Source organism: Flavobacterium sp. Root901, from assembly GCF_001429765.1.
Lineage (GTDB): Bacteria > Bacteroidota > Bacteroidia > Flavobacteriales > Flavobacteriaceae > Flavobacterium.
This window is the reverse complement of sequence record NZ_LMJB01000006.1, coordinates 692,056-807,398: the sequence shown is the minus strand read 5'-3', so window position 1 is coordinate 807,398 and position 115,343 is coordinate 692,056. Positions and strand designations below refer to the sequence as shown.

The 115,343-nt window shown below is 33.0% G+C and carries 114 protein-coding genes and 1 tRNA gene (2 of these 115 only partly in view); 30 read left to right on the top strand and 85 right to left on the bottom strand.

Annotated features, from left to right (window positions below; genetic code table 11):
- The 3 genes from ASE21_RS13005 to ASE21_RS12995 form a co-directional block, all read right to left on the bottom strand.
- Window positions 1-1,234 carry the 5' portion of an arginine decarboxylase gene (locus tag ASE21_RS13005; protein WP_057123081.1) on the bottom strand. It extends 170 nt beyond the left edge of the window, so 1,234 of the gene's 1,404 nt are visible here — the first part of the coding sequence; the start codon lies at window positions 1,232-1,234; the stop codon falls past the left edge of the window.
- Between the two features lie 296 nt (window positions 1,235-1,530).
- Window positions 1,531-2,598, bottom strand: coding sequence for a 3-dehydroquinate synthase (aroB, locus tag ASE21_RS13000; protein WP_057123204.1), 1,068 nt, complete (start codon window positions 2,596-2,598; stop codon window positions 1,531-1,533).
- A gap of 147 nt (window positions 2,599-2,745) precedes the next feature.
- Entirely contained in the window at window positions 2,746-5,037 is a 2,292-nt protein-coding gene (locus ASE21_RS12995) for an O-antigen ligase family protein (protein ID WP_057123080.1), read from the bottom strand.
- Between the two features lie 170 nt (window positions 5,038-5,207).
- Between ASE21_RS12995 and ASE21_RS12990 the strand changes: the two genes are divergently transcribed.
- Complete coding sequence (locus ASE21_RS12990) at window positions 5,208-6,377, top strand: proline dehydrogenase family protein (protein ID WP_057123079.1); 1,170 nt, start codon at window positions 5,208-5,210, stop codon at window positions 6,375-6,377.
- A 125-nt stretch (window positions 6,378-6,502) separates the two neighbouring features.
- Here the strand turns inward: ASE21_RS12990 and ASE21_RS12985 are convergent, their stop codons facing one another.
- Window positions 6,503-8,287, bottom strand: a complete 1,785-nt coding sequence (locus ASE21_RS12985; protein WP_057123078.1) for an ABC transporter ATP-binding protein — start codon at window positions 8,285-8,287, stop codon at window positions 6,503-6,505.
- Window positions 8,288-8,554: 267 nt separating this feature from the next.
- On the opposite strand from ASE21_RS12985, the gene ASE21_RS12980 reads away from it, so the two are divergent.
- From ASE21_RS12980 to ASE21_RS12960, 5 genes are all read left to right on the top strand, one after another.
- Window positions 8,555-8,629: transfer RNA gene (locus ASE21_RS12980), tRNA-Val, on the top strand.
- Window positions 8,630-8,819: 190 nt separating this feature from the next.
- Window positions 8,820-9,332, top strand: a complete 513-nt coding sequence (locus ASE21_RS12975; RefSeq protein WP_057123077.1) for a hypothetical protein — start codon at window positions 8,820-8,822, stop codon at window positions 9,330-9,332.
- A gap of 32 nt (window positions 9,333-9,364) precedes the next feature.
- Window positions 9,365-10,027: a hypothetical protein gene (locus ASE21_RS12970; RefSeq protein ID WP_128414698.1), complete on the top strand. Its 663-nt coding sequence runs from the start codon at window positions 9,365-9,367 to the stop codon at window positions 10,025-10,027.
- 441 nt (window positions 10,028-10,468) lie between these two features.
- The gene (locus ASE21_RS12965) at window positions 10,469-11,677 is read left to right on the top strand and encodes a PQQ-binding-like beta-propeller repeat protein (RefSeq protein WP_057123075.1); all 1,209 of its coding nucleotides are present in this window, start codon (window positions 10,469-10,471) and stop codon (window positions 11,675-11,677) included.
- Window positions 11,678-11,880: 203 nt separating this feature from the next.
- A complete protein-coding gene (locus ASE21_RS12960; RefSeq protein WP_057123203.1) occupies window positions 11,881-12,276 on the top strand; it encodes a VOC family protein in 396 nt (131 codons plus the stop codon).
- Window positions 12,277-12,288: 12 nt separating this feature from the next.
- On the opposite strand, the gene ASE21_RS12955 is transcribed toward ASE21_RS12960, so the two are convergent.
- The 5 genes from ASE21_RS12955 to ASE21_RS12935 all read right to left on the bottom strand — a co-directional run bounded on the left by ASE21_RS12955 (window position 12,289) and on the right by ASE21_RS12935 (window position 16,094).
- Entirely contained in the window at window positions 12,289-12,648 is a 360-nt protein-coding gene (locus ASE21_RS12955; RefSeq protein WP_057123074.1) for a nuclear transport factor 2 family protein, read from the bottom strand.
- Between the two features lie 24 nt (window positions 12,649-12,672).
- The gene (locus tag ASE21_RS12950) at window positions 12,673-13,086 is read right to left on the bottom strand and encodes a VOC family protein (protein ID WP_057123073.1); all 414 of its coding nucleotides are present in this window, start codon (window positions 13,084-13,086) and stop codon (window positions 12,673-12,675) included.
- 69 nt (window positions 13,087-13,155) lie between these two features.
- Window positions 13,156-14,274 carry an FAD-dependent oxidoreductase gene (locus tag ASE21_RS12945; RefSeq protein ID WP_128414697.1) on the bottom strand — a complete coding sequence of 373 codons (1,119 nt, stop codon included), beginning with the start codon at window positions 14,272-14,274 and terminating at the stop codon, window positions 13,156-13,158.
- 61 nt (window positions 14,275-14,335) lie between these two features.
- A complete protein-coding gene (locus tag ASE21_RS12940) occupies window positions 14,336-15,100 on the bottom strand; it encodes a helix-turn-helix domain-containing protein (RefSeq protein ID WP_057123071.1) in 765 nt (254 codons plus the stop codon).
- A gap of 31 nt (window positions 15,101-15,131) precedes the next feature.
- Window positions 15,132-16,094: an AraC family transcriptional regulator gene (locus tag ASE21_RS12935; RefSeq protein WP_057123070.1), complete on the bottom strand. Its 963-nt coding sequence runs from the start codon at window positions 16,092-16,094 to the stop codon at window positions 15,132-15,134.
- A 94-nt stretch (window positions 16,095-16,188) separates the two neighbouring features.
- On the opposite strand from ASE21_RS12935, the gene ASE21_RS12930 reads away from it, so the two are divergent.
- Entirely contained in the window at window positions 16,189-17,352 is a 1,164-nt protein-coding gene (locus tag ASE21_RS12930; protein ID WP_057123069.1) for an FAD-dependent oxidoreductase, read from the top strand.
- 62 nt (window positions 17,353-17,414) lie between these two features.
- Here ASE21_RS12930 and ASE21_RS12925 read toward each other — a convergent pair whose 3' ends face one another.
- Genes ASE21_RS12925 through ASE21_RS12915 form a run of 3 tightly spaced genes read right to left on the bottom strand, consistent with a single transcriptional unit; the run spans window position 17,415 to window position 18,590 of the window.
- Window positions 17,415-17,786, bottom strand: a complete 372-nt coding sequence (locus ASE21_RS12925; protein WP_057123068.1) for a DoxX family protein — start codon at window positions 17,784-17,786, stop codon at window positions 17,415-17,417.
- A gap of 6 nt (window positions 17,787-17,792) precedes the next feature.
- On the bottom strand, window positions 17,793-18,260 hold the full coding sequence (locus tag ASE21_RS12920) for an SRPBCC domain-containing protein (protein ID WP_057123067.1): 468 nt from the start codon (window positions 18,258-18,260) through the stop codon (window positions 17,793-17,795).
- A gap of 3 nt (window positions 18,261-18,263) precedes the next feature.
- On the bottom strand, window positions 18,264-18,590 hold the full coding sequence (locus tag ASE21_RS12915; protein WP_053473207.1) for an ArsR/SmtB family transcription factor: 327 nt from the start codon (window positions 18,588-18,590) through the stop codon (window positions 18,264-18,266).
- 151 nt (window positions 18,591-18,741) lie between these two features.
- Between ASE21_RS12915 and ASE21_RS12910 the strand changes: the two genes are divergently transcribed.
- Window positions 18,742-19,092, top strand: coding sequence for a DUF2200 domain-containing protein (locus ASE21_RS12910; protein WP_057123066.1), 351 nt, complete (start codon window positions 18,742-18,744; stop codon window positions 19,090-19,092).
- 39 nt (window positions 19,093-19,131) lie between these two features.
- On the opposite strand, the gene ASE21_RS12905 is transcribed toward ASE21_RS12910, so the two are convergent.
- The 9 genes from ASE21_RS12905 to ASE21_RS12865 all read right to left on the bottom strand — a co-directional run bounded on the left by ASE21_RS12905 (window position 19,132) and on the right by ASE21_RS12865 (window position 25,944).
- Complete coding sequence (locus ASE21_RS12905; protein ID WP_057123065.1) at window positions 19,132-20,187, bottom strand: linear amide C-N hydrolase; 1,056 nt, start codon at window positions 20,185-20,187, stop codon at window positions 19,132-19,134.
- 105 nt (window positions 20,188-20,292) lie between these two features.
- Window positions 20,293-20,580: a hypothetical protein gene (locus tag ASE21_RS12900; protein ID WP_242410271.1), complete on the bottom strand. Its 288-nt coding sequence runs from the start codon at window positions 20,578-20,580 to the stop codon at window positions 20,293-20,295.
- A gap of 222 nt (window positions 20,581-20,802) precedes the next feature.
- The gene (locus ASE21_RS12895; protein WP_057123063.1) at window positions 20,803-21,735 is read right to left on the bottom strand and encodes a transglutaminase-like domain-containing protein; all 933 of its coding nucleotides are present in this window, start codon (window positions 21,733-21,735) and stop codon (window positions 20,803-20,805) included.
- Window positions 21,736-21,753: 18 nt separating this feature from the next.
- Window positions 21,754-22,605, bottom strand: a complete 852-nt coding sequence (locus ASE21_RS12890; protein WP_057123062.1) for a substrate-binding domain-containing protein — start codon at window positions 22,603-22,605, stop codon at window positions 21,754-21,756.
- Window positions 22,606-22,656: 51 nt separating this feature from the next.
- Window positions 22,657-23,130, bottom strand: coding sequence for a DUF4265 domain-containing protein (locus tag ASE21_RS12885; RefSeq protein ID WP_057123061.1), 474 nt, complete (start codon window positions 23,128-23,130; stop codon window positions 22,657-22,659).
- Complete coding sequence (locus tag ASE21_RS12880) at window positions 23,130-23,525, bottom strand: VOC family protein (RefSeq protein WP_242410270.1); 396 nt, start codon at window positions 23,523-23,525, stop codon at window positions 23,130-23,132. The genes ASE21_RS12885 and ASE21_RS12880 overlap by 1 nt, the downstream gene beginning before the upstream one ends.
- A 58-nt stretch (window positions 23,526-23,583) precedes the next feature.
- The gene (locus ASE21_RS12875) at window positions 23,584-24,453 is read right to left on the bottom strand and encodes a nucleoside phosphorylase (protein ID WP_057123059.1); all 870 of its coding nucleotides are present in this window, start codon (window positions 24,451-24,453) and stop codon (window positions 23,584-23,586) included.
- 101 nt (window positions 24,454-24,554) lie between these two features.
- Window positions 24,555-24,887 carry a translation initiation factor gene (locus tag ASE21_RS12870; RefSeq protein ID WP_057123058.1) on the bottom strand — a complete coding sequence of 111 codons (333 nt, stop codon included), beginning with the start codon at window positions 24,885-24,887 and terminating at the stop codon, window positions 24,555-24,557.
- A gap of 106 nt (window positions 24,888-24,993) precedes the next feature.
- Window positions 24,994-25,944, bottom strand: a complete 951-nt coding sequence (locus ASE21_RS12865) for an isopenicillin N synthase family dioxygenase (RefSeq protein WP_057123057.1) — start codon at window positions 25,942-25,944, stop codon at window positions 24,994-24,996.
- A gap of 366 nt (window positions 25,945-26,310) precedes the next feature.
- On the opposite strand from ASE21_RS12865, the gene ASE21_RS12860 reads away from it, so the two are divergent.
- A complete protein-coding gene (locus tag ASE21_RS12860) occupies window positions 26,311-28,287 on the top strand; it encodes a thiamine pyrophosphate-dependent enzyme (RefSeq protein ID WP_057123056.1) in 1,977 nt (658 codons plus the stop codon).
- Between the two features lie 84 nt (window positions 28,288-28,371).
- Here ASE21_RS12860 and ASE21_RS12855 read toward each other — a convergent pair whose 3' ends face one another.
- From ASE21_RS12855 to ASE21_RS12840, 4 genes are all read right to left on the bottom strand, one after another.
- Entirely contained in the window at window positions 28,372-29,343 is a 972-nt protein-coding gene (locus ASE21_RS12855; protein ID WP_057123055.1) for a zinc-binding alcohol dehydrogenase family protein, read from the bottom strand.
- Window positions 29,344-29,430: 87 nt separating this feature from the next.
- Window positions 29,431-30,006 carry a Crp/Fnr family transcriptional regulator gene (locus tag ASE21_RS12850; RefSeq protein WP_057123054.1) on the bottom strand — a complete coding sequence of 192 codons (576 nt, stop codon included), beginning with the start codon at window positions 30,004-30,006 and terminating at the stop codon, window positions 29,431-29,433.
- A 14-nt stretch (window positions 30,007-30,020) separates the two neighbouring features.
- Complete coding sequence (locus ASE21_RS12845; protein ID WP_057123053.1) at window positions 30,021-30,488, bottom strand: hypothetical protein; 468 nt, start codon at window positions 30,486-30,488, stop codon at window positions 30,021-30,023.
- 7 nt (window positions 30,489-30,495) lie between these two features.
- Window positions 30,496-30,897 (bottom strand): hypothetical protein, encoded by a 402-nt coding sequence (locus tag ASE21_RS12840; RefSeq protein ID WP_057123052.1) that lies wholly within the window; start codon window positions 30,895-30,897, stop codon window positions 30,496-30,498.
- A gap of 87 nt (window positions 30,898-30,984) precedes the next feature.
- Between ASE21_RS12840 and ASE21_RS12835 the strand changes: the two genes are divergently transcribed.
- Together ASE21_RS12835 and ASE21_RS12830 are read left to right on the top strand one after the other, a co-directional pair.
- Window positions 30,985-31,164 (top strand): hypothetical protein, encoded by a 180-nt coding sequence (locus ASE21_RS12835; RefSeq protein WP_057123051.1) that lies wholly within the window; start codon window positions 30,985-30,987, stop codon window positions 31,162-31,164.
- 12 nt (window positions 31,165-31,176) lie between these two features.
- Window positions 31,177-31,602 carry a hypothetical protein gene (locus tag ASE21_RS12830; protein WP_057123050.1) on the top strand — a complete coding sequence of 142 codons (426 nt, stop codon included), beginning with the start codon at window positions 31,177-31,179 and terminating at the stop codon, window positions 31,600-31,602.
- A gap of 82 nt (window positions 31,603-31,684) precedes the next feature.
- Here the strand turns inward: ASE21_RS12830 and ASE21_RS12825 are convergent, their stop codons facing one another.
- Window positions 31,685-32,944, bottom strand: coding sequence for a mechanosensitive ion channel family protein (locus tag ASE21_RS12825; RefSeq protein WP_057123049.1), 1,260 nt, complete (start codon window positions 32,942-32,944; stop codon window positions 31,685-31,687).
- Window positions 32,937-33,230, bottom strand: coding sequence for a DUF3817 domain-containing protein (locus tag ASE21_RS12820; RefSeq protein ID WP_057123202.1), 294 nt, complete (start codon window positions 33,228-33,230; stop codon window positions 32,937-32,939). The genes ASE21_RS12825 and ASE21_RS12820 overlap by 8 nt, the downstream gene beginning before the upstream one ends.
- A 151-nt stretch (window positions 33,231-33,381) precedes the next feature.
- On the opposite strand from ASE21_RS12820, the gene ASE21_RS12815 reads away from it, so the two are divergent.
- The 5 genes from ASE21_RS12815 (at window position 33,382) to ASE21_RS12795 (ending at window position 39,051) form a co-directional block, all read left to right on the top strand.
- Window positions 33,382-33,915, top strand: coding sequence for a DUF6155 family protein (locus ASE21_RS12815; RefSeq protein WP_057123048.1), 534 nt, complete (start codon window positions 33,382-33,384; stop codon window positions 33,913-33,915).
- A gap of 108 nt (window positions 33,916-34,023) precedes the next feature.
- Window positions 34,024-35,562: a DEAD/DEAH box helicase gene (locus ASE21_RS12810; RefSeq protein WP_057123047.1), complete on the top strand. Its 1,539-nt coding sequence runs from the start codon at window positions 34,024-34,026 to the stop codon at window positions 35,560-35,562.
- 174 nt (window positions 35,563-35,736) lie between these two features.
- A complete protein-coding gene (locus ASE21_RS12805; protein ID WP_057123046.1) occupies window positions 35,737-37,071 on the top strand; it encodes a DEAD/DEAH box helicase in 1,335 nt (444 codons plus the stop codon).
- 79 nt (window positions 37,072-37,150) lie between these two features.
- Window positions 37,151-37,675, top strand: coding sequence for a GNAT family N-acetyltransferase (locus ASE21_RS12800; protein WP_057123045.1), 525 nt, complete (start codon window positions 37,151-37,153; stop codon window positions 37,673-37,675).
- 107 nt (window positions 37,676-37,782) lie between these two features.
- Entirely contained in the window at window positions 37,783-39,051 is a 1,269-nt protein-coding gene (locus tag ASE21_RS12795) for an NAD(P)/FAD-dependent oxidoreductase (RefSeq protein WP_057123044.1), read from the top strand.
- 146 nt (window positions 39,052-39,197) lie between these two features.
- On the opposite strand, the gene ASE21_RS12790 is transcribed toward ASE21_RS12795, so the two are convergent.
- On the bottom strand, window positions 39,198-40,427 hold the full coding sequence (locus ASE21_RS12790) for a multidrug effflux MFS transporter (RefSeq protein ID WP_057123043.1): 1,230 nt from the start codon (window positions 40,425-40,427) through the stop codon (window positions 39,198-39,200).
- A 137-nt stretch (window positions 40,428-40,564) separates the two neighbouring features.
- On the opposite strand from ASE21_RS12790, the gene ASE21_RS12785 reads away from it, so the two are divergent.
- Together ASE21_RS12785 and ASE21_RS12780 are read left to right on the top strand one after the other, a co-directional pair.
- Complete coding sequence (locus ASE21_RS12785; RefSeq protein ID WP_057123042.1) at window positions 40,565-40,984, top strand: hypothetical protein; 420 nt, start codon at window positions 40,565-40,567, stop codon at window positions 40,982-40,984.
- 89 nt (window positions 40,985-41,073) lie between these two features.
- Window positions 41,074-41,457 (top strand): hypothetical protein, encoded by a 384-nt coding sequence (locus ASE21_RS12780; protein ID WP_057123201.1) that lies wholly within the window; start codon window positions 41,074-41,076, stop codon window positions 41,455-41,457.
- 276 nt (window positions 41,458-41,733) lie between these two features.
- Here ASE21_RS12780 and ASE21_RS21860 read toward each other — a convergent pair whose 3' ends face one another.
- The 12 genes from ASE21_RS21860 to ASE21_RS12730 all read right to left on the bottom strand — a co-directional run bounded on the left by ASE21_RS21860 (window position 41,734) and on the right by ASE21_RS12730 (window position 48,478).
- Window positions 41,734-41,985, bottom strand: a complete 252-nt coding sequence (locus ASE21_RS21860) for a hypothetical protein (protein ID WP_057123041.1) — start codon at window positions 41,983-41,985, stop codon at window positions 41,734-41,736.
- Between the two features lie 220 nt (window positions 41,986-42,205).
- Complete coding sequence (locus ASE21_RS12770; protein ID WP_057123040.1) at window positions 42,206-43,054, bottom strand: hypothetical protein; 849 nt, start codon at window positions 43,052-43,054, stop codon at window positions 42,206-42,208.
- A 17-nt stretch (window positions 43,055-43,071) separates the two neighbouring features.
- Window positions 43,072-43,521, bottom strand: a complete 450-nt coding sequence (locus ASE21_RS12765; RefSeq protein WP_128414696.1) for a hypothetical protein — start codon at window positions 43,519-43,521, stop codon at window positions 43,072-43,074.
- Between the two features lie 248 nt (window positions 43,522-43,769).
- Window positions 43,770-44,330, bottom strand: a complete 561-nt coding sequence (locus ASE21_RS12760) for a hypothetical protein (protein ID WP_057123038.1) — start codon at window positions 44,328-44,330, stop codon at window positions 43,770-43,772.
- Window positions 44,311-44,481 carry a hypothetical protein gene (locus tag ASE21_RS21855; protein ID WP_157848781.1) on the bottom strand — a complete coding sequence of 57 codons (171 nt, stop codon included), beginning with the start codon at window positions 44,479-44,481 and terminating at the stop codon, window positions 44,311-44,313. The genes ASE21_RS12760 and ASE21_RS21855 overlap by 20 nt, the downstream gene beginning before the upstream one ends.
- Window positions 44,482-44,505: 24 nt before the next feature.
- Complete coding sequence (locus ASE21_RS12755) at window positions 44,506-45,012, bottom strand: hypothetical protein (protein ID WP_057123037.1); 507 nt, start codon at window positions 45,010-45,012, stop codon at window positions 44,506-44,508.
- A gap of 112 nt (window positions 45,013-45,124) precedes the next feature.
- On the bottom strand, window positions 45,125-45,646 hold the full coding sequence (locus ASE21_RS12750; protein ID WP_057123036.1) for a hypothetical protein: 522 nt from the start codon (window positions 45,644-45,646) through the stop codon (window positions 45,125-45,127).
- A gap of 3 nt (window positions 45,647-45,649) precedes the next feature.
- Entirely contained in the window at window positions 45,650-46,372 is a 723-nt protein-coding gene (locus tag ASE21_RS12745; RefSeq protein ID WP_057123035.1) for a hypothetical protein, read from the bottom strand.
- 118 nt (window positions 46,373-46,490) lie between these two features.
- Complete coding sequence (locus ASE21_RS21850) at window positions 46,491-46,658, bottom strand: hypothetical protein (RefSeq protein WP_157848780.1); 168 nt, start codon at window positions 46,656-46,658, stop codon at window positions 46,491-46,493.
- 45 nt (window positions 46,659-46,703) lie between these two features.
- On the bottom strand, window positions 46,704-46,895 hold the full coding sequence (locus ASE21_RS12740; protein ID WP_057123034.1) for a hypothetical protein: 192 nt from the start codon (window positions 46,893-46,895) through the stop codon (window positions 46,704-46,706).
- Window positions 46,896-47,066: 171 nt separating this feature from the next.
- On the bottom strand, window positions 47,067-47,411 hold the full coding sequence (locus ASE21_RS12735; protein WP_057123033.1) for a hypothetical protein: 345 nt from the start codon (window positions 47,409-47,411) through the stop codon (window positions 47,067-47,069).
- Window positions 47,408-48,478, bottom strand: a complete 1,071-nt coding sequence (locus ASE21_RS12730; protein ID WP_057123032.1) for a protein rep — start codon at window positions 48,476-48,478, stop codon at window positions 47,408-47,410. The genes ASE21_RS12735 and ASE21_RS12730 overlap by 4 nt, the downstream gene beginning before the upstream one ends.
- 458 nt (window positions 48,479-48,936) lie before the next feature.
- Here ASE21_RS12730 and ASE21_RS12725 point away from each other — a divergent pair, with 458 nt between their 5' ends.
- Together ASE21_RS12725 and ASE21_RS12720 are read left to right on the top strand one after the other, a co-directional pair.
- Window positions 48,937-50,850 (top strand): DUF294 nucleotidyltransferase-like domain-containing protein, encoded by a 1,914-nt coding sequence (locus tag ASE21_RS12725; protein WP_057123031.1) that lies wholly within the window; start codon window positions 48,937-48,939, stop codon window positions 50,848-50,850.
- 3 nt (window positions 50,851-50,853) lie between these two features.
- A complete protein-coding gene (locus ASE21_RS12720) occupies window positions 50,854-51,450 on the top strand; it encodes a PolC-type DNA polymerase III (RefSeq protein WP_057123030.1) in 597 nt (198 codons plus the stop codon).
- A 137-nt stretch (window positions 51,451-51,587) separates the two neighbouring features.
- Here ASE21_RS12720 and acs read toward each other — a convergent pair whose 3' ends face one another.
- The 7 genes from acs to ASE21_RS12685 all read right to left on the bottom strand — a co-directional run bounded on the left by acs (window position 51,588) and on the right by ASE21_RS12685 (window position 62,263).
- Complete coding sequence (gene acs / locus ASE21_RS12715) at window positions 51,588-53,498, bottom strand: acetate--CoA ligase (protein WP_057123029.1); 1,911 nt, start codon at window positions 53,496-53,498, stop codon at window positions 51,588-51,590.
- A 506-nt stretch (window positions 53,499-54,004) separates the two neighbouring features.
- Window positions 54,005-55,474, bottom strand: coding sequence for a ketol-acid reductoisomerase (gene ilvC, locus ASE21_RS12710; protein ID WP_057123028.1), 1,470 nt, complete (start codon window positions 55,472-55,474; stop codon window positions 54,005-54,007).
- A gap of 87 nt (window positions 55,475-55,561) precedes the next feature.
- Entirely contained in the window at window positions 55,562-56,083 is a 522-nt protein-coding gene (ilvN, locus tag ASE21_RS12705; protein WP_056209390.1) for an acetolactate synthase small subunit, read from the bottom strand.
- Window positions 56,084-56,162: 79 nt separating this feature from the next.
- Window positions 56,163-57,851 carry a biosynthetic-type acetolactate synthase large subunit gene (gene ilvB / locus ASE21_RS12700; protein ID WP_057123027.1) on the bottom strand — a complete coding sequence of 563 codons (1,689 nt, stop codon included), beginning with the start codon at window positions 57,849-57,851 and terminating at the stop codon, window positions 56,163-56,165.
- A gap of 90 nt (window positions 57,852-57,941) precedes the next feature.
- Window positions 57,942-59,615, bottom strand: coding sequence for a dihydroxy-acid dehydratase (gene ilvD, locus ASE21_RS12695; protein ID WP_057123026.1), 1,674 nt, complete (start codon window positions 59,613-59,615; stop codon window positions 57,942-57,944).
- Between the two features lie 268 nt (window positions 59,616-59,883).
- Entirely contained in the window at window positions 59,884-61,002 is a 1,119-nt protein-coding gene (gene leuB / locus ASE21_RS12690) for a 3-isopropylmalate dehydrogenase (RefSeq protein WP_057123025.1), read from the bottom strand.
- 85 nt (window positions 61,003-61,087) lie between these two features.
- Window positions 61,088-62,263 (bottom strand): 2-isopropylmalate synthase, encoded by a 1,176-nt coding sequence (locus ASE21_RS12685; protein WP_057123024.1) that lies wholly within the window; start codon window positions 62,261-62,263, stop codon window positions 61,088-61,090.
- Window positions 62,264-62,418: 155 nt separating this feature from the next.
- Here ASE21_RS12685 and ASE21_RS12680 point away from each other — a divergent pair, with 155 nt between their 5' ends.
- A complete protein-coding gene (locus ASE21_RS12680) occupies window positions 62,419-63,963 on the top strand; it encodes a hypothetical protein (RefSeq protein WP_057123023.1) in 1,545 nt (514 codons plus the stop codon).
- A gap of 229 nt (window positions 63,964-64,192) precedes the next feature.
- Here the strand turns inward: ASE21_RS12680 and ASE21_RS12675 are convergent, their stop codons facing one another.
- Window positions 64,193-65,848: a M1 family metallopeptidase gene (locus tag ASE21_RS12675; RefSeq protein WP_057123022.1), complete on the bottom strand. Its 1,656-nt coding sequence runs from the start codon at window positions 65,846-65,848 to the stop codon at window positions 64,193-64,195.
- A 146-nt stretch (window positions 65,849-65,994) separates the two neighbouring features.
- Entirely contained in the window at window positions 65,995-67,650 is a 1,656-nt protein-coding gene (locus ASE21_RS12670; RefSeq protein WP_057123200.1) for a M1 family metallopeptidase, read from the bottom strand.
- Between the two features lie 120 nt (window positions 67,651-67,770).
- On the opposite strand from ASE21_RS12670, the gene ASE21_RS12665 reads away from it, so the two are divergent.
- A complete protein-coding gene (locus ASE21_RS12665) occupies window positions 67,771-68,469 on the top strand; it encodes a carbohydrate-binding family 9-like protein (protein ID WP_057123199.1) in 699 nt (232 codons plus the stop codon).
- A 24-nt stretch (window positions 68,470-68,493) separates the two neighbouring features.
- Here the strand turns inward: ASE21_RS12665 and ASE21_RS12660 are convergent, their stop codons facing one another.
- The 16 genes from ASE21_RS12660 to ASE21_RS12585 all read right to left on the bottom strand — a co-directional run bounded on the left by ASE21_RS12660 (window position 68,494) and on the right by ASE21_RS12585 (window position 81,910).
- Window positions 68,494-68,928 (bottom strand): hypothetical protein, encoded by a 435-nt coding sequence (locus tag ASE21_RS12660; RefSeq protein ID WP_057123021.1) that lies wholly within the window; start codon window positions 68,926-68,928, stop codon window positions 68,494-68,496.
- A 77-nt stretch (window positions 68,929-69,005) separates the two neighbouring features.
- Window positions 69,006-69,461: a hypothetical protein gene (locus ASE21_RS12655; RefSeq protein ID WP_128414694.1), complete on the bottom strand. Its 456-nt coding sequence runs from the start codon at window positions 69,459-69,461 to the stop codon at window positions 69,006-69,008.
- 16 nt (window positions 69,462-69,477) lie between these two features.
- Window positions 69,478-69,903: a hypothetical protein gene (locus ASE21_RS12650; protein ID WP_057123019.1), complete on the bottom strand. Its 426-nt coding sequence runs from the start codon at window positions 69,901-69,903 to the stop codon at window positions 69,478-69,480.
- A gap of 12 nt (window positions 69,904-69,915) precedes the next feature.
- Window positions 69,916-70,347, bottom strand: coding sequence for a hypothetical protein (locus tag ASE21_RS12645; protein WP_057123018.1), 432 nt, complete (start codon window positions 70,345-70,347; stop codon window positions 69,916-69,918).
- Window positions 70,348-70,361: 14 nt separating this feature from the next.
- Window positions 70,362-70,670, bottom strand: a complete 309-nt coding sequence (locus ASE21_RS12640; protein ID WP_057123017.1) for a hypothetical protein — start codon at window positions 70,668-70,670, stop codon at window positions 70,362-70,364.
- A gap of 321 nt (window positions 70,671-70,991) precedes the next feature.
- Complete coding sequence (hisIE, locus tag ASE21_RS12635) at window positions 70,992-71,588, bottom strand: bifunctional phosphoribosyl-AMP cyclohydrolase/phosphoribosyl-ATP diphosphatase HisIE (RefSeq protein WP_057123016.1); 597 nt, start codon at window positions 71,586-71,588, stop codon at window positions 70,992-70,994.
- A 118-nt stretch (window positions 71,589-71,706) separates the two neighbouring features.
- Entirely contained in the window at window positions 71,707-72,462 is a 756-nt protein-coding gene (gene hisF / locus ASE21_RS12630) for an imidazole glycerol phosphate synthase subunit HisF (RefSeq protein WP_057123015.1), read from the bottom strand.
- Between the two features lie 104 nt (window positions 72,463-72,566).
- A complete protein-coding gene (hisA, locus tag ASE21_RS12625) occupies window positions 72,567-73,289 on the bottom strand; it encodes a 1-(5-phosphoribosyl)-5-[(5-phosphoribosylamino)methylideneamino]imidazole-4-carboxamide isomerase (protein ID WP_057123014.1) in 723 nt (240 codons plus the stop codon).
- Window positions 73,290-73,390: 101 nt separating this feature from the next.
- Window positions 73,391-73,981 carry an imidazole glycerol phosphate synthase subunit HisH gene (hisH, locus tag ASE21_RS12620; protein WP_057123013.1) on the bottom strand — a complete coding sequence of 197 codons (591 nt, stop codon included), beginning with the start codon at window positions 73,979-73,981 and terminating at the stop codon, window positions 73,391-73,393.
- A 90-nt stretch (window positions 73,982-74,071) separates the two neighbouring features.
- Complete coding sequence (locus ASE21_RS12615; RefSeq protein ID WP_057123012.1) at window positions 74,072-74,422, bottom strand: nuclear transport factor 2 family protein; 351 nt, start codon at window positions 74,420-74,422, stop codon at window positions 74,072-74,074.
- A gap of 129 nt (window positions 74,423-74,551) precedes the next feature.
- The gene (gene hisB / locus ASE21_RS12610; RefSeq protein ID WP_057123198.1) at window positions 74,552-75,688 is read right to left on the bottom strand and encodes a bifunctional histidinol-phosphatase/imidazoleglycerol-phosphate dehydratase HisB; all 1,137 of its coding nucleotides are present in this window, start codon (window positions 75,686-75,688) and stop codon (window positions 74,552-74,554) included.
- A 173-nt stretch (window positions 75,689-75,861) separates the two neighbouring features.
- Entirely contained in the window at window positions 75,862-76,911 is a 1,050-nt protein-coding gene (gene hisC, locus ASE21_RS12605) for a histidinol-phosphate transaminase (protein ID WP_057123011.1), read from the bottom strand.
- A 135-nt stretch (window positions 76,912-77,046) separates the two neighbouring features.
- Window positions 77,047-78,330, bottom strand: coding sequence for a histidinol dehydrogenase (gene hisD, locus ASE21_RS12600; RefSeq protein ID WP_057123010.1), 1,284 nt, complete (start codon window positions 78,328-78,330; stop codon window positions 77,047-77,049).
- Window positions 78,331-78,445: 115 nt separating this feature from the next.
- Window positions 78,446-79,303 carry an ATP phosphoribosyltransferase gene (hisG, locus tag ASE21_RS12595; RefSeq protein ID WP_057123009.1) on the bottom strand — a complete coding sequence of 286 codons (858 nt, stop codon included), beginning with the start codon at window positions 79,301-79,303 and terminating at the stop codon, window positions 78,446-78,448.
- A gap of 418 nt (window positions 79,304-79,721) precedes the next feature.
- Window positions 79,722-80,720, bottom strand: coding sequence for a zinc dependent phospholipase C family protein (locus ASE21_RS12590; RefSeq protein WP_057123197.1), 999 nt, complete (start codon window positions 80,718-80,720; stop codon window positions 79,722-79,724).
- Window positions 80,721-80,896: 176 nt separating this feature from the next.
- The gene (locus ASE21_RS12585) at window positions 80,897-81,910 is read right to left on the bottom strand and encodes a hypothetical protein (RefSeq protein ID WP_057123008.1); all 1,014 of its coding nucleotides are present in this window, start codon (window positions 81,908-81,910) and stop codon (window positions 80,897-80,899) included.
- Between the two features lie 283 nt (window positions 81,911-82,193).
- On the opposite strand from ASE21_RS12585, the gene ASE21_RS12580 reads away from it, so the two are divergent.
- The gene (locus tag ASE21_RS12580) at window positions 82,194-83,144 is read left to right on the top strand and encodes a hypothetical protein (RefSeq protein WP_057123007.1); all 951 of its coding nucleotides are present in this window, start codon (window positions 82,194-82,196) and stop codon (window positions 83,142-83,144) included.
- Here the strand turns inward: ASE21_RS12580 and ASE21_RS12575 are convergent, their stop codons facing one another.
- The 19 genes from ASE21_RS12575 to ASE21_RS12480 form a co-directional block, all read right to left on the bottom strand.
- The gene (locus tag ASE21_RS12575; RefSeq protein WP_057123006.1) at window positions 83,145-84,110 is read right to left on the bottom strand and encodes a YeiH family protein; all 966 of its coding nucleotides are present in this window, start codon (window positions 84,108-84,110) and stop codon (window positions 83,145-83,147) included.
- Between the two features lie 74 nt (window positions 84,111-84,184).
- On the bottom strand, window positions 84,185-85,078 hold the full coding sequence (locus ASE21_RS12570; protein WP_057123005.1) for a LysR family transcriptional regulator: 894 nt from the start codon (window positions 85,076-85,078) through the stop codon (window positions 84,185-84,187).
- A 290-nt stretch (window positions 85,079-85,368) separates the two neighbouring features.
- Window positions 85,369-87,396, bottom strand: a complete 2,028-nt coding sequence (locus tag ASE21_RS12565) for a hypothetical protein (RefSeq protein ID WP_057123004.1) — start codon at window positions 87,394-87,396, stop codon at window positions 85,369-85,371.
- 78 nt (window positions 87,397-87,474) lie between these two features.
- On the bottom strand, window positions 87,475-88,221 hold the full coding sequence (gene fabG / locus ASE21_RS12560) for a 3-oxoacyl-[acyl-carrier-protein] reductase (RefSeq protein WP_057123196.1): 747 nt from the start codon (window positions 88,219-88,221) through the stop codon (window positions 87,475-87,477).
- Between the two features lie 525 nt (window positions 88,222-88,746).
- Window positions 88,747-90,093, bottom strand: a complete 1,347-nt coding sequence (locus ASE21_RS12550; protein WP_057123002.1) for a DUF4302 domain-containing protein — start codon at window positions 90,091-90,093, stop codon at window positions 88,747-88,749.
- Window positions 90,094-90,103: 10 nt separating this feature from the next.
- Window positions 90,104-90,964: a substrate import-associated zinc metallohydrolase lipoprotein gene (locus ASE21_RS12545; RefSeq protein ID WP_057123001.1), complete on the bottom strand. Its 861-nt coding sequence runs from the start codon at window positions 90,962-90,964 to the stop codon at window positions 90,104-90,106.
- 19 nt (window positions 90,965-90,983) lie between these two features.
- Window positions 90,984-92,459, bottom strand: a complete 1,476-nt coding sequence (locus ASE21_RS12540) for a RagB/SusD family nutrient uptake outer membrane protein (protein WP_057123000.1) — start codon at window positions 92,457-92,459, stop codon at window positions 90,984-90,986.
- Window positions 92,460-92,470: 11 nt separating this feature from the next.
- A complete protein-coding gene (locus ASE21_RS12535; protein WP_057122999.1) occupies window positions 92,471-96,196 on the bottom strand; it encodes a SusC/RagA family TonB-linked outer membrane protein in 3,726 nt (1,241 codons plus the stop codon).
- 298 nt (window positions 96,197-96,494) lie between these two features.
- Complete coding sequence (locus tag ASE21_RS12530) at window positions 96,495-97,607, bottom strand: FecR family protein (RefSeq protein WP_057122998.1); 1,113 nt, start codon at window positions 97,605-97,607, stop codon at window positions 96,495-96,497.
- A 90-nt stretch (window positions 97,608-97,697) separates the two neighbouring features.
- The gene (locus tag ASE21_RS12525; protein ID WP_057122997.1) at window positions 97,698-98,309 is read right to left on the bottom strand and encodes an RNA polymerase sigma factor; all 612 of its coding nucleotides are present in this window, start codon (window positions 98,307-98,309) and stop codon (window positions 97,698-97,700) included.
- Window positions 98,310-98,670: 361 nt separating this feature from the next.
- Window positions 98,671-99,099, bottom strand: a complete 429-nt coding sequence (locus ASE21_RS12520; RefSeq protein ID WP_057122996.1) for a hypothetical protein — start codon at window positions 99,097-99,099, stop codon at window positions 98,671-98,673.
- Between the two features lie 142 nt (window positions 99,100-99,241).
- Window positions 99,242-100,114 (bottom strand): succinate--CoA ligase subunit alpha, encoded by an 873-nt coding sequence (sucD, locus tag ASE21_RS12515; protein ID WP_057118027.1) that lies wholly within the window; start codon window positions 100,112-100,114, stop codon window positions 99,242-99,244.
- Window positions 100,115-100,200: 86 nt separating this feature from the next.
- Entirely contained in the window at window positions 100,201-100,563 is a 363-nt protein-coding gene (locus ASE21_RS12510; RefSeq protein ID WP_057122995.1) for a nuclear transport factor 2 family protein, read from the bottom strand.
- 1 nt (window position 100,564) lies between these two features.
- The gene (locus ASE21_RS12505; RefSeq protein WP_057122994.1) at window positions 100,565-101,494 is read right to left on the bottom strand and encodes a UDP-3-O-(3-hydroxymyristoyl)glucosamine N-acyltransferase; all 930 of its coding nucleotides are present in this window, start codon (window positions 101,492-101,494) and stop codon (window positions 100,565-100,567) included.
- Between the two features lie 136 nt (window positions 101,495-101,630).
- Complete coding sequence (gene efp, locus ASE21_RS12500; protein WP_057122993.1) at window positions 101,631-102,197, bottom strand: elongation factor P; 567 nt, start codon at window positions 102,195-102,197, stop codon at window positions 101,631-101,633.
- A 132-nt stretch (window positions 102,198-102,329) separates the two neighbouring features.
- Complete coding sequence (lpxA, locus tag ASE21_RS12495; protein ID WP_057122992.1) at window positions 102,330-103,115, bottom strand: acyl-ACP--UDP-N-acetylglucosamine O-acyltransferase; 786 nt, start codon at window positions 103,113-103,115, stop codon at window positions 102,330-102,332.
- 69 nt (window positions 103,116-103,184) lie between these two features.
- Window positions 103,185-104,573 (bottom strand): bifunctional UDP-3-O-[3-hydroxymyristoyl] N-acetylglucosamine deacetylase/3-hydroxyacyl-ACP dehydratase, encoded by a 1,389-nt coding sequence (locus tag ASE21_RS12490; RefSeq protein WP_057123195.1) that lies wholly within the window; start codon window positions 104,571-104,573, stop codon window positions 103,185-103,187.
- Complete coding sequence (lpxD, locus tag ASE21_RS12485; protein ID WP_057122991.1) at window positions 104,566-105,609, bottom strand: UDP-3-O-(3-hydroxymyristoyl)glucosamine N-acyltransferase; 1,044 nt, start codon at window positions 105,607-105,609, stop codon at window positions 104,566-104,568. Before lpxD ends, ASE21_RS12490 begins: the two co-directional genes overlap by 8 nt.
- A 39-nt stretch (window positions 105,610-105,648) precedes the next feature.
- On the bottom strand, window positions 105,649-106,878 hold the full coding sequence (locus ASE21_RS12480; RefSeq protein WP_057122990.1) for an HD domain-containing protein: 1,230 nt from the start codon (window positions 106,876-106,878) through the stop codon (window positions 105,649-105,651).
- Between the two features lie 221 nt (window positions 106,879-107,099).
- Here ASE21_RS12480 and ASE21_RS12475 point away from each other — a divergent pair, with 221 nt between their 5' ends.
- The 5 genes from ASE21_RS12475 (at window position 107,100) to ASE21_RS12455 (ending at window position 111,687) form a co-directional block, all read left to right on the top strand.
- Entirely contained in the window at window positions 107,100-108,653 is a 1,554-nt protein-coding gene (locus ASE21_RS12475) for a bifunctional response regulator/alkaline phosphatase family protein (RefSeq protein WP_057122989.1), read from the top strand.
- Between the two features lie 83 nt (window positions 108,654-108,736).
- Window positions 108,737-109,144, top strand: coding sequence for a tRNA (adenosine(37)-N6)-threonylcarbamoyltransferase complex ATPase subunit type 1 TsaE (tsaE, locus tag ASE21_RS12470; protein WP_057122988.1), 408 nt, complete (start codon window positions 108,737-108,739; stop codon window positions 109,142-109,144).
- A 4-nt stretch (window positions 109,145-109,148) separates the two neighbouring features.
- Window positions 109,149-109,916, top strand: a complete 768-nt coding sequence (locus ASE21_RS12465) for a DUF4262 domain-containing protein (RefSeq protein ID WP_057122987.1) — start codon at window positions 109,149-109,151, stop codon at window positions 109,914-109,916.
- Window positions 109,917-110,076: 160 nt separating this feature from the next.
- Entirely contained in the window at window positions 110,077-111,276 is a 1,200-nt protein-coding gene (locus ASE21_RS12460; RefSeq protein WP_057122986.1) for an alanine dehydrogenase, read from the top strand.
- A 36-nt stretch (window positions 111,277-111,312) separates the two neighbouring features.
- Entirely contained in the window at window positions 111,313-111,687 is a 375-nt protein-coding gene (locus tag ASE21_RS12455) for a DUF4258 domain-containing protein (RefSeq protein WP_057122985.1), read from the top strand.
- A 68-nt stretch (window positions 111,688-111,755) separates the two neighbouring features.
- Here ASE21_RS12455 and ASE21_RS12450 read toward each other — a convergent pair whose 3' ends face one another.
- The gene (locus tag ASE21_RS12450) at window positions 111,756-112,421 is read right to left on the bottom strand and encodes a uracil-DNA glycosylase (protein WP_057122984.1); all 666 of its coding nucleotides are present in this window, start codon (window positions 112,419-112,421) and stop codon (window positions 111,756-111,758) included.
- A gap of 132 nt (window positions 112,422-112,553) precedes the next feature.
- Between ASE21_RS12450 and ASE21_RS12445 the strand changes: the two genes are divergently transcribed.
- Window positions 112,554-114,719, top strand: a complete 2,166-nt coding sequence (locus ASE21_RS12445; protein ID WP_057122983.1) for an endonuclease MutS2 — start codon at window positions 112,554-112,556, stop codon at window positions 114,717-114,719.
- A 241-nt stretch (window positions 114,720-114,960) separates the two neighbouring features.
- Window positions 114,961-115,343: the 5' portion of a thiol-disulfide oxidoreductase DCC family protein gene (locus ASE21_RS12440; protein WP_057122982.1), read on the top strand. The gene runs 31 nt beyond the window's last position; the window shows 383 of its 414 coding nt (coding positions 1-383); it begins with the start codon at window positions 114,961-114,963; the stop codon falls past the right edge of the window.

Below are 115,343 nucleotides of genomic sequence, written 5' to 3'. Positions count from 1 at the left end.
ATGCTCCCGTATTAAAGAAACCAATATAGAGCGGTTTTTCTTTATTATATTTTGGAAGGTAAATGGCGTTCATATTTTGTTCTGAGTTGTAATAGTCATCGCTGTCACAAGTCAGTCCGCCTAATAGAACCCGCTCATAAGTATCGTTCCAGCGGTTAATGGCCAGCATAATAAAACGTTTATTTATAGCCCAGGTATCCGGAAGAGTAGTAATGAAAGATGAATCGATCATATTCCATTTTTCTCTGTCATTTTGTTGCTTTTGATACAAAATCTGATAGATTGCCCCACCGCTTTCTCCAACTGTAAAGGAACCAAATTCTGTAAAGATATTTGGCACATCTACTTCAGCTTCATCACAGGCAATTTTAATCTGATTGATAATTTCATCAATCATATATTGGTAATCATATTCAAATGCAAGTGAGTTTTTAATCGGGAAACCACCGCCAATATTCAGACCGTCAAGTGTTGGGCATTCTTTTTTAAGTGCAATATATACTTTAATACACTTAACAAGCTCGTTCCAGTAATAAGATGTATCGTTGATTCCTGTATTGATAAAAAAATGAAGCATTTTAAGCTCTAATTTATCATTTTCCTGAATTTGTTTTTTATAAAACGAAACGATGTTTTTATATCCAATTCCTAATCTTGAAGTATAAAACTCAAACTTTGGTTCTTCTTCGGCTGCAATACGAATACCGATCTTGAATTTTCCTTTAATTTCGCCCTGAAGCAAATCAAGTTCTTCGTAGTTATCAATAATCGGAATAGTGTTTTTATGTCCGTTATTAATTAATCTCGCGATATTGCTAATATATTCGTCTCTCTTAAAACCATTGCATATTACATACGTGCTTTTGTTGATTTTACCATTTTCTAATAGGTTTTCAACAATATTAACATCAAAAGCTGATGATGTTTCAATATGAATATTGTTTTTGAAAGCTTCATTCATAATGTATTCAAAATGAGAGCTTTTTGTACAATAACAATAGTAATATTTAGCTTCGTATTTATTTTTTTCCATTGATTTTCTGAACCAGGCTTTAGCCTTATTAATATTTTCAGAAATCTGAGGCAGATAAGTAAACTTTAATGGTGTACCATATTGTTCCACTAGTTTCATTAAGTCGATGTTATGAAACTGAAGATTGTCTTTGTTTAGTTTAAATTCCTCTTGTGGAAAGTAGTATGTTTGATTAATTAGATCAGAATATTTTGTATTCATTTATATTTCAATATTTTAAGTTGTTATTAAATTTAGTGATTTTATGCTAAATCTAAAATTCAAACTCTAATATTGGCAAATATAATCGGCAGTTTTTCGTGTTCTGCTTTTGAACATTGGAAAACATCAAAACAAAATGGGCTTTTACTATTATAAAAACGGTTCAACATTCTAAGTAGAGAACTGTTGAGACGGTTTCTGTAAGAGCTGAATTGTCTTTGTTTATTGTTTGTTTTCATCGTGGCAAATGTAAAAAATAATATATACCAAAAGCAATGCTTTTTATTAAAAAAAAATTAAGATTTATAATCTTGAAACGCTTCCAGAATTAATTTATTTTCAACGGATTGGTTAATTTTTATTTTTCCGATTCCTTCAATTAAAGCAAATTGAATTAATCCGTACTCATTTTTTTTGTCATGAATGAGCAGTTCCAGAATCGGTTCGATATCATTTTCTTCAAATTCTATATCTTCATAAATTGCTTTTATGGCTGTCTTTATTTCAGAATATTCATCAGAAGTAATTAAGTTTTTATGAAGAGAAATATAACTTTCCAAGATCATTCCTACAGCAATTGCCTCACCATGCAGTAAAGTTTTTTTAGTTTCACTTTCTAAAAAGTAGCTTTCAATAGCGTGGCCTAACGTATGACCGAAGTTAAGTGCTTTGCGGATGTTTTTTTCCGTTGGATCCTGAATAACGATTTCATTTTTGATTTCAACAGAACGATAAATTAACTGATCTAAAGTATCATAGTCAATTGCTTTCAAATCCAGAAACTCTTTCCAGTACTGAGCATCATAAATTAATCCGTGTTTAAGCATTTCGGCTAATCCTGAGCGCATTTCGCTCTGCGATAAAGTTTCAAGATATTGTGTGTCAATTAAAACCATTTGCGGCACGTTGATAACGCCAATCTGGTTTTTAAGATTTCCTAAATCAACACCGGTTTTTCCCCCAACAGAGGCATCAACCATTGATAATAAAGTAGTTGGAATATTTATAAAATCAACACCTCTTTTAAAAGTAGAAGCAACAAACCCGCCTAAATCTGTTACAACACCTCCGCCTAAATTAATGACAAGTGATTTGCGGTCTGCACCAAGTTCAGTTAAAACGTGCCAGATTTCGATACAAGTTTCGATATTTTTATTTGCTTCTCCGGCTTCAAACTCAATAATTTCTATATTTAAGTCCGTTTCAATTACGGGTAATAATTTTGGAAGACAATATTCATTTGTCTGAGTATCAACTATTATAAAAATATTTGAGTATTTGTTTTCTTTTAAATGTGTATTTAAGGCTTCGTAAGCATTGTGGTTAAAATGCACGAAATAGTTGTTGGCTTGAATAGACTGCATGATTCCTGAGTTAATTAGAACCGCAAAATAAGGCATTTTTAAGTAAATAACATTCAAAACAGATTTATAATTGCATAAAAAACTTTGAAAAAAGGAATTTGGAAAAGATTATAACTTTTATCAAATTCCTTTATGATTTTGCAAACGTTATTTGCAAATTTGAATTAATAAGGACTTTGCATCCGGATAATTTTTTGAGTTTGAGATTTCAAAGTACTTACATGCATTTAGTTTATCATTCATGTTTAAATAGCAGTTTCCAATTAAGAATTCTGTTCGGCCATCATTAAATTCCCTAAGTGTTAAGGCTTTCAGGAAATAACTCAAAGACTGGCTGTAATCCTTGGCGTTGTAATAATAATAAGCCAGATATTGCATTATATCTGCATTAGAAGGATCTGCTTTCATGGCTTTAAGATAAAATTCTAATGCTTTCTCTTTATTTTGAGCTTTTAAAAAAGATTTCGCCTGATTCAAATTATCAACAGCAATAATCTCTTTTTTTGTTTCAGGCAGAGTAGTATCAGCTGGGAATTGCTTTATTCCTTTATCTATAAACCGTAGCAGACTTTTACTATTGTATTTTGCTTTTTGTAATTCACCGGCAGCAATTTTCCACGCCTGCGGAATATTTCTGTACGTGATAAAAGTACGATGCTGTTTAAGAATTTCTGTAGTATCGTTTTCACCACGCGCTAACTGAGTCGACATACCGTAAAAAATAAGGTTTCGCGGGCGCATATAATATGCCTGCTTACTGTAAACAAATGCGCTGTCAATATTTCCTTTTTTTAAGGCAATACGCATTTTATAAAAAGGAATTCTTCCTAAATAAGGATTAATTTTATCCGCCTTGGAAAGGTATTTTAAAGCCTGGTCTAATTTGTTTTCATTATAGTAATAAATAGCGGCATATTCATAAAATGATTCACCTCTGGTAAGGGTATTCTTGTATTTCGGTATTCTCTTAATTACTTCATCACCTGTGAGAATACAGTTTTTATAAGAATTAGAATCGTCTTTTTTAATTAAATATTCCAGATTAGATGCTTTATATCCTAAGAAAGCAATATATATTGTTGCAGCACTTGCCAATATTAGAAGTCCATAAAAATTATTCTTTATCAATTTTGATTCTGAACTAGGGGAATGACTTACATTTATTAAAGTGAAAACGATTATAAGACACAAGAAAATCATCATCGTTGCTTTAAACATTGGAAAGTTTAATGAAGCATCCATTCCATAAACTACCGTTGTCATGATAGTAAGCATTGCAAGGGATTGAGTCTCTAAATTGTCTGATTTTAAAAATCTTTTTGCGTTAACTATGATAACAATCAGAAAGAACGAAATATAAATAAACCCATTAATAAAGCCGGTTTCTGAAGCAATTTGGAGAAAATCATTATGTGAATGCTGTGAAATAGTAGATTCATCATTCTGAGTTTTTTCGTAAGGAATGGATTCGATTTTATAATTACCCAGTCCAACACCGGTCAAAGGCTTTGTTTTGGCCAGATTAAATGTATTTTGCCAGACAACTAATCGGGCATTTGCTGAAGCATCACTTGTATTAACCTGCCCAAGTCTGCTTGCTACTGAGACATAACGACTGTTATCTGTTACTTTTTTTAAGATTAAACTGCTTATAGTAATGGAAAAAATTACAGGAATAACTAATGTAAGTGACTTTAATACAGTTGCTTTATTGAATGAATTAATTTTAATATTATAGACTATAAAAAGTATATAAACCAAAATCGTACTTATAATGGCTGCTCTGGCCGCAGTTAAAAGAACTACGGTAATTACCATAACCAGTGTAATAAATAAAAAAACTTTCTTCTTTTGTAAATGATAACTAAAACCTAATATTATAAATGGAATTTTTATTGTTAAGCTGGCTGCCAGAATATTGATGTTTCCGGTACTTACTCCCAAATCACGAAGAGCAATTTCAATAGATACTTTATCAAAATTTCTTTTAAAATGATACAGTTCCAAAGCTGACTGTACAAATGCGACAATACATATAATGAAAATAATCTTCGGTATCAGATGAAGCTTGTTCTTTAAAAGAAAAGTAAAATTAACAAAAGTGCAAAATGCAATTATAAGATCTGCTAATTTTTCAATTACTAAGGTTTTATTAACCGCTGTCACAAAAGAAAAGGCGCACAGAAAGATAAAAACAGAAAACAGCCAGAAAACATACGATTCTTTAAATGCACCAATAACCTCTTTATTTACAAACCTTACCTTAGTCGTTATATACAAAGCCATAACAAAATTGAGGACTGCTAAATATAAAAATTGAGGATAAATTACATCTTCTGTTGTAGAATGAGGTAAGAAATCAATAATAAAAAGGGCAACTACAAATAGCATAACAATATTATCCGAGATACTATCGAGAGATTTATTAATGCTTTTCATGCTTAAAAGTTTATAATTATTTTTTTTGCAAAAATAACAAAAATATAAATAAATTCCTACTTTTATATTATGGATTTATGTAAGTACACATTATCAAAACAAAAAAATATCATCCTGTTTAGTAAAGAATATTCAAAACACTCTCTATCTTTGCATAAAAACTAAACTTAATGGAAAAAATATTCGATAACACTCAAGTTGCTTTTTCACTTAAAAGTGATACTGAACTTGACAGAGCTTATTTTCTTTTTAAAATGATTGACAGTGAGCCTTTAGTAAAAATAGGAACTGCCGTAACTAATTTTGCCATAAAAGCGCATCTCCCTGTTGAAGGATTAATTCGTGCCACTGTTTTTGATCATTTTTGTGGAGGAGTAAATGAAAATGACTGTTTAACTGTAGTAGATAAAATGTTTACAAAAGGCGTTTCATCTGTTTTAGATTATTCAGTTGAAGGAAAAGAAGAAGAAGAGCAATTCGATGCTGCCTTGGAAATGACATTAAAAACCATTGAATTTGCAAAAGAGCGTTTGGCAATTCCGTTTGCGGTATTTAAACCAACAGGTTTAGGGCGTTTTGAATTGTATGAAAAATTAGGAGAAAAGCAAACCTTAAGCCCGGCTGAACAGGAAGAATGGAATAGAGTAGTGGCTCGTTTTGACCAGGTTTGCAGTGAAGCTCATAAAAAAGATGTCGCATTATTGATTGATGGTGAAGAAAGCTGGATGCAGGATGCTGCTGATGATTTAGTTACCGACATGATGCGCAAATACAATAAAGAAAAAGCAATTATATTCAATACATTACAAATGTACCGTTGGGATCGTTTGGATTACTTAAAAAACCTGCATGAAATTGCTAAAAAAGAAGGTTTTTATATTGGTATGAAACTGGTTCGCGGCGCTTACATGGAAAAAGAAAATAAACGTGCAGAAGAAAAAGGATATGTTTCTCCTATATGCGTTTCTAAGCAGGCAACAGATGATAATTATGATGCTGCTGTAAATTATATGTTAGATCATTTAGAAACAATGTCAATTTTTGCAGGTACTCATAACGAACTAAGTTCATATAAACTTATGGAAATGATGGCACAGAAAGGAATTGCTAAAAATGACAACAGAATCTGGTTTGGACAATTATACGGGATGAGCGATAATATTAGTTACAACTTAGCTGAAAACGGTTATAACGTAGCAAAATATCTTCCGTTTGGACCTGTTAAAGATGTGATGCCGTATTTGATTCGTCGTGCAGAAGAAAATACTTCTGTTGCAGGTCAGACAAGTCGTGAGTTATCAATGATTAAAGCAGAACGTAAACGCAGAAAAGGGAAATAAGTTTTTATTTTACAGTTTTGTAACTTATAAAAAAGCTCCAATAAATATTGGAGCTTTTTTTATTCTTGAAATCTTTCAGTGTTATTTTATATCGGAATTTGGAATTTCTTAAAATTGTAATTTAATTAAGAATTACTGAATTGCAGATTACTTAAGTTTTTATAAATTCCGTTTTCAAGGTTGATCAATTCCTGATGCGTTCCTTCTTCCGAAATTTTTCCGCTGTCCAGAACTAAAATCTTATCGGCATTTCTAATCGTAGAAAGTCTGTGTGCAATAATAATACTTGTTCTTCCTTCCATTAAAACTTCTAAAGCTTCCTGAACCAGTTTTTCGCTTTCGCTGTCCAACGATGAAGTAGCTTCATCTAATATTAAAATACTTGGATTTTTAAGTAAAGCCCTTGCAATTGCAATACGCTGACGTTGTCCTCCTGATAGTTTTACTCCGCGTTCTCCAACTAAAGTTTCGAATTTTTCAGGGAAACCTTCTACAAAATTAAACGCATTTGCCTGCTTGGCTGCCAGAATAATTTCTTCATCAGAAGCATCTGGTTTTCCGTAAGCAATATTCTCACGAATAGTTCCTCCAAAAAGAATAACATCCTGAGGAACAATACTCATATTACCGCGAAGATCTTCTAAATCATAATCATAAATATTTTTTCCGTCAACAGTAATTTCTCCCGATGTTATATCGTAAAAACGCAATAGAAGAGAAGATATAGTAGATTTTCCGGCACCACTTGGACCAACGATTGCTATTTTCTGGCCAAATTCTGCTGAGAAATTTACATTTTTTAACACCTCAATTTCCTGACGTGTCGGATAACTGAAAGCTACATTCTTAAAAGCTACATTTCCTTTAATTTTCTCCTGAATTCTGTTTGAATTCGAATTGATTTTCTCCGGACTTTCGTCTAATAATTCAAAAACTCTTTCTGTTGCTCCAATTGCTTTTTGGATTTGTGCATATAATTCAGCAATTCCTCCAAATGATGCGCCAACAAAAGTTGAATATAACACAAATGATATTAATTGGCCAACGCTCATTTCTCCGGCAATGCTCAAACGAACACCAAACCAAACTACTGCTACAATAGCACCAAATAAACAGAATATAATAAAGGAAGCGAAGTAGCCGCGGTATTTACCGCCTTTTATAGCCAGTTTAACAACATCGCTTATTTTGCCTTTGTAACGTGCAATTTCATACCATTCGTTAGCAAAAGCCTTTACAATACTAATTCCCTGCATGGTTTCTTCAACAATTACCTGGCTTTCTGCAACCTGATCCTGAACTTTTTTAGAATATTTTCTAATAAACCTTCCAAAAACTACTGCCGCAATCGCAACTAAAGGAACTACTGAAAGCATTAAAAGCGTTAATTTTAAACTCTCGGTCGCTAATAAAATTATACCTCCGATTATTAAAATAAACTGACGCAGAAACTCTGCAATTGTTGTGGTCAAAGTATCCTGAATCTGTGTAATATCGGCACTGATACGGCTGTTTAATTCACCGACTCTTTTTTGAGAAAAGAAAGTCATTGGCAGTTTTACCAAATTTGTGTACAAAGCCAAACGGAGATTTGCCAGCGTGTTTTCGGTAAAATTTACGAATAATGATAACCTGAAAAATGAGAAAAAGGATTGTAAAAACAGAATTACAATTAATCCCAAAGCAATTGTATTGGCCTGATTATTGTTTTTATTTTTCACACAATCGACCAGCATTCCCATTAATTTAGGAAAGGCAAGGGCAGTAGCACCTGTTAAAAGCAGAAAAATTAATCCTATAAAGAATTTCCATTTGTGATTTCCTGCGTATGTAAATATTGTTTTTGCCTTGTTAAGAGAAGTAGCAGTTATTTTTGATTTAGGTAAATCATTTTCTTTATATCTGGCCATTAGAATATAGTATTTTTAGGTATGCAAATGTATGACTATAGCAAAAGATTACAAAGCAATATTTAGAATTAGAGAGCCAGATGCTGTTTTTTAACTTAATTATAAGAAAACAGCATTAAATATTCGTTTTTTAATAACCTGATAAATAGATCGCTAAATAAAAGATTAAAAAAAATATTTGTTTTTTTTCAAAATATACTTGCAATTACAAATTCTAGCTGTATATTTGCACTCGCAATCACAAAATGATAGCAGCCTAATAAAATAGGGCGATTAGCTCAGCTGGTTCAGAGCACCTCGTTTACACCGAGGGGGTCGGGGGTTCGAACCCCTCATCGCCCACAAAAGACAAAAAGCGACATTGGTAGACAATGTCGCTTTTTTTTGTTAGATAATTTATTCACCATATTTTTTTTAAATATTCTAATACAACAAATAATTATATTAGCTATTAATTAAAAACTAAACGCTGTTTATGTCATATTTTGATATGTAAATAAAACGTTTCGTAAAACAATGTTAATTATAGATTATGAAGAAATTGCACCTAATTACAGTGTTGCTTTTATTCTTGTTTCAGACCATGTTTTCCCAAACGAAAGAAATAAAAGGAGATACTGCTTGGTACAAACGTAATATTGAACTTCAGAAAACTTTAGATTTAAAAAATCTTGAACAATCTACGGATGAATTTAATTTTAGATTTAGTAACTACGGACAAGTGATTGAAATTTCAAAGGATAGTTCAAGATATTCAGGAAACATAACAAATTTCATTTATCACACTCAAAAGAGAAATAGAAACGAAGCCAAAACTCTAACAAATAAGATTGCATTGTCATCGAAACAAGCTGAAGAGGTTTATAACATAATTGAAAAATCAAAAATTATTGATTTACCAACAGATGAAAAAATAGAAATTGGGAACAAGGATCTGATGGAATTACATATATTATTGAACATTCAGATAAGAAAACTTATTGGATCAAAAACTATTGGACACCAACGGCACAAGATTCTATTCCGGAAGCAATTATTGTTTTAGATTTAATAAAAAATTTGTCCGATACATTAAATTTGCAAGAAATATACTCTTCCTTCAAAAACACATTGCCCAAAAAAGGATGCTATAATTCCGGAGGAATTGCGAATATGTGTTATACATCAAATTCTTTAGAATTAGGATATAGTGGAGCTACAAAATTGCCATTAGGATTTTATTCATCCTATTCTGCAGTTTATCTTGGAAATACAAAAATAAATAGCAGTGTAGTTTTTCGGTATAATTTTGACAATCAGGGATTTCATGATTTGAATCTTCAATTCGCTAAATGGAATATATTTTGCAAGACAAGAGATGTATCCGATTTTGCAGCTTACAATTATCAAAATAGAATACTTAATTTTGATGGTACAAAAAATAAATTTGAAAATCATCAAATAAAATATGGATTAAACCTTAAAAAGCATATTGCACTTGGAATGGGGTTGGATTTCATAGGTGGTCAATATGATAAAATTGGAGGACATATATATGCTTATAAATGGTTTTCAAATCCAAATATTAATGTAACATTGACAACATCGATTTTTGATAACCAAATAAATTACAAATCAGAACTATCAAAATCATTCAATTTCAATTCTAAATTTCTGATATCTAGAATTTCTTTAGGAATAGCTTACGAAGACTTTATGAATTACAAAGATTTATATTTTAGCGTAAGAATGTCTTTGTAAAAAACTTATTCACTAAACAATGTCTTCTAAGGCAAGGTTGAAATCTAAAACTCAACATTCAAAGCTAATAAATACGCTTAATCTTGTATCGGTGGAAAATCGAAGCTTTCCGCTTCGATTTCAACACCTTCCGCAACATTAAAATTATTACAAATACCTCATTTTATATCTTCGAAAATGATAGGGTGGACACAAGTTGTTCGACTGAAATCCCTGACAGCCCACAAAATTCCAAAAACTCCAAAATCATTTGATTTTGGAGTTTTTTTATGCTTTTTACAATTTTTTTAAAATGCATAATTTGATTCTAAAACAAGCGGACGATTGCAAACCAATTTGACTTTCTAAAACACAATAGTATTTTTTTACTACATTTGATTTTGTATTTTTTGGCAGCCTTATTGATAAATAAGAAATCGAATCATCAAACCCAAATCTAAAATGAAAAAAAATCTATTAATTCCTGCATTTGCTTTTATTGCTGTAAATATGTTTGGGCAGACGCCTGCAGCTCCAAAACCCGCAAACGCGAATACAAGCAATAAAACTTTGCCTCCTGCAGAAATGGTTTCTAATAAAGTCGTAACTGCGCTTAAAAAAATTCCATTAGACGAAGCCTCAATTTTAATTTACGATTACGACGGCAATCTTTTTTCTTATGATTTAGAATCGGAAACAATTGGCTGGACCATAAAACCTGCCGATAATCATAATGAAATGTGTGGCAATAAAGTAACTATCAATAATGGAGTAGTATATATTCCGTTTGTAAACGGCGAAATTATTGCGGTAGATAACCAAAGCGGTGATGTTTTCTGGAAATCAAGAGTGGGAAATATTACAGATCAAATTGTTTTAAAAGACCAGACTCCGGTTGTAAGCAGCGGAAAACTGTATATAACGGCTCAAAACCAAAACGGAAGCAGCAATATTTATGCTCTTGATACAAAAGACGGCAGTTTAGCATGGAATTATAAACTCGATACTGTAAATAATGATGTTACACCGTTATTTTTCAACAACAAAATTTATATCCCAAGTGCATCAAATTTATATAGTTTTGATGCCAATACCGGAAAAGTCCTCGGCCAGAAAAACTTTGAAGAAGTGATGTCCGGCAAACCGGTAACAGACGGAGAAAATATATTTATTGCCAATGACAAAGACATACTTTTTGCTTTATCTCCTGATAAACTGGATGTTTTATGGCAGTTTAAATTAGGTGAAAATCAGCATAGTATTAAGGAACGTATCTTTTGCAAAGACCACAAAATATATTTTGGAGCTCAGGGCGAAACAGTTTCTACTTTATATGCAGCCGATTCAAAAACGGGAACTCAGTTATGGAAAAGGGATTTTGCAGGTGATAATATTGAATACGTTACCGAAGCTGAAGACAATATTTGGGGATATACGAAAAAAGGAAAACTTTTTCAGATTGACATAAACAATGGCGAAATAGCATTTGAAATAAAATTAACAACGCAGCCTATTTCGAATATTGAATTTCCGGTTGATGATACAATATTTTATTATTGCGATGCCGGCTTGATTAAATTTGATTTAAGCACCAAAGATGAAGATTTGTATTATATGCGAACTTCTATTAAGGACAATGTTTACAGTGCATTTCTAAAGATAATCCGATAATAAAAAAGCCGTTTCAGAATATTGAAACGGCTTTTTTTATTTTTTTTTAAAATTACAAAACCATAATGAAATTAGGCTTCGACTTCGCTCAGCCTGACAATTTGTTATTCAAAACAGTTTTATTAGTTATAGAAAAACGTACAAAAAAAGTTAGAAATAATTTTAATTCCTTAACTTTAATTTCAATATATAAAACTAAAGTTATGAAAATTAGAATGATATGGGGAAACTTGGTTTCGCACGATTTACAAAAGACAATTCAGTTTTATACTGATTTAGGTTTTAAACAAAACGGAAAAGAAACAGACGAATTAGTAAGTTTTATTTTTGCAGAAAATCATTTTATAATTAACTTTTTTATTGCAGAAAGATTTGAAACCGCTTTAAAAGGCAAATTAGCCAATACAAAAAATGAAAACGAAACTATTTTTTCATTATCTGCAGACAGCAGGGAAGAGGTAGACCAATGGTACAAAAAGGTCAAAGAAATTGGCGGAACCATTTTCTCTGAACCTGAAAATTTTCAGCAGGGTTACACTTTTGGTTTCGCTGATCCAGACGGACATAAATACAACTTTTTATATTGGCCGGGAATGTAGTTTTGCCTTTGCTTAATTTTCAACCAGTTCAATATCCATTGTTTTTATTAATCCATTTTCAAAAGTATAGATATGCTTTACAAAGCCATCAAACATTAGAGTTCCTTGCAAATCCTTTACAATTTGATGGACTTTCACTTCAAGAGTTCCATTTTCTCTTTCCGTAAAACCTGCGGGCTCAACTTTTGGGTTTATTTCAGTCCATTGTCTTGTCCAGTATGACCTAATTTCATCATGTCCGATAATGTAACCGCCTTCCCAGGCTTTTGACCATTGCACATCTTTTTGCATTGTAGATAATGCATTGTCAATATTTCTTTCGTTAAAAGCAGTGTAGGCTTTATAAATCAGACTTTCAAATTGATTTGACATTTTAGTTTTTAATTGATTTATAAATTAGTAAACCGGTTCCCAAAGTTCAATCTTATTGCCTTCCGTGTCCATGATATGCACAAATTTACCATAATCATAGCTTTCAATATCATCCAGAACAGTAACTCCGTTTGCTTTTAGTTTTTCTACGAGCCCTTCGATATTCTGAACACGATAATTGACCATAAATTCTTTTTTTGATGGAGAAAAATATGCATCACCTTTTTTAAAAGGGCACCATTGCGTTGATTCAATCTGATCTGGTTTATCAAGATTTCTGGATTCAAAACTTGCTGATCCCCAATCGTTTATTTCTAATCCTAAATTTTTGGCATACCAATCTTTAGTTTCTTTCGGATTTTCAAGAAAAAAGAAAATACCGCCAATTCCGGTTACTTTTGGAGTTGAATCATCTGGTTGTTGTGGTGAGTTTTCCATATTTGGTTTTTAATAATGGTTAGTTTTTTGTTACTAAGATAGAATTATTTCATCATAAACGGGAAAATTTCAATCAACAAATTTTAGAAAAGAAAAATCAGGTTTCAGCATTTTAATTTCATTTTCCCTTGTTTCTTTCTGAGCTTCCTCAGCATACACAAACATTTGCTTTTCATAGTCTAAAATAGCACTTTCAATATTTTCAAAATCACCGTTCACTAAGTTTTCAGATAAAATTAAAGCATCTAAAAGTCCAATATTGGCGCCTTGTCCGGCAAATGGAGGCATTAAATGTGCTGCGTCTCCAATAAGGGTGAGAGGGAGAGGACGATTGTTTTTCCCTGGTCTTTCTACAGCTATTTTTTTAGTTGGGAGACCTGCAAAGAAAGAAGAAGAACGAAATAATTCTTTATAACATTCTCCCCAATCTGAAAACATATCCAGAAGAAAGGCAGCAATTTCATTCGTATTTTTAAAATTCAGATTCAATTTTTCAGGCATTTTAAAAATTGTATTATAACTTAAAACCTTATTATTCCTTGGATTAGCAACTAATAAATTACCATTATGAGCAGTCATCAGAATTTTCTCATCACACAATTTGTAAAAATCAGGACATTTTATTTCGGGTTCAGGAACTTCGCCTTGTATCATATAGGTTCCGGTAAGTTCGACTTCTGCATCGGTAAGATATTTTCTAATCGCTGTCATACCGCCATTTGCGCCAATTATAAAATCTGCGTCAGCAGTTTTTCCATTTTCAAAGTTCAAAAGCCATTTACCGTTTTGTTGCTGAATTTCTATTAATTTATGATCCCAGATAACAGTATTATTTTCTAAACTATTTATTAATAATGTTCTTAAATCATTTCGGTTAATCTCTGGATTGTCATATTGTTCTTCGGCTGCAGTTTCTTTGCTAAATAAGACATTTCCCAGATAATCGGTAATAATTCTTCCCATTGGTACAGCCATTTTATAATAGTTTTCGAGCAAACCGGCTTTTTGTATGGCATCTTGTCCGGAACCTTTGTGCAGATCAAGCGTACCGCCCCAAATCCTTGCTTCAGGATCTTTGTCTCTCTCGTAAACGGTAACAGCAACGCCTTTTTGCTGTAATAACCGCGCCATTGTTAAACCTGTTGGACCTGCACCAATAATGGCTGTTTTTTTATTTGTAAGTAACATAATTTCTATATTAAATTAGGTTACAAAATTGAGAATTTGTAGTAAGATGAAATAGTAAAAATCAGTCGTTTTCCTGATTTAGTTTTTTGATGGCAGCAATATCCATAAAACGATTGTTTTTGTTTTTACTTAACTCTTTTGGCGTTACGCCAGAATATTTTTTGATTTCTTTAATGAAATGATTCTGGTCTGTAAAGTTTTGTTCCGGAAAAAGCCTGCCTTCGCTTATATGCTTAAAGGAAGAGCCAAAACGAAGAATATTGCAATAAACTTTGAGTGAAATTCCAAACTGCTGATTAAAGTAACGGTTGATCTGACGGCTGCTCCAAAAAACATTTTCAGAAAGCTGCTTTACAGTAACAGAGCCTTCTGAAGAATAAATGAGTTCAAATAATTTCTTTTTTCTGTTGTCAATATTTTCGGCAGCAATATTTTTAATTATTGCTGTTGTTTTGATTTGAAACTTCTCAAAAGTGGATAAATCTTCTTTATCAAAATACCAGATTTCGTCAGAAAGAACTTTTCCGGTATTTAAAAAATCCTTGACAGAATCTCCAAATAAATATTCTACAGCCAGTAATTTAAAGCCAACAGAAAACATTTTTGTTCCCTTGGGAATAAGAATCTCACCCGGAACGGTGTCCAAACCTCTGATTGTTTTTTGCCAGATATCAGGATCAGTGCTCATCACTGCCAGATCTACCATTCCGTTTGGCAAAACAGTTGACGAAATATCTTTTCCGGTATTGTTTTCCAGCATCCAAAAGCTGTGCACAAAATGCGAAATTGAAGGATCCGGTAAAGCTGACTGAATTATTAAACTCATTTTAATGATCTTGATGTAAATTTAAGTAAAACTACAATGCAGAATATTTCTTTGGTTTTAAACCAATATGCTGTTCAAAAACTCTGGAAAAATGACTCAGATTCGTAAATCCTAACTGATATCCAGTTTCAGAAACAGATAAATGTTCTTCCTTTAATAATCTAGACGCTTCCTGCATGCGCATGAATTGGTAATATTCAAAAACTCCTTTTCCAAAAGTCTGCCTGAATAATTTTCGCAGTTTTGGTTCGCTCATTCCAGCTTGTTTCGCTATTGACGAAATATCCGGTGCTTTATCAAGATTCGATTGCAAATGGTATTTTATAGCATACAATGCCTTAATATCTTTAATATGAATGCCGCTTGCCGGTGTTTCTTCCCGCTGCAGTATCAAAGAAAAAATATGGCATAAAAGTTCTTCGCATTTTATCTTATGATAATGATTTTCTAAACTTTCCGGAATAGACTGATGCATCATTTCACTTGCTGTTGTAATCATAGCTGGAGAAATTTCGGTTTCAAAAACAAAAGTATTTTTCGAAGAAAGAATACTGGAAACTGCCGGATGCTTTAATTCGCCAAAATGATGCTGCAAATATTCACGCGAGGCAGAAATAGTTATGCTTCTAAAAAATGTATTTTGAGGCATCGACAGTACCGAAGAAACAGACTGCATAGCGATAAAAACGTTGGGCTGTTCTGCTGCTAGTTTTTCGTGCTTTTGCACAGAAGAATCAAAAATACCGCTCAGAAAAAATATTACATTTTCCCGTCCTTCAGGAATTTCATTTTTTCGTTCCAGTACAATTTCTTCTTTGAGGTAATAATTCCGAATCATCATTCGTAAATCATTTCCCCAGTTAAAACCAGTCATGTAACCTTCGCCCAAATTTTTCGGAATATCAATAAAACGTCCGCGAACAGAAGCTCCAATAGCATCTGCAAATTTATACAGGATTCCAGAACCGTTTTTATCTACAACTTCAATTTTCATTTACGACTATTTTATTATTAAAAGCAGGTATTTTATCTATAAAAGTAAATATAATTTTGTAATGAAGATTTAAACAAATAAAAAAAACAGAATTATGCTACTAGATAATAAAAGAACAGCTATAATTGGCGGCGGGCCCGGCGGATTAATGCTTGCCCGATTACTGCAGGAAAAGGGTGCAGATGTAAAAGTTTATGAAAGAGACGAAAACCGAAGTGTCCGGCAGCAGGGTTCAACGCTTGATCTGCATGACGATACAGGTTTGAAAGCAATGACAGAAGCGGGGTTAATGGATGAATTTAAAAAACACTATCGCCCCGGAGCTGATAAAATGAAAATTACAGATCGAAATATGCATATTCTATATGATGATCATCAGGAAAAACCAAACGAAGATTTTGGAAATGAGCATTTTCGTCCGGAAATTGACCGCGGTCCTCTGCGAGATATATTGATTGCTTCTCTTAAAGAAGAAAATGTGATTTGGAATTCGAAATTCACAGAAATGAAACCGGCAGGCGAGGGCTGGGAAATTTCTTTTGAAAACGGAACAACAGCTTATGCCGATTTTGTGATTGCTTCTGATGGTGCGAATTCAAAAGTTAGAAAATATATTACTGATATTCAGCCGGTATTTTCAGGCGTAACAGCCATTGAAATTAATGTTTATAATGCCGAAAAGAATGCACCAAAACTATGGAATTTGGTAAATGACGGAAAAGTTTTTGCTTTAGACGAAGGAAAAACGGTTTTGTTTAGTGCCAAAGGCGATGGAACGCTTACTGTTTTAATTGGAATAAAAACAGATCAAAAATGGATTTCTGATTCGGGAATTGATTTTAAAGATAAAACATCTGTATCTGAATGGTTTAAAGCTGAATTTGCAAATTGGAATTCAGAATGGCTGGAACTTTTTGAATCAGATGAAATGTGGATTATTCCACGCCCCATGTATCATTTCCCTTTAGATCAATCGTGGGAACCGCTTTCTAATTTAACGATGATTGGCGATGCAGCGCACCGTATGCCGCCGTATGCAGGCGAAGGTGCAAATCAGGCTTTGGCAGATGCCTTAGAATTATATGAAGTATTAACTTCTAAACAATTTGAAAACATGAAAGATGCGATTGGTTTTTTTGAGAGAAAAATGTGCAGCAGAACTTCTGAAATTACTCAAATAACTTTACAGCAAACAGAGGCAATGCACCATGAAAATAATCTACAGCTTTTAATGGATTTCTTTAATGAGGTGATTTAAGTTATAGTCTGCAGTCTCAGTTTACAGTGTACAAATACTGAAAACTGAGACTGTAAACTAAACTATATGGTTTTTCTTTCTGCAGGTCTGAAATACCAGGAAATAACAGTTAAAATTAATAATAGTGAAGGCCCGAAGTATTCTATACCAGAATCTCCTACAGCAAAATGAGAGAATATCGCACCGCTCATCGCAAAAAAGAAACCGGCATACGTCCATTCTTTTAACAATGGAAATTTTGGGATTAAAATAGCGATAACACCTAATATTTTCCAAATTCCTAAGATTGTTAAAAAATAAAGCGGATAACCTAAATGCGTCATCATATCGGCTTCTTCTTTCATTTTTAATATTTGAACGATGCCGGTTGAAGCCATTCCTAATGCAAGCCAAAGTGTGGCAATCCAGTAAATAATTTTGTTTCTTTTGCTCATGGTAAATTATTTTAATTGTTTTACGATTTCTTCTAAACGATTATGTGCCATGTTAAGTCCTTGTGCAAATGGGAGTTTTAACTGATAATCCCTGTGCTCAACCGATTTGTAAATAGTCTGAATGGTTAATTTGCTTGTTTCTTCTGTTAGTTTTTCAAATTCCAAAAACTCCAATTGAGGGGCAAAATTGGCATTTTCCATTTCAAATGTTCTTACGATACTCTTCTCCGGAACAAAATCATGAATAACACCATTGGCACTAAAAACTACATTTCCGTTAGGATCTTTGGTTTCAAACTGCCAGCCGCCGTATTTTTTATTTTCTAATTTTAAAACTTTTGTTCCCATCCATTCCTCTACGATTTCAGCTTCGGCATAGGCTTTAAAAAGTAATTCAAGCGGAAGATCAAACTCTCTTGTAATCACTATTTCCTGCTGGCCGTTTTCGGCAGTAATTTTTGTTTTCTTTTCCATAAACTAATCTTTTTTGGGTTTGTAGTTTTTCATTATACTTTCTAATTTATTAAAACGCTCGTCCCACATTTGGCGGAAAGGTTCTATAAAATCAGCCACTTCTTTAATTTTTTTTGGATTTATATAATAATAAATTTCCCTGCCATTCTGCTGTTGGTCAAGCAATTCACATTCTGTCAGGATTTTTATATGCTTTGATATTGTTTGTCTTGACGAATCAAAATTTTCAGCTATTGTACCCGGAGTCATAGCCTGAATGGCAACCAGATTTAAAATAGCTCTTCGGGTCGGGTCGGCAATTGCCTGAAAAACATCTCTACGTATTTCCATTGTGCAGTTATTTGACTGCAAATATAATGCAGTTATTTGACTGCGCAATATTTTTTATGCTTTTTTTCCAAAAAAAGATTATTTAATAGATTACACGGGAAGTAATTACGATTAATTTTTATAATTTTAATCTAATACAAAAGGGAAAAAGATGAACAATACAAAAGTGTTTGAATATTCGTTTGCGAGTATTTATAGAATGTATAAAGAAAAAGCTGAGAGAAAAAACCGTACAGCAGAAGAAGTAGACACCGTTATACTCTGGCTTACAGGTTACACGGCTAAACAATTTAAAGATAAGATTGAAAAGAAAGTTGACCTGCAGACGTTTTTTGCAGAAGCACCAGTTCTTAATCCGAATGCTTCAAAAATTACAGGAGTGATCTGCGGATATCGCATTGAAGATATCGAAGATCCGTTAATGCAGAAAATTCGTTACATGGATAAATTAGTTGACGAACTTGCCAAAGGAAAAAAAATGGAGAAAATTTTGAGGGAATAAAAAAGCCCTCTACATCTTAGAAGGCTTCGTTTTATAGATTTAATCTAATCCGGCAAATTTAAATGATGAAGCTGGTTTAAAATTCATCGATGATTCTCCGGAATAATTTTCATTATTTGCCAGACTTAATTTTTTGATTTTTCCTTTTTCACTAAAATCCAGTTTGCTGAATTCAACCCAAACCACATTCGGGTTCAGTACATTATCAAAATAATAAACCAAATTCTTCTGATCGGCTACAGTTCTCCAACGTGTAGAAGAAATATTAGGTTCAGTTTCCGAAGAAATTCCAAGCGGTACAGAACAATTTCTGATAACACCAAAAACACTCGAAAGCGCTGTTCTGACATTATCTGTTTTAGGGATCGCATCAATATAATAAGACGCTCTTACAAAGCGATCTGCTGCGCGGTTAGTTCCCGGAAGCATTATCGTTCCCGGAATGCTTTTCCAATAGGTATTAATGGCTAATTGTTCTTCAAAAACAGGCGAATTGGTCATTGCAACATATTTTCTGTCGTGATGAACAACCAAATTTCCGTTTATATATTCAAAAATGGCATTGTCTCCGGAAGAATCTGATAAAGACAAATGTACCGTAGCAAAAATATTTGTTCCCGGAATGTGGGATGAAGCTACCACAAAATCTTTTTTTTCCAGAGCCGTTACAGCTTCGGCAACTGTGGCATAATTGTCTAAAACATACTGCAGCCACAAAGAAACCGCAAGTCCTTTTACAGGACCGTCTTTTACAAATTTAGGATAGGTAGATTCTACGAGCCATAAAAGATTTCCAACAAGGCCTTTTTCGTTCATTCCGTCAGATGAAGCAATATCCCAGGAACTGGTTATCACACTTCCGTATTTTGATTTCCATTTCAGCGAGTTATTTCCTGCTTCTCCAAATCGTTCAATTCCTCTTGGAAAAAGCCATAAATTGGCTGGAATTTCGCCTTTCCAATCCATTGAACGTGCTGTAATAATTGTACCATTTAGACCTTCATATACTATTCTGGTGCATGGATTCACTTTTTCAGTACAAAATAATAGGCACAAAAAGGCCGAAATTGCTGATAATCTCTTTTTTAATTTCATAAATTAATGGTATTAAATCTGCTAAAGTTCTAAGAGGTTAAGTGTGCTCCGAGTGAAAAACTTAACATCTTAAAACCTTAGTATCTTAGCATCTTAAAAAAAACTTTATATTTTCTTGAGTGTGAGTTTCATTTCTTTGGTATCCAGTACCAATTCATCATTTGTAATAGTGCTTTCGCAAGGGTAGGGTGTCCCAACTTCATCTTTAATCACCAAATTTTTTCCACCTTTTGTCAATGCATAAGTACCATTTGTAATTTCTCTGGTTAAGAATCCGGTCACATGTCCGTCTTTTGTAAATGTTAAGGTTCCATCTGTTAAAATTACAGTTTTAAGCGAATCCGAAATAGGGGTCTTCGGTTCTACGGCTGTTACTTTCCAAGAGTTTATCAATTTATTTCTACCCTTAGAACATGAAATCATTAATACTGCTGCCAATGCAAGCGCGAAGATAAATAGTTTAGAATTTTTCATGATTTTGTGATTAATAATTAGATAGGAAAAGGTACAAAAAAAACTTTTATCCTTCACATTATAGTCACAGAAAGTGCATTTAAAACCATTGATTACTAATATTTTAACAGAAAAACATATAAACAGACCGTTTTTTTAAAATCAATTTAGAGTCAGCGCTCCAAGTATTTCTTCGTACATAAAAGGACCGCCCGGATAAGTTGCAGTATAATCCAGGTTCATCCAAACCTGACCTCTTTCGTCTATATGGTAATGCAGGTTTTTACCGTAGCTTTCTTTTTGAAAAAGGACATTTTTTATTAAATAATTGACTTTCTCAAGATCAATCATCGAACCAATTAAAATTTCAGGATATATATGGCCTTTGGTATGAATCAACCTTGGAGTTCCGCCAATAGAACGAATTGCAGCAGCCATCAAAATTGAATGATCGTCGCAGTCACCTGAAAAATATTCTAATGATTCACTGGCCGTTGCAATGTAATCGCCTTCTTTTGGATCATTTACATAGTTCCAACGGCTGTTAATTTCTTTAAAAACAGCAAAACACTGAATAATTGTTCTGTAATCAGAATAGCCCTTTATTCCTTTAAAGTATTTTGTTGTCGCCATTATGGCAAAATTTCGCACTTTTGGATTTTGATATTCAATAGCACTTATAATTTTTGATTTATTGGGAAACGGAAGCAGCTTGGCCACAATTATATCTTGCGGATATGGATTGTCTGACATGGTATAAATCATCGAGTTATAATCTTCAGAAATCTCACTAAAACCATAATTTCCAATCACTGATCCGTAAAATAAAATCAATAAATACACCGCGACACACAAAATAATGATTGTGCGCAGGTACATTAAAAGAAAAAAAACTGCAGCAAAAACAAAAATGAAAATAAAAACCCTGTCCAGATTAAAAGCCCATTTTAAGTCAATAAGGTTTTGGTGCAGTATGATAAATATCGGAATTGTTATTAAAAGACTTAAAACCGAAATAATAATCCTATCCCAAGGTGATTTCACCTGTAATTTGGATTTTAACTGCGGCAGGTCAATTTTAGGGAAATTTATCATATAAATAAAAAGCAGTATTTACAGCGCTTTTACCGTTTCAACAAAAGTACTTTTTTTATCAATAATTCCCAGATCAAATAATTGATTTTGAATTTTGATAAATGCTTTTTCACTTAAATGTTTTTGAGACCATTGTGTCAATTTCAGCCATTCCTGAATGTCTTCAGCTTTTTGATCAAATAAATCTGCCAGCGTCTTATCTATATCCGGAATCTGCGCAAAATCATGCGTTGCTTTGTTGATGATTTCTAATACTTTTTCGATTACTTTTGGATTTTTCTTTAAAAATTCATCGCGAACCGCAATAACAAAAGAAGGCCATGGAGTAGGGCAGTCGCCTACACGTCTGAAAATTCCCTTATCTACAAGAGGTTTTGTCATAAAACGTTCCCACATAAAATAATCTGCGGTTCCGTTTGTGAGTGCTTCGACAGCGCCGTCAATAGTATTTATAATTTCAAATTGCAGATTATCACTGTTCCAGCCTTGTTCATTGGCATTTACATACGCCATTAACTGCGAACCGGAACCAATTCTGGAAATGGCCACTTTTTTATTCTCCAGATCTTTTACCGTTTTAAAATCTGATTTTGCCGCAACGTGAATTCCCCATATTAAAGGCGACTGCACATAAATCTGAACAATTTTACTTGGATTTCCTGCCGTAATATCTTTTACAATGCCTTCTGTAAGGATTACGGCCATGTCTGTTTCTCCATCACGAAGCATCTGGCACATTTTTCCGGTTCCTTCCGGAATATTTTTCCATTGTAAATCGATGTTTTCTGCTTCAAACTCGCCATTTTCAATGCATAAATGCCATGGCAGATTGAAGTGTTCAGGAACACCCGCAATTTTTACAGTTTTCATTATAATTTAAGTTTAAGTTAAGTTGGTATGCGTATTCTTAAGTTTGTAAGTTTAATTTTTTAATAAATCAGCTCTGTGTTTATCTGAAAGACAAGGTTCTGCATATTGAATAATTTCCTGAGATTCATATTCGTTTAATACACTTCTTACGATCGAATAATCGACATCGCGAACTACTTCTACAGAAATAAAATTGTCATTTAAACCTTCTGATAAGCAATTAATGGCTTTCAGTTTTTCCCTGATAATTTCCTTGTCAAATTCTTTTTCCAGTATAATAACCTGAACGATTGAATTTCCGGAATTTTCTATTGTTTCTTTATATACGAGACGATCTTCATCTTTATCAAATTCGGCGTAAAATAAATCATCTGTGGCGATTAAAGGTCCAAAAAACGGAATATTATCTAATTTAAAAAGTCCTTTTTCCAGATCTACAATTTCAGCCCACATGGTTTCTGAGACTGTTTCTTCTAAATAATCACTATAATATTTAAATAATATTTTTTTATGTGTTTCCTGCATTATTCTATTTCGTTTATTACTGCTTTTAAAGGTGATATTACTATACGATAACCATCAGGATCCTGAATCATTTTTCCGTTTTCATTCCAAAAAGGATTAGCTGCAGTTATCGTTGAGATATTATTATGTATAAGTTTGTTTATTAATTCATTATAATCTGAAATTGTTTTGGGGTACAGCACGATAACATCTTCTTCATCAAAAGAATGTATGGCTTTTACATTAGATTTGGTAAACTCAAAATGCCAGTCTAAACCAGATTTACCAATAAAAATTCCATCATAGTTATTGTGGTTTTCAAAACCTCCCAATTGTTCAAAACCAAGAATATCTACATAAAAATCTTCGATTTTTTTTAAATCATTCGTATGCCGCGCCACTCTTAAAAACATCATTCAATTTTTTAATTAGACCTATAAATATTTCAAAGATAGTTTTCTGATTTGCTATGCATTAATTACCAGCCAGTTTATTTAAGGTATATGTAATTAATGCGTCAACGGCTTTATAAGGATCCTGACTAAAAGTTCCCGAGGCACGATTGGCAATAATAGCATTTAAAGATAACGCATTATGTCCTAATAGCGAAGAAAGCCCATATATTGCTGCTGTTTCCATCTCTAAATTAGTTACCGGACTGCCGTTAAAATCAAAATTATCCATTTTGTTATTTAATTCTTCGTCCTGAATATTTAGTCGTAAAACACGACCCTGCGGACCATAAAAACCTCCGGCTGTTGCAGTTATTCCTTTAAAAATTTTATCTGATTCAATGATTTTCTCCAATTTTTCAGAACAGGCAATAGCATAAGGTCTACCTTTTCGGATATCCCAATTGGTATGGGTAATAAAAGCGTCCTCAAGTGCTGTATTCGAAACTTTATCAATTAAATAGGAGCGAAGCATATTATCCAGTCCAAGTCCGAACTTAGACATTACAAAACTGTCCACAGGAATATCAGCCTGCAGAGAACCCGAAGTTCCAATTCTGATAATATTTAAAGACGTTAAGTTCTCTTTTGGTTCACGTGTTTTTAAATCAATATTCACCAAGGCGTCTAATTCATTTAAAACGATATCAATATTGTCCGGACCGATTCCGGTTGACATTACAGAAATTCTTTTGCCTTTATAAATTCCGGTCTGCGTTTTAAATTCTCTTTTTTGAGTTGAATATTCAATAGAATCAAAAAACTGTGTAATTTTTTCTACTCTGTTTTGGTCTCCAACAAAAATAATATCGTTGGCAATATGTTCTGGACGAAGGTTTAAATGGTAAACACTTCCGTCCGGATTAAGTATTAATTCTGATTCTTTTATCATTTTTTAAGGTGCTAAGATTCTAAGTTGCAAAGGTTCTGAGTTTTTTTGTTTCAGGTTTCAAGTTGCTGTAGAGAACGTGAAACTTTAAACTTGAAACTTTCTCACCCTCCAACACGTTTTGTTTTAAATCCCTTTTCTTTTAAAATAGCCATAATTTTATCGCGGTAATCGCCTTGTATGATAATTGAATCATCTTTGAAAGTACCGCCAACGCTCAATTTTGTTTTTATTTCTTTGGCCAATACTTTAAAATCTTCATCGCTTCCTTCGTAACCTTCAATTATGGTAGTTGGCTTGCCTTTTCGTTTTTCAAATTTACAGATCATAGGTTCTTTTTGAACATACAAAACGTGATCTTTTTCCTGAATTTCTTCTGGTTCGTTTGATTCTTCGTGATCCGGAAACAGGTTTTTTAATTGATCTTTTAAGTCCATATTTTTATTAAATTCCAATATTTAAAAATACATAAAAATTAAATTCCAAATCCCAAAAATTAAGTTATTTGGAATTTGGAATTTTTATTAATTGAGAATAAAGGATTTACTTTTTGATTAACCCTAATTCTACTAAACGTTCATGTAAAAATTCTCCTGCGCTGATATCTTCATATTTCTTAGGATTTTCTTCATCAACACAGTTTTTAAGGCAATCCAGACGCATATCACTTACAGGATGCATAAAAAACGGAATAGAATAGCGAGAAGTTCCCCAAAGTTCTCTAGGAGGATTTACAACCTGGTGAATCGTAGATTTCAGTTTATTATTGGTATGTCTTGATAACATATCACCAACATTAATTACTAATTCATCATCTTCTGCAATAGCATCGATCCATTCGCCGTCATGGTTTTGAACCTGAAGTCCTTTGCCCTGAGCGCCCATTAATAAAGTAATCAAATTAATATCACCGTGAGCTGCTGCACGAATTGCATTTTCCGGTTCAGAAGTAATTGGAGGATAATGAATTGGTCTCAAAATAGAGTTTCCTTCTTTTGCATATTCATCAAAATAAAACTCATCCAAACCAAGATGTAAAGCTAAAGCTCTTAGAACATAAATACCTGTTTTTTCAAGCATTTGATAAGCTTCTTTTCCTACTTCGTTAAAGCGAGGCAATTCTTTAACTTCTACATTATCCGGATATTCGCCTGCCCATTTTGAATCTTTATCAACGTACTGTCCAAAATGCCAGAATTCTTTTAAATCTCCCTCTTTACGGCCTTTAGCATGCTCTTTTCCAAAAGATACATAACCTCTTTGTCCGCCAATACCGGGAATTTCATAATTATGCTTAGTTTCTACTGGCAAGGCGAAAAATTTTCTAATTTCACCATACAACTCGTCTACCAGTTTGTCATCTAAGAAATGACCTTTTAAGGCAACGAAGCCAATGTTTTCAAATGCACTGCCGATTTCATTTACAAATTTTTGTTTACGTTTCGGGTCGTCCGAAAGGAAATCACGTAAGTCTACACTAGGAATGTTTTGCATACTTTACATTTTTATTTAAGAAAAAAGGTACCTGACCTTTCCAAAACAAAGGTAGATAATATTTTAGATTTGAATTTTATAATTGGAGATAAAATTTAGTTTTATGTCTAATTTTTAATACAAAATTTACATTTTACATTTAAAAACTTAAAATTTAATGCGTTATATTTATAAGTAAAACGCCACGAAAATTGCTCGCAAATAAAAAAATATTTTTTTATTCATTCTTCAATTTTTTAACTGGAAAAACTATAATTATTTTATCTACTTTTATTCCGAATTTAAACTAGGAGCATTTTTAAATTATTTAACAAATAATACCTAAAATGTTATATTTTTATATATTTGAATAAAAAACATATTCCAATGATCTTTTACAGACAAAACCTTACTGATGAAAAATTACTAGATTTATATAAAAAAATCCTCAAGCCCCGGCTGATCGAAGAGAAAATGCTTATTTTAATTCGGCAGGGAAAGGTTTCAAAATGGTTTTCAGGAATTGGCCAGGAAGCTATTGCAGTAGGAGTTACCGCTGTTTTAGACGATTCTGAATATGTTTTGCCAATGCATAGAAATCTTGGGGTTTTTACAACCAGAAATATTCCGCTGCACAGGCTTTTTTCGCAATGGCAGGGAAAAGCAAATGGTTTTACAAAAGGCCGTGACAGAAGTTTCCACTTTGGAACTCAGGAATACAATATTATAGGAATGATTTCGCATTTGGGTCCGCAGTTAGGAATAGCTGACGGAATTGCCTTAGCAGATAAACTTCAGAATAATAAAAAAATTACAGCCGTTTTTACCGGAGAAGGCGCCACAAGCGAAGGCGATTTTCACGAAGCTTTGAATATTGCCGCGGTTTGGAAACTTCCGGTTATGTTTATTATTGAAAACAATGGTTACGGACTTTCTACACCAACAAACGAACAATATTTATGCGAAAACCTGGCCGATAAAGGAATTGGCTACGGCATAGAAAGCTGGATTATTGACGGAAATAATATTGTAGAGGTCTACAATAAATTATCTCGTTTAAAAGAAGAAATGATAGAAAACCCGCATCCGGTTTTATTAGAATTTAAAACTTTTAGAATGCGCGGTCATGAAGAGGCGAGTGGTACAAAATACGTTCCGCAGGAATTAATGGATGAATGGGAAGCTAAAGATCCTGTTGCCAATTATAAAAAATATCTAACCGAAACTGGAATTCTTACCGAAGAACTCGACGAAAAATTGCGTGCTGAAATTAAGCTGGAAATCGACGAAAACTGGGCGATGGCAAATGCCGAACCTGAAATAGAGCCGACTTACAGCGGAGAATTAGATGATGTTTACAAAGACTTTGAATATGAAGAATATACTCATGGTGAAGAAGTAAAAAATATTCGTTTTATAGATGCTATCCGAAATAGTTTAGAACAATCTATGTGGCGTAATAAAAACCTGGTCATTATGGGGCAGGACATTGCTGAATATGGTGGTGCTTTTAAAATTACAGAAGGATTTATTGATGCTTTTGGCAAAGATCGGGTACGCAATACACCAATCTGCGAAAGTGCCGTTGTTTCGGCTGCAATGGGATTATCAATCAATAATTATAAAGCCATTGTCGAAATGCAGTTTGCTGATTTTGTTTCTACAGGTTTTAACCCAATTGTCAATTTATTGGCAAAATCACATTACCGCTGGGGCGAAAAAGCCGATGTTGTAGTTCGAATGCCTTGCGGCGGAGGAACACAGGCGGGACCATTTCATTCTCAGACAAACGAAGCGTGGTTTACCAAAACCCCGGGTTTAAAAGTAGTTTATCCGGCCTTTCCATATGATGCAAAAGGCTTGTTAAATACAGCAATTAACGATCCAAATCCGGTTTTGTTTTTTGAACACAAACAATTATACAGAAGTATTTATCAGGATGTTCCAACAGATTATTATACCATTCCGTTTGGAAAAGCATCTTTAATAAAAGAAGGAAAAGCAGTTACTATTATAGCCTTTGGAGCAGCCGTTCACTGGGCTTTAGAAACTTTGGCAAAACATCCTGAAATCGAAGCCGAATTAATTGATTTAAGAACACTTAAGCCGCTTGATACTGAAACTATTTTTGCTTCGGTTAAAAAGACAGGAAAGGCAATTATTTATCAGGAAGATACTCTGTTTGGCGGAATTGCAAGTGATATTTCTGCTTTAATTATGGAAGAATGCTTTCAACATTTAGATGCTCCGGTAAAAAGAGTGGCCAGTTTAGATTCGCCAATTCCGTTTACAAAAGCACTTGAAGACCAGTTTTTAGCTAAAAATAGATTTGAAGAAATTTTGTTTGAGGTTCTAAGATACTAATACGCTAAGATTCTAAGATTTTAAGATGCTAAGTTGATTATAAGTTAAAAACTTAGTGTCTTAGAACCTTAGCTACTTAGAACCTTAAATAATAACCACTAATCTTTTACCATCTGGAACTTCTGAGTTCCACATTTTTTCTATGTCGATTAAATTTACTTTTTCAATATTGGCTTTTAATTTATTTTGAGAAGCTAAAAGAAACATTTCCGGAAGTACTTCTGAAAACAATAATTTCACTTCCTCTTTAGTCCAGCTTCCTAAACCTGAACCAGACAATTGAAGATCAACACTTCGCAAAATCTGAGCAGATAACTGAATAAGATCTCCAGACATAGAACCAATTGAAACATAACGTGTTTTAGTCGTAAAATTTCCATTCCCTTTTAAAATCGAAAGAATAAGCTCTGCAGAATGTCCCCACAAATAATCTAAAACAATATCTATCGGGGTATTTTGGTGGATTTCTTTTAGCTGTGCAACAATCGATTCGTCATCTTGTTTTAAAGAAATAATTTCATCTACACCTAATTCTAAAAGACTTTGTAGTGTTTTTTCGTTTCTTCCGGTTACGATTATTTTTTTCGCACCATAATATTTGGCAATCTGAACTGCCATTTGCCCCGTAAAACCCGTTGCTCCATTTATTAAAACAGTTTCTCCCGGTTTTATTCCGGCTCTAAAACGAAGCGCCATTGCAGAACCCGCTACCGAATTGGGCATTGCAGCCGCAATTTCATTATCAATTCCATTAGGAACAATAACCATTCTGTTTTTCTCTACCAAAGCTTTTTCTGCAATTGTTCCGGAAATGCCGCGAGCATACACTTTCGTTCCATTTTCTAATATGCCAATTGCGTCGCTGCCAATTACAGTTCCGTTTTGATTCTCATTTTCTGAAGAATAATGCTGGCCGCTGACAATTCCTTTGTCGAGATTTGTAATGGCTACAGCTTTAACTGATATTAAAACTTCGTTTTCATTTGCCGCAATTGGCTCTGGAAATTCTGCATATTTTGGCAATTCACCTTTTTTATAAACTACTGCTGCTTTCATAATTTTTATAAGTATTAAATTTTATGAAGCAAAATTATACAGCCGTTTACGGGCAGACGATAACATTTGTTATCAAATACATTTTGATTATTTCTTGTGCAATAATTTGCTTTTGATTCGGCTTAAATGAACAGTGCTTACTCCAAGATAAGAAGCAATATAATGCTGCGGAACTCTTTGTACAATTTGAGGTTTTTCTTCAATTAAATTAAGATAACGCTGGGTAGAAGAGTCTTTTATAAAAGAGAAAAAATATTTCATATAATCAAATGTTCTCTGAAAAAGCATATTAATGAGCAAATCGCGAAGCTCTGGAATTTCTTTAATTTCTTCAAGAATTGTATCAACATCTTTTTTATGAATCCACCATAAGACAGACGGTTCGATTGTTTCAACCACAACCGGACTGGGGAATTTTTTCATAAAACTTTCGATTGAAGCAACACTCTGATTTTCGAAAAAAAACTGCGAAGTCAAATCTTTTCCGTTATTATTAAACCAAACCCTGATACAGCCTTTTTCGATTATAAAAAGCTTTTTAGAAACCTCGCCTTCTTCTATTAAAACCGTTTTGGCAGGAACTTCAATACGATTGAAATACGCAATGTATTCGCTCCATTTTTCGTCGGTTAAAGAGAATTTATTTCGGAATTGGCTGAACATCTTAAAATAAAATTTTAATCGGAATTCGAATTGGATCCCGTTTTAGTTGATAAAATATGAATTACAATAAATTTTAAAAAGCTCAAATATTTTTCATCAATATTTAAGATTATCTTTTGAGGAGAATTCCATAATTTCTGTTTTGTTTCTGCTACTTTATTTTCACCATAAGTATAAAAACAATTTTGATTAAAAGATAAAAAAGTGCTTCTGTTATTTTTCAAAATTATATTTTCATCAACAGAAATATAATCTTCTGTTATAATTTGAATATTTTCATCCTGAAATTGAATTTTATATTTAGAAGACCTAAAAGGAGATTCATAGGTTTTAAGTTCAATAATAAGATTATCGTTTCCGTCAAAAATCTTTATCGAATTTCTTCTAAGCCAATTAAACTTGATTACTGAATAAAATAATAATTCATCATTATTATAAACAAATAGGCTTTGTTTTTTATCTTCGATAATTTCAATTTTCATTACCTGTTCAATTCGATTCAACCTCAAACAACTGCACCTGACTTTTCAGTCTTTCAATTAATAAATTCATCATTCGTTTGTTTAAACTTGATGAATTCTGAATATAAGTTTCGTATTCTTCAGTTGTAAAAAGTGCCATTACAATTCCTTTTAGGGAATTTCTGAACTTAATATCTTTCTGAATGGAATTTTCGATTGTCTGGAGTTTCTTCTCAACAGAATAGGAATAAAAATCGGCTTTGTTTTTATTGACATAATTTATAAAAACCGCAATAAACAAATCGTTCTGAAGTTTTAAAATTGGCCTAATCGTTTGATTTTGAAAGATTTCATCTGGTGAAGATTGAGCACTTACAGTTCCTAAAGTTTCTCCTCTGAATTCTCTTAAAAAAGTGTCTCTATCTGCCATGTTTTTTCTTTTAAATTTAGAAAAAAAACTTTTAATAAATTATATTTTATACATTTATTAAAAGTTAATTTTCAAAAAACCAGCATTATGAAAAACAAATCAATTATCCTGACCGTTATTCTTCTTATTATTGCATCCGGAGCTTATTTCAGAAATAATGCCATAGCAAATATTCGAAATGTTGATTTTCTTTCCATATTTGCAATTGGTGTATTATTTGGAGTTCTTTTAGTTCAGATTTTTCAATTGATAAAAACTAAAAATTAAGTTGTTTAAAAAATGAATTTTAAATCTTTTCTCTTTCTTCTATTAATTTTCAGCATAATAGTTTCATGCAATTCTAAAGATAAAAACGGTTATAAAGAGGTTTTTTATCGTGCAGTAAACGACAAGGATACTACAATTTTGGCACTTAATATAAGCGATAATCGTTTTTTTGGCCGTTACGAAATATCTTATTATAAAACAGGAAAAGATTCCGGAGATGTAAGAGGGGATATAAAGGGAGATACTTTTAGAGGCGATTTTCATTTTATTTCTAACGGAGGAAGCTGGAAAAGAATTCCGATAGCCCTGCTTAAAAAACAAAACAAATTAATTTTGGGAAACGGCATAATAGGAACTTATATGAGTCTTCCGTGTTTTATTTCCGGAACTTTAAATTACAACGATCCTAAGTTTGTTTTTGAAGAGATTAAAAAGTAAGTTTTTTTGTTTCAAGTTTCATGTTTCAAGTTCTGCACTGAACGCAAACAACCTGAAACTTTAAACCTGAAACAAAATTAAACTATCTATCCAAACGTCCAATCTGCGATGGAAGTTCGAAAATTTCAAGATCGAAATAAATAACCGAAGCCATAATATGATCAAAAATATCAGACATTATATATTCGTAATTGGCCCAGCGTTTATCACTCGAAAACACATAAATTTCTAAAGGAACTCCGTGCGCAGTCGACTGCAGCTGGCGGCACATAATATGCATGTTTTTATTCAGGCCCGGATGATCTAATAAATACTGCATTATATATTTTCTAAACAAACCTAAATTGGTCATGTTTCGACCATTCAGCAAAAGCGATTTATCAATTCCCCGAAGCGCGTTATACTTTTCAATTTCTGCCTGCCTGGTATCAATGTAAGAAGTAATAAGCTGTATTTCTTTCATGTGATTAAGATCATCATTATTTAGAAATCTAATACTGCTGCTTTTGATTAAAATATGCCTTTTTATACGTCTTCCATCAGATTTCTGCATACCGCGCCAATTCTGAAAAGAGTCGGAACTCAGCGCGTAAGTTGGAATCGTGGTAATCGTATTGTCGAAATTTCGAACTTTTACCGTAGTCAGATTAATTTCGATAACATCGCCGTCAGCACCAAATTTGTCCATTGTAATCCAGTCGCCAATACGCACCATATCATTTATGGCAACCTGAACACTCGAAACAAATCCTAAAATTGTATCTCTGAAAATCAGGATGATAATCGCCGAAAGTGTTCCTAAAATAGTTAGCAATTCCCCTTTTTTGATTCCAAACAACGTCGAAATAATCATCGCTACACCAAAAATCCAGAGCACGATCATAATAACCTGAACGAAACTGTCAATAGGTTTGTCGCTGTATTCTGGTTTTTGTTTTAAATAATCGCGCAGTGCATTAAAAATCGTTCTGATAATCCATAAACTGATCAAAACGATATAAATACCAACAATTTTCCCAAAAAGTAATTCCCAATATTCGTATTTATCCAGAATAATTGGGACAGCTTTATAAATGAAGAAAAACGGAATTAAATACGCGGTGTATTTTGTGGTTTTGTTGTGAATTAAATAGTCGTCGAACTTGGTTTTGGTGCGCTGTGCAAATATCGCTGTCATTGTAACCAAAACAAATTTTGCAGCATAATAAATGGCATACGCCAAAGCGACCATAATGGCAATATTAAAGATAAGGCTTATATAAGACGCAAAATTGCGACTCATTCCCCAATCTCTGAAAAGCGGATATAAAAAATTAAATATTTTATCCAAAAGCTTAAGCATTTGCTTTATTCTCTAAATATTTTTTCTCGATATAAAATGTTCCAAACGGAATTAGAGAAGCAATTAATATTATCGCAAAAGTTTTAAAATCCCAGTTTTGAGATTTCTTTAATAAAATAGCCAAAACGATGTAACCAATAAATAAAACACCATGTGTCATTCCTAATGGACGCAATAAAGTATGATAAAGTTCAGGATTGTTAGTTTTAATGATCAGCATGTTGGCAAATAAAACTAAATAAGAGATTCCTTCTAAAATGGCGGTAACTTTAAAAATTTTAAGCATGTGTATATTTTTTTTATTTATGCCGGCAAAATTAAGGATTCTGTATTGATTTGAGGGTTTAAAAGAAAATTTTAATTCGTAGAAATTAATCAACTCAGAGCATCCGGAATTGGAATTTGGAATTTAAAAATTTGAAAATTATCTTTACATTATGAGCAAACGCGATCTGAAAAAATATTTAGCCGAATTAAGCAAAGAACAACTCGAAGAACAGCTTATTGAACTGTATGAAAAATTCAGTCCTGTAAAAGTGTATTATGATTTTGTTTTTAATCCAAAAGAAGACAAATTACTGCAGGAATCTAAGGTTAAAATTTCTCACGAATATTTTCCGGTAAAAAAGCCAAATGCAAAATGGCGTCCACGGGCTAAAATGCGTCGTTCTGTGGCTCAAAAAATCATAAAACATTTCATTTCTTTAGGCGTTGATGCATTTATTATTGCAGATTTAATGTTTTATAATATCGAAATTGCACAAACCTATTCTTCAAACAATTTAATAAAGCAGGAATTGTTTTACAAAAGTATCTTTAATTCATTTGAACAAGCGGTAAATTTTGTTATTTCCAATGGAATCCTGCCTGAATTTAAAGCAAGGATTGAGGCCATTTATAAAGAAACTTTGCAGCAAAAATGGAAAAACAGATATGAATTTGAAGCCATTTTCGATAAAATTGACTTTTAAAACCACTTCCTATAAAAAATCTTATTTAAAAAAAACATTTATTTTAGGTTAAAATAAGATGATTAACTGTTTTTTGTGTGTATTTTTGCAAAAATCCAAAAATAAACAATGTCTCAAAACACTTTAGAAATAGAAAGAGAAGAGAAAAAAGAACTTTATGCATACCAAAAAGGCGATATTGACGCTATTTTTGACCGCTTAGATAATGCTCCTCCAAAACATCATTTATTGTATCAATTGCCAACTGGAGGCGGAAAAACAGTAATATTCTCAGAAATTGTACGTCGTTATTTATCAAATAATGACAAAAAAGTGGTTGTTTTAACACACCGAATCGAGCTTTGCAAACAAACTTCAAAAATGCTGAAGGGCTTTGGCGTAAGCAATAAAATAATCAACAGCAAGGTAAAAGAATTGCCGGACCAAAATGATTATTCCTGTTTCGTTGCAATGGTTGAAACTTTGAAAAACCGTATCAACGATGAGAAACTGCATCTTGACAATATTGGTTTGGTAATTATTGATGAGGCGCACTATAATTCATTCAGAAAATTATTAAACTCCTTTAAAAATGCTTTTATTCTTGGAGTAACAGCAACACCTTTGAGTTCAAATATAAAATTGCCAATGCACCAAAGCTACGACGAACTTATCGTTGGTGATACAATTGGTTCTTTAATTGACAAAGGATTTTTGGCGAGAGCCACAACATATAGTTATGATGTTGGTTTGACTTCATTAAAAGTAGGTATCAACGGAGATTATACCGTAAAATCTTCTGATGATTTATATACCAATTCTCTGATGCAGGAAAAACTGCTTCATGCTTATACAGAACGTTCTTTGGGTAAGAAAACCTTAATTTTCAATAATGGTATTCACACTTCTTTATATGTATATGATACATTTAGAGAAGCAGGTTACGATATCAGACACCTTGATAATACAAGCAGTTCTGAAGAACGTAAGGATATTTTACAATGGTTTAAGAAAACTCCGGATGCTATTTTGACTTCTGTAGGGATTTTGACTACCGGTTTTGATGAACCTACCGTTGAAACTATTATTTTAAACAGGGCAACAAAATCACTAACATTATATTTCCAGATGATTGGCCGCGGATCTCGTAAATTACCTGGTAAAGATGAATTTACGGTTATCGATTTAGGAAACAACGCCGCTCGTTTTGGATTATGGAGCGAACCTGTTAACTGGCAGCATATTTTTAAATCTCCTGAGTTTTATCTTGAAAATTTAAGGGATGATACCGAAATCGAAATGTTCTTTAAATACAGTATGCCGCCTGAATTAAGAGCAAAATTCAGTAAAACTGCTGATGTGACTTTTGATGTAGATGAAGAACATAAACTGGCTATAAAACAAAATTTACGTTCTAAAATTGTTTTAGATAAATCGCTGGAGCAGCATGCAGCAATGTGTGTCGATAATACGGAAACACTTCAGGAAGCAAAAGCATTATCTAAAGAGCTGGAAGATGATATTGAATGCAGGATTAAACGTTATGCAAAATGTCTGAGCCAATGCAGTAAAAACTACCGCGAATGGCTTCTGGAAGATTACAAGCAAAGATTAACCTTATTGGTTGGTAAAAAATACCGCGAAAAAATCATGAACGAACCGGATTGATAGTAAAAGTTTAAAAAAGTTTCAGGTTTCATGTTTCAAGTTGTTGGAATCTGAAAATATTATAATTTAAAAAGGAGAAATTGCATTCGTTAATATGTAATTTCTCCTTTCAAACTTATTAAGATTCAGTTGTAACTTGAAACCTGAAACTTTAAACAAAAAAAAACTAAAAACATGTCTAAACAATTCTCAGCATTAGGACTTTCAGCGCCAATTTTAAAAGCTTTAGGCGAGTTAAATATTGTTGAACCCACTGAAATTCAACAAAAAACAATTCCGCTTCTATTGACTGAAACCCACGATGTTGTTGGTTTAGCCAAAACCGGAACCGGAAAAACCGCTGCATTTGGACTCCCTTTATTGCAGTTAATTAATACAGAATCTCCTGTTGTTCAGGCTGTAATTTTAGTTCCGACCCGAGAATTAGGGCATCAGATTTTTAGAAATTTAGAAGATTTTTCGAAGTATATTCCAAATATTTCAATCGCCGCAGCTTGTGGCGGAATCCCGATTAAACCACAAATCGAGCGTCTTACAACACCAACACATATTATTGTGGCAACTGCGGGACGTTTAATAGATTTGATCCAAAGAAAAGCAGTTGATTTAAAACAAACCCAGTATTTAATTTTAGATGAAGCCGATGAAATGGTTTCAATTCTAAAAGAAAGCCTTGACGAAATCTTAACTGAAATTCCTAAAAAGCACCGTACTTTATTATTTTCCGCAACTTTACCGGGAACAATTAAGCAGTTGGTTCAGAATTACTTAAATAAAAATGTAGTCCAGGTAAGTGCGAATATGGAAGTTGTCGGCAACAAGGGAATTGATCACGAATATATTGTAGTTGATCCCATTGAAAAATTAGATGTTTTAATGCATTTTTTAAATTCAAGAGACGGAGAACGAGGCATTATCTTCTGCAAGACCAAAGCTGCAGTTAATAAACTAGCCAAAAATCTGGCTATAAATCGTTTTTCATCCGGCGCAATTCACGGAAGTTTAACGCAGGGAATTCGGGACAGAATTATGGAACAATTCCGCGAAGGACATATTAATATATTAGTAGCAACCGATTTAGCTGCAAGGGGAATAGATGTAAAAGAAATTTCGTATGTGGTAAACTACCACTTGCCCGACGCGTACGAAACTTATGTACACCGAAGCGGAAGAACTGCAAGAGCAGGAGCAAAGGGACTTTCATTAACTGTACTTCAAGAAGAGGAAGTTGGAGAAATTGCTGATTTTGAAAGAGAATTGGGACTTAAATTTACCGAGTTTAAAAAACCATCTGCTTTGAGCATTGAGGAAAACAATACGCTTTTATGGGCAAAGCAAATCTTCAAAACAAAACCCAATCACGATATTTCGAATGATTTGAAAACGAAGGTAAAAACCGTTTTTCATCATCTTACAAAAGAAGAACTGATTGAAAAATTGTTAGCCAATTATGTCTTACAAAACAAAATTGAAGTAACTGAAAAGCCTGTTAAAAAATTCAAAAAGTAACACATCAAACTTCTGAATCTGCTGATTTATGTTGTAAATTTATGAGGAATTTAAATCCTAAAATACAACATAAACCAGAATGGAAGATATTCAAATAAAGAAAATTTCACTTGCCGAAATTGACCAGCTGCAAAAAATTGGCAGGCAGACATTTAAAGAAACTTTTTCAGAAGCTAATTCTGAAGAAAACATGAATTATTATTTGGAGCAGAGTTTTTCTACAGAAAAACTGACTGAAGAATTAACGAATGAAAACTCGGAATTTTATTTCGCAATTCTGAATAATACCGTTATCGGTTATTTAAAAATAAATTCGGGAGAATCTCAAACTGAATTACAAGACAAAAAATCCCTTGAAATTGAGCGAATCTATGTTTCAAAAGAATTTCATGGAAAAAAAGTCGGGCAGTTACTCTACGAAAAAGCAATCCAGATTGCAAAAAACAAAAACTCTGACTATGTCTGGTTAGGTGTCTGGGAAGAAAACCACAGGGCTTTAAGCTTTTACAAAAAGAATGGTTTTGTAGAATTTAAAAAGCATATTTTCAAACTTGGAAATGATGAACAGACCGATATTATGATGAAACTTGAATTGATAAATTAACTGTAAAAGAACTAAAAGAAAACTAAAAATGGTTTTTTATTTAGAATTATAATGTTAAATTTATACAGAGCGTTTCACTCAATAATACTACTTAACAAACAACATATATGAACATAGTCATAATAGGAGGTGGTTTTGCCGGCATAAATCTGGCAAAAGAGCTTGTAAACCACCCGGATATACAAGTAACCCTTGTCGACAAGAATAATTATAATTTTTTCCCTCCGCTAATATATCAGGTTGCAACGGCTTTTTTAGAACCGTCAAGCATTAGTTATCCATTTAGAAAATTTTTTGCAGGCAAAAAGAACCTGCAGTTTCGTTTAGGCGAACTGCTTTCTGTCGTTCCTGCAGAAAAAAAAATAATTTTAAGCAATGGTGAATTGTCTTATGATTATCTGGTTTTTGCAACAGGTGCCGAAACGAGTTATTTTGGTATGGAAAACGTAATGAAAAATGCTATTCCGATGAAAACCTTAAATGATGCCATCGAAATGCGAAATGCTTTGCTTAAAAACCTTGAAAAAGCGGCCATTACCAAAGATATCCGAAAACGACGTAAATTATTAACCATTGTCGTTGCCGGAGGAGGACCGACCGGAGTTGAAGTTTCAGGAATGTTTGCCGAAATGCGAAAAAATATTCTGCTGAAAGAATATCCCGAATTAGAAACCTCTGCGAGTAATGTTTATTTGGTCGATGGAGGAGATGCTTTACTTGCACCAATGAGCGAGGCTTCTCAAAAAGATACACTCAAAGCCCTTACAGATCTTGGAGTTGTGGTAAAACTTCACACCCGTGTTGTTGATTATGTCGACGATACCGTGTTTTTTGAAAACGGCGAAACCATAAAAACCAAAAATTTAATCTGGGCCGCTGGGGTTTCTGCCAAATTATTTGAAGGAATTCCGAAAGAAAGTTATGGCCGTGGCCGACGAATGGCGACAGACCAATTTAACAAAGTAAACGGGCTGGAAAATATTTATGCTATTGGTGACACCGCAATCTCTGCAGGTGATAAAAATTTCCCCGACGGACATCCGCAAGTAGCTCAGGTTGCAATTCAGCAAGGATTAAATTTAGCCAGAAACTTTAAAGCAATGGTTAAAAACAAACCATTGAAACCCTTTATTTACAATGACAAAGGTTCGATGGCTATTATTGGAAAAAACAAAGCAGTAGTAGATTTGCCAAGTCCAAAATGGCATTTTAACGGATTTTTTGCCTGGATTATCTGGCTGTTTATCCATTTGATTTCCTTAATTACATACAGAAACAGAATAAATACATTTTGGAACTGGATGGTTGCTTACTTTGCAAGAGATCAATCTCTTAGAATGATTATAAGACCAGATAAAAAGCAGCAATTGGAATAAGTATTTAAATTTTTAATTTTTTAAAATTCCAAATTCCAATTTTCATAAACAAAAAAGCCAGAACTTAAAAATTCTGGCTTTTTTATACATATTTAAATTCTCAATCCATTGGAATTTATAATTTAAAAATTGAAAATTATATACTTTTAGTGTCCAGCAATAACATCATCATTTTCGGTAATTTCAACTTTATTTTTAATGAAACGTTTTCCGATATTTAAAACTCCAAAAGCGATAATTGTCGTTGTTGTCATAATAAGTACCATTGGCGCAACAGAATTCTTCACAAAAATTCCAACTGCAAATGAAGCTAAAGATCCTAAACCTAACTGAATAGCCCCCATTAAAGCAGAAGCACTTCCGGCATTTTTAGCAAATGGCGCCATTGTAAGTCCCGCAGTATTTGGATTTGAAATCCCTAAACATCCCAGAAATAAAAAGAGCATTGCAATGGTTGTATACAATCCTAATAAATTATTTAGTGATAGTATCAAAAAAATGATACTTATTACAGATTGCAGAATTAATGCCGCAAAAATCATTTGTTCACTGGAAAATCTTTTCAATAAAAGCGAATTTAACTGGCTCGAACCAATAAAACTAACCGACATGAAGGCAAAAATCCATCCGTATGTTTTGGCATCCACATGATAAATGTCCATAAAAATGATAGGTGAGGCCGCTACATAAGTAAATAATCCAGAAAAAGCAATCGCTCCGGTAAATGCATATGTGTAAAACTGAGGCTCTTTTAAAACATTGAAAAAGTTTGAAATAATTGGTTTTGGTTTTAATGAAATAGAAGTGTCCGGAATATAACTATTTGGAAGCCCGACTTGAGATGCAATTAAAATAGCAATTCCCATGCACATTAAAATAAGAAATACTGTATGCCAGCCGTAATCCTCAGTAACGTAACCGCCAATTGTTGGGGCAAGCATCGGCGAAAGCCCTAAAACAAGCATTAAAAGCGAAAATACTTTAGGAATATCTTTTACAGGAAATAAATCACGAACCATTGCTACTGAAGCAACTGTGGCGGCACAACTTCCAATCGCCTGAATAAAACGCAGAAATATAAACGAATCAATATCAGCAACATACACGCAGCCTAAAGAAGCCAAAATATAAACCATTAATCCAATAAATAATGGTTTTTTACGCCCAAAACGATCTAATAATGGCCCGTAAAGTAATTGTCCGGCAGAAATTCCAATAAAGTAACTCGATAAACTCATTGACACTTTAGCCACAGAAGTATTTAAATCTTTTGCGATTCCAGAGAAACCCGGGAGATACATATCAATAGAAAAAGGACCAAGTGCGGTTAAAGAACCTAAAATAAGAATAAGTTGAATGTATTTTTTTGTTGTCATTTTCTTAAAAAACTGCTTTTAATTTCGTACAAAGGTAAAGATTTAGTATCTTGTTAATAAAATAATTACTTTTTATAAAAAATGTAATTATATAAGTTTTGAAAACATTTTGAAACAATTAATTAAAAATTTAAATTATGAAAAAAATCACTTTATTATTAGCGCTTATTTTTACAACTATTTCATTCTCGCAAACAATTACTTCCAAACAAGAAGATGCAAATGTCGAACAATATGCATTGCTTACAAAAGTAAATCAATATTATCCTGATATTACTTTAAGCAAAACGATCACAAATTTTTATGCTGACGGAAAAATCATTGATTCTCAACAGCAATTTGATTTAAAAGGAACTAAATTTTCGAGTTATAAATTAGGAATTGAACCGGATAATAAAAAAGTATTGTTTGAATATATCTCTGATGAAACCGGAAAAGTTTATGGAGACGTAACACTTTTTAAAGGAAATGTTTTAAGAACAACATTTACAGAAAAGACCAATCAAATTGAAGTTTCACTTAACGGAAAATCGGTTTATTTGAAAACTGTAAAATAATTTTTTCAAATACGCGAAATATAAAGCATTACAATTTGTAATGCTTTTTTCATTTATATTTGGCTTGTAAACTATGTATGCAAAATTTTATGAAAAAAATTATTCTTTTACTGATTCTTATAAACTGTCAGGTTTATTCGCAAACCAATAAATTTAGCGGAACCTGGGGATCGCAAAAATGCAAAGACTGTAAAAAAGAATATTTTTTTACTATTACAATTGCACAATCTAATTATATGATTTCCGGAACTGCACAAGTTACAAGTGAACATAAAGAATTAAATTCTGAAGTTTTAGATGTTACCGGATATGTTTATCCATTAGGCGACAGAGCTCAAATAAAACTGATCGATAAAGGCGGTTCTGGTTCATCAGCATTTTTAATGATTGAAGATGGTGTAATACAATTTACAAAACGCGGCGGCAGTGATCTGGTACCAAAAGATCTGATATTAAAAAAATTATATGAATAAAGCCTGAATTATGGCTTATCTATTGAACTATAATTTATAGTATGTGTTGTTTTATTCGAATTATTTTTTATCTTTGTCATAGATTTTTATCAATGAGAGCCGAGGTACTTCCAATACCGTTTGAGGCTCTTTTTTTATTCTATATATTTTTATTATATTTGAAACGATTTTTATCACAATGAGAGGCGAGCTACTGCAAATAGCGTTTGAGCCTCTTTTTTTTATGCGTTAATGTTTTGAAATTTAATAAGTTAGCTTTTTTAGCAGCTAAAAATATTACCAACCTTGTTTTGTTCTTCCTCGAGTTGTAAAATTCGGTTTAGAATCTATAAAGTCACCATTCTTATAATAACACAGTACAGCCCTTGTACGTCTGACATAAACCAAAATATAATCCCAAGAAATGCCCTGTTTATTGAGCCATTGGGTATAAGCATAAATTGAGTGTACGTATTCAGTAAAAAGCCTTTTTTCATTATTCAGATACACCTGTACTGAATAATCGTTTTTATTATTAAACTCCGACATAAAAATTATGGGTTAGAGATAAAAAAAAATAAAAACAAAAAAGATAGTACCGAATGAACGGCACTATCTATAATATAGTTGGTTAAATGTGTCATGATATTGGATTTTTATCGCCGAGAGAAGCACTTCCAATGCTTTTATCTCTCCTTGAAGTTTTGCCAAATGTACATAAATTTTTAATTTGATGTTAATTATATAATAAAATATTTTAATTATATAACTATTCTACATAGCTAAATGTTTCTAAACCAACAATAAAATCAATTTTAGTAGCATCGTAAGGAACATCTTTTGTATTGTATTCGTAGATATCCCCGACATGATTTAAAGGTGTTAAATTACCCAAAATTGTACCGTCAGGTAAAGAATATCTTAATGTTGGATTAAGCCTGTTACTTTGAAATTTAACATAATTTCCGCTCGGATTCATATCCCAAATGTGACCTAATGTTTTTACAACACTAAACGGTGGAGGAGTAAGGTTATACACTTTTGATCTCTGGCCCGTTACTGCATTTTGAAAATACATGTAATTCGGCAGATTTGCAATTGGTGCGTTAACCAGATCAATCCAAGTAAAAATAATATTATTGATACGTGAATAATAAAGCCTATTTACATCGCTCCAAGCCCATCCGTCTGATTTTACATAGTTTGGAACTTGTGTAAAATTAATACCATCCAAACTCAAATAAATATTTGTCGTTCCCTGAGGTAAATTTGCATCCTGCGGAAATTCCAGAGCGTTACCCTCATCATAAACGTATTTTACGTCAGGATCATCGAAATTAACGTCAAATCCGTCCACTAAACAAAGTGATTCAAGATAAGTATTTTGTTTCCTGAAATCCAGTTCCTTAAGCAAGTCCATATCGGAAAACTCAGAATAAATAATTAAACGCTCAATGTCAGTAAATCCGATACATTCGTGAGGTTCTTTCTGAAAATAAATTCCTTTTCGTAAAGCACAAAAAACCAAGTCTTCAGGACACTTTACAGGTGTATCTAAATCAAGCACTTTTATAGTGCCTAATTGAAGATTTCTATTTAAATAATATAATGTGTACATAGTTGTTTTTGATTAAATTAAAGCCAGTTATAGCCTTTTGATTTGTAATATTTTGCTAAATCACTGTATTGAGAGTTTGATAAATAAGACAATATATCGTTTCTCAAATTCTTACTTTTAGTAGCAGTTTTATAATAAACTTCTTCCAAGATCGGGAACGTACCAGTATGCTTCTTTAAATATTTAATCGCCGTCTTTTCGTCCTCAGTCCAAGCAGCAACATTATAAAGATCAATTGTACCGCCTAATAAAACATGATTATCGTCAACATTTGTTCCGAATGCTTTTGCGATCTTAAAAGCAGATGCCAAAATATCATCCATTGTTTTCTTTGGAATTGTTGGATATTTCTTTTTTATAGCATCAACTTTAGTCTTGGTAATTATTGGGTCAGCCTTGCCATTCTCATTAGAATTAGCAGTTTGTTCAGCCTGTAGATTCGTATTTTTAATACTGTTTAAAGCCATCCTAATGTATTTGTATACATAAGGAAAAACCAAAAAAAGAACTATTAAAAAAATCCCGTACTTCTTAAAGAACGGGATTAATTTCGAATCTAAGAAGCTACTATTTTTTTTAGTAGTAAATCCCATATTCCTAATTTTTTTTGATTTTAGTATAAATAAAATAAGCTAAAAGCAGACCTGCTACGATTAAAATAGCTTTGGTATTGTTTTGATAAAATTCTTTTAATTTTTCCATGATTTTTTAAATTTTAAATTGTTATTGCCCCGTAGGTATAAAAAAAAAGACCGATTGTAATTAAAGCAGGAATGACATACTGCTTTGCTAATGCAAATTTGTCGATCTTAACTGCCAAATTTGCTGTTGAAACATCACCTAACATAGTAAGTGATTTAATGATATCAGCGTCAGTAATTAAACGATGATCTTTGCCTAATTCAACCTGTAAAATTGCTCGAGCAAGTCTCAACAAGAAGGTAGAATCAATCTGCGTAAGTCTTGAAGTCGGTGCGACACCAAGAGTCTTTGCAACAGAATTAATATAAGCCACAGTATCGTTTTCTTTCGGAGGCGCATATTCAGTAATTAATAGTTTTACAGTATTCTTACCTTTGTTGATATCATTAATCAAATCTTTAAACATCGCTCTAAGACCGAAATGAACATTTTCAAACTGTTCAAACTTTTTATCGGTACTTTGCGAATGAGGTATCTTTCCCTGCCATGCTAGAGAAGTCCTGATTAAATTGCCCGGATTATTATTTCTTAATCCTAAAGCAACGTTTTTGTTGTTAAGAAACGACTTCGGCATCTTTCACATCTATTTTTTTGGCATCATCACCCAATTCAAGTTTAGAAAACTCCTCATAAGCAAACTGAACAACTTTGATTGCTACAGCTATGATCGCACCATATTTAACAATAATTTTAAGAACGCTGGTAATCGATGATATACCTTTCATAATTTTTTATTTTAAGGTTAATAATTATTTAGATCGGTAATTCTTACCGAAATAACCTGTAACACGTTTACCACTTCGAGTAACACCGCTACCATTTGGAGTAATACAAAGACCTAACTCCTGAATAACGATCACTTTTGTTTTAAGATTCATTAAAACGTGATAAGTCTGCGTTGTACCAAGAGCAGTATTTCTAATCTCACAAATCATTTTTTGGTACTCTTTATCCTGATTACCTGATTTGCCCTGAGAATTGACAATTTCTAAGCCTTTTTTGCCTTGACCTGCATAAGGTGCTACCGTAGCCTGCATTAATCCCATTTTGGTCTTTCGCCAAGCATTAACAATGATATTGCCCTCAAAATTGCCGTTTCTAATAGTGGTATAAGTTGCGCCACTTCTTTTAAAAATCTGCTGTTGCTGTTGTTGCTGTGGCTGAGGATTATTATACTGTTGTCTGTAAGGAGCCTGAAAATTCTGCTGTACAGGATAAAAATTACCGTCTTTACCTTTGTAATATTGTTGAGACATAATTTAATTTATTAAATGTTTTACAATTGCGATCAAATCGCCTAATTTCTTTAAAAGAAGTATAACCGAATCTATCAGGAAAATCAAACCGTAGATTCGGCTATACTTTGGGTTACCTTGCGCGTCTCGAAACACGCTTATTATTATTACCCGACATGTTTTTTCTTATCAGCCAAATAGCACCGACAACGGTTAAAGCTATTAAGATATGTTTCCAATGAAGTTTGAACCACGCAGTAATTGTACTATCTACAACTCCCGCACCTGCAGTTCCTAAACCTTGCTTAACACCGTCAGAAAGACCATTATACGCACCTTCTGTTACACCTTTGGCGAACATCTGACCACCTGACTGAACAACAGCACCTAAGGCAGAACCTGCAACAGTTCCTATTTGAACTTGTAAGGCTTGCGCTCTCATTTCTGCATCTTGTGCCGCTTGATAATCTCCCTGCGCTTTTAATGCTTGCGCATCCTTTTTTGCTTGGTGAGCTGCTTGGCCATTTTCTGCAATACTTTGAAGTGCACCACCTGCAAAAGGAACAGCGCCTAAAAGGGGAGTACCAATTTTTACAAGGTTTTTGAAAGAAACATTTTTCTTAATGGCTTTACCAATTTTTTTGAAAAATCCCATAAATTAAATATGATTTCTTAAAGTTAAATTGATAACAGTACCCTGACTTTTACGAATATTTAAGTTCGAAACAGCCAATAACGGCAACTGTATTTTTCCGGTAAAAGCACTTCTAACAGTTCCGTCCGTCTTAACGTAAGCGACTGGATCGATAGCTTTGCTCATTGCTTCCAATTCGAACAGCGTGTATTTTACTACCTGACCGTTAGCGAATGTGTAATTGATCTCCTCAATACTGCTATGCTTATCTAAGATAGCAATGTCATAACCTGACACATTGAAATCTTTGTTTGTGTCCTCAGGAGCCATACTCTTATGTTCAAAAGAATAAATTTCTGTGCTCGTTTCAGGCTCTTCAAGACAATTCAAAACATAAGTTTCAGTAGTATCTAAACCTCTTAACTCAACTTTGATTACATCTTTTTCAAATAAATGGATAGAACCATCTTTGCAGATTTCACAAACAGCTACAATTTTATAACCTCTAGTAGCATCTGAGGTAATGGCATCGTCACCATAAGTGTTAGCCAAAATGAAGTCTTTCAAATTCATTGAGCCTTTTGTAATCTCAAAGTTAGAGCCGTTCGCTCTTTCAACTTCAACCCTGATAGTTTCAGTTGTTAACTCGTCATACTCTAAAGTACTGGCAATGATGATCGTAGAAATACTTTTTGTTACTGGGATAATACCAGTAGTAGTTAAGCCTGTAGCCTTCCAAATTTCCATACGTTAAATTTTTAGGTCGGTATTTATCCGACAATTATTAATTATTTACATGTCAAATTTGAGCATAAAAAAACCCTCGAAAAGAGGGTTGAGCATTTTTGGTAATTTTTGGTAGTTTTTAAGTATTTTTGGTATCAATTTTGAAATACTTATTTACATGTTCACCTAAAACACGCTTAATTTGATATTCCTGTTTGATATCTTTAAGATATCTGTTTGCAGATGTCATACTAACACCTAAGCAATCAGCTAATTGTTTAGCTGTAACAACTTTTAAGGTTTCCATAGTTTTCAAGATTTAGGATTTTTAAAGAGGGGAGGCAACCCCTCTTTATTTTTTTTCTATAATTTGTAATGTACATTTCTCAATTTTAGATATACCGCAATTCCTATCAACATCAGGCATATAAATTATAATAGTACTTGAAAGAATTTCTTTTACTACAAATTCCCAACAACCATTTACTACCCAGTAAGTTTTTCCGACCTGTAATTGATCGAGTGATAAATATTGATTTTCCATAATTAAAAATTTAGATCGTTATCATTTCCGCATGTTATATCTGTGACAGCAATTACCCATGCGATAAAGTAAACTGCACCCAGTACTAAAGAAATCACGAATTGAAAATTATTGTTAGTACTACTACAACAACTACAAATAAGACGGCATTAAGTTTTTGATTTTTCATAATTAAAAAAGTGTTGGTTGATCAAATTCGATTTTTAATTTTTTCGCTCTTTTGTTCCTGATATGCTGATCTTTAAGCTTTTCAGTATTTCCAAGTTTTGCCAAGTCCTCTAAATAAGTGTGAGGTTTAGAAGTCCAGCAAGCGACATTCTTTTCGTCCAATGGTACATTTTGAAAGAACTTAACACAAAAGCCGTTATCAATGTTTGAAGCATCGTCTTTGTGATAATTTTTCTCGCAGTTTCCACAGCTTGCACAAATGAAATTCGGAAGAAAACGTTGTTCTACCTTTGGTTTAGGTAACTGAGCCTGTAAAATTTGCTCTAAGTGTTGGTAATCTTGATTCATATTAAAACAGGGTATTCGTTAGTATCTACTTCTATTTCTAAATCTTTGAAATCTTTGAAGTACGTGAGTAGATTGTAAACGCCTTCAAGACCGTTTTCTTTGTATTTATTCAGCACTAAAGGCTGTAAATCATTCTTGCATATCTTTTTCCAGATAGGAAGTGAAACTTTTAAAAGAATTTCATCTATTGTAACCTCATTTACGATATCATCGTCGGTTTTGTTAAATTCATCCATAAACTGGCTGTATTCTTTACGAAGTGAATTTGAAATATTTACAAAATGTTTTCCCTGCGTTTGTTCAACATAACAGGTGTAAATACCGTAAAGTCTTCTTTTTTCAAATTCGTCTGCATAATCATTACAGGCAATTTTTGCAAGTGCTGTGAATGGTGTCAAACCCTTAGAACTTTTAATTTGTCCTTTGGTCATTTCCATTGTGATATCGTATTTAGCGAGATAATCACTGTTATCAGACGCAAGCATCTTTTGATTTTGACCGCTAATTCTGCTATTATTATCACGAAAAGAAACCCATCGTTTAAGCATTTCTTTTTGAAATTTTTCAATTTCTTTATCATTTGCATTATCATAGAAATACAAAATATGTAAATGCGGATGCCAGCCGTTATCATCAGAGTATGTAATTTCAAGAGTTTTAACTTGACCAATAATACCGTGATCAGTTTTAGCAAAAAATCTTGACTGCTGAAATTTTCTATAATTATCAGAGATTTTTTCAAGCGATTTTTTCAAAGTATCAAATTTTGAATGTCTAACAGTAAGCGTTAAAAATCCAATTGAAAGATTACGTGATTGATGTGCGCTGATAAGACCGCTTAAAAGTTCTTTTTTATGTTCAGATATTTTTAAAGCGCATACCGGACAGCGCCAATAACCGCCACAATTCGCAACGCCATTAAAAAATAAACCGCCTTTATCATTTTTGCATAAATTAATCGGCTGATTAACATTAGCATTTACAGCATAACCGCAATACTGAATTCGGGGTTTGCGTTTTTCTTTGGTTTCTTTCAATGTGTAATTCTTTTTTGCAATATTTCTCATACGGTGTAATAGTGTTTTATAAACCGAAGATATATCCGTTTGGTGCTTCAAGTGGCCAACCAAAACCGTATTATTATCAAGGCGGTCTGCGACCTTGTAGCGCTCAGTCATAAAGTACTGATTATCAAAGATTTGCGCGAGTTCTTTTGCACTATAATTTATATTATGTAAAATAGAAAATTATGACAAATACTCTATATACCAAATCGTTTTATCCAAAAAATTAAACAAGCGAGTCTTTCATCCCATGATTATACGAAATCGAAATTTATTAAGTTTATAAGAATGAATATCCATCAAGTATTTAAAATTTAATCCAAAAAAAACATTTTAAAGCCTTGAATTCAGTAAATCTTAACATTTCTTTAAAATAATTAGATTCTGATCAAGTTGCTTTCATTGTAAGACTTTATTTTATTATTTTTACATACAATATTTTAAAAGATATTAATACCTATATGAATACAATTGCTGAGCATATTGCAGATTTTTTAAAAGAATACCCGCCGTTTGATAACTTAACTTTTCAGGAATTATCAGATATCGCTACAAATATTCGTGTTATCAATTTAGAAAAACATGCTGTATTGTTTCAAAATAATGATCCGCTTCATGATAACTTTTATGTTGTAGCTTCTGGCATCATCAATTTAACAACCATTGCTGATGCCGAAGAAACTATTATAAATAAATGTCATGAAGGTGATATTTTTGGTTTGCGTCCGTTTTTTGCCAAAAACAACTATATGATGACGGCCAAAGCACGTGAAGAAAGTATTGTTTATGGTATTCCAATTGCTGTTTTTCGTCCGTTTGTAGCTAATAATTCTGATGTTTTAAACTTTTTATTAGAAAGTTTTGCCATAAATTCAAGACATACACGTGATAATGCACGTTCTAATGGAAAATTAGATCCTGACAGCGCCTTTATTGATCAGCAGTCAGAAATGCAGTATATTCAATCACTTACCTATAATAATTCGCCATTAACTACAGAATCCCATCATATTGTAAAAGATGTTGCGATTTTAATGACCGAATCTATGGTGGATAACATTGTAATTTGCGAAAAAAATCATCCTATTGGTATTGTGACCCATGCCGATCTATCATCAAAAATCGCTACAGGACGCTATCCTATTACTGAAACGATCGACAAAATTATGTCTTCGCCGGTTGTGACCGTAATTGAAAATGTTTCTTTGGCAGAAGCCCAGCTTCTTATGCTTAAACACAATGTTTCGCATTTATGTGTTACTAAAGACGGCACAAGTAAATCGTCTGTAAAGGGAATAATTTCTGAACACGATTTAATTGTAGCTCAAGCCAGTAACCCTGGTGTCTTAATTAAAGAAATTAAGCGTTCGCAGCTTCCAAAAGATTTAAAACAAATTCGTGACCGATTATCAGATTTGATTCAGAATTCGATCCAGAAAAACATACCAATTTCTCATGTAAGCAATATTGCAAGTGAAATTAATCTTGCCATAATAAAACGTGCAGTCGAGTTATCTATTTTAGACTTAGGCTCCCCTCCTGCCAGATTTGCCTGGCTGAGTATTGGCAGCCAGGGACGTAAAGAACAGCTTTTACTGACAGATCAGGACAGCATTTTAATTTTTGAAGATGTTGCTCCCGAAAAATACAGAGAGGTAAAAGACTATTTTTTAAGATTGGCAAAAAGAACAACTGCCATTCTTGAAAAGGTAGGTTACGAATATTGTCCAAATGGTCATATGGGAAGTAATATGTTGTGGTGTAAATCATTGAGTGACTGGACAAAGCAATACAACAGCTGGATGAATACTCCAGGTGAAAACAGCAATGATTTAAGCAGCATTTTCTTTGATTATGAAATCGTTATTGGAGAACCAAAAATCGAAGAAGTTATTGAAAATGTCGTTTTTAAAAATGCAGTCAATAATACATTATTCTTTGACTTTTTAGGAAATGATGCTTTAAAAAGAAACTCTCCTTTAAGCTTCTTCAAGAAATTTATTGTTGAAGAAGAAGGTCCGCAAAAAGGAAAATTTGATATTAAAACGCGTGCATTAATGCCGTTAATTGATAGTGCCAGATTATTAATTTTGAGTGCTAATATAAAAGGAATTAAAAATACCTATTTGAGATTCAAACAATTAGCCATAACCGATTCTAAAAACGCCGAAATATATTTAAGTTGCGCTGAAGCCTTTTTAACACTTTCAAAATTCAGAACAGTTGAAGGTTTAAAAAATGACGATTCCGGACAATATATTAATTTAAGAGAAATGTCTAAAACAGACAAAGAGAAGTTAAAAAATGCTTTAACCCCGATGAAAGACCTTGAGGAACTTATAAAGAGTAAATTTCAACTGACGCAATTCTCGTAAAATATGCTAGACTGGATTAAAAATATCAATAAGGAATATCCGGAATTCTGGAAAGATTACTTAACAAAATTAGAAGCAAAACCTAACAAGTTTGTGGTTTTGTCAACTGAAACTTCGGGATTGAATCCTAATAAAGATGTTATTTTATCTTTAGGTGCTTTTTCTGTTATGGATGACAGTATTATCATTAAGGAAAATTTTGAAGCTGTTTTACTTCAGTATAAATTTTTAGAAGAACACGGGATTTCTAATGAATTTATAATTGAAAGCAAAATGGACAAAATGCCTGAAGCTCAGGCATTAGAAGCTTTTGTAAATTTTATTGGAAACGCAGTTCTTGTCGGCCATCATATCAATTTTGATATTGAAATGTTAAATGCTGCCCTGGAAAGGCTGGATTGCGGCAGGTTAAAGAATGAAGCTTTGGATATTGATGTGATGTACCGTAAATTAACTGATATTAACGACAAGCAATTTTCTTTAAACGATTTATGCGAAATTTACAAGATCCCAAAAAGTGATAGAAATTCTTCTGCAGAAGATGCTTATAAAATTGGACTTTTATTCTTAAAGCTTAAATCTCGTTTGGGAATTAAATAAAATAAAAAAATCTAAATTTCAATGTGTTTGAATTTAAATATTAAAAAAGCCTCTTAATTTAATAAGAGGCTTTTTTAATTTTATTCCGTTTTCTGTTTCCCAAATTAACCTGAAAACATAAACCTGAAACAAAATATTTATTCAATTCTGTCTTTACTAATTTCTTCTACAATTTCCGGATTCAACAATGTGGTTGTATCACCAAAGTTAGAAAAATCACCTTCTGCAATTTTGCGCAAAATTCTACGCATAATTTTTCCGGAACGTGTTTTTGGTAAACCGGATACAAACTGAATTTTATCCAGTTTTGCAATTGGCCCAATATGATCTGCGATATATTGATTGATTTCTTTTGATAGATTTTCTTTATTTCTAACCTCTCCGGTTTCTTTCAAAATAACATAGCCATATAGTGCATTTCCTTTAATGTCATGCGGAAAACCAACAATAGCAGACTCTGCCACTGCAGGATGTTCGTTAATAGCATCTTCAATTGGAGCAGTTCCTAAGTTGTGACCGGAAACAATTACAACATCATCTACTCTACCGGTAATTCTGTAGTAACCCACTTCATCCCTTAAAGCGCCGTCTCCCGTAAAATATTTCCCAGGGAAAGCAGTAAAATAAGTATCCTTATAACGCTGATGATCTCCCCAAATAGTCCTGGCAATTCCAGGCCATGGAAATTTAATACACAGACTTCCTACTACTTGGTTTCCTTCAATTTCGTTACGTTTTTCATCCATTAAAACCGGCTGAATTCCCGGTAACGGCAATGTTGCATAAGTTGGTTTTGTTGGTGTAACAAAAGCAATTGGCGAAATCATGATTCCTCCTGTTTCAGTCTGCCACCAAGTATCAACAACCGGACATCTCTTATCTCCTACGTGGTCGTTAAACCAGTGCCACGCTTCTTCATTAATTGGTTCACCAACTGACCCAATTACTTTTAAGGATTTTAGAGGATATTTTTGAATATAATCTAAACTTTCTTTTGCTAATGAACGGATTGCCGTTGGTGCAGTATAAAATTGAGTAATTTTATGTTTTTCGATAATGTCCCAAAAACGACTAAAATCAGGATAAGAAGGAACTCCTTCAAAAATTACGGTTGTTCCGCCATTTAGTAATGGTCCATATAATATGTAAGAGTGGCCGGTAATCCATCCGATATCTGCTGTACACCAGAAAATATCATTTTCTTCATGACTGAATACATTTTTAAATGTATACGCGGTATAAACCATATATCCTGCTGTGGTATGCACCATTCCTTTTGGCTTTCCTGTTGATCCTGAAGTATATAAAATAAACAAAGGATCTTCAGCATCCATAATTTCGGCAACACTATTATCAAGAGCAGCATCTAATAAAGGCTGTAACCAGATATCACGTCCTTCTTTCATTGCAACTTCTGTTTTTGTTCTTTTTACAACCAAAACTTTAGAAACAGATGGACAAGTGTCTAAGGCTTCGTCAACAATTCCTTTTAAATCAATTGTTTTGTTGCCTCTGTAACCACCGTCAGATGTAATAACCATTTTACATTCGCAGTCATTAATTCTGGCAGAAACTGCTGAAGAAGAAAATCCTGCAAAAACTACCGAGTGAATAGCTCCAATTCTGGCACATGCTAAAACCGAAACAGCCAGTTCCGGGATCATTGGTAAATAAATACAAACACGATCTCCTTTACGAACTCCCTGATCACGCAATACATTTGCCATTTTAGACACTCGTTCGTATAACTCATTATAACTTATATGCAAAGCAGTTTCAGAAGGATCATTCGGTTCAAAAATAATAGCCGTTTTTTCTCCTCTTTTGCTTAAATGTCTATCGATACAATTTTTTGTAATATTAACCTTTGCATCCGTAAACCATTTTACTTCGGCATCGGCCATATTAAAATCAACAACTTTTTCCCACTGCTGATACCAAGTAAAGTTTTCTTCGGCAATTTTTCCCCAAAATTTTCTTGGCTCTCTTATTGACTTATTGTAATGTTTAAAATATTGTTCTAAATTTTCAATTTTATAATAACTCATAGTTTTGTGGAATTTTTTTTATAAATGTATTAAATCTGCTTCTATTCTTAAAATTATTTAATTCATAAATTTTGTATAAAAAAAACATATAATAAATAAAATATACGTTTTTTTTAAAGTTATTCTAAAAAAACACGTTTTGAGAAAAAATCTAAATCGCAAAAAAGGTATGACAAAGAATTATCATACCTTTTTATTTAACAAATTTCAATAACAATTAATTTTGTAATTTCTGCATTACAACACTTTATCTATTTTGAAAATAGCAGCATCTTTATTAATTAAAATAGAAATTTCAACAAGTACATTTTTTATTAGAAAAAACATACCCCAACTTTAAGGGATCAGCTTCACTTAACTTGCTTAACTCACTGAAGTTAAGTGAATGCAATATGCATCTATATCTATTTTCTTTAATAAGTGCTTACTAATTCAAAATATTAATTTAAAACATTGATACAGAGCAAATTCCACTACATTCGGAATGCGTGGAAATTCCCAATTTATTATCCAATTTTTTTCATAGCTGTCATAGATTCTCTCAACCACGCTCCTACTTCTTCGATAGGATGCTGACGGATTTCTTTATTAACAGCAATTAAAACTGTATTATCTACTCCATTTGAAGTTGAAAACGGTTTACCAATAATATTTGTTTCCACTTTTTTCATGAATTCAGTCAATAATGGTTTACAAGCGTGATCAAATAAATAACAGCCATATTCTGCAGTATCAGAAATTACACGGTTCATTTCAAATAATTTCTTTCTTGCGATTGTGTTTGCAATTAACGGCAATTCGTGTAATGACTCATAATAAGCTGATTCTTCGATAATTCCAGCCTCTGTCATGGTTTCAAAAGCCAGCTCAACACCAGCTTTTACCATAGCAATCATTAAAACTCCATTATCAAAATATTCCTGTTCAGAGATTGGCGCTTCTTGCGGAGCTGTTTTTTCGAAGTTAGTTTCTCCTGTTGCAGCTCTCCATTTCAATAAGTTAACATCATCATTTGCCCAGTCAATCATCATTGTTCTTGAAAACTCTCCGGAAATAATATCGTCCTGGTGTTTTTGGAACAATGGACGCATGATATCTTTTAATTCTTCTGCTAATTCATAAGCTTCAATTTTTGAAGGATTATTTAAACGGTCCATCATATTAGTAATACCACCGTGTTTTAAAGCTTCAGTGATAGTTTCCCATCCGTATTGAATTAATTTTGAAGCATAAGCAGGATCGATTCCTTTTTCAACCATTTTATCAAAACATAAAATAGATCCGGTTTGCAATAAACCACAAAGAATTGTCTGCTCACCCATTAAATCCGATTTTACTTCAGCAACAAAAGATGATCTTAAAACTCCTGCTTTGTGTCCTCCGGTTGCTACAGCGTAAGCTTTTGCCTGATCTAAACCTAATCCGTTTGGATCATTTTCAGGGTGAACCGCGATAAGTGTCGGCACACCAAAACCTCTTTTATATTCTTCACGAACCTCAGAACCAGGACATTTAGGAGCACACATAATAACTGTAATATCTTCACGAATCTGCATTCCTTCTTCAACGATGTTAAATCCGTGAGAATATGCTAAAGTCGATCCTTGTTTCATTAATGGCATAATTGCATTAACCACAGAAGTATGTTGTTTATCCGGAGTAAGATTACAAACTAAATCAGCAGTTGGAATTAACTCTTCATATGTACCTACTTTAAATCCATTTTCAGTTGCATTCTTATATGAAGCTCTCTTTTCAGCAATTGCATCAGCGCGCAATGCGTAAGAAATGTCTAAACCAGAATCTCTCATGTTTAAACCTTGATTCAAACCTTGTGCACCACATCCAACAATAACAACTTTTTTTCCTGCCAATGCTGAAATTCCGTCTGCAAATTCTGACTGCTCCATAAATTCGCAAACTCCAAGTTGCTCTAATTGTAATCTAAGTGGTAATGTGTTGAAATAATTTGCCATTTTGTTTTAAAATATTTAATGAAATGAAATTTAGTAATTAATTTATTTATAATTGATTGTGATCGTGTAATATCACATATTAATTGTTTATTTGAATGTTTCTAACAATGATGAAATCTCCATTTTTTCTTTAGAAACTGAAATCCTTCCTGAACGTACAAACTGCATAATTCCGTAAGGTTTGAATTTTTCGTATAATTCTTCAATTTCTGAACGTCTTCCTGATTTTGAAATCACAAAGAAATCTCTGGAAACCGTTACAATTGTCGACTGACTGTCTTTAATAATATTCTGGATTTGTTTTTCATCAAATAACAAGCTCGAAGCAATTTTAAAAAGTGCATTTTCCAGATAAATGGTTTCTTCGTCTGTATGATAAAATGCTTTTATAACTTCAATTTGTTTCTCGATTTGTCCCACAATATTCTGAACCCATTTTTCAGTTGTATTAACTACAATTATAAATCTTGAAACATTTTCTATTTCTGATTCTGAAACATTTAGACTTAATATATTAATGTGACGCTTTAAGAATATACCTGATATTCTATTTAATAAACCCACATTATTTTCTGAATATACCGATATGGTGAATGTTTTATCTTCCATTTTGTTTTCGTTTATTTTGTTTCAGGTTTCACGTTCTCAGCAGAACTTGAAACTTAAAACCTGAAACCTGAAACTTTTCTTAGCTTAATCTAATTTCTGAAACACATGCTCCTGTTGGAATCATTGGAAAAACATTGTTTTCCTTTTCCACCATGACCTCTAAGAAATAAGAATCTTTTGAAGCCAGCATTTCAGCAACGGCAGCATCTAAATCTTCTCGAGCGGTTACTTTTTTAGATTTAATATGATATCCTTCAGCAATTGCAACAAAATTTGGATTGATCATTCTTGTTGAAGCATATCTGTTGTCAAAGAACAATTCCTGCCATTGACGTACCATTCCTAAAAATTCATTGTTCAGAATAACTATTTTTACCGGAACCTGAGTCTGGAAAATTGTTCCTAATTCCTGAATCGTCATCTGGAATCCGCCGTCTCCGATAATTGCAACAACTTCACGCTCTGGTTTTCCCATTTTGGCACCAATTGCAGCCGGAAGCGCAAATCCCATTGTTCCAAGACCACCGGAAGTAATATTGCTTTTTGTTGAATTGAATTTAGCATAGCGGCACGCAAACATTTGATGCTGACCAACATCTGACACGATGATAGCATCGCCATTAGAATGTTTGTTGATCATTTCAATAGTTTCTCCCATTGAAATTCCTTTACCGTTTGTTGGATTTAATTCTTCTTTGATTACAGAATTAAATTCAACTTCTCTTAATGCTTTGAATTCATTATGCCATAAATCATGCGATTTTGCATCTAATAATGGTAGTAAGGCAGCTAAAGATTCTTTTACATCACCTAAAACCGCTACTTCTGTTTTAACGTTTTTATCAACTTCTGCAGGATCAATTTCAAAGTGAATTACTTTTGCCTGTTTTGCATACGTACTTAATTTACCCGTAACACGGTCGTCAAAACGCATTCCAAAAGCAATTAAAACATCACATTCGTTTGTCAATAAATTTGGAGCGTAATTCCCGTGCATTCCCAGCATTCCAACATTCAACGGGTGATCTGTTGGCAAAGCCGAAAGTCCCAAAATTGTCCATGCAGCAGGAATCCCTGATTTTTCGATTACTGCTTTAAACTCTGCTTCTGCCTGACCCAGAATAATTCCCTGACCAAAAACGATCAGCGGTTTTTTTGCACTATTAATTAAGGCAGCAGCCTGGGCAACTTTATCTAAATTTAATTTCGGAACCGGAACATAACTTCTGATTGCCGTACATTTTTCGTAGCTAAAATCAAACTCATCAAACTGAGCATTTTTAGTAATGTCAATTAATACTGGTCCCGGACGTCCGGAGCGGGCAATATAAAATGCTTTTGCAATAATTTCCGGAATTTGAGAAGCTTCGGTTACCTGAAAATTCCATTTGGTTACCGGAGTCGAAATTCCGATAATATCCGTTTCCTGAAAAGCATCAGAACCTAATAAATGTCTTCCTACCTGCCCTGTTATGCAAACTAATGGCGTTGAATCGATTTGCGCATCTGCGATTCCGGTAACAAGATTTGTTGCTCCCGGGCCTGAAGTAGCAATCGCAACACCCACTTTTCCAGTAGCTCTGGCATATCCTTGAGCAGCGTGGGTTGCACCTTGTTCATGACGAACCAAAACGTGGTGCAGCTGATCCTGAAATTTGTATAATTCGTCGTAAACCGGCATTATGGCTCCTCCCGGATATCCATAAATTAAATCTACCCCTTCTTCTAATAAACATCTTATAACGGCTTCTGCCCCTGATATTCTCATAGTATATTATTTTTATCCGTTTCAATAACAATGCAAATTTTATTTGCTTTTTATAATCGTTTATCGAAATTGATTTTGATATTTTTTTTATTAATTGTCGGTAACGCAGCCTGTAGAAGCGCTTGACACCGATCTCGCATATTTAAGCAAAACTCCTCTGTCTACTTTTAAAGGAGGCTGAACCCAGCTCGCTTTTCGAGCTGCAAATTCTTCATCAGATATTTTTAGATCTATAGTGTTTTTTACTGCATCAATGGCAATTATGTCGCCGTCCTGAACAAGTGCAATTCCACCACCATCATAAGCCTCTGGTGTTACGTGCCCTACCACGAATCCATGTGAACCTCCGGAGAACCTTCCGTCTGTAATAAGAGCACAGCTGCTTCCTAGTCCGGCACCAATAATCGCAGATGTAGGTTTTAGCATTTCAGGCATCCCCGGGCCACCTTTTGGCCCGCAATACCTGATGACGACTACATTGCCGGGTTTAATTTTTCCGGCCTGTAAACCTGGAATTACTTCAAATTCTCCTTCAAAAACCACGGCAGGTCCTTCAAAATATTCTCCTTCTTTACCGCTGATTTTTGCTACAGCTCCCTCAGAAGCAAGGTTTCCGTATAAAACCTGAATATTTCCTGTTGGTTTTAATGCTTTTTGTATTTCGTGAATAACTTGCTGCCCGTCTTGTAAATCTGGTGTTGAAGCTAAATTTTCAGCAACTGTTTTTCCTGTTACGGTCAAACAATCTCCATGAATTAATCCAACTTTAAGTAAATATTTCATTACAGATGGAATTCCTCCCACTTCATGAATATCTTCCATCATGTATTTTCCACTTGGTTTCATGTCTGCTAAAACCGGTGTTCTGTCGTTAATTGCCTGAAAATCATCTAAAGTGATTTCAATACCTACGGAATGTGCCATTGCAATTAAGTGCATAACCGCATTTGTAGAACCTCCCAAAACTGCTACAATCGTAATAGCATTTTCAAAAGCTTTGCGGGTCATGATATCTCTTGGCTTAATATCTTTTTCTAATAAAATTCTCATTGCAGCACCGGCAGCAGCGCATTCTTCTCTTTTTTCCTGACTCAAAGCAGGGTTTGAAGAACTGTATGGCAAACTCATTCCTAATGCTTCAATTGCAGATGACATTGTATTTGCCGTATACATTCCGCCGCAGGCACCTGGACCAGGGCAGGAATTTTGAATTACACCTTTAAAATCTTCCGGAGTAATTTCGTTTCTCACTTTTTTTCCTAAAGCTTCAAAAGCAGAAACAATATTTAATGATTCTCCTTTCCATTTTCCGGAGTGAATAGAACCTCCGTAAACCATCATTGCAGGACGATTTAATCTTCCCATAGCGATTAACGCTCCAGGCATATTTTTATCACAGCCGGGAATTGCAATTAAACCATCGTACCATTGTGCTCCCACAACTGTTTCAATAGAATCTGCAATAACGTCGCGGGAAACTAATGAATAACGCATTCCTTCAGTTCCGTTAGAAATTCCGTCACTTACTCCAATGGTATTAAAAATAAGTCCGACCAGATCTGAATCCCAAACACCTTTTTTAACATCTTTTGCTAAATCATTCAGGTGCATATTACATGTGTTACCATCGTAACCCATGCTCACAATACCTACTTGTGCTTTTTTCAAATCTTCTTCAGTTAAACCAATACCGTACAACATCGCTTGTGCCGCTGGCTGTGTTTGATCTTGAGTGATGGTTTTGCTGTACTTATTTAATTCCATTATTGTATTATTTTATTTTAATTTTTATTCAAAAAAAAACCTTCCAGTATTTGGAAGGTTTGTAATATAGTTTTTCAATTATATTTATACCATTCCCGATGCAGATGTGCTAAACACATTGACAACAACGACAGAAGTAATAATAATTGAGATTTGCATCATTTATTTTTTAGTGTTACAAAAGTACGGAAACTTTAAGAACTAAAAAAATAAAATCTCAACATTTTCAATACTTCTTGTTATTTAATTCATAATTTTAATAAAAATTTTAAACTATTGTCGATTGTCCGATATGAACATTGTCATTATTAAAATACAATAGATCATCTTTACTAAAAATAAAGTTAGAAACAAACTCTCCTACTTCATTTGTACCGAATTTTGAATCTGGTTTTAAATCAACCGTAACCACTTTATATTCAATTGCTTTTTCAATTGCCTGATAAATTATATTCGCTTCTGCAAACAATCCGAAATGTTCTAACAACATTGCCGCTGACAAAATTGAAGCAATTGGATTGGCAATATTTTTCCCTTTTGCCTGAGGATAAGATCCGTGGATTGGTTCAAAAAGTGCATTTTTTTCTCCCAAAGATGCCGAAGCCAATAAACCTATTGAACCTGTTATAACGCTGGCTTCATCTGATAATATATCGCCAAATAAATTTTCTGTCAAAATCACATCAAATTGTTTTGGGTTTAAAATCAACTGCATAGCTGCATTATCTACAAATAAAAAGTCTAAAAGAACATCCGGATAACTTTCGCCGACTTTCTGAACTACTTTTCTCCACAATCTTGAAGTTTCCAAAACATTTGCTTTGTCTACCATGGTCAGCTTTTTGCGTCGGTTTTGTGCCGATTTAAAAGCTAAATGTGCAATTCTGGTAATTTCTTCTTCTGAATATTCACATAAATCCGAAGCATGTGTTCCTTCTTCATTTAATGTTTTTGCTCCAAAATAAGCACCGCCTGTTAATTCTCTGAAAATTGTAAAATCTGCACCTTCTATAATTTCTCTTTTTAAAGGAGATGCTTCTAATAATGATTTATAAGGTTTTATAGGACGAATATTAGCAAACAATCCTAATTCTTTACGAAGTTTCAATAATCCCTGCTCCGGACGAACTTTCGCATTTGGATTATTATCGTATTTAGGATCGCCAATTGCACCAAATAAAACAGCATCAGTGTTCAGGCAAAGATTTAAAGTTTGTTCCGGAAGCGGATTTCCGGTTTTATCAATAGCAATAGCTCCCATGAGCGCTTCCTCAAAAACAAATTCATGATTGTATACTTCGCCAATTGCATATAATGCTTTTTTGGCTTGTAAAATTACTTCTGGTCCAATTCCGTCTCCTGGTAAAACTGCTATTTTCAAATTCATAACGTCTCGTTCTTTATGTATTTAAATCTGTTTTTCTTTGTTCTGTCTTCTTTGTTCTATTCTCTCTATTCTATTGTTTCTTCAACTAACTTCTGATTAATTCACCTTCGATTTTAGAAGCTTCGATAATTTGATGAATATCTGCATCTACCACTTCTTTTTTAATATCAGCAAATTTCAAAAACTCAATATATACAGTATCTAATTGTGTTTTAGTCAGTTCGTAACCTACTTTTTTAGCACGGTAAGCTAATGCAGCTCTTCCGCTTCTTGCCGTTAAAATAATAGAAGATTCATTCACTCCAACGTCAAGCGGATCCATGATTTCGTAAGTCGCTCTGTTTTTGATAACTCCGTCCTGGTGAATTCCAGAACTGTGGGCAAAAGCATTTGCTCCAACAATTGCTTTATTTGGCTGCACGATCATTCCCATACTTTCAGAAACCAAACGGCTCATTTCGTTTAATTCTCTTGTATTGATGTTGGTATCTAAATTTAAATACGGATGCTGTTTAAAAATCATCACCACTTCTTCAAGTGCTGTGTTTCCTGCTCTTTCTCCAATACCATTAATGGTACATTCAATTTGTCTTGCTCCATTTATCGCACCTGCAATAGAGTTTGCAGTTGCCATTCCTAAATCATTATGACAGTGACATGAAAGGATTACGTTTTCGATTCCTTTTACGTTTTCCTTTAAATATTTAATTTTTGCTCCATATTCTTCCGGAAGGCAATATCCTGTTGTATCAGGAATATTTAATACAGTTGCTCCGGATTTAATAACTTCTTCACAAACTTTTGCAAGGAAAGCATTGTCTGTTCTACCAGCATCTTCTGCATAGAATTCAACATCTTCTACATATGTTTTTGCGTGAGCAACTGCGAATTTTGCTCTTGCAATAATATCTTCGGGCGTTGTTTGTAATTTGTGGAGGATATGAGATTCTGAAGTTCCGATTCCGGTATGGATTCTAGGTTTCTTAGCGTGCTTTAACGCAGCTGCAGCAACATCAATGTCGTTTTTTACGGCTCTTGTTAGTCCGCAGACGGTTGCATTTTCTACAATTTTACAAATCTCAGAGACCGATAAAAAATCGCCCGGACTTGACACAGGAAAACCAGCTTCGATAATATCAACTCCCATTTTGTCTAGTCGTTCTGCGATAACTAATTTTTGCTTAGTATCTAACTTACATCCTGGAACTTGTTCACCGTCGCGTAATGTGGTGTCAAAAATTTGAACTTTCTCTCTATTCATATTCATTTATTTAATGTAATTTCACATCTTGATAACAAATATATATTGTACTTATTCAGTACCAAATTCATTTTAATGAGATTATACTGTTCATAACACAATTTATAACGATTTAAATATTTAATAATCAATAAGTTATATTATTATTTTTTACAATGGCTAACCATCAAAAAGATTTCTTATTTGTTCTGATAAAATCACTTTCCAAATCTGAAAAAAGGCAGTTTAAAATTTTTGCAAGCCGATTAGAAACTAGTTCAAATACTAAATTCATTGAATTATTTAATATTTTAGATAAATCTGAAACGTATGATGAAAAGCTGATTTTAAAGAGCGGAAGCATTAAAAAAGTACAGCTATCTAACTTAAAATCATATCTATACAAACAAATTTTAGTTAGTATTCGTTTAAATATTCCAAGTCAGAACATTCGATATCAATTGCGCGAACAAATTGATTTTGCAGTTATTTTGTATAATAAAGGTCTATACAAACAAAGTTTAAAAATTCTCGATAAGACAAAACAACAGGCGCTGGAAAATGACGAGAAATATATGGCGTATGAAATTGTCGAATTTGAAAAACTTATAGAATCACAATATATTACCCGAAGTATTCAGGGACGCGCAGACGAACTGGTTGTTCAGGCTAAAGAATTGAATTACCGTAATACGATTTCCAGTAAATTATCAAATCTTTCGCTTCAGTTATACGGAATCATGTTAAAAACCGGTTACGTAAAAAGTGACGAAGAATATAAATATATTGACGATTATTTTAACAAGCACATTGCAAAATTAGATGAAACTAAATTTGGTTTCCGCGAAAAATACTGGTTTTATAATGCTAATCTCTGGCGAAGTTTTTTAGTTCAGGATTTTTTAGCCAGTTATAAATTTGCGTATAAATGGGTTCAGCTTTTTTATGACAACCCGAATATGATTTATCTGAATCCGGTATTTTTCTTAAAAGGAAATCACTACTTTTTAGAATCGCTTTATATGCTGAAGTATACTTCGAATTTTAAAAGATATCTTTCGCTTTTAGAAGAAACTATTGAGGATCCGAGATTTCCGGTAAACGATAACATTGCATCGCTATCATTTCTCTACATATATAATAATAAACTGAATTTACATATTCTTGAAGGTACTTTTGCCGAAAGCGAATATTTAATTCCCGAAATTCTGGATAAGCTGAAATTACACAGCGAGCATCTGGACGAACATCACGAGATGTTGTTTTTCTATAAAATCGCTTCTATTTATTTTGGAAATGAAAAGTATAATGAATGTATTATTTATTTAGATAAAATAATCAATAACAAGAACTTAAGCATGCGCGAAGATTTAATGTGTTTTGCAAGGCTTTTATCGTTGATTGCGCATTATGAACTGGGTAAAGATTATTATTTAGAAAATCATCTTAGAAGCACTTATAAATTCTTGCTAAAAATGAATGATTTACATGAAGTTCAAAAAGAAATCATTAAGTTTCTAAGAAACCTGAATAACTTTTATCCGGCTGATATAAAGAAAGAATTCAAGAAAATGCACGCTCGTTTTGTGGAGCTTGAAAAAAACACTTACGAAAAAAGAGCTTTCCTATATCTTGATATTATTTCCTGGCTTGAAAGCAAAATTGAAAACAGAAAAATTGCGGATATAATTAAGGAAAAGGCAAAACTTAACAGCCGATAAGGTTAAATTTCAATTTTTTTAAATTCCAAATTCCAAAACTATACGGTAACGACCTTTGTCAAAGTTTAAAACTTTGACAAAGGTTTTTTACACAAATTATTAGGTAATACTTGTCATTTCAACCGAGGGAGAAAATAGCACATAGAAACTTTACGTAATGTACTAAACTTAAAAATCCCAAACTCCATCAATTGGAATTTGGGATTTTTTTATTGAAATTTCTTTAAATTTATTCCACGATATTTGAAGTCGTAACATAAAAATCTTTATCAACTTCTAGTTTTCTGTCTTCATTTGTAGTTTTTTCAGACTGCCATTCTGTTGTTGGTTTCAGCCAGGTTTCAACACCGTTTAATTTTACTCTGACCGGCATGTCAAATTTAGCCACACAATTTGTCCAGTGATAACCGAAAGTTCCATTTTTAAACATATATTCAAAAACCGGAATTTGAGTTGTAGTTAAATATTGGGCATACACTCTGTTAAAGTTAATTCCGGATTGTTCGTTTATATAATCCTGAATTTGTTTTCCTGTAACTGTCTGATGGTAAAAAGTTTTATTCATTCCTCTTAAAATCGATTTCCATTTGGCATCGTCATTAATTACCTGACGAATCATGTGAAGCATTGACGCTCCTTTTGGATACATATCTCCGGATCCTTCATTATTTACATCATAATGCCCTATAATTGGAGTATCATTTTTGATGTTTTTTCTGCATCCGATAATATATTCAGCTGCAGCGTCTTTTCCATAATAATATTCTAAAAACAAGCTTTCAGAATAATTTGTAAAACTTTCATGCACCCACATATCAGCAATATCTTTGTAGGTAATATTGTTAGCATACCATTCGTGGCCAGACTCATGAATAATGATAAAATCAAATTTTAGTCCCCAGCCCGTACCGCTTAAATCACGTCCTAAATAACCATTTTTGTATTGATTTCCGTAAGTTACAGAACTTTGGTGCTCCATTCCTAAATACGGAACTTCTACCAATTTGTAGCTGTCCTCATAAAACGGATAAGGTCCAAACCAATTTTCAAAAGCTTTCAGCATTTTTGGAGCATCTTTAAACTGCTCTTTTGCCAAAGCCAGATTATCTCTCAAGACATAATAATTACAGTCTAAATCGCCTTTTTCTCCTTTAAAAACTTCAGAGAAATTCACATAATCCCCAATATTGATGTTTACACCATAATTATTTATAGGATTTGAAACATACCAATTGAAGGTTTTAGTTCCGTCTTTTTCTTTTTTAACGCTTTGCAGTCTTCCGTTTGAAACTTCAGTCAAATCTCCCGGAACATTCACGCTGATTAACATGTTTTCTACTTCATCGTACATATGATCTTTACACGGCCACCACACACTGGCACCTAAACCCTGACAGGATGTAGCAATAAAATCTTTTCCATTTTTATCTTTTTTCCAAGAAAATCCGCCGTCCCACGGTGCTCTAACCGCTTCTTTAGGCTTTCCGTTAAAATAAACTACGATTTCCTTTTTGTCGCCAATCTTTTGCTTTTCACTTAAAGTGATAAAGAAGGCATTTCCGTTTCTTTCAAATTTTAATTCTTTTCCATTCTGCGTTACTTTCGTAATGTTCATTGGTTCCTGCAAATCAATCTGCATTTTATTGTTCTCGGTCAAAACCGTATAACGAACTGTATTTGAGCCCGAAATAGTTTTTTCTTTAGGATCAACTTTTACATCAAGGTGATAATATTTTAAATCCCACCAGGCTCTTTCTTTTGTGATGCTTCCGCGTAAAGTGTCCTGATGTGTAAAAACTGTTTCTCCTTTATTAAGAAGTCCCTGGGCATTGGCAGTAAAACCAATTAAAAAAGCAGTAAAAATGCTTCCGAAGTAATTTTTCATTAGTAAAATGGTATTATTTTGAAATCAATCTGCAACAAATGTAAACATTCGGATTAAGATTTCTAAAATTTTATGATTTCTTCCTCAAAAAACAAACCCAATAAATAAGAAATTTATTGGGCTGTTTTTTTAATTATTTCCGAAGTTTAATTGGTGATATTAAACTCTGTCACGTAAAAGTTTTTATCAACCGCTAAGGTTGGTTTATCTCCTTTGGCATCTTCCGCTTTCCAGTCGGTTGTTGGTTTCAGCCAGGTTTCAACACCATTTAATGTTACTTTTAAAGGCAGATTGAAATTTTCTACAGCATTAATCCAGTGATAAATCAATTTCTGATTTTTAAAATAGTATTCAAAAGTAGGAACCTGAGTTGTTCTTAAATACTGATTAAAAACAGGACTGAAATCTATTCCCGATTGTTTTATAATATAATCTTCAATTTGTTTTGTAGTAACGGTTTGATGGTAAAAAGTGCTGTTTAAACCTCTTAAAATCGATTTAAATTTTGCATCATCATTTATAGCCTGACGAATGGTGTGAATTATATTCGCTCCTTTTGGATACATATCTCCGGATCCTTCGACGTTTACGTCATAATAACCAATAATCGGTTTTTTATTGGTAATCACTTTTCTGATTCCTCTTATATATTCATTTGCAGCCTCTTTGCCGTAATAATATTCAATAAAAAGCGATTCAGAATACGTTGTAAAACTTTCATGCATCCACATATCTGCGATGTCTTTATATGTAATATTGTTTGCAAACCACTCGTGTCCGGACTCATGAATAATAATATAATCAAATTTTAATCCCCAGCCTGTTCCGCTCATATCGTTTCCTCTGTAACCATTTTGATAGTCATTTCCATATGTCACAGAACTTTGATGTTCCATTCCTAAATACGGAACTTCAACCAATTTGTAGCTGTCTTCATAAAACGGATAAGGCCCAAACCAATTTTCAAAAGCTTTCAGCATTTTTGGAGCATCCCGAAAGTGTTTCTTCGCAATTTCAAGATTATCTCTCAAAACATAATAATTACAATCTAAATCGCCTTTTTCTCCTTTAAACTTTTCAGAGAAATTAACATAATCTCCAATGTTGATGTTTACACCGTAATTATTAATTGGGTTTGCAACATACCAGTTAAAAGTTTTGGTTCCATCTTTTTGTTTTTTAACGCTTTGTAACCTTCCATTTGAAACATCGGTTAAATGTCCCGGAACATTTACACTAATCAGCATATTCTCCACTTCATCGTACATATGATCTTTACAAGGCCACCAAACGCTGGCTCCTAAACCCTGACAAGATGATGCGATAAAATCTTTTCCGTTTTTATCTTTCTGCCAGGTAATACCTCCATCCCAGGGCGGGCGAACAGCTTCTTTCGGAACACCTCCAAATGAGATTACAATTTCTTTAGTCTCACCAATTTTTTGATTTTCGCTTAAAGTAATGAAGAAGGCATTTCCGTCTCTTTCAAATTTTAATTCTTTTCCGTTTTGCGTTACTTTCGTAATTTTCATCGGTTCCTGCAGATCAATCTGCATGCGATTATTTTCTGTCAAAACCGTATATCGAACCGTATTGGATCCCGAAATCGTCCTGTCTGCCGGATTTACCTTAATATCCAGATGATAGTATTTCAAATTCCACCAGGCCCTTTCTTTTGTAATGCTGCCGCGTAAAGTATCCTGATGTGTAAAAATGGTTTCAGATTTACCCATAAGCCCTTGAGCATTAACCGAAAAACCAATAAAAAAGGCTATTACAGCACTTCCAAAGTATTTTTTGATCATTTATAATTAGTTTTGAATTAGTAGTTACACTATTAGTATTCTTTTTTGATTAATGTTACAAAATTTGTATTTATATCCGGTATTGTTTTTTATTTTAGCCAAAATTATCCGGTTTTTATGAAATTTAACTCGCTTTTATATCTTTTGGTGTTCTTGTTTTCCATATCTAATTATTCGCAGGTAATTCCCATTTATAAAACGGCAGAAAATATTTTGATTGATGGGGATTTAACCGATTGGAAAACAACATTTTTTGGTCCGTTTGTAATTCACAACTCAGGCAAAAAAGCAGCTCAAAATACGATGGTTTCATTTTCATGGAATGATGAAAATTTATATATTGCTTTTCGTTGTGCCGATTCTCAAATAATAGGAAAACCACAGCCAAAAGATTCTAAAATCTACGAAACAGATGATTTGGCAGAAATTTTTATTGATCCCGACGGTGACGGAAAAAATTATATTGAAATTGGCGTAAATGCTTTTTCTACCTATTATGATATGCTTTTAAAATGTATTTCTCCTGATTGCGGAGGCTGGAATGCAGCAATGGATTTTGATATTTCCGGTTTTGAAACAGTAAGCAAAATAACCTCAGAAGGTTTTTGTACCGAAATTAAGATACCATTTGCAAGCTTGGAAAAAATTAAATACGGCAATTTTACAAAACCAAAAACGGGTACTAAATGGAAAGGAAATGCTTTTAGAATTGATTACGGTAACACAACAGAATATCTTGCCTTACAACCGTATAAGAGTTTAAAATTTGGATTTCATCAGCCGAAAGATTTTGCTGTTTTTGAGTTTGTGGAGTAATACTTTTGTTAATAATCTTATTTTTTATCTCTGAAATTTTCTCAAATCAGTTATTCCTCTTAAAAATAAAACAAGGCCAAACAAGAATACAATAACAATAAAGAAAAATGGCGTTTTTCCAAATTCATTTTGAAATAAAACATAACCTCCAATACTAAAGATTATCAAAAATATACCTAAGTACATTTTTGCTTTCGATTCTTTTTTTAATAACGCAGATTCAATTTTAAATACTTTTTCAATTTTTGATTCTAGTTCGACTGGGATTTCAAAACCACTTTCTAAAATCATAATTCTTACATGACTATAATTTCTATGCGTATAAAATGCCTCTGCAGCATTATCAAATTTTTCTTGTTTTAAAACAGTATCCAGAATGTTTTCAAAAAGGAAAAACAATTCTTTTTCAGATAATTTTTTATTATTTATATAGTCTTGTTTAATCAACTCGATGTTCATTATTATTTTTTTTAAAGATGGAAATTAAAAAAACACATTAAATAATTTAACAGGATTTTGCATTGAAAAATCAAAACTTAAGCAGATTCATTTTTTTTGGCAATTAAATCATTAGCTTTTTTTAGCTGCTCAAATGAATATAGACCAAAATATATTCCAATGATAATACAACAAATAAGCCATATTAAACTGTTCATAAGAAAATATGCTCCTAAACCAATAAATATTATGAAAATTCCAGGGTATATATAACCGTGATATTGATTTTTATACTCTTTAACGGCAATTGCATCAGTTTTTTGAATATTAGAAATTAACTCATGAGGGATTCCTTCATTAACATCTTTAGCTGCTAAAAACAATAACTCCTTATTTGCTTGATACTGTGCCTTATTATAAGGAGGGGCTTTTGGAGAAAATCTCCCGTCTTTTAAAACTCGGTTAGTTATTTCGTAAACTGCAAGTATCTGGTCTTCCAAATAAGTGGTATTGTGTCCAACCAAAACTTTTTCAATAATTTTTTCAATCTCCATTTTGTTTGAGTAAATTTTAATTCTCAAATTCATTTAATTCTCTCTTTGCATTCTTATAATATTCAACTGCCGCATATATTCTAATAGTCCCCAATACAATAACGCTTACACCTATTATAAAACCAAATAAAAAATAACATACAATTCCTGCCAATATTAAAGTGATACCAATATTTCTCTGTGATTGATAAAATTTTTTAGAGTTTTCCAATAAGATCAAATCAACTTTATGGATCTTCTCTAAAAGATCCTCTGGAATAATTACACTTTTAAGAATTTTTCTTAAATAGAAATAATGGTCATTTGTATGAATTGTCTTTTTACCAAATTTGCCTTCTTTTAAAAGATAATTTACTGTATCATCCATTAGTGCTAAATACTTCTCAGAATTAGTAAAATTATGACCGCTAGAAATTTTTTCTTTTATTTTTTGAATATCCATTTTATAAAAGCTCTACAATTCATATTCCTGTACGCCACGAACTAATAAAAAAACACCTAAAAAAAACATTAAAATTTTAGATATATCAGTAAGGAAATCTGCATTATTCTCATCAGTTATCTGATAAATAATTATGCTTAGTACTATTAAAAACAAAGCAAGACACATCATAATAACATATTTTCTATTCAAAAGTTTTGTTTCAGCAAAATGTACTTTATTCAGCTTTAGCAGCAATGAATCCGAAAGTTTGCAATAATTATTTGAAACCAGTTTATCAATTAGCTTTTTGTAGTTTTTATATGTGTAAAACTCTTTAAACTTATTATCAAATCTGCCTCTTTTTGAAATTATATCAATAAAATCTTCATGAAGTACGAGCAATTTATTTTGTGTTAAATCATTATTATTTGAAAAATTTTCTCTAATTTTCTGTACTTCCATTTTGATATGCTATTTTAGTATTGACGATAATTACCTATTCCTTTTAAAAAAAGTATTATGCCTTGTAACACAAAAGCGATGCTTATCAAAATGGTTATTCCGAAACCAACTACAGACCAAAGGAAAATGCCTAAACCAATACCTGCCAGAAAAAAAACTATTCCGGCGAATATTTGCATTTTGGCTTCCTTATTAAAAAGTTTAGCTTCAATTATCCGGACATAATCGATTTTCTTAAGTAAATGAGAGAATTTTGAAGAATCTTCCAAAACAACTAATTTTGATAGTTTTAAAAAAGTGCCATAATTATAAAAGGCATTCATAGTTTAATCAAACCTTCCTTTAATCAAAACTGATCCATAAAATTTTCTAAAAGCACTATCAGTTCATCATTAGTTAATAATAAATTTTTAGATAGTTTTTCCTTTAAACTTTCAATTTCTCTATTCATTTAAATCATTTTTTGCAAAGATATATTATCAAAGCATAAAAAAGGTAAATTTTAACAAGATTTAACTTAAATAAAATATACTATTTATTTAAACAAAAAAGAGAAATCACACTAAAAATCGACAAAGATTACTATATATACTTTGTGCAATTTCTTGTGTGATTTCTCCCTTCGAGCAAATGACAGATTTATGCTACTTCTGTCTTTTCTTCAAAACTTCAACAACATCATTTAATTGATACCCTTTTGCCTGCAGCAGAATTAAATAATGAAAAAGCAAGTCGGCGCTTTCGCTGAGAAATAAATCGTCATTATCGTCTTTTGCCTCAATAACTACTTCTACCGCTTCTTCACCCACTTTTTGGGCAATTTTGTTAATTCCTTTTTCGAATAATGAAGCTACGTAACTCTTCTCAGAATCAGCATTTTCCCTTCTGGTTTTGATGATGTTTTCTAACTGCGAAATAAAACCATAATTAGCATCATTTGGTTCCTGCCAGCACGTATCTGCGCCTGTGTGGCAAGTAGGTCCGACAGGTTTTGCCTGAATCAAAAGCGTATCGCCGTCGCAGTCATTTTTAATACTTACCAGATTTAAAAAGTTGCCACTCTCCTCGCCTTTTGTCCAAAGTCTTTGTTTGGAACGGCTGAAAAAAGTTACTTTTTGTGTTTCTATAGTTTTTTGAAGCGATTCTTCGTTCATGTAACCCAGCATTAAAACATTTTTCGTTTCTGAATCCTGAATTATCGCCGGAATTAATCCGTGTGCACTTTTGATATCGATTTCCATTTTTGATTTTAGATTTTAGAGTTCAGATTTTAGATTGCTAAAACTGAAAATATTGATATTTTTAATTGATTTTGATATTGCAATTGGAATTTGGATTTTAAAAATTAGAATTTAAACTTTACAATCTTACTTCAATTCCGTTATTACTGAGTTCTTGCTTCAAAGCTTTGATTTCAATTTCCTTAAAATGAAAAACGCTTGCAGCCAAAGCGGCGTCTGCTTTTCCTTTTGTAAAAGAATCCACAAAATGCTGAATATTCCCGGCTCCGCCTGAAGCTATAATCGGAATATTTATCAGGGTTGATAATTTAGCCAAAGCATCGTTGGCAAAACCATTTTTAGTTCCGTCATTATCCATGGAAGTAAATAAAATTTCACCCGCGCCGCGTTCCGCCACTTCTACAGCCCAATCAAAAAGATTTAATTCTGTAGGTACTTTTCCGCCAACCAGATGCACAATCCATTGTCCGTCAATTTGTTTAGCGTCAATTGCAACAACAACGCACTGGCTTCCAAATTTCTGAGCCAAGTCATTTATTAACTGCGGATTTTTTACTGCCGATGAATTGATCGAAACTTTATCAGCACCGTTATTAAGCAATATATCAACATCTTCAACGGAAGAAATGCCGCCGCCCACAGTAAATGGAATGTTGATTTTTTCCGCTACGCTTCGCACCATGTTTACCAGCGTTTTACGTCGCTCTTCGGTGGCTGAAATGTCCAGAAAAACCAATTCATCCGCACCTTCAGCCGAGTATATTTCCGCCAATTCTACAGGATCGCCGGCATCTCGTAAATCTACAAAATTAACGCCTTTTACTGTTCTCCCGTTTTTTATATCTAAACAAGGTATGATTCTTTTTGCTAACATGTTTTTAATGTGTCAATTATTATAATTTAGATAATTTGTCAATTAGAAAATTAGATAATTATTTAGCGGTCGCATAAAAATTATCTAATTATCACATTTTCTAATTAACTAATTATATAGTTCTCCAGTTGTTTTAAGGAAATTCTTCCTTCATAAATCGCTTTTCCAATGATTGTTCCTTCACAGCCTAATTCAGCCAGTTTTGGCAATTCATCAAAAGTAGAAATTCCTCCGGAAGCGATTAATTTAATTCCTTCTGCTTCCGCTAAAATCTTAGCATATAAATCAAAACTTGGACCTTCCAGCATTCCGTCTTTTGCAATATCTGTGCAGATAACGTACTGAATTCCTTTGTTTTGATAATCCTGAATAAACGGAATCAAATCTTCTTTTGAATCTTCTAACCAGCCAGAAACCGCTACTTTTTCATCTTTCGCATCAGCACCTAAAATGATTTTATCTGATCCGTATTCTGAAATCCATTTTTGGAAAATTTCTCTGTTTTTTACCGCAATACTTCCACCGGTAATTTGGTTTGCACCGCTTTCAAAAGCAATTTTCAAATCAGAATCAGCTTTTAATCCGCCTCCAAAATCAATTTTTAAACTTGTCTGCGTTGCAATTTGTTCTAAGATTTTATAATTGACAATTTTGCTTGATTTCGCACCGTCTAAATCTACCAAGTGCAGATATTCAATTCCATGTCCTTCAAATGATTTGGCCACTTCAAGCGGATTTTCATTGTAAATTATTTTAGTATCATAATCTCCTTTGGACAAACGAACACATTTTCCTTCAATGATATCTATTGCTGGTATTATTCTCATTTTTATTTATTTTAGATTTCTGATTTTAGATTTTAGATTCTAAAATTGAAATTGATATTTTGATTGTAATTGATTTTTGATATTGAATTGGAATTTGGAATTTAAAAATTTGGAATTTTTAAAAAATTACCCAAGATCTTCTCCCCAATATCTCCGCTTTTTTCCGGGTGAAATTGAGTTCCGTAAAAATTATTTTTTTGTAATGCCGATGCGTATTCAACATCATAATTCGTTGTGGCTATGGCTTCTTCACAATTTGGAGCATAAAAACTGTGCACCAAATACATAAATTCATTTTCTGAAATACCCGCAAACAAATCCGATTTTAAATCATAAATCTGATTCCAGCCCATTTGCGGCACCTTTACGTTTTGCGTAAATTTTATTACATCAACATCAAAAATCCCTAAACCTTTAGTATTTCCTTCTTCGGTTGAATTGCACATAAGCTGCATTCCAAGGCAGATTCCTAATACCGGCTGTTTTAAATTTGGAATTAAATTATCCAAACCACTTTCACGAAGCTTAAACATCGCCGAGCTTGCTTCACCTACACCAGGAAAAATCACTTTATCTGCCGACTGAATTTCTTCCGGATCGTTACTCAAAACGGCTTTAAAACCCAGTCTTTCAATAGCAAACATAATGCTCTGAATATTTCCTGCTCCGTAATTTATAATTACTATTTTCATTTACTTTTGTTTGTTTTATTTTGTTTCAGGTTTCAGGTTTCAAGTTGCTGTAGAGAACTTGAAACCTGAAACCTGAAACTTGAAATAATTTCATAGATCCGTATAATGTGCGATCATTTTGTTTACCAGTCCATTTTCATCAAAAAACATTACTTCAACCGCTTTTTTGTTCATTATGGATTTGTAATACAATGCAACAGAATTTACTCCTGAAGTCACATCAATTAATTCAAACATCAAATCCGGAAATTTTGAAAGTGCTTTACTCCAATATGCCGCAACATTTTCTTTGCCCGAAAGAGAGCCGCTTTCAATTCCTCCAGCCAATTTTATCATTGGGGTTGTAATTTCCAGGTCATCGGCATAATGTTTCATTATATCCTCCAAATCATGAGAATTCCATGATTTTATCCATTCTTCTGCAAACTTTTTGGCGTTCATAGATTTTGTTTTTTTGTTTCAGGTTTCAAGTTTCAGGTTTCAAGTTTCAGGTTTCAAGTTTCAGGTTTCAAGTTTCAGGTTTCATGTCCTGTTGAGCAACTTGAAACGTGAAACCTGAAACAAAATTAATTACAGCATTCCTTTCGTTGAAGGCAGAATCATTTTTTCTGTATCACGTTTTACGGCAACTTTTATTGCTTTCGCGAAAGCTTTAAAAATCGCTTCAATTTTGTGATGTTCATTGATTCCTTCTGCTTTGATATTTAAATTGGCTTTTGCCCCATCTGTAAATGATTTAAAAAAGTGATAAAACATTTCAGTTGGCATTTTCCCAACCATTTCGCGTTTAAATTCTGTTTCCCAAATCAGCCAGTTTCTTCCGCCAAAATCAATTGCGGCCTGCGCCAAACAATCATCCATTGGCAGACAGAAGCCATAACGTTCGATTCCTAATTTGTTTCCTAACGCTTTTGCAAAAACTTCTCCCAAAGCAATTGCCGTATCTTCGATCGTGTGGTGCTCATCAACTTCTAAATCACCTTTTACAAGAATCTCCAAATCCATTTGACCGTGACGTGAAATCTGATCTAACATGTGATCAAAAAAAGCAATTCCGGTATCAATTTTACTTTTTCCGGTTCCGTCTAAATTCAGGTTGATGTAAATATCAGTTTCATTTGTTTTACGGGTAATCGAAGCTGAACGCGCTTCTAATTTCAGGAATTCATAAATTCTTTTCCAGTCTATAGTTTGTAAAACAATTGTATCGTTTAATTCTTCCCGTTTTGATGAAATTTCATTGCTTCCAATTCCGTCTGTCATATTCATGAAAATCGCTTTTGCGCCAAGATTTTTTGCCAGTTCAACATCCGTTAAGCGATCGCCTAAAACAAAAGAATTTTCTAAATCATATTCCGGATTGTTTAAATATTTAGTCAGCATTCCGGTTCTTGGTTTGCGTGTTGGTGCGTTATCTTCCGGAAATGATCTGTCAACAAATATCTCATCAAATAAAACACCTTCATTTTCAAATGCTTTTAAAATGAAATTTTGCGTTGGCCAAAATGTATCTTCCGGAAAACTATCTGTTCCTAATCCGTCCTGATTGGTTACCATTGCCAATTCGTAATCTAATTCAGAGGCAATTTTCGCCAGATACTGAAATGCTTTTGGATAAAATTCCAGTTTTTCTAAGCTGTCTAATTGATAATTTTCAGGTTCTAAAACAATCGTTCCGTCACGATCGATAAAAAGTACTTTTTTCATAATATTTTTTTGTTCTGCCTCAGATTTCAATGATTAAAAATGATTTTTTTTGTTCTTTTTTTCCACGAATTTCACGAATTACACTAATTTAATTCGTACTAATTCGTCGCAAAAAAATTATCACAAACAGAATAAAAAATCATTTAAATCTGTGTAATCTGTGGCCAATATTTTTACTTCAATAATTTCAATTCCTTAATCAAAACTGCATTTTCTTCCGGTATTCCAATGGTAAAACGAAGACAGTTTTCGCATAAAGGCTGTGTTGTTCTGTTACGAATTACGATTCCCTTTTCGATTAATTGATCGTATCTTTTGTTGGCATCATCTACTTTTACTAAGACAAAATTAGCCTCTGTCGGGTAAACCTTTTTTACAAAATCAACTTCAACTAAAACTTTAAGTAATTCTTCTCTTTGTTCAATAATAGAAATAATTTCCTGTTTTATTTTACCTGAATCTTTTAAACGTTCAATTGCTCTTTGCTGCGTTAATTCATTTACGTTATAAGGCGGTTTTATTTTATTTAAAACTGAAATCACAGCTTCGGAAGCATAGCAGATTCCTAAACGAATTCCTGCAAGACCGTATGCTTTTGAAAGCGTTTGTGTAATTACCAAATTTGGATATTCGTCAATTTCAGTCAGCCAGCTTTCTTTCTCCGAAAAGTCAATATACGCTTCATCAATTACAACTAATCCTTTGAAGTTTTGAAGCAATTTTACCACACTTTCATCTGAAAAAGAATTTCCAGTTGGATTATTTGGAGAACATAAAAATATGATCTTTGTGTTTTCATCTACAGCTTCTAAAATCTTTTCAACCTGAGGCTGAAAATCATTTGTAAGCAGAATTTCTCTGTTTTCGACAGCATTAATATTAGCCAGAACGCTGTACATTCCGTATGTTGGCGGAAGTGTGATAATGTTGTCTGTTTTAGGTTCGCAAAAAGCCCTGAAAATTAAATCTAAAACTTCATCACTTCCGTTTCCTAATAAAATCTGACTTTGTTTGGTATTATTATTTTTCGCTAAAATTGCTTTTACCGAATTCTGCTGTGGATCCGGATAACGGTTTACGCCATTTTGAAACGGATTTTCGTTAGCATCCAGAAAAATCATTTCGGCTGTATCAAAATCTTCAAATTCATCTCTCGCAGAAGAATACGGTTTTAAAGATTTTACATTTTCACGTGTAATAGTATTTATATCGAAAGTACTCATTGTTTATTTTTTTATTAAAAGGTAAGAATCAGGACAAAGCTTTCCAAAATCTAATTTTTACTCTCTTTTTCATTATTCTTGAATTTTGCTTCTCAAATCTTAATTCTTAATTCTTAAATCTCACTTCTATTCTCTCTACTCTAAACTCTCCAATCTTAAAGTAACCGCGTTTTTATGTGCCTGCAAACCTTCGGCTTCAGCCATAACTTCAATTGCTTTTCCAATATTCTGAATTCCTTTTTGAGATATTTTCTGAAAAGTCATTGATTTCATAAAACTATCCAAATTAACACCGCTGTAATTTTTGGCATAACCGTTTGTCGGTAATGTGTGATTGGTTCCCGAAGCATAATCACCGGCGCTTTCCGGAGTATAATTTCCAATAAAAACCGATCCTGCATTTACGATTCCGTTGCAGTAAAAATCATCATATTGAGAACAAATAATGAAGTGTTCCGGACCATATTCGTTAATTAAATCTAAGGCAGTCTGGTCATTTTCTACATAAATTAATTTTGAATTTTCAATCGCTTTTTGAGCAATAGCTTTTCTTGGAAGTACTTCCAGCTGATCCTGAATTTCTTTTTCGACTTCGTTAATTAATTTTTTAGATGTCGAAACCAAAATTACCTGACTATCAGTTCCGTGTTCTGCCTGAGACAATAAATCTGAAGCTACAAAAGCTGGAATCGCAGTATCATCGGCAACAATTAATAATTCTGAAGGACCGGCCGGCATATCGATTGCAACACCAAACTGAGTTGCTAATTGTTTTGCTACTGTTACAAACTGATTTCCCGGACCAAATATTTTATACACTTTTGGAATAGATTGTGTTCCAAATGTCATTCCGGCTATTGCCTGAATCCCGCCGACTTTTAAAATTTTAGTTACACCGCATAAATTTGCCGCATATAAAATTGCCGGATTTATTTTGCCGGATTTATCCGGAGGCGAGCACAAAACTATTTCTTTACAGCCTGCAATCTGAGCGGGAACTGCCAGCATTAAAACTGTTGAAAATAACGGCGCTGTCCCGCCCGGAATATATAATCCTATTTTTTGAATTGGTCTTTTTTCCTGCCAGCAATTTACACCTTCAACAGTTTCAATTTCAATTCGTTCTGTTTTTTGTGCGCTGTGAAATTTATAAATATTATTTTTTGCCAGCTGAATTGCTTCTTTTAATTCATTCGGAATTAATTCAACAGCTTCTTTCACTTCTTCTGCAGAAACCTCATAATTATTTAATGTAATTCCGTCAAAAATTGAAGTATATTTTGCTACAGCTTCATCTCCTTTTTTCTGAACTTCCCTAAAGATTTCTTTTACTGTAACTTCAATATCATCAATTGTCTGCGTTGGTCTTTTTAATATTTCAGACCATGTATCTGGTTTTGGATTGTCTATTTTATTCATAATATTGTATTTTAAATTCCTTTTTAAATTTAAATTCAAATTCCAATGTTGTAGAGGATATTTAAAGCTCTCAAGCTGATTTTGGAATTTGGAATTTCAATATTGGAATTTCTTTTTATAGTACCATTTTTTCGATTGGGCAAACTAAAATTCCTTCGGCTCCTGCTTCTTTTAATTTATCAATTACGTCCCAAAAAGTATCTTTATCAATTACCGAATGTACACTGCTCCAGCCTTCCTGTGCCAAAGGAAGAACAGTTAAACTTCTTAAAACCGGAAGAATTTTTCCAACTGCATCGATTTTGTCGTTTGGAATATTCATTAAAATATATTTGGAATTTCTAGCTCTTAAAACCGATTGAATTCTGAATTTCAGAGTATCAATGTGTTTCTGGATTTCCGGAGAAACTTTTGGAGAAACTGCCAGAACTGCTTCACTTTTTAAAATTACTTCAACTTCTTTTAAATTGTTTTTAAATAAAGTGCTTCCGCTGGAAACAATATCTACTATCGCATCGGCAAGGCCTATGTTTGGTGCGATTTCTACAGAACCGGAAATTTGGTGAATATCAACCGTAAGGCCGAAAGAATTGAAATATTCATTTACTGTATTTGGATAAGAAGTCGCAATTCTTAAACCTGCCAGATCCTGTATAGAATTGTATTCGAAAGTTTTAGGAACGGCAACAGATACTTTACATTTTGAAAATCCTAAGCGCTGCACGACTTCAATATCTTTTCCTTTCTCTACCAAAAGATTGTCGCCAACGATGGCTAAATCTACTACTCCGTCAATTAAATATTGAGGAATGTCTGAATTTCTTAGATATAGAACTTCAAGAGGAAAATTAGACGCTTCTGCTTTTAGCTGATCGATTCCGTTGTTAATTGAAATACCGCAGTCTTTTAAGATTTGAATGCTGTCTTCGTTTAGACGGCCGGATTTTTGAATTGCAATTTTTAAAGTACTCATTTTTTAGTTTTTTGCTGATTAATAGTTTGAGTACAAAGAATTGGAATTAAAAAACCCGCTTGATGTACTCAAACGGGTTTTAAAATATGGTGATTTACACGCATACCATTAACACATCGCCTGAGAGCAATAATGTAAATGATGATGATGTAATTGAATTGAAATCATGATTGGGTTTGTTTTGTAATTCTTTGATTCGGTTGCAAATATACTAGTTAATTTCATAAAAAAGCAATTTTTAATATAACTTAACGATAGTTTATTGTTAAAAATAAATTGGAAACCGAATTTAAATCTCCAAAACATACTGATTTTACGGTACAAAAAAGCCTTGTATCTAACTGAATACAAGGCTTTTTAGTATATTATTTTTAGTTAAAAAACTAAAAAAATTAAATCATTCTGCTTAAAGCAAAATTTAATCGTTTTGATTCTTCATTCCGAATAAATCTCCTTTTTTAAACAATAGTAAATCATCTTTTAAAGCCTGATTGTTTCTTTGCGTAACAGCCGGTGAATCTAAATCACTTAAATCCGGTTTTCCGGCATTTACCCATGCCGTATACCAAAAGCTTGCTGTTGCAGTTATGGCTTTTTTCATTTGACTTTCGACCATACCGTTTAATTGTTCGTGTAATTTCTTTGCGTATTCATCAGAGAAAAGAGCCGTGTTGTATTTGCTTTTCAGGACTTTTCCATCAGTATCCATTTTAAAAACCTGATTCTCCGGAGTTGCAGTTCTCAGCTTTTTATCAATATCCAATAATGGCTGAACAAAACTATGTGTATCATTAATCATATCCCAGGTTGCTTTATGAACATCTTCATAATACTGCGCCTGCGGAACATTTAATTTGTAATTTTTAACAAATAATTCCGGAAGCCTGCTTTCCCAAAGTGAATGAATACCTTTTTGATCGCTTAACTGCCCGTCGTGATTGGCAGAAGTGTGTAATGGCATATGTGCATCACCTATATAATGTCCCAGATCTGCAGCAAGAAATAAAATTTCTGCTCTGTTTTTATCTTTAAAAGCTTTAGTTAATTTAGCCATCATATCTTCAATATACCAAGGCAGAATTCCATTGTCATTCAAGAATTTAGCATCGTATTTTTTCTTTGCTTCTTCCATCGTTTTTGGCAGACTGTCGGCAGAACCAAAATTTTCCATGTCAAAATAATGTCTTGGATTTTCATCTTTATAATTGAGCGCATATTTACGAATATCCGGAACAGAAGCTTCCTGAGTAATAAAATCAATGTGATTGTAAAAGAAAACCTGAAGTTGTTGTGGTAAAGCCATTATAGCCGCTTTATTAATTCTTTCATGGCCTACAATTCCCCATGACAGGGTAAAAAAACCAATAATTAATACAAAGAGAGTGATTAATTTTGGTCTCATTTTGAAGTTTTTCATTTTGTTTTTGTATTTGGAATACAAAGTTACCTTATTTAAAGATAATTCAAAAGAAACCATTCAAGATTATCTAATTTTAATTAATTGATATAAAACCAAAGTTATTCTAATAATTACATAACCACAGACTTATAAATCAAAATGCATTTATAAAATCTGTGGTTAAAATACCTTACTTATAATTTATCGTAAACGATATTAAAATAAGAGCCTTTATTGTACGTTTTTGGACTTCCATTTACAAAAGACTGAAACTGAGGGGTAATCATATTCATTGAACCTCCGTCTCCATTCCATGCCCAGCCTAAAACCGTCCATCCTTTATTTCTGGCATAATCAACAATTGAAGACCAGTCTGCACCAGAACCGCCGCTGTTTCCAAACTCTCCAATCATGCAGGGCCTGCCGGACGAAGCAAGATCATCAATATCTGAAATATTTACATATCTGCCTTTTGCCTGATTATAAGCACCTGGATAAATATGTGCCGAAAGAATAATTTTGGTATCGTTTATCTTTGTCTGGCCTGTAGAACAGCCTTTTACAGCGCAGGCTGCCGTTGCAGTTTCCTGCCCCCAGCCTGGAATATCAATAATAATTGTACCGCTGTAAACTTTTCTGACCTCTGTAATTGCAGCATTATAAGCCGAAGCAAATGCCGAAGGGGTTATATTGTGACTTCCCCATTCATTAGTTAGATTAATTATAAAATTTCCGCCAAGATAGCTGTAATTATTTTTCCACCAAGTGGCTGCGGCATTCAATTCAGTGATATTGTCTGAACCTAAAACACTTGACTTATGGTAGCTGACAATGACAGTAAATCCGTTTGCTTTGGCTTCAGAAATCCATCTTTTTGCATTGGTTTCCTGACCAGGCTCTACCTCTATCCTAACCGTTTTGATTTTTGTATTTTGTTTCATTAAATTCCAGCCTAAATCGCAATTTCCGCCATTATAATAAGAAGGCTGTAAATTAACTCCGTTACCAATATCACCAAAAGTCGAAGGAGTTTTTGCAGTTAAACCTGAATTTGAAGCTGCAGGCGTTTCGGCTGTTGTAATTGCTGTTGAAATAACAGTTTGGTCTGATTCAGATTTGTCACAGCTGACAAATAATGAAATATTTAAAGCTAAAAATAAAATGGGCACTGTTTTTAAACTCTGTTTAATAAAATGTGGTTTTTTCATAAGATAGTTTTTAAAGTTAATGAAGATTTTATGGGCCCTAAAAAAACTTCGTTACAAATATTTAGTTTTAAGTAAGATAAAACCGATGTTATTTTATCAAATAACGATACAAATAATACATACTAAACTATTGCAAATGAGTTTATAACAAAATCATTGTCAAGATAATGAACTGACTTTAAAATAAAACAAAATACAATTTACAAAGTTTTAACACAAATAATACTACCTCAAATCATGAAAACAATGTAAATTTGTCCTTTATAACTTTTTTACTCATAAAATGAATTTTATTAAAACTTTTCTCTTTTCGATATTATTTATCACGGTTTGTAATGCACAAGAAGATATAATATTAAAAAATGTCAGCGACACTATTTTAAATCCAAAAAGAACCTTAAAGATCTCAGATCCTCTTGATGGTATAAAAACAATGCAAAAACTGTTTCCCGGCAAATTATACAATCTTTCAGATCACAATACTTTTATCAGCTGGAATTGTAAATCTTGTAAGCCGGAAGCTTTTAAAGATGTTAACGGTGTCGAAGGTGATCAAATGTTCCCTTACGAAAGCGGCGTTGCAACAAGACTTCTTGCAAATATTGATTATGCCGATTCAAAAGGAAATCAGTTTAAAATATTAGCTTTTAATCATTCTGTTCATGATGAAGATGGTTTGCAGACAGGTCGATTCTCCGGCGGATTATTGGGTCTTGCAAAATTTGCTAAAAACGGTAATATTTGGGAAATGAGGTCTTTTCAGCCTGCAGTAGCTGCTTTTGGTGCTTTTGCTCAGTCTCCAACTCCAAAGCTTTTACAAATTGGTGAAGACCAATATGCGTTTACACTTTTACACGTAAATGGCGGTGCGGGCGGACCGTTTGAAGGAATTCTCTACCTCGTTGCCGGATTTGATGGCAAATACCAGCCTATTATGGAAGTATATGATTATCAGCTGACAAATGTTGAAAGTTTAAAATGGTCAGGTTCTTATACCGTTGTAAATGATAGCGCTAAAAAACATTTCAGAGATATAATTATCAAAACAAACGGCTCATTTAATAAAGCGGCACAGGCAAATGATGACTTTGAAGTTACTTTCCCGGCCGAAATTGCTGCAATGGCCAAAACTAAAAAATCATTTAATTTTGAAATTGAAAGACGCTATTCTTTTAAAGGAAAATCATATAAAATGATTGATAAGCCCATAGTAAAATTTTCAAATGTAAAATAGTTAGTTTAGGCAAATGATTGATACTAAAGCTAAAACGGCAATAAATATCCAAAGAAAAACTCCCTGCAGCAAGGGCTTTACTCCTATTGACTTTAAAGTATTTACATCTAATGCTGCTCCGATTAAAAATAAGGTGATGGTTAAACCAATTTTCGCCAAACTTACAATATACGGGGCAAACGAGGTTATTTGAGGAACATACGAATTTAAAAGCATGGCCAGAATAAACAAACCTATAAAATAAGGAATCTTGATTTTTGAGTTTTTATTTTTAAAAATAAAAGCTGTTAAAAGAGAAATTGGAATAATCCACAAAGCTCTGGCTAATTTTACGGTTGCTGCAATCTGTAAAGCTTCAGCGCCATATTTATTTGCGGCCCCTACCACTGAACTTGTATCATGAATGGCAATAGCGCACCATAATCCGAATTGTTTTTGAGATAAATCCAGTTGATGGCCTATAAACGGGAAAACAAATAATGCAATGGAGTTTAGAATAAAAATAACGCCCAAAGCTATTGAGGTCTGGTTTTCATTTGATTTTACTACAGGAGAAATTGCTGCGATCGCGCTTCCGCCGCAAATTGCTGTTCCGCATGAAATTAAATGCGATGTTTTTCTATCTGTCTTAAGCCACTTTCCTAAAAGAAAACCAAAAATTAAAGTGCTGAAAATAGAAAATACAGTTAATACAAATCCTTCTTTTCCCGCAGAAAATGCGCTCGCAGCATTCATTCCGAAACCTAAACCTACTACTGAAAATTGCAGTAAAAATGTTATGGCTTTACTGTTAAATTCTACAAAAGGATTCCCAAAAACATTTACAACGATAACTCCAAGTAATAGTGCAGCTGGCGGGGAAATTACAGAGAATAAGCAAAGTAATACTACAACCACAAAAATAAGCTGCTGCACAAAATGATTAATTTCAAATAATTGAGATACGGAATGTTGTTTAGTTTTCAAAATAAGGTAATTGATATTTACCTTGCAAAGTTCCGCTGATTATTTGAAAATTGCCAATCGTAAAATACGATCGACTATAACCTCAGGTTATAATGATTGGCGATATTTTGAATAAACAGTTCAGATAAAGGATCTGATTTTCCCAGTAAAGTAATAATGTAAAAGTGCCTTTCAACAGATAACTTTTCAACATCCAAAACTATTAATTCTTTGTTTTTCAATTCTTTATTAACGGCATGAATAGACATAAAAGCAAAACAATCTGAATTTAACAAATATGATTTTATACTTTCTGTACTTCCTAACTGCATTTCGATTTGTAAATCGGTGAATTTTAAACCTGCATTTTTTAATGCATATTCAATAACTTCAAGTGTTCCGGAACCACGTTCACGTGTTATGAATTTCATTGATTTTAAATCGTTTACTGAAATTTCATTTTGCTTTACAAATGGATTATTGCTGCATACTAAAACAAGTTCGTCTTTTAAAAACGGAATATATTTTATGGATTGATTTTTTGACTGTCCTTCTACAATTCCAATTTCGATTTCTTTATTGATTAAGGCATTTTCGATTTGTTCGGTATTTCCGTTTAACAAATTGACTTTTATGTCTTTTTGTTTTTGATGAAAACGAGCCAAAACGGGAGAAATTATATATTGTGAAATTGTTGTGCTGGCGCCTAATCGCAGTAAGCCCTGACGTTCGCTAATAAACGAACTCATTTCAAAATCTATTTCACGATAAATTTCGAAGATTTCTTTGGTATGTTTGAGGAGAATTTCTCCAGCCGGAGTTAAAGCGATTTTAGAACCGTTTCGTTCAAAAAGTTTGGTTTTATACGTTTCTTCAAGTTCCTGAATATGTTTAGAAACTGCCGGCTGCGTAATATACAATTCGGCTGCTGCTTTAGTAAAATTAAGGCGGAGCGCAACGGTGTAAAATACTTTTAGCCTGAAATCCATAGTTATATTTTAAAATGAAACACAAATTTCATCGATTTGCACGAATTAAAATTTAGCGTTATTTATATTTATAGTCCCTACGGGACAAATTATATTGTGGTTATCTTTTTTTTCTACCGACCTTAAACTCCTAACGAGTTTTTTTTTATTATATTAATCATTATAATAGGATTTTATTTAAAAAAAGCAAAAAATTTTAACGAAGTAAATCTCGTAGAGATTAAATATCGGCAGCCAACCAAAATTTTAAGTTTAATTTCGTGCCGTAGGGACTTTACATAATAATTTAACTACAACAGTCCATTATATTTCCTAACAAACCACTCCGCTGTCAATAAAGCTGCAATTAAAACCAATAACCAAACCCAGTCAATTAATGGTGTTTTGGATGAGACTTTTTTCTCGATTGATTTGTATTCTTTATTTTCTAAAAGTGTGTTGATTAATTCATCGGTCTGATTTTCGAAGAAAGCTTTACCGTTGGTTTGCAGCGCCAGCTGTTTTAGTTTTAAAACATCCGGATTTACAAATTGTTTTTCGATATCAAAATCTAAAATTTCAAAATGACTTGAATACGATGTATTTGAATTTAATTCTTTTACTGTAAAATTGTATTTTCCGGCTGTTAATCCTTCTAAATTTACAGAAAAAGAATTATTTCCTTTTAATAAATCGTAGTTTTTAGCTTGTTTTGTATCAGCATTTGTAACTGTAATGGTTAGTCTTGCTTTCTCGTCAAACTCATAGTTTTTATTGAAATATTGTGCATTGATTACAATTTCTTCTCCGGAATTATAAAAGCTTTCGTGCGTTACTACCAAAGATTTTTTTGTAGCTGATGTTGCTAAAAACTGAATTACTTTATCGATAAAAACATCATATTTTTCAAATGACTGATTGTCAATATGGCTTTGCAAACGCCATTTCCAGCTGTTTTCTCCCAAAAGATAAGCGGTACGTTTTCCCTGATTTTCGGCGAAAGCCAATAAAGGCGCATTTGTAGAAACGTTTCTGATTTTTGAAGAAAGCAAAACGGATACATTTCCGTTTGTAGAAATGGTTCCGAATAAATTTTGCAACGGAGGAAAATTTTCAAAACCAATATTATCTATTGCAAAAAGATTAAACTGCGAGTCAAATTCCGATAAATAATCTTCAACCTGTCCGCTCATTTTAAAAATCAGATTATTCTGCTGTTGATTTAAAAAATTAAAATCGGTGCTGTTTCCTGTTATGATAAAAATGTTTTTTCCGGCTGCTTTATTGGTGTCAAAAATTTGTTTAAAAGAAGCATTTGGCTGATATAGAACCAAAACCGAAGCCTCTTGTAACTGACTCATTTCATTTGGTTTAACCAAGATCACTTTACGCTGCGCATTAACTTCAATGGCACGCTTTAATGCGGCAATATCAGGATGGTTTATAGACGAAACTATTGCGATTGTCGATTTTTGATCGATAACTTCTACAGCAAAGTTCTTGATATTATTGTAGCTGTTTTTCTCTTTTGCATTTGAAGAAATACTGGCTCTAAAAATCTGCAGTCCAACTTTATCTGCCGGTAAAAGTATATTTAAAGAAGCTGTTTTTTTAGACGGCGAAAAAGAAACTTTCTCTTTTGCTACAACTGAATTTCCCTGAGAAATTGTAAAATTGGCAGTTGTTGGTTTGTCTCCGGCGTATTGCAGAAAAACTTCTACCGGAAATTTATTTTTATGAAAGGCGTATTTGTTTACGTTTAACTGATTTATTTTTAAATCAAAAAACGTGGTTGTATCTCCCACAACCAAAGGATAAACTTTATTGGCAGGATCGAATCTGTATACATAGTCGTTTCCTGTAGTCTGATTTCCATCAGTAATGATCACCGTTGGAAAAGTCAGGTTTTTATTGATGCTTTTTAAATTTTTGGCAGCTTCATCTAAATTGGTCTGTTTTCCTTTAAAATCAAATTTATCTGAAGTTTTAAATTCGTCGTCAAACTGGTACGACTGAATTTCGAATTTTTCTTTTAATGCAGGATTTGAGATTAGTTTTTGATATAATTCTACTGCTTTTTTATCTGATTTTAAAGCTGTTATCGAACTCGAATTATCGACTGCAATTGCAAGAGGAGTTTTAGTTATTTCGAGAGAACTTTTAGAAATTATCGGGTTTATTAATAAAACCAATAATCCGAAAATCGCCAGAAAACGCAAAAAAGCCAAAAACCAAATCAGATTTGATTTGTTTTTGGCTTTATAAAAATATTGAAAGTACGACAAACCACCCGCTATTACTAAAGAAAGTAATAATAATAAAATCGTGTTTGTAGTCATATATTATTGGTTTATTGTTTTTAGTTTATAGTTTTTGGCTCTAGAACAATAAACAAAAAACCATAAACAATTAACTTATTAAGTAAGCATTCCTCCGCAAACATTCAGAACTTGTCCTGTAATGTAAGCACTCATATCTGAAGCTAAGAAAAGACAAGCGTTTGCTACATCTTCTGTAGTTCCTCCGCGTTTCAACGGAATACCGTCTCTCCATCCTTTTACTACATCTTCCGGTAATTTTGCAGTCATTTCAGTTTCAATAAATCCCGGAGCGATTGCGTTGCAGCGAATATTACGAGAACCTAATTCAAGAGCAACAGATTTTGTAAAACCAATTGCACCGGCTTTTGAAGCAGCATAATTAGTCTGACCTGCATTTCCTGAAACTCCAACTACAGAACTAATGTTAATGATAGAACCTGCACGTTGTTTTAAGAAAGTTTTTTGAATTGCTTTTGTCATATTGAAAACTGATTTCAGGTTAACATCAATAACCTGGTCAAAATCAGCTTCAGACATACGCATAAGCAAGTTATCTTTTGTAATTCCGGCATTGTTAATTAAAATATCAACAGTTCCAAAATCAGCTAAAACAGCATCAACAAAAGTCTGAGCTTCATTAAAGTCAGCTGCGTTTGACTGGTAACCTTTTGCTTTTACTCCCAAAGTATTCAACTCTGCTTCAAGTGCTTCTGCAGATGCAGCAGATGAACTGTATGTAAATGCTACGTTTGCTCCGTGTTTCGCAAAAACTTCTGCAATTCCTTTACCAATTCCGCGGCTGGCGCCAGTAATGATTGCTACTTTTCCTTCTAGTAATTTCATATTGAGGTATTCGTTTTTATTTTTTGAAATACAAATATAGAGTATTTGGGCGTTTAATAAAATTTGTAATACAAAATTTGATTTAGAATTTATTTCGCTTTTTTCTAAATAAAAAAACAGCTCAAAAAATCGAGCTGCTTTCCCCAAAATAAATAAAAACTAAGTTTTATATATGATTTTGTTTTGTAATAACAAATATTACCCCAAGAACTACCGACATAATCAGCATTCTATAAATTGCTTCCTTAAATAATGTTGTCTCGTTGAGTTTATCTTCTTTTTTCATCTTTATCATTTCAATAATCGCTAAAGGAGTTATTACTATAATACTGAGAATTAGATAATATCTTGTATAATCTGGATAAAACCATGATATGCTATTTAGTATTAAGCCCCACAAAAAGATAGCTATATATATTGGTTTTATTAATTTCTTCATCATTTAGGTGTTTAAAATCATTAGAAAAAAAACAGCTCAAAAAACTGAGCTGCTTTCTTCAAAATAAAAATTAAAACTAAAAATTATTATAATTGATATGTGGTGGTTCTAAAATTACTTGTAGAACTTGTAATCGTATAAATCGTATTTGAAAACGTAATTTTAAATGCTTCTTTTTTCAAATAGATTCCTGCTGCATTAAAGAATTCATCGTCAAGTGCTTTTAAGAAAGCCGGAGCCGGAATATATGCAGATCCGTTATCCCATGAATCGTGAATTAAAATAATTCTCTTATTTGTATCATCTGCACTTGTTGTAAAGTTGTGATAAACACTCGGTCTTCCGCCTGCAAAACGATATTCGATATAGTTACCAAAAGCTGAATTGAAATAAATTTGAATTCTTGTTATTTTTTGGTTTGCCGGCAATGTAGCATTCGCAGCATTAAATAATGATTTAAAGTATGTCGAAGTTGTTGGTGCCGAATAAAGGTTTGCCGTAATAAAACTTATAACCATTTGCGGTTTACCATCTAAGAAATTCTTGTAATCGTCAGTAAGAATTAATGGGTTACTAGAATACTTAATTGTTGCTTTAACTCCGCCAGTTCCGGTAGCTGTAAAACTTCCGTCAGCATCATTATATACAAAATTTGATAATTTTTGTCCGCCTACTTCAACTGCAGGACTTACTACAATTCCTGTTGGCGTATATCCTACTCCCATATTGTAGCTTATAGAATACCCGCTTTCGATAGAATTAGATTCTGCAAAACGAGTAACTTCGCTAAAAGAGAAGTCGAATTTATGCGTAGTAGTTCCGTCAGTTGTCTCCAATAACCTGAAAAGAGGCCTTTCGTCGCTTCCAATAACGTTTTGTTCCATTACCAGATTTTGCGGCAAATTTGCCCAGTCATCGGCTGTTGCTTTTACAAAACGAATTTCTGTACCATTTCTGTTAGCTTTAAAAATGATTTCTCCATTTTCTTGTCCGTAATATAAAAACTGAAAATCTCCTAAATATCCTTTAGCTCTTAATGCCGGAATTGGATAATTATCTGATTCAGATAAAAGGTGAATTCGGTTTTTTGTTGTAAACGTCAAGCTTACAGTACTTCCAAGCTGAATTTCGTATTCACTTTTGTAGACATCAGTATCAGCATCAAAATCAGAAGCCATTTCTACAGTTCCGTCAGGAGCGAACTTAAACAAATGCGTGTAACCTCCTAAAACTGTATTATCTGTAAAATAAATTGCTTTCCAGCCAAACTGAGACGAAAGCAATGCATCGTTAAGTTCTGACTTTTGAGCGTTTAAACGTTGCGTTGGTGTTTCATTAAATAATTGCTCTGCATCTGTATTGTTGTTGCAGGAGCTTAAATGCAGTATCAAAATGGCTGCAAATAAATACTTATATATGTTTTTTATTTTCATGATACTTATTTTAGTTGTTTATTACACCTGTTGTATTTTTCTCAGCCTCATCTCTTAAAGCATAAAAATCCATATTGAATGCTTCTTTAAAGTATTTTACCACCAAAGCTTCTTTTGTTTTTAATGCCTGATACGCAAACGGGCTTTCGATTCCGTCTAAAAATGCCTCATAATCTGCCTTTGTGTAAATTAGGATCATTGAAGCCGTTTCTGCAAAGTCTTCGTTTATGTTTGATCTTGCATAACTTGTGATAAAACCAATTTCGTTTGATTCCGGAATATCATAATTATACCAGTCTGCAGTATATCCTACAGGAGTTACAGCTGCCCACGCTTTTTCGTCAAAAGGTTTGTTTTGATTTAAAATGTGGATGTACTCGTGCTGAATGGTATGAATAAATTCTGAAACATTATCACGGTCTGACTGGTCGATATAATCTGTTTCAAACAAAGTTACCCTTTGTCCGCCTTCTGCCAAACCTAAAGTTCTGGTTCCAACACTATTTAAATTTACTCCTCCAACCAAAACAATTTCTCTTGGTGCAATTTTTTTAACAAAATCAGCGCCTCCGATTGTTGAGTAACTCTTAAGCCAGATTTCTTCTACGATTTCAAGCGCCGGTTTTACTTTGTCAATTGTCGGCGGAAATAAATAACGGCTGTTATCAACTGTATTCTGGTTCCATTTATATTGTACATTAATATTAAAAGGATTTAAATAAGTCGTTGTGATCCAGTTATCCAAAGCTGTTTTTGTTGGCTGTGTAAAATCTAACTGGCTTTCTCCCGGCTGATCATCGCTTGCGCATGAAATTAGAGCTACCGAAACCATAGCCAAAATGGCAATTTTATTATATTTGAATAGTTTCATAAGTTTTTAATTTTTAAGATTATCTAGGATTTAATTCAACACCCGTATTTGATGCATGAAGCGGAATTTGTAAAGCTCTTCTGTTGTCATCTTTTACTAAAACATTTGTTGGTTTATTTGACGTTTCGTGATTCACTACAATATTGAAACGCTTAACATCAAACCATCTCATTCCTTCATGTATAAAATCCCTGCGTCTGGTTTCTGCAATTGCTTTTACGTATGATGTCTGTACTGGTGTCATTGTATAAAATGGCGTGTACTCATCTGCGATTACAGGATATTTTGCCACAACTTTTGCTTCTGTTAACTTATCAGATGCAACGTAACCTACTGTTCTTGTTGATAAAAAATAATCCAATTCGTCATTTGCTAATGCGATATCGCCTTTCATTACGTGAGCTTCAATTCTGTTTAAGAAAAACTCATCATTGCTTAATAAAACTTCGGCAACATATGGATCTCCAATTCCTGCTGTGACGTTTGAATATTTGAAATATTCGTAGAATTTTGGAAGAAATACCGTTATACTGCTGTTTGATGAATAGAAATTGTAGTACCAAGGTTTATTATAAGGACTTGTTGCTGTACCAAAAATCTCCGGATATCTTGCTCCCGAAAGATAAAAACGGTTTGAATAATAAGATCTGCCCACGATTGTATTGGCAGAAACAATTAATAAATTAGTTTCGGCATCACTATCTGCATAAGCCAATCTCTGGTCAACTGCGCTTAATAAATCATAAGATGGAAAATCTCTTAACTTTCCTACTGGTTTAGATCCTAAGTCGTTTGTTAATTCCAGTACTCTGTCCCAATCTCCTTTTACTAAATAAAACCTGCTTGCAAAAGCTTTTGAAGCATTTACAGTAAAATGAAATTTTGGCTGTTTGTAATTATTAGTCACCAGCTTTAAACCGTCTTCAATATCTTTTTCGATAAAGTCAAAAACCTCTCTTACAGTGTTTCTTTTGTATTTTGTTACTAATTCTGTTTCAGGTTTTGTAACATAAGGAATTCCCAAATCTGTTGAAGCCGTTGCCGGATTGTAACGTTTAGACCAAAATGAAACCAGCATAAAGTGAGAATACGCTCTTGCTATTAAAGCTTCTCCTTTTTGCGGATTAAGACTTGCCGGGCTTCCTAAATCTTCAATAGCTTCCAACGCTTTATTTGCGTGAGCTATCGCTTTGTAACAAGCATCCCAATAATAAGCCTGAGTGTCTATATCTGTAGTTTCAGTTTGTATCTCCCAGTTATAGCTCTGCTCATTTTTAATTAAAGTCTGCACCATTCCACTATCAAAAACGTTATCTGACATTGTTTCTGCAATATCAAAATAACTCATTTGAGGATAGGCTTCAACCAACAATTCTGAGATTTTTTCAGGAGTGTCAATTTCTGTTCTGTTATCTGGTTTTTCCGAAAGGAAATCATCACAGCTAGTAATACTAACGAGTATTAACAGGGATAATGCTATTTTTAAGTTTTTCATGTTTCTGACTATTATAATGAAAGGTTTAAAGTAAAAGTATATTGAGATGTTACCGGTAAAGCAACTCCTCCAGAATTACGAAACTCAGGATCCTGACCGTTTAATCTCTTATCTGAATAAATCAACCAGGGATTAACTGCAGAACCTTTTAATGTAAATGTACTTAGCCCTAATTTTTTCTTGAAATCTTTAGGAAATTCCCAGCTTAATGAAATGTTTTTCAAACGAACAAAATCACCATCAGCAATACGAACATCTGAATAATTGTACGTATTATAAGCTCTTGCAAGCGTACGCTCCCCGCCATAATTAGCATTTAAACGTCTGTCTGCAATAACCGGAACATTTGTAAAGTTTTCATCTCCCGGATTAATCCAACGATTTGTAAAGTCTTTAGTAAATACCGTTAAATCATCGTAAGTACTATCATATACCGGGTTTAAACGAACTTTGTTTCCGCCTGAACCAACAAAAAACACATATAATGACCAGTTTTTGTATGTAAATGTATTGGCTAAACCAATAGATTTATTAGGTTCAATTGACCCTTCGTATTTAAGGTATTTTGTAACATCTAAATTATCCTGAAAATTAGCATCTGTAATATTATTCTCTGCACCCGGCTGTAAAATAAATGTTGGTAAACCCTGATTATTTAAGCCTTGAAATTGATAAGAATAAATTGAGTTTCTTGGATGCCCAACTGTGTTACCTCCATTAGAATCTACCAAATCAAATGCTGTTGGTGTGTTTTCTAACTTTGTAATTTCTTGATGATAAACTGAAAAGTTAAGTGTTGTTGACCATTTAAAGTCTTTACCGTCAAAGTTTTTAGTTGTAATTCCAACCTCTAAACCTTTAGTTTCCATATCTGCATTGTTTCCTTGTCTAACTCTTTGACCTCCAATGCCTGAAGTAATTACATAATCTACTAAGTCAAATGCCTTACGACGGTAAATATCTGTTGTCAACTGTACTCGGTTGTTAAACATTCCAAGATCCATCCCGATGTTAGTTTCGAATTGTTTTTCCCAGGTTAAATCACTGTTTTGCAATTCGTCAATTCTAATTGAAGTTTCTCTGTTATCAAGATTGAAACGGTCTGTAATATAACTTTTGTAAATCGCTAAAGAGTTTGTTGCAGGTCCTGCCGTTGCAGTTAATCCATAAGAAGCTCTAAATGCTAAAGTATTGATTGATTCTACATTTTTCATGAAGCTTTCTTCGGCTACATTCCATTTTCCACTAAAAGTGTACGTTGGCAGCCATCTTGAAGAATCGCTGTTTCCTTGTCTGTTAGAACCGTCATAACGTCCTGTAACAGAAGCTGTATAACGACGATCATATGTATAACCTACTTTTCCGAAGAAACCTACTGTTCTTTCTTTCTCTTCATTAAATCCATAGTAAGAATCACCTCCATTGATGATTTTTTCAATAATTCTTGGATCTGTAAATGCTGTTAAACCTCTGTCGTATTGTAAACCTGCCGCTGTAAACTGATCACTTGTTCTGTCTACAACTCTCATCTCAGTTCCAAATAAACCTTCAACTTCATGTTTATCTGCAAAAACATTTCTGTAATTCACACTATTTCTTAAGTTGTAAGAAGTCATGTCATTTGTAAATTTTCTTAAGAAACCTCCATTTGGCAAAACAGAAACTTTTGGCGCTGTTAAGTCATTTGGATCCTGGTATAAAAATATATTTTGATCTCTAACCAATGTATTTACACCATCTTCTCCATCCGGAGTTCCTGCTTTATAAGCACCTACAACATTTGAATTTTCTAAAATTTTGTGCTCACGGCTTGTATTTGCATATCGAGCCGAACCTGTTAAATTATAAGTTAAATGCGGTGTAATTTTATAATCAAGATCTAACTGGAAACGGATATCTTTTACTTCGATTTCCATATAGTTGTTTTTCAACTCATTGATGATATTCATCTTAGCCCAGTTGTTTCTGTAGTATTCTAAATTACCATTATCATCATAAGGTCTTAACGTTCTGCTAGTATTTAATACATAATTGAATGGGTTGATATCGAAATCACGAGTTACTTTTCCAAAAACTACGTCTTTTTCACTTTCGTAACTTCCAGGTGCTCCCTGATCACGAACAGAAGCCAATGTAGATAATGTAATATTCAATTTATCATTTACATAAAATGTTCCTTTGATGTTACTTGAAATTTGTTTTACGTCATCAGCAATAGTCCATCCCGGATCTGTGTAATATCCTAAAGAAGCATAAAATGTATTGTTTTTTCCACCACCGGAAAAACTTAAAGAGTGATTTTGAGTAATAGACGGTCTAAACAATACGTTGAACCAGTCTGTATTTGCTAACTCATATTTTTTCAGGAAATTATTACGGCTTACAGGATCGTTATTAACTAAATATCCTCCAGTTTCCGGCACATAAGTGTTGATTGCTCTTCCTAAAATGTTGTATGCTCCACCATATCTTCCATTTACTGTTGAAGGTAAATCTAAATATCCTTTTTGTTCCATTTCTTTTAAAATACTCATAGATTCCTGAGAATTTAAAATATCATATTGACCATAATTAGGAACTTCTCTAACTGATTGTTCTAATCCGTAAGTAATTTTTAAAGGCGCGTCTCTGCGTCCTTGTTTTGTCGTAACAACCACTACACCGTTTAATGATCTTGAACCATAGATAGAAGTAGCCGATGCATCTTTAAGAATTTCAATACTTTGAATATCGTTTGCATTTAAACCTGCAACAGATGAACTTAATAATGTTTCTGAGTTTCCTGATGCTAAATCTGCAAATGACATATTGATAATATCTTCCTGAACAACACCATCAATTACCCATAAAGGTTTTGTATCTCCAAAGATTGAAGACGATCCACGAACTGTAATTTTTGGAGCTGTACCAAATGTTCCGGTAACGTTTTGTACTGTAACCCCAGCCGCTTTACCTTCGATCATTCTGCTTACGTCAACAACCCCGTCTACTTTTAATTCGGCACCCGAAATTTTACTGATTGCTCCTGTAAAGGTTCTTTTAGATGTTTTTTCATAACCTGTAGTTACTACAACTTCTTTTAAGTTTTGTCCAACTTCACTAAGAACGACTGTTGGTGTAGTATTCTCAATGCCAATTTCTTTCGTATCCATACCTACGTAAGAAATAACAAGTGCGTTTGAATTTGCCGGCATCTCTATAACGAAATTACCATCAAAATCAGTTAATACCGCCACTTTAGTGCCTTTTGCCATAACTGTAGCACCCGGAAGCGGACTTCCTGTTTGATCTGTAACTTTACCTTTAATAATTGGACCTGCAGTTAATACTTCAAAAAGTGAATCATGACTATCTGTGCTTGCAAAAGGTTCTGTTTTTGTTTTTTGCAATATGATTTGATTGCTTACTTCAGAAAAAGTAATATTAAATGGTACAAGGATTCTGCTCAGAATACTTGAAAGTGTTTCCTGATTAGCCTCAATACTCACTTTATTATTCAACTGAGGAAGTCTTGAATTATACGAAAATTTTACATGTGCAGACTTTTCAATTTTAGACAAAGCATTATCAAGAGTCAAATTTTCAACTGTAATTGTAACTTTGGTATCTAATTTTTTTTGCCCATTTACATTATTTGCCACTGCAAAGCTTGAAAACACAAGTGCTAAGACAAACTGAAATAGTGTTATTTTCATGATTCTATGGAGTAATCGTTGTTTAACAACTGGTTTTTTCATAATTTTGATTTGTTTTGATTAATACTGATTCGAGTGTATTTTAAGAAACGAATGAATAGCTCTTTACAGAGAGATATTCACAATTTATGAGTGTCGATAATGTTACAGCATTTCGGCACTTTTTTTTATGGTATTCATTTTTACATAGGCATTTTGTTATTTCTGGTTGAGTTTAGTTTTTGGTTATTATTGGATGAAATAAATTACATTTCGATGAAAAATTGACAGGCTTTACTTCGAAAATTTAATTGTTGGAAACAAGATTTTTTTCTGTGCAATTACAGTTACACTAAAAAAACTAATTACAACCGTCTGAGGTTATAATTATTTGATTTCCGTTCATTTCAAAACTGGTATTATTGCCAATGCTTTTACAGACAATTTTTAATTTTTCTGTTAAAGGCTGATCGCTTAATGATGTTGTTAAGTGGCAGTCTTCCAGTTTATTTTTTGGATAATCAATCTTTACCAAATATGCCTGCTCAATGGTTTCAAAAATTTGAGATACAGGAATATCATTAAATTCGAAACTTAACTGTTCAATATTACCAACGCTTTTTACTAAAACATCATCTTCTGTAATATTGGTTATTTTGTTGAATTTTAAATCACTTCTAAAAAATCGAAGTGCCTGATTAGGCAGTAAAACAATTTCTTCTTTTTCAGATTTAGAAACCAGATCGTTTGATTTTACCTTAACTTTACCGGTGCGAACAAGAATTTCAACATCAGGCTGGTCAGAATAAGCTTTAACTCTAAAACTAGTTCCGACAACCTTAGTTACAATTTCATTTGCGTAAACGAAAAAAGGTTTTTGGGGGTTTTTACTAATTTCAAAGAAACCTTCGCCGGATAAGTATACCTTTCTTTCGTTTCCGGTAAAGATCTTAGGATAACTTAATTTACTATTTGGCTGTAATAAAACAGAACTTCCGTCTGACAAAGTAATAATTTGAGGTTTATCAGAATTATTGGTCTGCTCTACTAAGCCTTCACTATTTTCTTCAATGAGTTCTTTGTAGGTAACAACTTTGCTGTCTGTTTTATAATAATTATTGTAGAACCAGGCCGACATTAAACCTAAAAATAATACTGCCGCTGCTCCGGATAAAAATTTTCTTCGCAGAAACCTAACTTTTAAATTTTGTAAAGTCTGTTGATTTTCTTTATCACGAACTTTAATCCATGTGTTGTGAAGCGCTCTCTGTATATCAGAGTCTGAAAGATCACTTTCGGGAACTTTCATTGCAAGAAGTATTAATCGTGCATCCTGAACTAATTTTGCACGCTGACGACTTTCTAAAGTCCACTCTTCCCAGCCATTTTCATCGATTTTTAATAAAACCCATGACTGAAATGATTCGTCAGCTAAAAAATCTTCTATTTCGGTATATTGATTACGTTTTTGCATCTAAAAAATAAGGTTACAAAAACATAGAGGACAGTTCTCTTATTATATACTCATCAAATTAAGATTTTTTTTAAGTTTTCTTAACTTTTTTTAAACAGTGCTTGAAAATAGTAGTGCGATTAAGGTAAAACTCCCTTTCCATTCTTTGCGAAGAGTAAGTAATCCGCGGTGAAGCAGGTTACTTGCTGACTGATAATTGACGTCTAACATTTCTGCTATTTGCTCTACAGACAAACCTTGGTGATAACGCAGATAAAGGGCTTCTTTTTGTCTGGGAGGAAGTTCATTAAGTAATTTGTTAAGGTAAACTACTTTTTCTTTTGCAGCGTAATCATCGTCTAAAAGCTCATTTTCAACAGAAAACTCCAATAGAAATGCAATAGCGTCTGTACTTGCTGTTTTTCTGAAAATGTGATCTCTTTCATATAATCTTGCAATTCTTTTTCGAACGCTTGATAATAAATAAGCTTTTACAACTACAAATTCTTGTAATGAATTACGGTAAACCCAAATATCAGTGAAAACATCCTGAACACAATCCTGAACTTTTTCAGCATATGGAGAAAGAGAATTTCCATAATTTACAAGATCGCTGTAATATCTTTCGAATAAAAGTGAAAAAGATTTTTCATCTCCAATTTTTAAGTTACTCCAAAGCGTATTATCATCAATAGAACTGATTGGAAGGATTCTGGTTTTCATAATTTTTGGGGGCTTATAATTCTACAAAAAGACAATGCTGCTTAATGAACAGAATACATTATTTTAACATTATCATTTACTTTTGTGCGATAAATATATAAAACCAAATATTTAAAACCAATTATTTTACACAAAAGAGACGGTTTCCTAATATAGAAAACCGTCTCTTTTGATTGCTATTACTGGGTTCTTAATGAAATGTTAAAATTACATACAACCTTGCTCATACTCATTAATTAACAAGATTATACCTCCCCAAAAGTAAAATTGAATATTATAAATACCAAAACAAATTACAAATTATTATAAAAAAGCCTCGCTAAAATTAGCAAGGCTTACACAATTATATTAAAAACAGCTTTTAAAAAGCTACATTCCATCTTGGTAATTTTGCATTTTCATCTAAGAAATTTTGCAAAACCTGTCCTTCAACGGCCGTTGGAATTGCTTTTACATCTGCATTAAAAGTTTCATACCAAACCACTTCAAGAACAGAAATGTTCTCAAGTTTCATTTGAGCCGGCCATGAATATTTTCTTCCTGTTTTTGCAAATTGATGTCCGTTTACGATTTTATCATATAAACCTCCGTTTTTGCTTTTAAGAGTTCCGTCATTCTGAACTGTTCCTGTAGAACCAACCATGATTAATTCTTTTGAATCTCCGTCAATTTCATAAACTGCAAAAATTCCTGCACTTCCTTCCGGAGCATTGCAAACTTCTTCTAAACTATCGTTTACAGTAAAAGTAAAACTATTACTTGATATAAACTTTTCTAATTCTTTGTACATATTTCTTTTTTAAGCCTCTAAGATACTGAGGTTCTAAGATGCTGAGTTTTTCTATTTATACCTCAGTATTTTTTAAAATGGAAAAAAGTCTCAACAAAATATTGAGACTTTTTTGGAATTTATTATTTTGAATATTTGGAGATTATCCAAGTACTTCTTTTACTTTTTTACCAATTTCAGCTGGCGAATCAACAACGTGAATTCCGTTGTCTCTCATGATTTGTTTTTTAGCAGCAGCTGTATCGTCAGAACCTCCAACAATAGCACCAGCGTGACCCATTGTTCTACCAGCTGGAGCAGTTTCTCCGGCGATAAATCCAATAACTGGTTTACGGTTACCATCAGCTTTTACCCATCTTGCAGCATCAGCTTCAAGTTGACCACCAATTTCACCAATCATAATGATAGCTTCAGTTTCCGGGTCGTTCATTAATAATTCAACAGCTTCTTTAGTTGTAGTTCCAATAATTGGATCTCCACCAATACCAATAGCTGTAGTAATTCCTAAACCTTGTTTTACAACCTGGTCAGCAGCTTCGTAAGTTAAAGTTCCTGATTTAGAAACAATTCCAACAGTTCCTTTTTTGAAAACGAAACCTGGCATAATACCAACTTTAGCTTCTCCCGGAGTAATTACACCTGGACAGTTAGGACCAATTAATCTTGAATTTCTTTCTTTAACATAATTATTTGCTTTAATCATATCTGCTACAGGAATTCCTTCTGTAATAGCAATAATTACTTTAATTCCAGCGTCAGCAGCTTCCATAATTGCATCAGCAGCAAAAGCTGGCGGAACAAAAATGATTGAAGTATCTGCACCAGCCTGATCTACAGCGTCTTTTACTGTGTTAAAAACCGGACGATCTAAATGGCTAGTACCACCTTTTCCTGGAGTTACACCTCCAACAACATTAGTACCGTACTCAATCATTTGAGAAGCGTGGAAAGTTCCTTCACTTCCTGTAAATCCCTGAACAATTATTTTGGAATCTTTATTAACTAAAACACTCATGATATATATTTTATGTAGTTTTTAAAATTGTGTTGCAAAAATAAGGTTTTGTAATGTATTTTGCCTCTTTTATTGTCAAAAAAATATTAAGAAAATTGACTCATTTGATAACCCCGGTAAAGTTTATCATCTTTTATTTGCCAAATGGTAGAAAAATGCGCCAATAGCATTTCTTCACGCGGATTCTCAATTGTTTTTACATAGTGAGAATAACGTACTGACACTAAATCATCTTCAGCAATAATATGACTTATCCGAACCTTAGAACGTACATAAGCCCGGCTTAGTTCATTCGCCATTTCTATTATCGAATCGTAATTCATCTCGATAAGCCCTTTACTGCTATTCCACTCAATGATAACATCTGGATGCAAATAGGTTTTTAGGACTTCGCTATCAATCAAGGCATCCGACTTATAAAATTTTTGAACAAACTCTTTTATAGACATATTACTTCAATTTATTTAGAATTTCTGGAATCTTTTTGATATTGGCTAACTGCTTTAACTTTTCTCTTGATTCTTCGATTGGAGTTCCAAAATATGATTTTCCTCCTTCAACAGATTTTGTAACTCCGGTTTGTCCCATAATAACAGCCTTTGCCCCTATTGTAATACCGCTGGTTGTACCAACTTGTCCCCAGATTGTTACTTCATCTTCAATTACAACACATCCTGCAATACCGGTCTGCGATGCAATTAAGCATTTTTTTCCGATAACTGAATCATGTCCAACATGCACCTGATTGTCAATTTTTGTTCCTTCCCCAATTGTTGTATCGCCTGTTACTCCTTTGTCGATGGTACACAGGGCGCCAATTCCAACATTATTTTCGATTACAACTCTTCCTCCCGAAATCAACTGATCAAATCCTTCCGGACGTTTTTTATAATAAAATGCATCTGCACCTAAAATAGTTCCTGCATGAATAATCACATTATCGCCAATTACTGTATGATCATAAATTGAAACATTTGAATGAATCAAGCAGTTTTTTCCAATTTTGACATGATTGCCAATAAAAGTATTGGGCTGAATTACAGTTCCTTCTCCTATATTCGCTGTAGGCGAAATCGCAACATTAGCAAATTGAAAAGGTTTAAAGTGTTTTGTTAAAGTATTAAAATCCCTGAAAGGATCATCAGAAATTAAAAGTGCTTTTCCTTCCGGACAATCTACTTTTTTGTTAATTAAAACAATAGTTGCTGCAGATTGTAAAGCTTTATCATAATATTTTGGATGGTCAACAAAAACAATATCACCGGGTTCTACGACATGAATTTCGTTCATACCTAAAACCTCAAAGTTTTTGTCGCCTATAAATTCGCAGTTAAGCAAATTTGCAATTTCTTCTAAAGAGTGAACTTTTGGAAATTTCATATTTTTTAATTAGAAAATTTGTCAATTAGAAAATGTGTCAATTAGAAATGAGTCAGTTAGAAAAATGAATATACAAAAATATGGCTATTCAAAGTTTATCTAATTGACTCATTGACAAATTATCTTAATTAATAATCTACTCTTTTACACGCTCCATGTAAGATCCTGAAGCTGTATCAATTTTAATTTTATCACCTTCGTTGATGAACAACGGAACGTTTACAGATGCTCCAGTTTCTACTGTTGCATTTTTTGTAGCATTTGTAGCTGTGTTTCCTTTTACTCCTGGCTCTGCGTAAGTAACTTCAAGAATTACAGATGCCGGCATATCTACAGATAAAGGTAAATCTGTTTCAGTATTAATCTGAACCATTACGTTTGTTCCTTCTTTCAACAAATCCGGAGCATCCAGAATGTTTTTGTTTAAAGAAATCTGCTCAAAAGTTTCAGCATTCATAAAGTGAAATTCATCACCTTCTGGATATAAATATTGGAATGTATGTGTTTCAACTCGAATAACATCAATCTTATGACCTGCTGAGAAAGTATTATCTAATACTTTTCCCGAAGTTAAACTTTTTAATTTAGTTCTTACGAAAGCTGGACCTTTTCCAGGCTTAACATGAAGAAATTCAATGATTTTATAGATGTCGTGATTAAATTTAATACACAATCCGTTTCTAATATCTGATGTAGATGCCATTTGTTTTTATATTTTAGATTTTAGAATGTAGATTTAGATTCCCGCTAAAGAATAAATCTTCATTTTTTTTATAAGTTTTAATATGCAATTAATAGTTTAGAGATCTAAAAATCAGAAATCTAAACTCTAAAATTAATAGTTCCCTGAATAGCCTTTCATAATTCCTCGTGATGAGTTTCTGATAAAATCAAGAATTTCATCTCTTTCAGGAGTCGCTTCCATTTCAGCTTCAATAATGCTTAAAGCCTGGGTTGTATTATAATTCTTTTGGTATAAAATTCTGTAAATTTCCTGAATTTCTCTAATTTTTTCAGTAGTAAATCCTCTTCTTCTTAAGCCGACTGAATTAATACCAACATACGATAATGGCTCTTTAGCTGCTTTTGTATATGGAGGAACATCTTTTCTTACCAAAGATCCTCCAGAAATCATAGCGTGATCTCCAATATGTATAAACTGATGAATAGCTGCCAAACCTCCAATTACAGCATGATTACCCACAACCACATGTCCTGCTAACGCAACTCCGTTTACAATAATGGCATTGTTACCAATTTCACAATCATGCGCAATATGTGCATAAGCCATTACTAAACAGTTATTTCCAAGAATAGTCTGGCCAGATGCTACTGTACCCCTGTTTATAGTAACGCATTCTCTGATGGTGCAGTTATCACCGATAATAGCAAGAGAATCTTCTCCGCCAAATTTTAAATCCTGTGGCACTGCAGAAATTACCGCTCCTGGGAAAATATTACAATTTTTTCCAATTCGGGCTCCTTCCATAATGGTCACATTTGAACCAATCCAAGTACCATCACCAATAACAACATTATTGTGGATTGTTGTAAAAGGCTCAATTACAACATTTTTAGCGATTTTAGCGCCAGGATGAACATATGCTAATGGTTGATTCATCTATGTTTTATATTTTAATTAAAATAATCTAATTTTAGGGCAACAAACCTAAACAATAAATTTGATTAATTATTGTTTTCTTGCAATTTGTGCCATTAATTCTGCCTCAGTCACTAATTTTCCGTTTGCGTAAGCATTCGCCTGCATGTGGCAGATTCCTCTTCTGATAGGTGAAATCAACTCGCATTTGAAAATTAATGTATCACCCGGCAATACTTTATGTTTGAATTTAACATTATCAATTTTCATGAAATATGTTAAGTAATTTTCCGGATCCGGAACTGTGCTTAAAACTAAAATTCCACCTGTCTGAGCCATAGCTTCTACAATTAAAACTCCCGGCATTACCGGAGCTTCAGGAAAATGTCCTACGAAGAAATTTTCGTTCATTGTCACATTTTTCAAACCAACTACGTGACGATCTGACATTTCAATAATTCTGTCAATCAACAAAAATGGAGGTCTGTGAGGCAGCATAGACATAATTTTGTGAATGTCCATCAAAGGTTCCTGGTTTAAATCGTAAACAGGAACATGATTTCTTTGCTCTATTTTGATAATTTTTGCCAGTTTTTTAGCAAACTGCGTATTTACAAAATGTCCGGGTTTGTTTGCAATAATTTTTCCCTGAATACGAACTCCAATAAGAGATAAATCTCCAATAACATCAAGTAATTTATGTCTCGCCGCTTCGTTTGGATAATGTAAAGTCAGGTTGTCTAAAACGCCGTTTGGTTTTACAGAAATTTCATCTTTACCAAAAGCTTTCTTTAAATTTTCCATTGTAGACTCAGAGATTTCTTTGTCTACATATACAATTGCATTATTTAAGTCACCGCCTTTAATTAAGCCGTGCTCTAATAAAGATTCTAATTCATGCAAAAAGCTAAAAGTTCTTGAACTTGCAATTTCCTGTTTAAAATCGGATAAACTTTTAAGCGTAGCATTTTGGGTTCCTAAAACTTTAGTACCAAAATCTACCATTGTAGTTACCTGATATTCATCACTTGGCATCACAAGGATTTCGCTTCCTGTAGCTTCATCGGTAAACGAAATAACTTCTTTTACAACATAAATATTACGGCTTGCGTCTTGTTCTTCGATTCCGGCTTTTTCAATTGCTTCAACAAAATATTTTGATGAACCGTCCATAATAGGAAGTTCAGAGGCATTCAATTCAATAATAATATTATCCAAATCGCAGCCAACTACTGCAGCTAAAACGTGTTCAGGAGTTTGAATTTTTACTCCTAGTTTCTCAAGATTTGTACCTCTTTGAGTATTAACAACGTAATTAGCATCAGCCTCAATGACTGGCTGGCCTTGCAAATCTACTCTTACAAAAGTGAAACCATTATTAATTGGAGCTGGTTTAAAAGTCATAGTAACTTCTTTTCCAGTGTGTAATCCAACTCCTGTTAGTGAAATTTCATTTTTGATGGTCTTCTGTTTAACCATTATTTCCATTTTTTGGGTTTATTATTTGTTTTTTTATTTCTTCAACTTCAGCAACAATCTTAGGAAGATTTTTAAAATGAACATACGATTTATTAAAATCGCTGTATCCAAGTGACGGTGAGCCTTGTAAAACTTCATCGTCTTTAATGTTTCTTGCCACTCCTGACTGAGCCTGAAGTCTGACATTATTTCCTATAATTAAATGCCCTGCGATTCCAACCTGCCCGCCAATCATACAATTTTCGCCAATTTTGGTAGAACCGGCAACACCACTTTGTGCAGCAATTACTGTGTTTTTACCAATTTCAACATTGTGTGCTATCTGAATTTGATTGTCTAATTTAACTCCTTGTCTGATAATAGTAGATCCAAGTGTTGCTCTGTCAATTGTAGTATTGGCACCAATATCTACATTATCTTCTATGATAACATTCCCAATTTGAGGTACTTTACTGTATACTCCTTCTTCATTTGGTACAAAACCAAAACCATCTGCACCTATAATAGTACCGGAATGAATCGTACAATTGTTTCCAATTATGGTTTCTGAATAGATTTTTGCACCGGCAAAAATAAATACATTATCGCCAATCACAACATTATCGCCAATAAAACTGTTTGGGTAAATTTTTACATTGTTTCCTAAAACCACATTTTGTCCTATATAACTAAAGCTCCCTAAATACAGATTTTCTCCATATTTAGTTCCTTCAAACATAAAAGACTGCGGTTCGATTCCATTTTTATTCAATTTTACCTGATTGTAAAAATGCAATAGTTTAGAAAAAGAAGCATAAGCATCTTCAACCTTTATTAATGTAGTAGTAATTTCCTGTTCAGGTACAAAGCTGTCGTTAACAATTGTAACCGTCGCTCTTGTAGTATATATATAGTTGATATATTTCGGATTAGCCAAAAAAGTAAGAGATCCTTCCTCACCTTCTTCTATTTTAGAAAGTCGAGAAACTTCTGCATTGGGATTTCCAACAACTTCTCCTTCTAAAATTCCTGCTATTTGTTCTGCTGTAAATTTCATCGCGACAAAAATATAAAAAATAGATTTTAAATGTTAATTTTAGATAAGTTGTTTTGGAAAACAGATATAATATTTTGTCACCAATTTAGATAACGATTTCAAATTCAACTGGTCAGAAGCTTCAACAACGTCTTCAATTGTTTTATCTTTTTTCAAAATTCGTATTGGTTCCGCTTCTTTACTGTATGCCTGATTCTTAATTTTCCCTCTAAAAATAAAATAACCTGCATCTACTGCCGATATATGATGTGCTTCAGCAAATTCTTCTTTTAAAGATTGAGATTCTTCCATCGGAATTTTGTCTGCACTAAGCTTTATTTTCAATAAATCTCTGTTAATGATCATTTTACTTAAAGTAGAAAGTATAAAATCATTATTTCTCTGCCATGCTTTTAAAGCACTGATGATATCAAAATCATCCAACTGAGAAAACAAATCCAGCTTTTCGGCATCAAAATCTTCCAGTGTAATTTTATTTTGCATAAAATACATAAGCGGCTCACTGCAAGGCAGTTTAATTCCTTTTAATGTCAATTCTTTAGCACGTTTTAATACTTTCATTAAAATTAATTCGGCCACTAAACTTGTTTTATGCAAATAGGCCTGCCAGTACATTAATCTTCTTGAAAGCAAAAACTTTTCGACAGAATAAATTCCTTTTTCTTCTATAACCAAAACATCATTTTCGACATTCATCATCTGAATTAAACGTTCAGAATTCACATTACCTTCAGCAACTCCGGTATAAAAACTGTCTCTTTTCAAATAGTCCATTCTATCCATATCCAATTGACTTGAAATCAATTGAAGCATGAATTTTCTGTGATATTCGCCTTTAAAAACCTGAATTGCCAAACTTAATTTCCCATCAAATTCCTCATTCAGCCTATTCATAAATAACAATGAAATCGCTTCATGATTTACATCTTCCACAATGCTTTTTTCCATTGCATGCGAAAATGGCCCATGTCCTATATCATGTAATAAAATAGCAATTAAGAGCGCGCATTCTTCATCATTTGAAATTGCAACACCTTTAAAACGAAGTGTTTCGATTGCCTTCTGCATTAAATGCATACAGCCCAATGCGTGGTGAAAACGCGTATGATTGGCCCCCGGATAAACCAAATACGATAATCCCATTTGCGAAATACGGCGCAAACGTTGAAAGTAAGGATGTTGAATTAAGTCGTAGATTAGTTCGTTCGGTATTGTGATAAACCCGTAAATAGGGTCATTAAATATTTTTAACTTGTTAATTTGAGTCACTAGCTGGTTATTTTTTTGGTCAACAAATATAAGTAATTATGTATAAACAGATTTTAGTTTTTAACTTAAAAAATTGATATTTAACATCAGTATTTTCTTAAACATTAAAAAGACAAAAAAAAATATTCAGAATAAATTTCCATTCGCTATTCCTAATTTTATACTATTTTTAATACTTTTTAAGTTCTATACTTTTAAATTGCATTAAAATTAATTTGCTTATGGATAAGATAAAGATACTTTGGGTCGATGATGAAATCGATCTTTTAAAGCCACATATATTGTTTCTTGAAAAAAAGAATTACGAAGTTACAACCAGCAACAATGGACTCGATGCGGTTGCTTTATTTGAAGAGGAAAATTTTGATATTGTTTTTTTGGATGAAAATATGCCGGGAATGAGCGGTTTGGAAACGCTTTCTGAAATGAAAGAAAAAAAATCTGCCATTCCGATGATTATGATTACCAAAAGTGAGGAAGAATATATAATGGAAGAAGCGATTGGCTCTAAAATCGCTGATTATTTGATAAAGCCGGTAAACCCGAATCAGATTTTATTGAGTTTAAAGAAAAATTTGGACGATTCGAGATTAATTACGGAAAAAACCACCTTAGATTATCAAAAAGAATTCAGAAAAATTTCAATGGAATTAGCGATGGTTAATTCATATGAAGACTGGGTTGAATTGTATAAAAAATTGCTGTTTTGGGAATTAAAACTGGAAGACATTAACGATCAGGCGATGATAGAAATCCTTGAATCACAAAAAGTTGAAGCCAATTCGCAATTTGGGAAATACATCGAAAGAAACTACGAAGACTGGTTTGCACCAAAAGCAGATAAGCCAATTCAATCTCATAATTTATTTAAAGAATTGGTAGTTCCGGAAATCAAAAAGAAAGACAAACCTATTTTGTTTGTTGTCATTGATAATCTTCGATACGATCAGTGGAAATCTTTTGAAACGGTGATTTCAAACTACTATAAATTAGAAAAAGAAGTTCCTTATTTTTCTATTCTTCCAACTGCGACACAATACGCCAGAAATGCAATATTCTCCGGTTTAATGCCTTTGGATATGGAAAAACAATTTCCGCAATATTGGAAAAATGATGTTGAAGATGGCGGAAAAAATCTTTACGAAGCAGAATTTCTTTCGGCACAAATCAAACGTTTAGGCTTAAATATTAAGGAAGATTATTTTAAAATCACCAATTATGCAGGCGGTAAAAAATTAGCAGAGAATTTTAAAGCTTTAAAAGGCAATGATTTAGTAACTGTAGTTTACAATTTTGTCGATATGCTGTCACATGCAAAAACCGAAATGGATGTCGTAAAAGAATTAGCTTCTGATGACAAAGCGTATCGTTCGCTTACACTAAGCTGGTTTAAAAATTCTCCTTTATTAGAAATTATTCAGCAGGCACAGCTTTTAGGCTTCAAATTAATTTTAACCACGGATCACGGAACAATTAATGTAAAAAATCCGTCGAAAGTTGTGGGAGATAAAAATACAAGTCTAAATTTGCGTTATAAAACCGGCCGCAGTTTAACATACGAACAAAAAGATGTTTATGTAGTTAAAGAACCTAAAACAATTGGTTTACCGGCCATAAATATGAGCAGTTCGTTTATTTTTGCCAAAAATGATTTTTTTCTGGCTTATGTAAACAACTATAATCATTATGTAAGTTATTATAAAAACACATATCAGCATGGTGGAATTTCGTTAGAAGAAATGATAATTCCGTTTTTGGTATTTAACCCTAAATAAAAAGTTTTCAGTCTCAGTTTACAGTCTCCAGTTAAAAACCGAAAACTGTGACTGCAAACTGAGACTATATAAATAAGCAATACATGAATATCATTTTTACTTTAGATCAAATTCAGGAAACTGCCGAGCAGATTTTAAACTCAAACCCAAATAAAATCATTCTTTTTAATGGTGAAATGGGAGTTGGAAAAACTACTTTAATCAAGCAGTTATGCAAAACTCTTGGCGTTCATGATGCTACCAGCAGTCCTACTTTTTCCTTAGTAAACGAATACGAAATTGCCGATGGCAAAAAAGTTTATCACTTTGATTTTTACAGAATAAAACAAGAAACTGAAGCTCTGGATATGGGTGTTGATGATTATTTATATTCCGGAAACTGGTGTTTTATCGAATGGTCTGAAAAAATTGCAAATCTGCTTCCGGAAGAATATTCGACAATTAATATTGATTTGCTGGAAGATGGGAAAAGAGAATTGACTCTAAATTGATTTTATGAATATTGAAGCGCACAATTGTATTAATCCAGAAGATTTAATTACAAATATTAAGGCCAATATCAAAAAACACGGCCTCCAAGTTATAATGATTGACTCAACGGATTATTTACCTTCATTTGCGTACAGTATAGGATTATGGCAAAAATACAATCATCCTGAAATAATATGTTTTGGATTATCTAATTCCTTGCATCATACTATAATTAATGAAGTCGCAGAAATAATTAAAAGCGGAGAATCCATTGAAGTTGGTAAAAATTATTTTGACAGAATTTTTGATAATAGTAATGCAGAGTTTCTAACTGTCGACCCCAATAATTTGGAAGATTATTTTGGAACAGCCATAAATTTTTATGCCACCAATGATTTTCCTGCTCTTCAATTAGTTTGGACAGATCGAAATGATAAATTTCCGTGGGAAGAAAATTTCGAAGATGATTTTCTTTATAAGCAGCCTTTGCTTGACAGGAATACTGCCTTCAAATTTTTAGAACCCAAAAATCTAACTTCATTTACCACAAAACAATGGTTAAATGACCAAAAACCTATTTTACAGGTTACGCATGATGACGAAGGAGACTGGCTGTTTTTAACTGGCGATCAAGCTCAGGAAGATATAATAATTGTAGCCTTAGAACAATTAGTCCTCAGAGACAACACTTTAAATGAAGTTTTTGATTTGGAATATGGCGAAGAGGCTGAAAGAGAATACATTGGTTCAAAATGGAAAAGAAAAAAAATCGAATATAATGATGAAGATTAGCGTATAAATAATATCCTTCAAAACAGATTTAAAAAACTGTTTAAAAAAATCATCAAAACATAAAAAAACTACCTTAATTATTAATGTTTTATTAGCAGAATATTTCTACTAATTTTAAAACTTTTTACGTAATTTGTACCCTTAATTTTTTGCACAATCCATGTCAATTACCTTAACTCCATTTACAAAACAACAATTAATTCCGCAAGAAGAAAAACTTGAGGTTGGTCGTTTTAAAAGAGAACTTTTCATAGGAATTCCTAAGGAAACAAGTTATCAGGAACGTCGTATCTGTTTAACTCCCGATGCCGTTAATTCTCTAACCTATGAAGGTCATCGTGTAATGATCGAATCCGGAGCCGGAGAAAGTTCGAGTTATACAGACAAGGAATATTCAGACGCGGGTGCAGAAATTACAAAAGACACAAAAAGAGTTTTTGGCTGTCCGTTTTTATTAAAAGTTGAGCCGCCTACTTTAGCCGAAATTGAAATGATAAATCCTGAAACGGTAATTATTTCGGCAATTCAGTTAAAAACCAAAAAGAAAGAATACTTTGAGGCTTTGGCACAAAAAAAAATTACAGCCTTAGCATTTGAATATATCAAAGATGAAGACGGTTCTTATCCGGCTGTAAAATCATTAAGTGAAATTGCAGGAACAGCTTCTATCCTAATTGCTGCCGAATTAATGATTACAGACGAATTTGGAAAAGGGCTTTTATTCGGAAACATTACAGGAGTTCCCCCTACCGAAGTTGTAATTCTGGGCGCCGGAACTGTTGGAGAATTTGCTGCAAAAACCGCGATTGGTCTTGGTGCCAATGTAAAAGTATTTGATAATTCAATTACTAAATTACGTCGTTTGCAAAATAATTTAAGCCAGAGAATTTTTACTTCAACTGTACAGCAAAAAGCATTACTAAAAGCTTTACGCCGTTGTGATGTTGCAATTGGTGCGATGCGCGGCAAAGAACGCTGTCCTATTATTGTAACAGAAACGATGGTTGAGCACATGAAAAAAGGTGCCGTAATTGTAGATGTTAGTATCGATACCGGCGGATGTTTTGAAACTTCGGAAGTGACTACTCACGAAAAACCTACCTTTATTAAAAGCAATGTGCTGCATTATTGTGTACCAAATATACCGTCCCGATATTCTAAAACTGCTTCATTATCAATTAGTAATATTTTAACTCCTTACCTGCACCAAATCTCAGAAGACGGCGGTATCGAAAGCGCTATAAGATGTAATAAAGGCTTAAAAAACGGAATTTATTTGTACCACGGAATCCTCACAAACAAAGCTATTGGCGACTGGTTTGACCTTCCTGATAACGATATCAATTTACTTGTATTTTAAAGGAACTTTAATGTACCTTTGCAAAAATTTTATTTCATGAAGTTCGTACACCGTTTTGCTTATTATTTGATTGGATTAATTATGGGATGCTTTTTTGTAGCCCTTGTATTTAGTGGTAAAGACACTCGCTGCAATTATTTTCCAAATGCCAGAGTTCTGAATAATTTGCGCACAAAACCTTTTCAATATTCAGATAAAGCAATTCAGACTTTAAATGAAAAGTGGGTAGACACTGCAGACGTTAAAAACACATTAACCTACGGAGATGTTGATTTTGACCAAAGTAATGTCCCTTTTAAAAAAGGAAAACTTTATGTGATTGAAGGAAAAACGGTAAAAAATCAGGAGATTATTTTAAAAGTGATAAACTACGAGAGTAAAGCTGTTTTAGAAGAAATTGTAAAAAAATAATTTTAAAAAATACAAAAACACAAAATTTCCTTTGTGCCTTTGTACTTCTAAAGCTTAAACCTTAAAAATTACCACTCAATTTCTTTCAATCCTTTTGATTGTAAAAAATCATTGGTCTGGCTGAAATGTTTATTTCCAAACCAAAATCCTCTATTGGCACTTAAAGGAGACGGATGTCCGGATTTTAAAATATGATGTTTTGAGGCGTCAATCAAAGCTGCTTTCTTTTGGGCAAAACCGCCCCAAAGTAAAAAAACAACATTTTCTTTTTCGGCAGAAATTTGTTTAATGACTGCATCAGTAAATTTTTCCCAGCCTTTTCCCTGATGACTTCCTGCTTCAGATTGTCGAACTGTTAAAGTTGCATTTAAAAGAAAAACACCCTGATCTGCCCAGCGTTCCAGATTTCCGGTTTTAGGCATTGGTTTACCCAAATCTGTTTCGATTTCTTTAAAAATATTATATAAAGATGGCGGAAACGGAATCCCGTCATTTACAGAAAAACATAAACCATTTGCCTGATTTGGACCATGATAAGGATCCTGACCAATAATAACAACTTTTACCTGATCGAAATGACAATGATCAAAAGCTGAAAAAATCTGGCTTCCTTTTGGATAACAGATTTTTGTAGCATATTCTGATTTGACAAAATCTATCAATTCTTTGAAATAAGGTTTTTCAAATTCATCATTCAAAACCGGCTTCCAGGAAGAGTGCATTTTTACGTCCATAACTTTTTTTTTGCGAATTTCAGGAATTTTTAAGTAAAATCATACTTTAATAAACAATAAATTAGACTTAAACTTTACAGCGTACAATATACTATTTTCGTATTTTTGCCTGTACTTTCTTAAAGAAATTAAATGATTAGTATTACAGATAAAACATTACAAGACTTACAATTTCCAACCGTACTTGAAACCATTTCAGATGGATGCAACACCGACATTGGAAAAGAAAAAGCTTTACAAATAAAACCATTTAGAGACAAAGAAGAATTAATGTCGGCTTTAATGCAGACTTCTGAATATGTTTCGTCTTTTCAAAATAACAACGCAATTCCAAATCATGGATTTGATGCCATTTCGCATGAAATTAAGTTTCTTGCAATTGAGGATAGTTTTCTTGAAGTAGGAAGTTTTAGAAAAATTGCAACACTATCTTCTACAACAAATGTCCTGCTGACATTCCTTAAAAAATTTGATGATTATTATCCAAATTTAAATGTAAGAGCAGCAAGAGTTGAATACACAAAAGATATCGTTAGTTTAATTGATGCAATTGTAGATAAATACGGAGAAATAAAAGACAATGCTTCGCCGGCACTTTTGAGCATCAGGCAAAACATGAATTTGGTTCGCGGCAAAGTAAACCAAAGTTTTGGAGTAGCTCTTACTCAATACAATGGTCTTGGTTATTTGGATGATATTAAAGAAAGCTTTGTTCAAAACCGACGTGTTCTTGCCGTACTTGCCATGTACAGACGTAAGGTAAAAGGCTCTATTTTAGGAAGTTCGAAAACCGGAAGTATTGCTTACATTGAACCCGAAGCTACTTTAAAATATTCGAGGGAATTAGCTAATCTTGAATATGAAGAAAAGGAAGAAATCACAAGAATTTTAAAGCAATTATCAAATGCAATCCGACCATTTTTGCCTTTATTAATTGAATATCAAGACTTTTTGAGTGATATTGATGTCGTGGCAGGTAAAGCAAAATATGCCAATCGAATCAACGGAATTTTACCAGCAATTACAGAAGAAAGAAGATTGTTCTTTAGAGAAGCCTATCATCCTATTTTGTATTTGAACAACAAACAGAAAAAGGAAATCACATATCCGCAGACCATAGAGTTAAAACAAGAAAACAGAATTATTGTAATTTCAGGACCTAATGCCGGAGGAAAAACAATTTCCCTAAAAACAGTTGGTTTACTACAATTAATGTTGCAATCCGGAATTTTAATCCCGGTTCATGAAAGAAGTGAAACTTTCTTGTTTGACAGAATCCTTACAGATATTGGAGACAACCAATCTATTGAAAATCATTTAAGTACATATAGTTATCGTTTAAAAAACATGAATTATTTCTTGAAGAAATGCAACAAGAAAACCATGTTTTTAATTGATGAATTTGGTACAGGTTCTGATCCGGAATTGGGAGGAGCTTTGGCAGAAATTTTTCTGGAAGAATTTTATCACAGAGAAGCTTTCGGGATTATTACAACGCATTATTCAAATCTGAAGATTCTGGCGAACGAATTGCCTTTTGCAACAAATGCCAATATGATGTTTGACGAAAAGTCTTTAGAACCAATGTACAAACTGGCTCTGGGACAAGCGGGAAGTTCGTTTACTTTTGAAGTTGCTCAAAAAAATGGCATTCCGTTTGGATTAATTAATCGCGCGAAAAAGAAAATTGAAGTTGGAAAAGTTCGTTTTGATAAAACCATTGCAACGCTTCAAAAAGAAAGATCCAAGCTTGAAAAAACTTCTTTAAACTTAAAAGAGGAAGAAACACGTGCGCGCGAGGAAAGTAAAAAGATGGAAAACATCAATACCAGAATTCAGCAAAAACTGGAAAGCTATCAGGAGTTATACGACAGTAACCAGAAGGTTATATATATAGGACAAAAAATTGATGATATTGCTGAGAAATATTTCAACAACAAAAACAAAAAAGAACTGATTGGCGAATTTTTGAAAATTGTTGAAATCGAAAATTCTAAACGTAAAAAAGCAACACCAAAAGAAGTAAAGGCAAAAGTTGAAAAACAAAAAGAAATTATTGCCGAAGTACAGGTAAAAGTAGAAGAAATCCGCAAGGAGAAAAAAGAGAAAAAACTCAAACCTGTTATAGAAAAACCAAAACCAATTTTAAAAGTTGGTGACAGAGTTAGAATGCTTGACGGAAGATCTGTTGGAAGTATCGATGCTATCGAAAAAAATAAAGCAACAGTTAATTACGGAATTTTTACATCGAAAGTAAGTTTGGATGAATTGGAGTTAGTTGAAGCTGTTAAGAAATAATTTTTAATTGGAGAAAAACTCCAAATTTGATCAAAAATTAAAATAAAGCATTTTAAGTGATTATTTTCAAAAATATGATTAAGAACATGAAAAAAATCTGATAATCGCTTTAAAGGAATTTATAAAGGCTATTTTTTATTTATAAAATTTATTGTTTTAAAAATATTAATAGATTTTTAAAATAGCTAATTTCTACTATTTTTTCTTCATATAAAATTTCTTAAAGTTTATACATCATAGTATGCAGAATTTACCAAAAAATAAAAAAATAATTCTTTTCGACGGAGTCTGCAATTTATGTAATGGCGCCGTTCAGTTTATTGTTAAGCATGACAAAAAAGATATTTTTCGTTTTGCAGCACTGCAGTCAGATTTGGGGAAAGAAATTTGTAACTATATAGGTGTAGATCAAACAAAAATTGACAGCATTATTTTTTACAATCCGGGAGTTGCCTATTATTATAAATCTACAGCCGTAATAGAGATTGCAGAAGAGTTAGGAGGATTTTACAGTCTGCTTTTAATTTTTAAAATTTTTCCGGAAAAACTTCGAAATTACCTTTACGATTATATTTCAAAAAACCGTTACAAATGGTATGGCAAAAAAGAGAGCTGTATGATTCC

Coding starts and splice junctions, on each gene's coding strand:
- ASE21_RS12510 (WP_057122995.1), bottom strand. CDS start 100,563: ATGTCTATAAAAGAGTTTGTTCAAAAATTTTATAAGTCGGATGCCTTG.
- ASE21_RS12935 (WP_057123070.1), bottom strand. CDS start 16,094: ATGAAAATTGAAGTTGTAGATAAAAACGGTTCTGGAATCCTGTATAAA.
- ASE21_RS12805 (WP_057123046.1), top strand. CDS start 35,737: ATGTCTAAACAATTCTCAGCATTAGGACTTTCAGCGCCAATTTTAAAA.
- ASE21_RS12835 (WP_057123051.1), top strand. CDS start 30,985: ATGAAAAACAAATCAATTATCCTGACCGTTATTCTTCTTATTATTGCA.
- ASE21_RS12640 (WP_057123017.1), bottom strand. CDS start 70,670: ATGAATGCCTTTTATAATTATGGCACTTTTTTAAAACTATCAAAATTA.
- ASE21_RS12745 (WP_057123035.1), bottom strand. CDS start 46,372: ATGGAAATTTGGAAGGCTACAGGCTTAACTACTACTGGTATTATCCCA.
- ASE21_RS12580 (WP_057123007.1), top strand. CDS start 82,194: ATGAATTTTATTAAAACTTTTCTCTTTTCGATATTATTTATCACGGTT.
- ilvN (WP_056209390.1), bottom strand. CDS start 56,083: ATGGAAGATAAAACATTCACCATATCGGTATATTCAGAAAATAATGTG.
- ASE21_RS12680 (WP_057123023.1), top strand. CDS start 62,419: ATGGCTAACCATCAAAAAGATTTCTTATTTGTTCTGATAAAATCACTT.
- ASE21_RS12765 (WP_128414696.1), bottom strand. CDS start 43,521: ATGGCTTTAAACAGTATTAAAAATACGAATCTACAGGCTGAACAAACT.
- ASE21_RS12770 (WP_057123040.1), bottom strand. CDS start 43,054: ATGTACACATTATATTATTTAAATAGAAATCTTCAATTAGGCACTATA.
- ASE21_RS12950 (WP_057123073.1), bottom strand. CDS start 13,086: ATGGAAAACTCACCACAACAACCAGATGATTCAACTCCAAAAGTAACC.
- ASE21_RS12505 (WP_057122994.1), bottom strand. CDS start 101,494: ATGAAATTTCCAAAAGTTCACTCTTTAGAAGAAATTGCAAATTTGCTT.
- ASE21_RS12850 (WP_057123054.1), bottom strand. CDS start 30,006: ATGTTCAGCCAATTCCGAAATAAATTCTCTTTAACCGACGAAAAATGG.
- ASE21_RS12820 (WP_057123202.1), bottom strand. CDS start 33,230: ATGCTTAAAATTTTTAAAGTTACCGCCATTTTAGAAGGAATCTCTTAT.
- fabG (WP_057123196.1), bottom strand. CDS start 88,221: ATGAAATTACTAGAAGGAAAAGTAGCAATCATTACTGGCGCCAGCCGC.
- ASE21_RS12890 (WP_057123062.1), bottom strand. CDS start 22,605: ATGAAAACTGTAAAAATTGCGGGTGTTCCTGAACACTTCAATCTGCCA.
- ASE21_RS12570 (WP_057123005.1), bottom strand. CDS start 85,078: ATGGATTTCAGGCTAAAAGTATTTTACACCGTTGCGCTCCGCCTTAAT.
- ASE21_RS12860 (WP_057123056.1), top strand. CDS start 26,311: ATGATCTTTTACAGACAAAACCTTACTGATGAAAAATTACTAGATTTA.
- ASE21_RS12885 (WP_057123061.1), bottom strand. CDS start 23,130: ATGCAGGAAACACATAAAAAAATATTATTTAAATATTATAGTGATTAT.
- ASE21_RS12445 (WP_057122983.1), top strand. CDS start 112,554: ATGATTAGTATTACAGATAAAACATTACAAGACTTACAATTTCCAACC.
- hisH (WP_057123013.1), bottom strand. CDS start 73,981: ATGAAAATAGTAATTATAAATTACGGAGCAGGAAATATTCAGAGCATT.
- leuB (WP_057123025.1), bottom strand. CDS start 61,002: ATGAATTTGAAAATAGCAGTTTTACCAGGAGACGGAATTGGACCAGAA.
- ASE21_RS12455 (WP_057122985.1), top strand. CDS start 111,313: ATGAAGTTCGTACACCGTTTTGCTTATTATTTGATTGGATTAATTATG.
- efp (WP_057122993.1), bottom strand. CDS start 102,197: ATGGCATCTACATCAGATATTAGAAACGGATTGTGTATTAAATTTAAT.
- ASE21_RS12655 (WP_128414694.1), bottom strand. CDS start 69,461: ATGGAGATTGAAAAAATTATTGAAAAAGTTTTGGTTGGACACAATACC.
- ASE21_RS12740 (WP_057123034.1), bottom strand. CDS start 46,895: ATGGAAAATCAATATTTATCACTCGATCAATTACAGGTCGGAAAAACT.
- ASE21_RS12615 (WP_057123012.1), bottom strand. CDS start 74,422: ATGAACGCCAAAAAGTTTGCAGAAGAATGGATAAAATCATGGAATTCT.
- ASE21_RS12925 (WP_057123068.1), bottom strand. CDS start 17,786: ATGAGCAAAAGAAACAAAATTATTTACTGGATTGCCACACTTTGGCTT.
- ASE21_RS21855 (WP_157848781.1), bottom strand. CDS start 44,481: ATGAAAGGTATATCATCGATTACCAGCGTTCTTAAAATTATTGTTAAA.
- lpxD (WP_057122991.1), bottom strand. CDS start 105,609: ATGAAATTTACAGCAGAACAAATAGCAGGAATTTTAGAAGGAGAAGTT.
- ASE21_RS21850 (WP_157848780.1), bottom strand. CDS start 46,658: ATGGAAACCTTAAAAGTTGTTACAGCTAAACAATTAGCTGATTGCTTA.
- ASE21_RS12660 (WP_057123021.1), bottom strand. CDS start 68,928: ATGAACATCGAGTTGATTAAACAAGACTATATAAATAATAAAAAATTA.
- ASE21_RS12785 (WP_057123042.1), top strand. CDS start 40,565: ATGAAAAAAATCACTTTATTATTAGCGCTTATTTTTACAACTATTTCA.
- ASE21_RS12460 (WP_057122986.1), top strand. CDS start 110,077: ATGTCAATTACCTTAACTCCATTTACAAAACAACAATTAATTCCGCAA.
- hisF (WP_057123015.1), bottom strand. CDS start 72,462: ATGTTAGCAAAAAGAATCATACCTTGTTTAGATATAAAAAACGGGAGA.
- ASE21_RS12990 (WP_057123079.1), top strand. CDS start 5,208: ATGGAAAAAATATTCGATAACACTCAAGTTGCTTTTTCACTTAAAAGT.
- ASE21_RS12535 (WP_057122999.1), bottom strand. CDS start 96,196: ATGAAAAAACCAGTTGTTAAACAACGATTACTCCATAGAATCATGAAA.
- ASE21_RS21860 (WP_057123041.1), bottom strand. CDS start 41,985: ATGTCGGAGTTTAATAATAAAAACGATTATTCAGTACAGGTGTATCTG.
- ASE21_RS12920 (WP_057123067.1), bottom strand. CDS start 18,260: ATGGAAAAGAAAACAAAAATTACTGCCGAAAACGGCCAGCAGGAAATA.
- ASE21_RS12780 (WP_057123201.1), top strand. CDS start 41,074: ATGAAAAAAATTATTCTTTTACTGATTCTTATAAACTGTCAGGTTTAT.
- ASE21_RS12825 (WP_057123049.1), bottom strand. CDS start 32,944: ATGCTTAAGCTTTTGGATAAAATATTTAATTTTTTATATCCGCTTTTC.
- ASE21_RS12525 (WP_057122997.1), bottom strand. CDS start 98,309: ATGAAAACCAGAATCCTTCCAATCAGTTCTATTGATGATAATACGCTT.
- hisB (WP_057123198.1), bottom strand. CDS start 75,688: ATGAAAAAAGTACTTTTTATCGATCGTGACGGAACGATTGTTTTAGAA.
- ASE21_RS12815 (WP_057123048.1), top strand. CDS start 33,382: ATGAGCAAACGCGATCTGAAAAAATATTTAGCCGAATTAAGCAAAGAA.
- ASE21_RS12520 (WP_057122996.1), bottom strand. CDS start 99,099: ATGTACAAAGAATTAGAAAAGTTTATATCAAGTAATAGTTTTACTTTT.
- ASE21_RS12795 (WP_057123044.1), top strand. CDS start 37,783: ATGAACATAGTCATAATAGGAGGTGGTTTTGCCGGCATAAATCTGGCA.
- ASE21_RS12645 (WP_057123018.1), bottom strand. CDS start 70,347: ATGGAAGTACAGAAAATTAGAGAAAATTTTTCAAATAATAATGATTTA.
- hisA (WP_057123014.1), bottom strand. CDS start 73,289: ATGAGAATAATACCAGCAATAGATATCATTGAAGGAAAATGTGTTCGT.
- ASE21_RS12810 (WP_057123047.1), top strand. CDS start 34,024: ATGTCTCAAAACACTTTAGAAATAGAAAGAGAAGAGAAAAAAGAACTT.
- hisIE (WP_057123016.1), bottom strand. CDS start 71,588: ATGGAAATCGATATCAAAAGTGCACACGGATTAATTCCGGCGATAATT.
- ASE21_RS12965 (WP_057123075.1), top strand. CDS start 10,469: ATGAAAAAAAATCTATTAATTCCTGCATTTGCTTTTATTGCTGTAAAT.
- ASE21_RS12750 (WP_057123036.1), bottom strand. CDS start 45,646: ATGGGATTTTTCAAAAAAATTGGTAAAGCCATTAAGAAAAATGTTTCT.
- ASE21_RS12995 (WP_057123080.1), bottom strand. CDS start 5,037: ATGAAAAGCATTAATAAATCTCTCGATAGTATCTCGGATAATATTGTT.
- ASE21_RS12840 (WP_057123052.1), bottom strand. CDS start 30,897: ATGGCAGATAGAGACACTTTTTTAAGAGAATTCAGAGGAGAAACTTTA.
- hisC (WP_057123011.1), bottom strand. CDS start 76,911: ATGAGTACTTTCGATATAAATACTATTACACGTGAAAATGTAAAATCT.
- ASE21_RS12870 (WP_057123058.1), bottom strand. CDS start 24,887: ATGGACTTAAAAGATCAATTAAAAAACCTGTTTCCGGATCACGAAGAA.
- ASE21_RS12730 (WP_057123032.1), bottom strand. CDS start 48,478: ATGAGAAATATTGCAAAAAAGAATTACACATTGAAAGAAACCAAAGAA.
- ASE21_RS12845 (WP_057123053.1), bottom strand. CDS start 30,488: ATGAAAATTGAAATTATCGAAGATAAAAAACAAAGCCTATTTGTTTAT.
- ASE21_RS12975 (WP_057123077.1), top strand. CDS start 8,820: ATGAAGAAATTGCACCTAATTACAGTGTTGCTTTTATTCTTGTTTCAG.
- ASE21_RS12800 (WP_057123045.1), top strand. CDS start 37,151: ATGGAAGATATTCAAATAAAGAAAATTTCACTTGCCGAAATTGACCAG.
- ASE21_RS12880 (WP_242410270.1), bottom strand. CDS start 23,525: ATGATGTTTTTAAGAGTGGCGCGGCATACGAATGATTTAAAAAAAATC.
- ASE21_RS12895 (WP_057123063.1), bottom strand. CDS start 21,735: ATGATAAATTTCCCTAAAATTGACCTGCCGCAGTTAAAATCCAAATTA.
- ASE21_RS12665 (WP_057123199.1), top strand. CDS start 67,771: ATGAAATTTAACTCGCTTTTATATCTTTTGGTGTTCTTGTTTTCCATA.
- tsaE (WP_057122988.1), top strand. CDS start 108,737: ATGAATATCATTTTTACTTTAGATCAAATTCAGGAAACTGCCGAGCAG.
- aroB (WP_057123204.1), bottom strand. CDS start 2,598: ATGCAGTCTATTCAAGCCAACAACTATTTCGTGCATTTTAACCACAAT.
- hisG (WP_057123009.1), bottom strand. CDS start 79,303: ATGAGTACTTTAAAAATTGCAATTCAAAAATCCGGCCGTCTAAACGAA.
- sucD (WP_057118027.1), bottom strand. CDS start 100,114: ATGAGTGTTTTAGTTAATAAAGATTCCAAAATAATTGTTCAGGGATTT.
- ASE21_RS12725 (WP_057123031.1), top strand. CDS start 48,937: ATGAATACAATTGCTGAGCATATTGCAGATTTTTTAAAAGAATACCCG.
- ASE21_RS12530 (WP_057122998.1), bottom strand. CDS start 97,607: ATGCAAAAACGTAATCAATATACCGAAATAGAAGATTTTTTAGCTGAC.
- ilvD (WP_057123026.1), bottom strand. CDS start 59,615: ATGGAATTAAATAAGTACAGCAAAACCATCACTCAAGATCAAACACAG.
- ASE21_RS12910 (WP_057123066.1), top strand. CDS start 18,742: ATGAACAATACAAAAGTGTTTGAATATTCGTTTGCGAGTATTTATAGA.
- ASE21_RS12905 (WP_057123065.1), bottom strand. CDS start 20,187: ATGAAATTAAAAAAGAGATTATCAGCAATTTCGGCCTTTTTGTGCCTA.
- ASE21_RS12930 (WP_057123069.1), top strand. CDS start 16,189: ATGCTACTAGATAATAAAAGAACAGCTATAATTGGCGGCGGGCCCGGC.
- acs (WP_057123029.1), bottom strand. CDS start 53,498: ATGAGTTATTATAAAATTGAAAATTTAGAACAATATTTTAAACATTAC.
- ilvC (WP_057123028.1), bottom strand. CDS start 55,474: ATGGCAAATTATTTCAACACATTACCACTTAGATTACAATTAGAGCAA.
- ASE21_RS12790 (WP_057123043.1), bottom strand. CDS start 40,427: ATGACAACAAAAAAATACATTCAACTTATTCTTATTTTAGGTTCTTTA.
- ASE21_RS12650 (WP_057123019.1), bottom strand. CDS start 69,903: ATGGATATTCAAAAAATAAAAGAAAAAATTTCTAGCGGTCATAATTTT.
- ASE21_RS12985 (WP_057123078.1), bottom strand. CDS start 8,287: ATGGCCAGATATAAAGAAAATGATTTACCTAAATCAAAAATAACTGCT.
- ASE21_RS12465 (WP_057122987.1), top strand. CDS start 109,149: ATGAATATTGAAGCGCACAATTGTATTAATCCAGAAGATTTAATTACA.
- lpxA (WP_057122992.1), bottom strand. CDS start 103,115: ATGAATCAACCATTAGCATATGTTCATCCTGGCGCTAAAATCGCTAAA.
- ASE21_RS12855 (WP_057123055.1), bottom strand. CDS start 29,343: ATGAAAGCAGCAGTAGTTTATAAAAAAGGTGAATTGCCAAAATATGCA.
- ASE21_RS12490 (WP_057123195.1), bottom strand. CDS start 104,573: ATGGTTAAACAGAAGACCATCAAAAATGAAATTTCACTAACAGGAGTT.
- ASE21_RS12755 (WP_057123037.1), bottom strand. CDS start 45,012: ATGTCTCAACAATATTACAAAGGTAAAGACGGTAATTTTTATCCTGTA.
- ASE21_RS12540 (WP_057123000.1), bottom strand. CDS start 92,459: ATGAAAAACTTAAAAATAGCATTATCCCTGTTAATACTCGTTAGTATT.
- ASE21_RS12865 (WP_057123057.1), bottom strand. CDS start 25,944: ATGCAAAACATTCCTAGTGTAGACTTACGTGATTTCCTTTCGGACGAC.
- ASE21_RS12955 (WP_057123074.1), bottom strand. CDS start 12,648: ATGTCAAATCAATTTGAAAGTCTGATTTATAAAGCCTACACTGCTTTT.
- ASE21_RS12585 (WP_057123008.1), bottom strand. CDS start 81,910: ATGAAAAAACCACATTTTATTAAACAGAGTTTAAAAACAGTGCCCATT.
- ASE21_RS12960 (WP_057123203.1), top strand. CDS start 11,881: ATGAAAATTAGAATGATATGGGGAAACTTGGTTTCGCACGATTTACAA.
- ASE21_RS12675 (WP_057123022.1), bottom strand. CDS start 65,848: ATGAAAAATTACTTCGGAAGCATTTTTACTGCTTTTTTAATTGGTTTT.
- hisD (WP_057123010.1), bottom strand. CDS start 78,330: ATGAATAAAATAGACAATCCAAAACCAGATACATGGTCTGAAATATTA.
- ASE21_RS12735 (WP_057123033.1), bottom strand. CDS start 47,411: ATGAATCAAGATTACCAACACTTAGAGCAAATTTTACAGGCTCAGTTA.
- ASE21_RS12945 (WP_128414697.1), bottom strand. CDS start 14,274: ATGTTACTTACAAATAAAAAAACAGCCATTATTGGTGCAGGTCCAACA.
- ASE21_RS12720 (WP_057123030.1), top strand. CDS start 50,854: ATGCTAGACTGGATTAAAAATATCAATAAGGAATATCCGGAATTCTGG.
- ASE21_RS12550 (WP_057123002.1), bottom strand. CDS start 90,093: ATGAAAATAAAAAACATATATAAGTATTTATTTGCAGCCATTTTGATA.
- ASE21_RS12545 (WP_057123001.1), bottom strand. CDS start 90,964: ATGAAACTATTCAAATATAATAAAATTGCCATTTTGGCTATGGTTTCG.
- ASE21_RS12590 (WP_057123197.1), bottom strand. CDS start 80,720: ATGAAAAACTTCAAAATGAGACCAAAATTAATCACTCTCTTTGTATTA.
- ASE21_RS12940 (WP_057123071.1), bottom strand. CDS start 15,100: ATGAGTTTAATAATTCAGTCAGCTTTACCGGATCCTTCAATTTCGCAT.
- ASE21_RS12565 (WP_057123004.1), bottom strand. CDS start 87,396: ATGACTACAAACACGATTTTATTATTATTACTTTCTTTAGTAATAGCG.
- ASE21_RS12760 (WP_057123038.1), bottom strand. CDS start 44,330: ATGCCGAAGTCGTTTCTTAACAACAAAAACGTTGCTTTAGGATTAAGA.
- ASE21_RS12685 (WP_057123024.1), bottom strand. CDS start 62,263: ATGAATAGAGAGAAAGTTCAAATTTTTGACACCACATTACGCGACGGT.
- ilvB (WP_057123027.1), bottom strand. CDS start 57,851: ATGAGAATATCAGGGGCAGAAGCCGTTATAAGATGTTTATTAGAAGAA.
- ASE21_RS12450 (WP_057122984.1), bottom strand. CDS start 112,421: ATGGACGTAAAAATGCACTCTTCCTGGAAGCCGGTTTTGAATGATGAA.
- ASE21_RS12875 (WP_057123059.1), bottom strand. CDS start 24,453: ATGATAAAAGAATCAGAATTAATACTTAATCCGGACGGAAGTGTTTAC.
- ASE21_RS12475 (WP_057122989.1), top strand. CDS start 107,100: ATGGATAAGATAAAGATACTTTGGGTCGATGATGAAATCGATCTTTTA.
- ASE21_RS12830 (WP_057123050.1), top strand. CDS start 31,177: ATGAATTTTAAATCTTTTCTCTTTCTTCTATTAATTTTCAGCATAATA.
- ASE21_RS12915 (WP_053473207.1), bottom strand. CDS start 18,590: ATGGAAATACGTAGAGATGTTTTTCAGGCAATTGCCGACCCGACCCGA.